The 109,492-nt window shown below is 71.8% G+C and carries 106 protein-coding genes (2 of these 106 cut by a window edge); 59 read left to right on the top strand and 47 right to left on the bottom strand.

Features of this window, described 5'->3' with window-relative positions:
* The 3 genes in view from prsR to E5N76_RS16765 are tightly spaced (at most 43 nt apart) and all read right to left on the bottom strand, a layout consistent with a single transcriptional unit that may run on beyond the window.
* Positions 1-691, bottom strand: the 5' portion of a protein-coding gene (gene prsR, locus E5N76_RS16775; RefSeq protein ID WP_149538461.1) for a PEP-CTERM-box response regulator transcription factor. The gene continues 707 nt to the left of window position 1, outside the view; only the first 691 of its 1,398 coding nucleotides appear in the window; the start codon lies at positions 689-691; its stop codon lies beyond the left edge, outside the window.
* Entirely contained in the window at positions 688-2,784 is a 2,097-nt protein-coding gene (locus E5N76_RS16770; RefSeq protein ID WP_235907739.1) for an ATP-binding protein, read from the bottom strand. The genes prsR and E5N76_RS16770 overlap by 4 nt, the downstream gene beginning before the upstream one ends.
* A 43-nt stretch (positions 2,785-2,827) precedes the next feature.
* A complete protein-coding gene (locus tag E5N76_RS16765; RefSeq protein ID WP_235907738.1) occupies positions 2,828-4,168 on the bottom strand; it encodes an exopolysaccharide biosynthesis polyprenyl glycosylphosphotransferase in 1,341 nt (446 codons plus the stop codon).
* A 567-nt stretch (positions 4,169-4,735) separates the two neighbouring features.
* Between E5N76_RS16765 and E5N76_RS16760 the strand changes: the two genes are divergently transcribed.
* The 10 genes from E5N76_RS16760 (at position 4,736) to E5N76_RS16710 (ending at position 17,802) form a co-directional block, all read left to right on the top strand.
* A complete protein-coding gene (locus E5N76_RS16760; protein ID WP_235907737.1) occupies positions 4,736-5,464 on the top strand; it encodes an XrtA/PEP-CTERM system exopolysaccharide export protein in 729 nt (242 codons plus the stop codon).
* Between the two features lie 4 nt (positions 5,465-5,468).
* Positions 5,469-7,007, top strand: a complete 1,539-nt coding sequence (locus E5N76_RS16755) for an XrtA system polysaccharide chain length determinant (protein WP_149538459.1) — start codon at positions 5,469-5,471, stop codon at positions 7,005-7,007.
* Positions 7,004-8,152 (top strand): P-loop NTPase family protein, encoded by a 1,149-nt coding sequence (locus E5N76_RS16750; protein WP_149538458.1) that lies wholly within the window; start codon positions 7,004-7,006, stop codon positions 8,150-8,152. The genes E5N76_RS16755 and E5N76_RS16750 overlap by 4 nt, the downstream gene beginning before the upstream one ends.
* A gap of 70 nt (positions 8,153-8,222) precedes the next feature.
* On the top strand, positions 8,223-10,073 hold the full coding sequence (locus tag E5N76_RS16745; protein ID WP_149538457.1) for a TIGR03016 family PEP-CTERM system-associated outer membrane protein: 1,851 nt from the start codon (positions 8,223-8,225) through the stop codon (positions 10,071-10,073).
* A 12-nt stretch (positions 10,074-10,085) separates the two neighbouring features.
* The gene (locus E5N76_RS16740) at positions 10,086-11,045 is read left to right on the top strand and encodes an AAA family ATPase (RefSeq protein WP_149538456.1); all 960 of its coding nucleotides are present in this window, start codon (positions 10,086-10,088) and stop codon (positions 11,043-11,045) included.
* Positions 11,046-11,101: 56 nt separating this feature from the next.
* Positions 11,102-12,124, top strand: a complete 1,023-nt coding sequence (locus tag E5N76_RS16735) for an XrtA system polysaccharide deacetylase (protein WP_149538505.1) — start codon at positions 11,102-11,104, stop codon at positions 12,122-12,124.
* A gap of 10 nt (positions 12,125-12,134) precedes the next feature.
* Positions 12,135-13,181: a FemAB family XrtA/PEP-CTERM system-associated protein gene (locus E5N76_RS16730; RefSeq protein WP_149538455.1), complete on the top strand. Its 1,047-nt coding sequence runs from the start codon at positions 12,135-12,137 to the stop codon at positions 13,179-13,181.
* A gap of 274 nt (positions 13,182-13,455) precedes the next feature.
* Positions 13,456-14,700, top strand: a complete 1,245-nt coding sequence (locus E5N76_RS16725) for a TIGR03087 family PEP-CTERM/XrtA system glycosyltransferase (RefSeq protein WP_149538454.1) — start codon at positions 13,456-13,458, stop codon at positions 14,698-14,700.
* A 278-nt stretch (positions 14,701-14,978) separates the two neighbouring features.
* On the top strand, positions 14,979-16,454 hold the full coding sequence (gene xrtA / locus E5N76_RS29560) for an exosortase A (protein WP_187830214.1): 1,476 nt from the start codon (positions 14,979-14,981) through the stop codon (positions 16,452-16,454).
* Positions 16,455-16,842: 388 nt separating this feature from the next.
* The gene (locus E5N76_RS16710; protein ID WP_149538452.1) at positions 16,843-17,802 is read left to right on the top strand and encodes an NAD-dependent epimerase/dehydratase family protein; all 960 of its coding nucleotides are present in this window, start codon (positions 16,843-16,845) and stop codon (positions 17,800-17,802) included.
* Between the two features lie 153 nt (positions 17,803-17,955).
* Here E5N76_RS16710 and E5N76_RS16705 read toward each other — a convergent pair whose 3' ends face one another.
* Positions 17,956-18,756 (bottom strand): phytanoyl-CoA dioxygenase family protein, encoded by an 801-nt coding sequence (locus E5N76_RS16705; protein WP_149538451.1) that lies wholly within the window; start codon positions 18,754-18,756, stop codon positions 17,956-17,958.
* Between the two features lie 227 nt (positions 18,757-18,983).
* Here E5N76_RS16705 and E5N76_RS16700 point away from each other — a divergent pair, with 227 nt between their 5' ends.
* Both E5N76_RS16700 and E5N76_RS16695 read left to right on the top strand, forming a co-directional pair.
* Positions 18,984-19,958, top strand: coding sequence for a Bug family tripartite tricarboxylate transporter substrate binding protein (locus tag E5N76_RS16700; RefSeq protein ID WP_187830213.1), 975 nt, complete (start codon positions 18,984-18,986; stop codon positions 19,956-19,958).
* 3 nt (positions 19,959-19,961) lie between these two features.
* The gene (locus tag E5N76_RS16695; protein WP_149538449.1) at positions 19,962-20,918 is read left to right on the top strand and encodes a Bug family tripartite tricarboxylate transporter substrate binding protein; all 957 of its coding nucleotides are present in this window, start codon (positions 19,962-19,964) and stop codon (positions 20,916-20,918) included.
* A 451-nt stretch (positions 20,919-21,369) separates the two neighbouring features.
* Here the strand turns inward: E5N76_RS16695 and E5N76_RS16690 are convergent, their stop codons facing one another.
* A complete protein-coding gene (locus E5N76_RS16690) occupies positions 21,370-21,693 on the bottom strand; it encodes an AzlD domain-containing protein (RefSeq protein ID WP_149538448.1) in 324 nt (107 codons plus the stop codon).
* Positions 21,680-22,363: an AzlC family ABC transporter permease gene (locus E5N76_RS16685; protein ID WP_149538447.1), complete on the bottom strand. Its 684-nt coding sequence runs from the start codon at positions 22,361-22,363 to the stop codon at positions 21,680-21,682. The genes E5N76_RS16690 and E5N76_RS16685 overlap by 14 nt, the downstream gene beginning before the upstream one ends.
* Positions 22,364-22,657: 294 nt before the next feature.
* Between E5N76_RS16685 and E5N76_RS16680 the strand changes: the two genes are divergently transcribed.
* The 8 genes from E5N76_RS16680 (at position 22,658) to E5N76_RS16645 (ending at position 29,540) form a co-directional block, all read left to right on the top strand.
* Positions 22,658-23,623, top strand: a complete 966-nt coding sequence (locus tag E5N76_RS16680) for a Bug family tripartite tricarboxylate transporter substrate binding protein (RefSeq protein ID WP_149538446.1) — start codon at positions 22,658-22,660, stop codon at positions 23,621-23,623.
* A gap of 432 nt (positions 23,624-24,055) precedes the next feature.
* Positions 24,056-25,081, top strand: coding sequence for a phosphogluconate dehydrogenase (NAD(+)-dependent, decarboxylating) (gnd, locus tag E5N76_RS16675; protein WP_149538445.1), 1,026 nt, complete (start codon positions 24,056-24,058; stop codon positions 25,079-25,081).
* Positions 25,078-25,575, top strand: a complete 498-nt coding sequence (locus E5N76_RS16670) for a gluconokinase (RefSeq protein ID WP_149538444.1) — start codon at positions 25,078-25,080, stop codon at positions 25,573-25,575. The genes gnd and E5N76_RS16670 overlap by 4 nt, the downstream gene beginning before the upstream one ends.
* A 447-nt stretch (positions 25,576-26,022) precedes the next feature.
* Positions 26,023-26,649: a hypothetical protein gene (locus E5N76_RS16665; RefSeq protein WP_149538443.1), complete on the top strand. Its 627-nt coding sequence runs from the start codon at positions 26,023-26,025 to the stop codon at positions 26,647-26,649.
* A gap of 133 nt (positions 26,650-26,782) precedes the next feature.
* Complete coding sequence (locus E5N76_RS16660) at positions 26,783-27,796, top strand: glycosyltransferase (RefSeq protein WP_149538442.1); 1,014 nt, start codon at positions 26,783-26,785, stop codon at positions 27,794-27,796.
* Between the two features lie 171 nt (positions 27,797-27,967).
* Positions 27,968-28,675, top strand: coding sequence for a ribonuclease activity regulator RraA (locus E5N76_RS16655; RefSeq protein ID WP_149538441.1), 708 nt, complete (start codon positions 27,968-27,970; stop codon positions 28,673-28,675).
* Between the two features lie 281 nt (positions 28,676-28,956).
* Positions 28,957-29,172: a Trm112 family protein gene (locus tag E5N76_RS16650; protein WP_207792003.1), complete on the top strand. Its 216-nt coding sequence runs from the start codon at positions 28,957-28,959 to the stop codon at positions 29,170-29,172.
* A 2-nt stretch (positions 29,173-29,174) separates the two neighbouring features.
* A complete protein-coding gene (locus tag E5N76_RS16645; RefSeq protein ID WP_187830212.1) occupies positions 29,175-29,540 on the top strand; it encodes a gamma-butyrobetaine hydroxylase family protein in 366 nt (121 codons plus the stop codon).
* Between the two features lie 129 nt (positions 29,541-29,669).
* Here the strand turns inward: E5N76_RS16645 and E5N76_RS16640 are convergent, their stop codons facing one another.
* Positions 29,670-30,452: an alpha/beta fold hydrolase gene (locus tag E5N76_RS16640; RefSeq protein ID WP_149538439.1), complete on the bottom strand. Its 783-nt coding sequence runs from the start codon at positions 30,450-30,452 to the stop codon at positions 29,670-29,672.
* A 182-nt stretch (positions 30,453-30,634) separates the two neighbouring features.
* Between E5N76_RS16640 and E5N76_RS16635 the strand changes: the two genes are divergently transcribed.
* Together E5N76_RS16635 and E5N76_RS16630 are read left to right on the top strand one after the other, a co-directional pair.
* On the top strand, positions 30,635-31,624 hold the full coding sequence (locus E5N76_RS16635; protein ID WP_149538438.1) for an LLM class flavin-dependent oxidoreductase: 990 nt from the start codon (positions 30,635-30,637) through the stop codon (positions 31,622-31,624).
* 246 nt (positions 31,625-31,870) lie between these two features.
* Entirely contained in the window at positions 31,871-32,422 is a 552-nt protein-coding gene (locus E5N76_RS16630) for a carboxymuconolactone decarboxylase family protein (protein WP_149538437.1), read from the top strand.
* A 199-nt stretch (positions 32,423-32,621) separates the two neighbouring features.
* On the opposite strand, the gene E5N76_RS16625 is transcribed toward E5N76_RS16630, so the two are convergent.
* The 6 genes from E5N76_RS16625 to mutM all read right to left on the bottom strand — a co-directional run bounded on the left by E5N76_RS16625 (position 32,622) and on the right by mutM (position 39,143).
* Positions 32,622-33,572 (bottom strand): LysR family transcriptional regulator, encoded by a 951-nt coding sequence (locus E5N76_RS16625; RefSeq protein ID WP_207792002.1) that lies wholly within the window; start codon positions 33,570-33,572, stop codon positions 32,622-32,624.
* A 38-nt stretch (positions 33,573-33,610) separates the two neighbouring features.
* Positions 33,611-34,738, bottom strand: coding sequence for a DNA polymerase III subunit beta (dnaN, locus tag E5N76_RS16620; RefSeq protein WP_149538436.1), 1,128 nt, complete (start codon positions 34,736-34,738; stop codon positions 33,611-33,613).
* A gap of 377 nt (positions 34,739-35,115) precedes the next feature.
* Complete coding sequence (dnaA, locus tag E5N76_RS16615; RefSeq protein ID WP_149538435.1) at positions 35,116-36,525, bottom strand: chromosomal replication initiator protein DnaA; 1,410 nt, start codon at positions 36,523-36,525, stop codon at positions 35,116-35,118.
* Between the two features lie 381 nt (positions 36,526-36,906).
* On the bottom strand, positions 36,907-37,185 hold the full coding sequence (gene rpsT / locus E5N76_RS16610) for a 30S ribosomal protein S20 (RefSeq protein ID WP_149538434.1): 279 nt from the start codon (positions 37,183-37,185) through the stop codon (positions 36,907-36,909).
* Positions 37,186-37,359: 174 nt separating this feature from the next.
* Positions 37,360-38,139, bottom strand: a complete 780-nt coding sequence (locus tag E5N76_RS16605; protein ID WP_149538433.1) for an enoyl-CoA hydratase — start codon at positions 38,137-38,139, stop codon at positions 37,360-37,362.
* Positions 38,140-38,297: 158 nt separating this feature from the next.
* Entirely contained in the window at positions 38,298-39,143 is an 846-nt protein-coding gene (gene mutM / locus E5N76_RS16600) for a bifunctional DNA-formamidopyrimidine glycosylase/DNA-(apurinic or apyrimidinic site) lyase (protein ID WP_149538432.1), read from the bottom strand.
* A 70-nt stretch (positions 39,144-39,213) separates the two neighbouring features.
* Between mutM and E5N76_RS16595 the strand changes: the two genes are divergently transcribed.
* Complete coding sequence (locus E5N76_RS16595) at positions 39,214-39,972, top strand: class I SAM-dependent methyltransferase (protein ID WP_149538431.1); 759 nt, start codon at positions 39,214-39,216, stop codon at positions 39,970-39,972.
* Positions 39,973-40,268: 296 nt separating this feature from the next.
* Entirely contained in the window at positions 40,269-41,237 is a 969-nt protein-coding gene (locus E5N76_RS16590) for an SH3 domain-containing protein (RefSeq protein WP_149538430.1), read from the top strand.
* A gap of 109 nt (positions 41,238-41,346) precedes the next feature.
* On the opposite strand, the gene E5N76_RS16585 is transcribed toward E5N76_RS16590, so the two are convergent.
* Positions 41,347-42,150, bottom strand: coding sequence for an HpcH/HpaI aldolase family protein (locus E5N76_RS16585; protein WP_149538429.1), 804 nt, complete (start codon positions 42,148-42,150; stop codon positions 41,347-41,349).
* 111 nt (positions 42,151-42,261) lie between these two features.
* Between E5N76_RS16585 and E5N76_RS16580 the strand changes: the two genes are divergently transcribed.
* Positions 42,262-42,483 (top strand): acyl-CoA carboxylase biotin carboxyl carrier protein subunit, encoded by a 222-nt coding sequence (locus tag E5N76_RS16580; RefSeq protein ID WP_149538428.1) that lies wholly within the window; start codon positions 42,262-42,264, stop codon positions 42,481-42,483.
* A gap of 164 nt (positions 42,484-42,647) precedes the next feature.
* On the opposite strand, the gene E5N76_RS16575 is transcribed toward E5N76_RS16580, so the two are convergent.
* A complete protein-coding gene (locus tag E5N76_RS16575) occupies positions 42,648-44,279 on the bottom strand; it encodes an FAD-dependent monooxygenase (RefSeq protein WP_149538427.1) in 1,632 nt (543 codons plus the stop codon).
* Between the two features lie 77 nt (positions 44,280-44,356).
* Here E5N76_RS16575 and E5N76_RS16570 point away from each other — a divergent pair, with 77 nt between their 5' ends.
* Genes E5N76_RS16570 through E5N76_RS16550 form a run of 5 tightly spaced genes read left to right on the top strand, consistent with a single transcriptional unit; the run spans position 44,357 to position 47,452 of the window.
* Positions 44,357-45,319, top strand: a complete 963-nt coding sequence (locus tag E5N76_RS16570; protein ID WP_187830211.1) for a Bug family tripartite tricarboxylate transporter substrate binding protein — start codon at positions 44,357-44,359, stop codon at positions 45,317-45,319.
* Between the two features lie 16 nt (positions 45,320-45,335).
* Positions 45,336-45,656, top strand: coding sequence for a nucleotidyltransferase domain-containing protein (locus E5N76_RS16565; RefSeq protein WP_149538425.1), 321 nt, complete (start codon positions 45,336-45,338; stop codon positions 45,654-45,656).
* Positions 45,653-46,048, top strand: coding sequence for a HEPN domain-containing protein (locus E5N76_RS16560; protein WP_149538424.1), 396 nt, complete (start codon positions 45,653-45,655; stop codon positions 46,046-46,048). Before E5N76_RS16565 ends, E5N76_RS16560 begins: the two co-directional genes overlap by 4 nt.
* On the top strand, positions 46,049-47,017 hold the full coding sequence (locus E5N76_RS16555) for a 2-dehydropantoate 2-reductase (RefSeq protein WP_149538423.1): 969 nt from the start codon (positions 46,049-46,051) through the stop codon (positions 47,015-47,017).
* 30 nt (positions 47,018-47,047) lie between these two features.
* A complete protein-coding gene (locus E5N76_RS16550; protein ID WP_149538422.1) occupies positions 47,048-47,452 on the top strand; it encodes a hypothetical protein in 405 nt (134 codons plus the stop codon).
* Between the two features lie 164 nt (positions 47,453-47,616).
* Here the strand turns inward: E5N76_RS16550 and E5N76_RS16545 are convergent, their stop codons facing one another.
* Both E5N76_RS16545 and E5N76_RS16540 read right to left on the bottom strand, forming a co-directional pair.
* Entirely contained in the window at positions 47,617-49,668 is a 2,052-nt protein-coding gene (locus tag E5N76_RS16545) for a TonB-dependent receptor family protein (protein WP_149538421.1), read from the bottom strand.
* A gap of 56 nt (positions 49,669-49,724) precedes the next feature.
* Positions 49,725-50,081 (bottom strand): DUF2946 family protein, encoded by a 357-nt coding sequence (locus tag E5N76_RS16540; protein WP_207792001.1) that lies wholly within the window; start codon positions 50,079-50,081, stop codon positions 49,725-49,727.
* Between the two features lie 418 nt (positions 50,082-50,499).
* Here E5N76_RS16540 and E5N76_RS16530 point away from each other — a divergent pair, with 418 nt between their 5' ends.
* The 5 genes from E5N76_RS16530 (at position 50,500) to E5N76_RS16510 (ending at position 57,740) form a co-directional block, all read left to right on the top strand.
* Positions 50,500-51,927: an FAD-binding oxidoreductase gene (locus tag E5N76_RS16530; protein ID WP_149538418.1), complete on the top strand. Its 1,428-nt coding sequence runs from the start codon at positions 50,500-50,502 to the stop codon at positions 51,925-51,927.
* A gap of 251 nt (positions 51,928-52,178) precedes the next feature.
* A complete protein-coding gene (locus E5N76_RS16525) occupies positions 52,179-52,745 on the top strand; it encodes a Uma2 family endonuclease (RefSeq protein ID WP_149538417.1) in 567 nt (188 codons plus the stop codon).
* Positions 52,746-53,155: 410 nt separating this feature from the next.
* Positions 53,156-54,322 carry an LPS export ABC transporter permease LptF gene (gene lptF, locus E5N76_RS16520; RefSeq protein ID WP_149538416.1) on the top strand — a complete coding sequence of 389 codons (1,167 nt, stop codon included), beginning with the start codon at positions 53,156-53,158 and terminating at the stop codon, positions 54,320-54,322.
* The gene (gene lptG / locus E5N76_RS16515; RefSeq protein WP_149538415.1) at positions 54,319-55,443 is read left to right on the top strand and encodes an LPS export ABC transporter permease LptG; all 1,125 of its coding nucleotides are present in this window, start codon (positions 54,319-54,321) and stop codon (positions 55,441-55,443) included. The genes lptF and lptG overlap by 4 nt, the downstream gene beginning before the upstream one ends.
* Positions 55,440-57,740: an LPS-assembly protein LptD gene (locus E5N76_RS16510; RefSeq protein ID WP_149538414.1), complete on the top strand. Its 2,301-nt coding sequence runs from the start codon at positions 55,440-55,442 to the stop codon at positions 57,738-57,740. Before lptG ends, E5N76_RS16510 begins: the two co-directional genes overlap by 4 nt.
* A 29-nt stretch (positions 57,741-57,769) precedes the next feature.
* On the opposite strand, the gene E5N76_RS16505 is transcribed toward E5N76_RS16510, so the two are convergent.
* Entirely contained in the window at positions 57,770-58,645 is an 876-nt protein-coding gene (locus tag E5N76_RS16505; RefSeq protein WP_149538413.1) for an AraC family transcriptional regulator, read from the bottom strand.
* A gap of 183 nt (positions 58,646-58,828) precedes the next feature.
* Between E5N76_RS16505 and E5N76_RS16500 the strand changes: the two genes are divergently transcribed.
* Positions 58,829-59,935: an aldo/keto reductase gene (locus E5N76_RS16500; protein WP_235907736.1), complete on the top strand. Its 1,107-nt coding sequence runs from the start codon at positions 58,829-58,831 to the stop codon at positions 59,933-59,935.
* Positions 59,936-59,957: 22 nt separating this feature from the next.
* Here the strand turns inward: E5N76_RS16500 and E5N76_RS16495 are convergent, their stop codons facing one another.
* From E5N76_RS16495 to E5N76_RS16480, 4 genes are all read right to left on the bottom strand, one after another.
* Positions 59,958-60,218, bottom strand: coding sequence for a hypothetical protein (locus E5N76_RS16495; protein WP_149538412.1), 261 nt, complete (start codon positions 60,216-60,218; stop codon positions 59,958-59,960).
* Between the two features lie 526 nt (positions 60,219-60,744).
* Positions 60,745-61,581 carry a GNAT family N-acetyltransferase gene (locus tag E5N76_RS16490; protein ID WP_149538411.1) on the bottom strand — a complete coding sequence of 279 codons (837 nt, stop codon included), beginning with the start codon at positions 61,579-61,581 and terminating at the stop codon, positions 60,745-60,747.
* Complete coding sequence (locus E5N76_RS16485; protein ID WP_149538410.1) at positions 61,578-62,063, bottom strand: Fur family transcriptional regulator; 486 nt, start codon at positions 62,061-62,063, stop codon at positions 61,578-61,580. Before E5N76_RS16485 ends, E5N76_RS16490 begins: the two co-directional genes overlap by 4 nt.
* Before the next feature lie 383 nt (positions 62,064-62,446).
* Positions 62,447-62,920 carry a Ros/MucR family transcriptional regulator gene (locus E5N76_RS16480; RefSeq protein WP_149538409.1) on the bottom strand — a complete coding sequence of 158 codons (474 nt, stop codon included), beginning with the start codon at positions 62,918-62,920 and terminating at the stop codon, positions 62,447-62,449.
* A 160-nt stretch (positions 62,921-63,080) separates the two neighbouring features.
* Between E5N76_RS16480 and E5N76_RS31390 the strand changes: the two genes are divergently transcribed.
* Positions 63,081-63,266, top strand: coding sequence for a sulfurtransferase TusA family protein (locus tag E5N76_RS31390; RefSeq protein WP_235907735.1), 186 nt, complete (start codon positions 63,081-63,083; stop codon positions 63,264-63,266).
* A gap of 16 nt (positions 63,267-63,282) precedes the next feature.
* Here the strand turns inward: E5N76_RS31390 and E5N76_RS16470 are convergent, their stop codons facing one another.
* The 3 genes from E5N76_RS16470 to E5N76_RS16460 form a co-directional block, all read right to left on the bottom strand.
* Positions 63,283-63,726 carry a GNAT family N-acetyltransferase gene (locus E5N76_RS16470; RefSeq protein ID WP_149538407.1) on the bottom strand — a complete coding sequence of 148 codons (444 nt, stop codon included), beginning with the start codon at positions 63,724-63,726 and terminating at the stop codon, positions 63,283-63,285.
* The gene (gene tsaB, locus E5N76_RS16465; RefSeq protein WP_149538406.1) at positions 63,723-64,385 is read right to left on the bottom strand and encodes a tRNA (adenosine(37)-N6)-threonylcarbamoyltransferase complex dimerization subunit type 1 TsaB; all 663 of its coding nucleotides are present in this window, start codon (positions 64,383-64,385) and stop codon (positions 63,723-63,725) included. Before tsaB ends, E5N76_RS16470 begins: the two co-directional genes overlap by 4 nt.
* 101 nt (positions 64,386-64,486) lie before the next feature.
* Positions 64,487-65,092 carry a TetR/AcrR family transcriptional regulator gene (locus E5N76_RS16460; protein WP_149538405.1) on the bottom strand — a complete coding sequence of 202 codons (606 nt, stop codon included), beginning with the start codon at positions 65,090-65,092 and terminating at the stop codon, positions 64,487-64,489.
* 136 nt (positions 65,093-65,228) lie between these two features.
* Here E5N76_RS16460 and E5N76_RS16455 point away from each other — a divergent pair, with 136 nt between their 5' ends.
* From E5N76_RS16455 to E5N76_RS16440, 4 genes are all read left to right on the top strand, one after another.
* Positions 65,229-66,416 (top strand): efflux RND transporter periplasmic adaptor subunit, encoded by a 1,188-nt coding sequence (locus tag E5N76_RS16455; protein ID WP_235907734.1) that lies wholly within the window; start codon positions 65,229-65,231, stop codon positions 66,414-66,416.
* Positions 66,417-66,439: 23 nt separating this feature from the next.
* Positions 66,440-69,622 (top strand): efflux RND transporter permease subunit, encoded by a 3,183-nt coding sequence (locus E5N76_RS16450; RefSeq protein WP_149538404.1) that lies wholly within the window; start codon positions 66,440-66,442, stop codon positions 69,620-69,622.
* Between the two features lie 129 nt (positions 69,623-69,751).
* Positions 69,752-70,168, top strand: coding sequence for a hypothetical protein (locus tag E5N76_RS16445; RefSeq protein ID WP_149538403.1), 417 nt, complete (start codon positions 69,752-69,754; stop codon positions 70,166-70,168).
* Positions 70,150-70,635, top strand: a complete 486-nt coding sequence (locus E5N76_RS16440) for a hypothetical protein (protein ID WP_149538402.1) — start codon at positions 70,150-70,152, stop codon at positions 70,633-70,635. The genes E5N76_RS16445 and E5N76_RS16440 overlap by 19 nt, the downstream gene beginning before the upstream one ends.
* Positions 70,636-70,720: 85 nt before the next feature.
* Here E5N76_RS16440 and E5N76_RS16435 read toward each other — a convergent pair whose 3' ends face one another.
* The 10 genes from E5N76_RS16435 to E5N76_RS16385 form a co-directional block, all read right to left on the bottom strand.
* Entirely contained in the window at positions 70,721-71,416 is a 696-nt protein-coding gene (locus E5N76_RS16435) for a response regulator transcription factor (RefSeq protein ID WP_149538401.1), read from the bottom strand.
* Positions 71,417-71,919: 503 nt separating this feature from the next.
* The gene (locus tag E5N76_RS16430; protein WP_149538400.1) at positions 71,920-72,729 is read right to left on the bottom strand and encodes an exodeoxyribonuclease III; all 810 of its coding nucleotides are present in this window, start codon (positions 72,727-72,729) and stop codon (positions 71,920-71,922) included.
* A 154-nt stretch (positions 72,730-72,883) separates the two neighbouring features.
* Positions 72,884-73,570, bottom strand: coding sequence for a fumarylacetoacetate hydrolase family protein (locus E5N76_RS16425; RefSeq protein WP_149538399.1), 687 nt, complete (start codon positions 73,568-73,570; stop codon positions 72,884-72,886).
* Between the two features lie 526 nt (positions 73,571-74,096).
* A complete protein-coding gene (locus tag E5N76_RS16420; protein WP_149538398.1) occupies positions 74,097-74,870 on the bottom strand; it encodes a gamma-glutamyl-gamma-aminobutyrate hydrolase family protein in 774 nt (257 codons plus the stop codon).
* A gap of 102 nt (positions 74,871-74,972) precedes the next feature.
* On the bottom strand, positions 74,973-75,599 hold the full coding sequence (locus E5N76_RS16415) for a LolA family protein (protein ID WP_149538397.1): 627 nt from the start codon (positions 75,597-75,599) through the stop codon (positions 74,973-74,975).
* Positions 75,600-75,790: 191 nt separating this feature from the next.
* Entirely contained in the window at positions 75,791-76,909 is a 1,119-nt protein-coding gene (ald, locus tag E5N76_RS16410) for an alanine dehydrogenase (protein WP_149538396.1), read from the bottom strand.
* Positions 76,910-77,228: 319 nt separating this feature from the next.
* A complete protein-coding gene (locus E5N76_RS16405; protein WP_149538395.1) occupies positions 77,229-77,576 on the bottom strand; it encodes a DMT family protein in 348 nt (115 codons plus the stop codon).
* 217 nt (positions 77,577-77,793) lie between these two features.
* Positions 77,794-79,098 carry an AmpG family muropeptide MFS transporter gene (locus E5N76_RS16400; protein WP_149538394.1) on the bottom strand — a complete coding sequence of 435 codons (1,305 nt, stop codon included), beginning with the start codon at positions 79,096-79,098 and terminating at the stop codon, positions 77,794-77,796.
* Between the two features lie 437 nt (positions 79,099-79,535).
* The gene (locus E5N76_RS16390) at positions 79,536-80,456 is read right to left on the bottom strand and encodes an allantoinase PuuE (RefSeq protein ID WP_149538392.1); all 921 of its coding nucleotides are present in this window, start codon (positions 80,454-80,456) and stop codon (positions 79,536-79,538) included.
* Positions 80,456-80,968, bottom strand: coding sequence for an ureidoglycolate lyase (locus E5N76_RS16385; RefSeq protein WP_187830210.1), 513 nt, complete (start codon positions 80,966-80,968; stop codon positions 80,456-80,458). The genes E5N76_RS16390 and E5N76_RS16385 overlap by 1 nt, the downstream gene beginning before the upstream one ends.
* 391 nt (positions 80,969-81,359) lie before the next feature.
* On the opposite strand from E5N76_RS16385, the gene E5N76_RS16380 reads away from it, so the two are divergent.
* From E5N76_RS16380 to E5N76_RS16345, 8 genes are all read left to right on the top strand, one after another.
* Entirely contained in the window at positions 81,360-82,205 is an 846-nt protein-coding gene (locus tag E5N76_RS16380; RefSeq protein ID WP_149538390.1) for an urease accessory protein UreD, read from the top strand.
* 41 nt (positions 82,206-82,246) lie between these two features.
* Positions 82,247-82,549: an urease subunit gamma gene (locus E5N76_RS16375; protein WP_149538389.1), complete on the top strand. Its 303-nt coding sequence runs from the start codon at positions 82,247-82,249 to the stop codon at positions 82,547-82,549.
* Positions 82,550-82,637: 88 nt separating this feature from the next.
* Entirely contained in the window at positions 82,638-82,943 is a 306-nt protein-coding gene (locus E5N76_RS16370) for an urease subunit beta (RefSeq protein WP_149538388.1), read from the top strand.
* Positions 82,943-84,655 carry an urease subunit alpha gene (gene ureC, locus E5N76_RS16365; RefSeq protein WP_149538387.1) on the top strand — a complete coding sequence of 571 codons (1,713 nt, stop codon included), beginning with the start codon at positions 82,943-82,945 and terminating at the stop codon, positions 84,653-84,655. The genes E5N76_RS16370 and ureC overlap by 1 nt, the downstream gene beginning before the upstream one ends.
* On the top strand, positions 84,655-85,290 hold the full coding sequence (ureE, locus tag E5N76_RS16360; protein WP_187830209.1) for an urease accessory protein UreE: 636 nt from the start codon (positions 84,655-84,657) through the stop codon (positions 85,288-85,290). Before ureC ends, ureE begins: the two co-directional genes overlap by 1 nt.
* Positions 85,232-85,966, top strand: a complete 735-nt coding sequence (locus E5N76_RS16355) for an urease accessory protein UreF (RefSeq protein WP_235907733.1) — start codon at positions 85,232-85,234, stop codon at positions 85,964-85,966. Before ureE ends, E5N76_RS16355 begins: the two co-directional genes overlap by 59 nt.
* Positions 85,963-86,652, top strand: a complete 690-nt coding sequence (gene ureG, locus E5N76_RS16350; protein ID WP_149538386.1) for an urease accessory protein UreG — start codon at positions 85,963-85,965, stop codon at positions 86,650-86,652. The genes E5N76_RS16355 and ureG overlap by 4 nt, the downstream gene beginning before the upstream one ends.
* Positions 86,652-87,188: a HupE/UreJ family protein gene (locus E5N76_RS16345; protein ID WP_149538385.1), complete on the top strand. Its 537-nt coding sequence runs from the start codon at positions 86,652-86,654 to the stop codon at positions 87,186-87,188. The genes ureG and E5N76_RS16345 overlap by 1 nt, the downstream gene beginning before the upstream one ends.
* 189 nt (positions 87,189-87,377) lie before the next feature.
* Here the strand turns inward: E5N76_RS16345 and E5N76_RS16340 are convergent, their stop codons facing one another.
* The 7 genes from E5N76_RS16340 to lepA all read right to left on the bottom strand — a co-directional run bounded on the left by E5N76_RS16340 (position 87,378) and on the right by lepA (position 94,836).
* A complete protein-coding gene (locus E5N76_RS16340; RefSeq protein ID WP_149538384.1) occupies positions 87,378-88,043 on the bottom strand; it encodes an LON peptidase substrate-binding domain-containing protein in 666 nt (221 codons plus the stop codon).
* A 10-nt stretch (positions 88,044-88,053) separates the two neighbouring features.
* Positions 88,054-88,992, bottom strand: a complete 939-nt coding sequence (locus tag E5N76_RS16335; protein ID WP_149538383.1) for a thioredoxin family protein — start codon at positions 88,990-88,992, stop codon at positions 88,054-88,056.
* 72 nt (positions 88,993-89,064) lie between these two features.
* Entirely contained in the window at positions 89,065-89,592 is a 528-nt protein-coding gene (locus E5N76_RS16330) for a prolyl-tRNA synthetase associated domain-containing protein (RefSeq protein ID WP_149538382.1), read from the bottom strand.
* 235 nt (positions 89,593-89,827) lie between these two features.
* Positions 89,828-90,712 (bottom strand): VOC family protein, encoded by an 885-nt coding sequence (locus E5N76_RS16325; protein ID WP_207792000.1) that lies wholly within the window; start codon positions 90,710-90,712, stop codon positions 89,828-89,830.
* A gap of 112 nt (positions 90,713-90,824) precedes the next feature.
* Complete coding sequence (locus E5N76_RS16320) at positions 90,825-91,769, bottom strand: alpha/beta fold hydrolase (RefSeq protein ID WP_149538381.1); 945 nt, start codon at positions 91,767-91,769, stop codon at positions 90,825-90,827.
* A 111-nt stretch (positions 91,770-91,880) separates the two neighbouring features.
* Positions 91,881-92,861, bottom strand: coding sequence for a tripartite tricarboxylate transporter substrate-binding protein (locus E5N76_RS16315; protein WP_149538380.1), 981 nt, complete (start codon positions 92,859-92,861; stop codon positions 91,881-91,883).
* 169 nt (positions 92,862-93,030) lie between these two features.
* A complete protein-coding gene (gene lepA, locus E5N76_RS16310) occupies positions 93,031-94,836 on the bottom strand; it encodes a translation elongation factor 4 (RefSeq protein ID WP_149538379.1) in 1,806 nt (601 codons plus the stop codon).
* 260 nt (positions 94,837-95,096) lie between these two features.
* Here lepA and E5N76_RS16305 point away from each other — a divergent pair, with 260 nt between their 5' ends.
* Positions 95,097-95,507, top strand: a complete 411-nt coding sequence (locus tag E5N76_RS16305) for a hypothetical protein (RefSeq protein ID WP_149538378.1) — start codon at positions 95,097-95,099, stop codon at positions 95,505-95,507.
* A gap of 331 nt (positions 95,508-95,838) precedes the next feature.
* Positions 95,839-96,348 (top strand): ferritin-like domain-containing protein, encoded by a 510-nt coding sequence (locus E5N76_RS16300; protein ID WP_149538377.1) that lies wholly within the window; start codon positions 95,839-95,841, stop codon positions 96,346-96,348.
* A gap of 165 nt (positions 96,349-96,513) precedes the next feature.
* Here the strand turns inward: E5N76_RS16300 and pip are convergent, their stop codons facing one another.
* Positions 96,514-97,464, bottom strand: coding sequence for a prolyl aminopeptidase (gene pip / locus E5N76_RS16295; protein WP_149538376.1), 951 nt, complete (start codon positions 97,462-97,464; stop codon positions 96,514-96,516).
* Positions 97,465-97,925: 461 nt separating this feature from the next.
* On the opposite strand from pip, the gene E5N76_RS16290 reads away from it, so the two are divergent.
* From E5N76_RS16290 to cysK, 4 genes are all read left to right on the top strand, one after another.
* The gene (locus E5N76_RS16290; RefSeq protein WP_149538375.1) at positions 97,926-98,684 is read left to right on the top strand and encodes a hypothetical protein; all 759 of its coding nucleotides are present in this window, start codon (positions 97,926-97,928) and stop codon (positions 98,682-98,684) included.
* 189 nt (positions 98,685-98,873) lie between these two features.
* Positions 98,874-99,764 carry a metal ABC transporter solute-binding protein, Zn/Mn family gene (locus E5N76_RS16285; RefSeq protein ID WP_149538374.1) on the top strand — a complete coding sequence of 297 codons (891 nt, stop codon included), beginning with the start codon at positions 98,874-98,876 and terminating at the stop codon, positions 99,762-99,764.
* Between the two features lie 246 nt (positions 99,765-100,010).
* A complete protein-coding gene (gene nfi, locus E5N76_RS16280; RefSeq protein WP_149538373.1) occupies positions 100,011-100,703 on the top strand; it encodes a deoxyribonuclease V in 693 nt (230 codons plus the stop codon).
* A gap of 149 nt (positions 100,704-100,852) precedes the next feature.
* Entirely contained in the window at positions 100,853-101,767 is a 915-nt protein-coding gene (cysK, locus tag E5N76_RS16275) for a cysteine synthase A (RefSeq protein ID WP_149538372.1), read from the top strand.
* Positions 101,768-101,944: 177 nt separating this feature from the next.
* Here cysK and E5N76_RS16270 read toward each other — a convergent pair whose 3' ends face one another.
* From E5N76_RS16270 to E5N76_RS16255, 4 genes are all read right to left on the bottom strand, one after another.
* The gene (locus tag E5N76_RS16270) at positions 101,945-102,460 is read right to left on the bottom strand and encodes a YdcF family protein (protein ID WP_235907732.1); all 516 of its coding nucleotides are present in this window, start codon (positions 102,458-102,460) and stop codon (positions 101,945-101,947) included.
* A complete protein-coding gene (locus tag E5N76_RS16265) occupies positions 102,457-103,701 on the bottom strand; it encodes a methyltransferase (protein WP_149538371.1) in 1,245 nt (414 codons plus the stop codon). Before E5N76_RS16265 ends, E5N76_RS16270 begins: the two co-directional genes overlap by 4 nt.
* A gap of 314 nt (positions 103,702-104,015) precedes the next feature.
* Positions 104,016-104,231 (bottom strand): hypothetical protein, encoded by a 216-nt coding sequence (locus E5N76_RS16260; protein ID WP_149538370.1) that lies wholly within the window; start codon positions 104,229-104,231, stop codon positions 104,016-104,018.
* Positions 104,228-104,890 carry a ribonuclease HII gene (locus tag E5N76_RS16255; RefSeq protein ID WP_149538369.1) on the bottom strand — a complete coding sequence of 221 codons (663 nt, stop codon included), beginning with the start codon at positions 104,888-104,890 and terminating at the stop codon, positions 104,228-104,230. Before E5N76_RS16255 ends, E5N76_RS16260 begins: the two co-directional genes overlap by 4 nt.
* Before the next feature lie 285 nt (positions 104,891-105,175).
* Between E5N76_RS16255 and E5N76_RS16250 the strand changes: the two genes are divergently transcribed.
* The 4 genes from E5N76_RS16250 to E5N76_RS31050 form a co-directional block, all read left to right on the top strand.
* Positions 105,176-105,874, top strand: a complete 699-nt coding sequence (locus E5N76_RS16250; RefSeq protein ID WP_187830208.1) for an SRPBCC family protein — start codon at positions 105,176-105,178, stop codon at positions 105,872-105,874.
* Position 105,875: 1 nt separating this feature from the next.
* Complete coding sequence (locus tag E5N76_RS16245) at positions 105,876-107,540, top strand: thiamine pyrophosphate-binding protein (protein ID WP_149538367.1); 1,665 nt, start codon at positions 105,876-105,878, stop codon at positions 107,538-107,540.
* Between the two features lie 150 nt (positions 107,541-107,690).
* A complete protein-coding gene (locus tag E5N76_RS16240) occupies positions 107,691-109,232 on the top strand; it encodes an ATPase domain-containing protein (RefSeq protein ID WP_149538366.1) in 1,542 nt (513 codons plus the stop codon).
* A 16-nt stretch (positions 109,233-109,248) separates the two neighbouring features.
* On the top strand, positions 109,249-109,492 hold the 5' portion of the coding sequence (locus tag E5N76_RS31050) for an ATP-binding protein (RefSeq protein ID WP_207791999.1). Its footprint extends 1,448 nt past the window's final position; only the first 244 of its 1,692 coding nucleotides appear in the window; it begins with the start codon at positions 109,249-109,251; the stop codon falls past the right edge of the window.

Raw genomic sequence — 109,492 nt, 5'->3', positions numbered from 1 at the left:
TGACGCGGGCGACGGCGCCGGTGAAGGCGCCCTTCTCATGGCCGAACAGCTCGCTTTCCAGCAGGTTTTCCGGAATCGCGGCGCAGTTCAGCGCAACGAAGGGCTTTGCCGCCCGCGGGCCCATCTCGTGCAGGGCGCGGGCCAGGGCTTCCTTGCCGGTGCCGCTTTCCCCCAGCAGCAGCACGGGGACAGCGACGCCGCCCAGCCGTTCCACCGTGCGGCAGACCTTCAGCATGCCGTCATCGGCGGTGACGATGCCGCGGATGGGGGATGGCCCGGGGGCGGCGGCGAGGCGGCGATTCTCCTCCTCCAGCTCGCGCAGCCGCAGCGCCCGGTCGATGATGGTGCGCAGCACCGCGAGATCGACCGGCTTCTCGTGGAAATCATAGGCGCCGAGGGCGATGGCGCGCAGCGCATTCTCCTTCTGCCCCTGGCCGGAGGCGACGACGACCGGCAGCCAGGGATTGACCGCCCGCAGCATCTCCAGCGTGGCGAAGCCCTCCGCCACGTCCTCCGCATCCGGCGGCAGGCCGAGATCGAGCAGCACCACGGCGGGCTGTTCCCGCCGCACCGCCTGCTCGGCGGCGGCGCGGTCCCCGGCCAGCAGCACGCGGCAGGCGGGAAAGGCCCAGCGATACTGCGCGGCAAGGCCCGGATCATCCTCGACGATCAGCAGCTTCGGCTTGTTCACGCGCGCGCCTCCTCGGCCGGCGCCGGCGCCCCGGCATATGGTCCGTGGGCGGCCGGCAGGACCAGCCGCATGGTGGTGCCGGCGCCCGGCCGGCTTTCGACCAGCAGCTCCCCGCCCGCCTCGCGCAGCAGCTCCCGCGCCTGCCAGGCGCCGATGCCGGAGCCGCCGGGCTTCGAGGTGCTGAGCGGGCGGAACAGCTCGTCGCGGATGAATTCGGGCGTCATGCCGGGGCCGGCATCGGCGATCTCCACCACCACCCGGCCGGGCGCGGCGCTGAGCGTGACCCGCACCGGATCGCCCGGCGGCGAGGCCTCGGCGGCGTTGTTCAGCAGATGGCCGAAGGCGGCGTCGAATTCCTCCGGCGCCATGGCGGCGGGGCCGGCGGCGCCGGCGACGGTCAGCGCCACCGGGTGCGGCCGGGCGGCCAGCAGGGCGCGCAGCCGCGCCTCCGGCCAGAGCAGCTCGGGCGCCGCCGCCGCCTCCTCCGGCTGGCGCAGCCGGGCGATCAGGGCGTTGATCCGGTCGGCGGAGGCGCGGACGGTCAGCAGCATGTCGCGCTGGAACTCCGGGTCCTGGATATTCGCCTCGGCATTGGCGAGGAGCAGGCTGAGCTGGCTGGACACGGTCTTCACGTCATGCGCGACGAAGGCGAAGCGGCGGGCGAGGTCCTGGAGCTGGCGCTGCTCGGCCAGGCGCTGCGCCGCCGCACGCTCGGCGAGGAAGAGGGCGACCTCCCGGCCCAGGGTCCGCAGCAGCTCGAACACCTCCCGGTCCAGGGGAAAGGCGGCGCGGGGCGGGGCCAGCAGCACCAGCCCGACGGCTGCGCCCGCCGGTCCGCCCGCTGACCCGCTCCCCGGCCCGTTGCGGTGATGCGGCAGCGGCACCGCCAGCCAGAGCGGCCCGAGGCCGGCGAGCACCGGCGGCGTCGCGGCCTCGAAGCGGAAGACCTCCCCCGCCGCCTGGGCGGCGGCCAGCGGCGCCGGCAGCACCACCGGCGCGGCGAGCGGCGGCATGTTCCAGGACCCCGCCCAGCGCAGCCGTGCCTCCGCCCCTTCCTGCCCTTCCCCCTCGGCCAGCAGCAGCACCCCGCCCGGGCTGTCCACCGCATCGGCAATGGCGCGGATCGCCCGGCTTTCGGCCGGGGCAGCGCCGTCCGGGCCGAAGAGGATGTCGACGCAGCGGAGCCATTCCTGGCGATAGTCGTAGCGGGCGGTGAAGAAATGGTCGACGACGAGGCGGCGGAGGCGGGAGCGCATGGAGGCCGAGGAGAGGGCGACGGCCAGCGCCATCAGCGCGCCGGCCAGCAGCACGGCCCGGCCCGCCTCCCCCCAGCGCTCGTCCAGGTGGCGCATCGCCTCCCCGGCCGCGCCGGCCAGCAGCATGCAGGCGCCGGCGACGACCAGGGTGGCGCCATGGAAGGCGACGCGGCGGGAGACCGGCAGGTCCCGCCGCCAACGCCCGTCCCGCACCGCGGCCACGGCGAGCAGCGGGGCGGAGAGGGCGGCGAGCGCCGCCCGGGCATCCAGCAGCGGGCCGGGAACCCCGCCGGAAAAGCTGGCGCCGACGAAGAGCAGGACATCGAAGGCGGCCAGGCCGCCCAGCGCGATGGCCGGCAGGTTCACATGCCAGCGCAGCGCCTCATCGGCGTTGCGGTAGAGATTCTCCGCCAGCAGCACGACGGTGAGGGCAAGGCCGATGCGGGCCAGCCCGGCGGCGCCGGCGAGGCCGGGCGGGACGGGCTGCCGCAGCAGCAGCTCCGGCAGCAGCCCGGCCAGGGCCAGCAGGGCGAAGCCGGCACCGAGCCAGGCGAGGCGGCGGAGCAGGGGCGGGGTGCCGCCGGCGATGCGGGCCTGCAGCCGCAGCAGCAGCAGGCCCCAGGCGGCGTCGCGCAGCACCTCCATCACCCCGGCCGGGCCGGTGAGCGGGGTGTCCGGCACCAGCGCCACGGCGGCGGCCCACAGCCCGGCGCTGCCGCAGGCGGCGGCCAGCAGCCAGGCGGCAGGCCCGCGCGCGGCGGCGAGGATCAGCAGGGTCCAGGCGAGGCAGATGGCGGCCGAGCCGCCATGCAGCACCACCGATGCGGCCACGGTCACGGCAGCTTCGGGCCGCCGCCGGCCGGGCCCGCCGGCAGCCTGCTCATCGGGAGCCTTCCTGGAACAGCACCACGCGGACCGTGGCGACCAGGATCAGCAGGTCGAGGAACAGGCTGCGGCGGCCGAGATAGTAGAGGTCGTAGGCGAGCTTCATGCGCGCATCCTCGACCGACGCGCCGTAAGGAAAGTTTACCTGGGCCCAACCGGTGATGCCGGGGCGGACCAGGGCGCGGTCGCCGTAATGCGGGATGAGGCGGGTGAGCTGCGCGACGAAGGCGGGCCGTTCCGGCCGTGGGCCGACCAGGGCCATGTCGCCGCGCAGCACGTTCAGCACCTGCGGGACCTCGTCGATGCGGGTGAGGCGGATGATGCGGCCGACGCGGGTGACGCGGGGGTCCCGCTTGCTGGCCCAGACCGGGGCGCCGCCCGCCTCCGCATCCACCACCATGCTGCGGAATTTGAACAGCTTGAAGACCTTGCCGCCGCGCCCGACGCGCTCCTGCCGGTAGAGCACCGGGCCGCGGGTGTCGAGCTTGATGGCCAGCGCGGTGCAGAGCAGCACCGGCAAGGTGAAGGCCACCAGGAAGAGGGCGATGGCGATGTCGAAGGCGCGGCGCAGCGCCGCCTCGACGCAGCCCTCGCGGGCGGCGCGGGTGCCGGCGGCCCAATCCTCCGGCAGATTGTCGATGTCCAGCCGGGCGAGATGCCGCTCGCGCAGCTCGGCGGTGGAGAAGACATGCACGCCGGCGGCCTCGCAGCCATGGCGGACGGGGGCGGGCAGCAGCGCCGGGTCCGGCGCCACCACCGCCCAGACCCGGCCGGCGCGGAGCCGGTCCGGCGCCAGCTCGGCGGCCAGGCCCTGGCCGGGGCGAAGCGCGAAGGCGATCTCGAAGCCCGGCTCGGCCGGGTCCAGCGGGCGGGCCGGCGCCTCCCCGTCCCGCACCAGGACGAGGCGGCGGCGGAGCAGGCCGGAACGGGCGAGGGCGGCGAAGCCGAGGCGGGTGGCGTGGATGACGAGGAAGAAGGCGAGGCCCAGCTCGGCCAGGCCGCGCAGCCGGGTTTCCGGGCTGACGGCGTGGAACAGGTGCAGCAGCGGCCAGGCCAGCAGCAGCAGCAGCAGGCCGGCGACCAGGCTGCCGCGCAGCAGGCGGCGGCCGCGCGACCAGATCTGCGGCTGGTAGAGGCCGCTGGCGCCGGCGACGAGGCCGGCGGCGAGGGCGAGGAGGATGGCGAGGGCGAGGCCGGCGCCCTGGTCGAGCGGCGGGCCGGCGGGGGGGATGCTCCAGGTGAGGAGGAGGTAGATGGCGAGGAAGCAGGCGAGGGATTCGACGACGTAGAGGATGAGCAGCTCGGAACGGATGCTGTGCCCGAAAAGGGTGGTCATGGCTGGCATCCCTGCTCCCGCGGCCGCTGGGGCGGCCGCGTCGTTAACGATCCGTTTGCGTCTGCCGGCTATGTCCACTCTTTGAGAAAAGTTTTCAATATAAGAGTTGGAGCGGGATCGTCGTCGTAATTGCGCCGCGGGCGGCGCAACCCCTGGGGCCGAAGCCGTCTGGTCGGATTCTCAAATTTTTGTGAAACCTGGCTGGTGAGCCGCTGCGGTTCCCGCGGCAAGGCCGGTATTCCGGTCACAATCCTGCGTCAATGGCTGGCGCCAGACGGACTCATCCGCTGCCGGAACATAGTGGAAATTTAGCAAAGTGTTATTATTTGGATGTTGCGGAAGGGTTAGGTTCCCCCTAGCTTCACGCCATCTCAAGAACTGGGCTGCATGCTGTCGCGGACCGGTCGCGGCGGCGCCATGCGCGCCAAAGGAGAGCTAGGAATGGTGGCGCAGCGTTTGGCGGCGTGGCCCGGGATGGCGTGGCCCGGCGTGGCATGGGCCGGCAGGGCGCAGGCCGGCAGCGTGACGTCGGGCGGCGTGACGTCGGGCGGTGCGACGTCGGGCAGCGTGACGTTCGACAGTGTGGAGCCCGGCGGGGCGCAGCCCGGGGTGGCGGCGCGGCGGGCAGCGGCGCGGCGGCGCCTGCTGCCGCCAGGGCCGGCCGGCCTGGCCATGCTGGCCCTGCTGCTCGGCCTCGGCGCCTGCGCCGCGCCACCGGCCGGCGGCCCCGGGGCCGCCGGCGCGGCACAGGCGGGCACCGGGCAATCCGGCACCACGGCCACCCCGGCCCCGGATTACGTGATCGGCCCCGGGGACAACCTCTCCATCTTCGTCTACCGCTCGCCCGAACTCAGCGCCGAGCTGCCGGTGCGGCCGGATGGCAGGCTCTCCCTCCCCCTGGTGCCGGATATCGAGGCGGCCGGCCGCACCCCCTCCCAGCTCGCCAAGGTGATCGAGGAGAAGCTGAAGGAATATGTGCGGGAGCCGAACGTGACTGTCATGGTGCGGTCCTTCATCGGCCCCACCAGCCGGCAGATCCGCATCATCGGCGAGGCGGCGCAGCCCAAGGCCATCCCCTACCGGGAAGGCATGTCGGTGCTCGACGTGCTGATCGAGGTCGGCGGCCTCACCCGCTACGCCGCCGGCAACCGGGCGGAGATCGTCCGCCGCGGCCCGGACGGCCAGGCGCAGAACATCCGCCTCCGGCTCTCGGACCTGCTGCGGGACGGCGACATCTCCCAGGACATGCCGATGCGGCCGGGCGATACGCTGGTCATCCCGCAGAGCTGGTTCTGAGCCGATGCAGCTCCTCACCCAGGCCCGCCGCTTCGCCAAATCCGGCTGGCGGCACCGCTGGAAGGCCATGCTGCTCGCCTGGGCCATCTGCGCCCTCGGCTGGGCCGCCGTCTCCAACCTGCCGGACCAGTACCGCGCCACCGCCCGGCTCTACGCCGATGCGGACATGATCCTCGGCCAGCTCCTGCGCGGCATCGCGGTGGACAACGCCCCGGCCAACCAGGTGGACATCCTGCAGCGCACCCTGCTGAGCCAGCCCAATCTGGAACGGGTGATCGCCCGCACCGACCTGGACCTGCGGGTCAACAGCGTGGCAGCGCGGGAAGCGCTGCTGCAGCGCCTGGCGCGGGATGTCCGCATCACCACCCAGACCCGCAACCTCTTCACCATCTCCTACACCGACCGCGACCCGCGCCTGGCGCGCGACGTGGTGCAGACCCTGCTGACCATCTTCATCGAATCCGCCAGCAGCAACGACCGGCAGGCGATGGAGAATGCCCGCGCCTTCGTCGCCCAGCAGATTGCCAGCTACGAGACCCAGCTCCGCGAGGCGGAGCGGCGCCGCGCCGAATTCCGTGCCCGCTACATCGATTTGCTGCCGCAGGATTCGCTCGGCGGCGTCAGCCGGATGGAGGCCGCCCGCGCCTCCCTGCTGCGGCTGCGTGGGGAGCTGCAGGATCTGGTGGTGCGGCGGGATCTGATGAAGCCGCAGCTCCAATCCCTGCCGCAGACGCTGACCGCGGCCGAGGCCGCCGGCGGCCCGCCGGCGGAAAGCCGCATCGCCGAGGGCGAGCGCCTGCTGCGCGAGCTGCGCCTGCGCTTCACCGAGCAGCACCCGGACGTCATCGCCGCCCGCACCGCCCTGGCCGAGCTGCGCGCCTCCGGCACCGGCGGCGCCCCGTCCCGCGGCGGCGGCGGCACCCAGACCACCAGGCCCAACCCGGTCTATGAGCAGATGAAGCTGCGGCTGATCGAGATGGATGCCGAGATCGCCTCCCGCGAGCGCCGGGTGCAGGAGGAGGAGCAGCAGGTGGAGCGGCTGGAGGCGATTGCCCGCGGCGCGCCGCAGCTTCAGGCGCAGTACCAGAACCTCGATCGCGACTACAACGTGCTGCGGCGGAATTACGAGGAGCTGCTGGCGCGGCGGGAGGCGGTGCAGATCGCCGGCGCCGCCCGCAGCGGCACCGACCGGGTGCGGCTGGAAATCGTGGACCCGCCCATGGTGCCGAGCCTGCCGACCGGGCCGAACCGCTTCCTTCTCGCCTCCGCCGTGCTCGCCCTCGGGCTCGGGGCCGGGGCCGGGCTCGCCCTGCTGCTGGTGCAGTTCGACCGCGGCTTCTACACGCTGCACGACCTCCGCCAGCTCGGCCTGCCGGTGCTCGGCAGCGTCTCCTCCACCCTCGCCCCCGCCTCCCCCACCGTGGCGCGGCTGAGCTTCGCCGGCAGCCTCGGGCTGCTGCTGCTGACCTATGGCGCGGTGCTGTCGGTCGGGCCGAAGGTGATGGCCCGGCTCCCCTCCCTGGTGGCGAGGATCCTGGCGTGAGCGACCCGAAGACCCGCTCCCATCTGGTCGAGCGCGCCATGGAAGCACTGGGTGGTGCCGGCACGCTGCTGCGCGCCGGCGGCAGCCCGGCCACGCCGGGCGGCGCCGCGCCGGGCGGGGCGGCCCTCGCCCCGCCGCGCGGCGGTGCCGCCCCCGGCAGCGCCGCCCGGCCCGGCAGCGCCACGACCGGTGCTGCCGGGGGCGGCGACGCCCTCGCCGGGGGCGCTGTTGCAGGGGAGGCCATCGCGGGGGACGGCCTGGCCGCCGGGGCCGGCGTCGCCGGGGCAGGTATCGCCGGCACAGGTATCGCCAGCACAGGTATCGCCGGCACAGGCGCCGCCGAAGCCCCCACGCTGCCATCGGTGGATGCCGGCGAGGCCCCGGCCGCGCCCGAGCCGGTGAGCCTCGAGACCATCCGCCGCGCCGGCCTCGTGGTCGCCCCGGGCGGGGCGGAGCGCAACCGGGCCTCCGAAGAGATGAACGTGGTGCAGCACCAGGTGCTGCGCACCCTGCGCTCGACGCCGGAAGCGGAGGGGCGCTGCGCCCGCGCCATCCTCATCACCAGCGCCCGGCCGGGGGAGGGCAAGACCTTCACCGCCCTCAACCTCGCCGCCAGCATTGCCACCGGCGGCGGCCGCCCCGCCGTGCTGGTGGATATGGACGGCAAGCGCGGCTCCCTCTCCGAATTGCTCGGCCTGGCGGACCAGCCGGGGGTGCGGGCCCTGGCCGCCGATCCCGGCCTGGCGCCGGAAACCCTGCCGATCCCCACCGAGCTGCCGCGGCTTTCTATCCTGCCCTATGGCCCGGCCGCGGGCGGTTCCGAATTGCCGCCCGGCGCCGGGGTGGTGGCCATGCTGCTGCGCCTCTCCGCCGCCCTGCCGCAGCATGTCTTCGTGCTGGACAGCCCGCCCTGCCTCTCCACCAGCGATCCTTCGAACCTGGCGCCGGCGGTCGGCCAGGTGGTGATGGTGGTGCAGGCCGAACGCACCCAGCGGGATGAGGTGGAGGCAGCGCTCGACCTGGTGGAGGCCTGCCCCAGCCTGCAGCTCGTGCTGAACCAGACCCGGATGATGAGCAATGACAGCTTCGGCGCCTATGGCGCCTATGATGTCTATGGCTCCTACGGCCTGAGGCCCGGGGGCTGAGATGCCGCTCCCGGTCGGTCCGGTGAGGTGCCGCGCGGCCGCGCGCGCCTGGAGAAGAGAGGCCTGCCGGGTGTGGTCCGCCCGGAGGAAATCCGCCCAGGCGTGGGTTGCCGAGGGGCAAGCCGCCCAGGGGAAAGCCACCCAGGGGCGGGCTGCCGAGGAGCAGGCCGCCCGCGGGAAAGCCACCCAGGCGCGGGCTGCCGACGGGCAGGCCACCCGCGGAGAGGCCGCGCAGGCGGGAGCCGGCCGGGGGAAGGGGGAGGGCGCCGCGGCGCACCGCCTCGGCGCCGGGCTCTGCGCCGCCCTGGCCCTGGCCAGCCCCGCCGCCGCCCAGCTCCTGGCGCCCGGGGGCGGCGAGGTCCGGCTGGATGCCGGGGCAGAGGGGCGCGGCAGCGGCTTTTCCGCCCCCGCCCTCGACGATATCGGCCTGTTCGACACCCCCCTGATGCGGGGCGGGGAGCTCGGGCTTCTCCCCGCCGGCGGCACCGCCGCCGGCCCGGAGCGGGGCTGGGGGATCAGCCCGAGCCTCGGCCTCACCCTCGCCGGCACGGACAATGTCCGCAACACGGCGCGGGACCGGCGCGGCGACGCCTATCTCACCCTCACCCCGGCGGTCACCGCCTTCGCCAGCACCGCCCGCTTCAGCGGCAGCCTGGCCTACAACCCCTCCGGCCGCTTCCATGCGGAGGACACCCGGTCCGACCGCTTCGACCAGCGCTTCTTCGGCACCGGCCAGGCGGTGCTGGTGGAGGATCTGCTCTTCCTCGACCTGCTCGGCAGCGGCTCGGTCAGCGATGTGGAGGGCAATGCCAGCGGCAGCACCGCCGCGCTCGATCGCAACCGCGCGGTGCAGACCACCATGCTGCAGGCCGCGCCCTACCTGCTGCACCGCTTCGGCGGCGACGCCACGCTGCAACTCGGCTACGCCGTCCGCAACCTGGTGCAGGATGGCCGCAGCGCCGCCCTGCCCGGCTCCAGCACGCCCTTCTTCAAGCCGGAGGAGACGACGATGCAGGAGGTGCAGGGCGCCCTCCGCTCGGGCGAGAATTTCGGCCCGCTCGGCCTGCAGCTCAGCGGCTCCGGCACCACCTACAGCGGCACCAGCGCCCTGGCCGGCGCCCACCGCATCCAGGGGGGCGTCGAGGCCCGCTACGCCGTGACCCGCTGGCTCGCCCCGGTGGTGGCGCTGGGCTACGAGGATCAGAGCTTCGGCGGCACCCGGCCCTTCACCGTGCAGGGGATGACCTGGTCGGTCGGCGCCCGGCTGACGGCGGGGCAGGACAGCAGCATCCTGCTGCGCTACGGAAGGCGGGACGGGTATGAATCCGCCAGCCTCAACGCCAATGTCGCGCTCGGCGCGCGCACCCGGCTCACCGCCCGCTATTCGGACCAGATCGGCACCGCCCTGCTGCAGAGCGCCGATCTGCTGAGCGCCGCCCGGACCGACGCGCTCGGCAATCTGGTGGATGGCCATTCCGGCGGCCGGCTCGTCGCCCCCTTCGGCACCGGGCTGCTGGCGACGCAAAGCGCCATCACCCGCAACCGCCGCGGCACGCTGGGCCTGAGCCAGAGCTGGACGCGGGACACGCTGGGCTTCTTCTTCACCTATGACGAGAGGCTGCCGCTTTCCGCCGCCCGCGGCACCACCGCCTTCGCACAGACGGCCTATGCGGTGAGCCTGAGCTGGTCCCGGCAGCTCGACCCCGCCACCACCGGCTCCGCCTTCGCGACGATCGGGCGCACGGAGCGCGATGGCGCCAGGACCTCGGACAGCTACGGGCTGCGGCTGCGGCTGAACCACAGCCTCACCGCCAGCCTCAGCGGCTGGGTGGAATACGGCTTCGGCTATCGCAGCGCGGATCTCGCCGGGGGCAGCACCGTGCAGAACCTCATCATCCTCGGCCTCCGGCAATTCTTCTGAAGGGGCGGCGCCATGCAGATCGACTTCTACGGCTTCCGCGAGCATCCCTTCCTGATGACGCCGGATGCGCGGCTGTTCTACGCCAGCTCGGTGCATGCCCGGGCCTATGCCCACCTGATGTACGGGCTGGCGCAGCGGGAGGGCTTCGTCGTCATCACCGGGGAGGTGGGGGCGGGCAAGACCACGCTGGTGGAGCGCCTCTGCGCCGAGCTGGACCCGGAGGGCTTCGCCATCGCCCGCATCGTCACCACCCAGGTCTCGGGCGACGACCTGCTGCGCCTGGTGGCGGACAGCTTCGGGGCGCAGCCGGAAGGCGACAAGGCGGCGGTGCTGCGCAGCGTCATCGCTGCGCTGCGCCATGTGGAAAAGCGCCACCTCCTCATCGTCGACGAGGCGCAGGGGCTGGCGGCGCCGGCGCTGGAGGAGCTGCGCATGCTCTCCAACGTCACCCAGGGCGGCCAGGCGGTGCTGCAGACCATGCTGCTCGGCCAGCCGCAGCTCCGCCGCACCATGGCGAGCCCGGATCTGGACCAGCTCCGCCAGCGGGTGCTGGCCTCCTACCATCTCGGCGGCCTCTCCGCCGAGGAGACCAGCGCCTATGTCGAGCACCGGATGCGCGCCGTCGGCTGGGACGGCAGGCCGCATTGGGAGAAGGCGGCGCTGGAGCTGGTGTTCCGCCACAGCGACGGCGTCCCGCGGCGTATCAACCGGCTCTGCTCCCGCGTGCTGCTCGCCGGCGCGCTGGAGCAGGCGGAGGCGATCTCCGGCCCGATGGTGGAGGCGGTGGCGCTGGAGCTGGCCGAGGATCTCGGCGGCGATCCCGGGGCGCTCTCGCCCCAGGCGCGGTTCGACCTCGGCGCGACGATCGACGATCTCAGCCAGCGCGTCGATGCGCTGGAGCAGAGCGTGGCGCGGCGCGAAAGGGTGCTGAGCCGCATGGCCGAGCTGTTCGGCGGCGAGTCGCGGCGGTGAGCGCCGCCGCCGCCCCGGCCACCGCCTCGGCCACCACCCCTGGGCCCGTCAATGCCATGAGCATCGACGTGGAGGACTGGTTCCAGGTGCAGAATTACGCCGGGCTGATCGGGCGGGAGCGCTGGGACAGCCTGCCCCGCCGCGTCGAGGACCGGACGCGGGAGGTGCTGGCGCTCTTCGCCGCGTCCGGCATTCGCGCCACCTTCTTCACCCTGGGCTGGGTGGCGGAACGCCACCCGGCGCTGATCCGCGATATCGTCGCGGCAGGGCATGAGCTGGCGAGCCATGGCTACGGCCATGAGCGGGTGTTCGAGATCGGCGCGGCGCGGTTCCGCGAGGATGTCCGCGTGGCGCGGGACCTGCTGGAACAGGCGGGCGGCGTCGCCGTCACCGGCTACCGGGCGCCGACCTTCTCGGTGAACCCCGGCGCCACGCCCTGGGCGCATGTCGTGCTGGCGGAGGCCGGGTATCGCTACTCCTCCTCCATCTTCCCCGGGCCGCGCGCCGGCGGGCCGGTGCCGCTGACGCCCTGGCGCCCGCATCCGGACGGGGTGGTGGAACTGCCGATGACGGCGCTGCGGCTGGGCCCGGCCTGCCTGCCGGTCTCCGGCGGCGGGCCTTTCCGGGCAACGCCGCACACGCTGTTTGCCGCCGCGCTGCGGCGGGTAAATGCGGCGGGGCGACGCGGCATCTTCTACTTCCACCCCTGGGAGATCGACCCGGACCAGCCCCGCATGCCCGGGCTTTCCGCCAGCCGGCGGCTGCGGCATTTCCTTGGCCTGCAGCGCATGGCGCCGCGCCTCGCCCGGCTGCTCGGCGAATTCGCCTGGGGGCGGGTGGAGACGGTCTTCGCGGCGGAGCTGGCGGCGCCCACAGCCCCGGGACGCGACGCCGCGGGCCGGGACGCGCCGGGCGGTGAAGCGCTGGGCCGGGAAGCCCTGGGCCGGGAAGCGCTGGGCGCTGGTGCCGCGGGCCCCAACGCCCCGAGGCCTGCCACCCCAGCGCCTGGCCCTGGCGCCCTGGACCCTTGCGCGCCGGCCCATGATGCCCGGGGCTGCAACGCCCCCCGCGCCGCCTGAGCGCCGCGCCATGGCCCTTCGCATCCACAGCCTCGAGGATCGCGCCGCCCCGGCCTGGGACGCCTTCGTCCAGGCGACGCCCGCCGCCACCTTCTTCCACCTGACGCCCTGGGCGCGGGTGATCCGGGAGGCCTTCGGCCACCGCACCTACTACGCCTATGCGGAGCGGGACGGCGCCATTCTCGGCGTATTGCCGCTGGCCCGCATGCGCACGCGCCTGTTCGGGGACAGCCTCGCCTCCACCCCCTTCTGCGTCTATGGCGGCGCCGTGGCGGTGGAGGAGGCGGCGCGGCTGGCGCTGGAGGCGCATGCGCTGGACCTCCAGAAGAAGCTGCGGGTGCCCTGCCTGGAATACCGCCGGCTGGACGCGGCGGATGCCGGCTGGCAGGGCCGCTCGCCGCTCTACTTCACCTTCCGCAAACCCATCGCGCTGACCGGCGACGACACCAAGGACATGCAGAAGAACATCCCGCGCAAGCAGCGCGCGGAGGTGCGCAAGGCGATCGAGCGGTTCAAGCTCACCTCCGTGTCGGATGGCGACACGGACCGGCTGCACCGCATCTATGCGGAGAGCGTGCGCAACCTCGGCAGCCCGGTCTTCCCGCGGCGCTATTTCCGCCTGCTGGGGCAGGCCTTCCCCGGCGCGCATGACGTGACGACGGTGCTGCACGAAGGCAACCCCGTCGCTGCCGTGCTGAATTTCCATTTCCGCGATCAGGTGCTGCCCTATTACGGCGGCGGCACCCAGGCGGCGCGCGGGCTTTCGGCGAACGACTTCATGTACTGGGAAGTGATGCGCCGCGCCGGGAATGAGCGGGGCGCGACGCTGTTCGATTTCGGCCGCAGCAAGGCCGGCACCGGCGCCTTCGCCTACAAGCGCAATTGGGGCTTCACCGAGGAGGAGCTGCATTACTGCTACCGCCTCGCCCCCGGCGCCGCCGTGCCGGAGAACAACCCGAACAACCCGAAATACAAGCTGGTCATCGCCGCCTGGAAGCGGCTGCCCCTGGCGGTGGCCAATCTGCTGGGTCCGCCCCTGGTGCGGGGGCTGGGCTGATGCCGGGGCTCGGATACCTCCCGGCGCCGCGCAACCATGGGCTGCGCCCCGAAGGAACGAGGGCTTTGCCCATTGGCGGCAATGGTCGGAGGCAGTGCGTCCAACCCCCTTCGGGGCCGGCCCCCGGTGTGAGCTTCGGATCCGACAGTTCAGCCCGCCAACTCACGGCGGGGTCCGGGGCCAAGCCTTGGCCCCGGCGGGAGTGCAGAGGGCAGTGCCCTCTGCCGGGGGTTTGGAGGCAGCGCCCCCGCCGGCCATCCGCGGCGCACCCGGCATGAAGCGCCTGCTGTTCCTCTCCCACCGCATCCCCTACCCGCCGGAGAAGGGGGAGAAGATCCGCGCCTGGCACATCCTCGACCATCTCGCGGAGCGCTTCGCGGTGGAGGCCGGCTTCCTGGTGGATGACCCCGCCGATCTGCGGCATCTGCCGGTGCTCGCCGCGCGCTGCGCCCATGTGGAATGGCGGCCGGCCTTCTCCCGCTTCGGCACCGCGGCGAGGGCGCTTTCGCGAGCCCGGCCCGGCCGGCCGCTCACCCTCGGCTGGTTCCACCATCCGGGCCTCTTCGCCTGGGCGCAGGCGGGGCTGGCCGCCGGGCGCTACGAGGCCGCCTTCGTCTTCTCCTCCGCCATGGCGCCCTATGCCATGGGCCCGGCCGCGCGCCGTCCCGGGCTGCGGCGGGTGCTGGACATGGTGGATATCGATTCCGAGAAATGGGCCGCCTATGCCGAAGGCGCCGCCCCGCCCATGCGCCAGGTCTGGGCGCGGGAGGCCCGCACCCTATTGGGTTTCGAGCGCCGGGCCGCCCTGGAATTCGATCGCACCCTGCTGGTCTCCGCCGCGGAGACGGCCCGCTTCGCCGCGCTGGCGCCGGAGGTGGCGTCGCGCTTGGCCGCCCTCGACAATGGCGTGGACCTGGCGCGGTTCAGCCCGAAGCACGACTGGCCCAACCCCTTCCCCCGCCCCGTCCCGGCGCTGGTCTTCACCGGCAGCATGGGCTACCGGCCCAATGTCGACGCCGTCACCTGGTTTGCCGAGGCGATCCTGCCGCGGCTGCGCACCAGCCCCGGTCCGGCGCCGGAATTCTGGATCGTCGGCGCCAACCCGGCGCCCGCGGTGCAAGCCCTGGCGAGGCTGCCCGGCGTGACCGTCACCGGCACCGTGCCGGATGTCCGCCCCTACCTGGCCCATGCCGCCTGCGCCGTGGCGCCGCTGCGCATCGCCCGGGGAATCCAGAACAAGGTGCTGGAGGCGATGGCCATGGCCCGCCCCGTAGTGGCGACGCCCGAGGCCCATGAGGGGCTGCGCGCCGAGCCCGGCCGCGACCTGCTGGTAGCGGCGGGGGCGGAGGGCTTCGCCGCCGCCGTCGCCGCCGTGCTGGCGGGCGCGCATCCCGGCCTCGGCGCCGCCGGCCGTGCCGCGGTGATGGCCGGGCATGACTGGGCCGCCTGCCTCGCCCCGCTGGACGCCCTGATCGACCCTTCCCCTGCCGAGGCGGCGCCCGCGCCGATCGCCGCATGAGCCTGCCCCTCGCCCCCTCTTCCGCCTCGCAGGAGGCGCCGGCGGGCGCACCAACGGCCTCCCGCGGGCCGGCGGCGGCGCCTGCCGCCGGCGCCGCGCTTGGCCTCATCGGCGCCGACGCGGATTCTGCGGCGGATCCCACACCCGGCATCACCAGCGGCCCGGCACCCGACCTCGCCGCCGGCCCAACGCCCGGCCCGACCGCCAGCCCAGCGCCCGGCTCCGCCGGCCCACCCAGCCTTGCCGCCAGCCCAGCGCCTGGCCCCGCCGCCGGCCCAATGCCCGCCTTCCTGGCGAGCCCGGCCGAATGGCGCGGCCCGCTGCTCTGGCTGGGCAGCGTGGTCTTCACCCTGGCGCTGGTCTTCCTGCCGGAAGGCGCGGCGGCGGTGCGTGTCTGGAACGCCTCCACCGCCTACAACCATTGCTGGCTGGTGCTGCCCATCGCCCTCTGGCTCGGCTGGCAGCGCCGCTTCCGCCTGGCCGGGCTGCGTCCCGCGCCGGATGCCCGCCTCGCTTTGCTCGCCATCCCCCCGGCGCTGGCCTGGCTGGCGGCGGAGCGGCTCGGCATCATGGAAGGGCGGCAATTCGCCGCCCTCGGGCTTGTGGAGGTGGCGGTGCTGGCCATTCTCGGCCGGCGGGTCTTCCGCGCCTTCGCCGCGCCGCTGCTCTACCTGGTCTTCCTGGTCCCCTTCGGCGCCTTCGCCGTGCCGGCCCTGCAGCTCGTGACGGTGAAGCTCATCGGGTTCTTCCTCGGCCTCACCGACATCCCCTTCTACATCGACGACCTGCTGATCCAGATTCCGGCCGGCGATTTCCTCGTCGCCGAGGCCTGCGCGGGCCTGCGCTTCCTCATCGCCGCGCTGGCCTTCGGCGCGCTCTACGCCGCGGTGATGTTCCGCAGCCCGGGGCGGCGCCTGATCGTCATGCTGCTGGCGCTGGCGGTGCCGATTCTCGCCAACGGGGTGCGCGCCTTCGGCATCGTCTGGCTCGGCCATCACCTGGGCAGTGCGGAGGCGGCGGCGGCGGACCATGTGATCTATGGCTGGCTGTTCTTCTCCGCCGTCATCCTGCTGCTGATCCTGGCCGGCCTGCCCTTCCGGGAGGATGCGGCCGGCCCCGCCCCGCTGCCCCCCGCCCCGCCCGGCCCGCCGGCGCCGCCCGCCGCCGCCACCACCACCGCCGCCATCGCCGGCGCGCTGCTGCTGGTGCTGGCCCTGACGGCCCCGGCCCTCGCCTATGCGCTGCAGCGCGGCGGCCGGGTGGCGGAGCAGCCCCTGCCGCTCGCCGCCCTGCCCGGCTGCGCCGCCACGGCGGACGGGCCGGCGCTGGACTGCGACGGGGCGCGGCTCAGCGCCCGGCTCATCGCCTTCCCGGCCGGCGCCACCTGGTCGGCCGTTGCCGCCGGCCGCCTCGGTGGCTTCGCCAGCACGGATGACGACATCACCTTCGCCCTGCCCCAGCCCGGCATCGCCCGCTGGACTGCGCGGCAATCCCGCGGCGGGGAGGGGGTGGTGGCCAGCGCCATCTGGGTGGCGGGGCGGCCCAGCGGCGGCGGCCTCGGCGCGCGGCTGGACCAGGCGCAGCGCAGCCTGGGCCTGCGCCGCGGCCGGCCGGTGCTGGCCCTGGTGCGGCTGCTGCCCGCCCCGGGCGGCCACCCGGCCAGCGCGGCGGAGCGCAACCTGCTGGTGCGGCTGCTGGAAAGCCAGGGCGAGGCCATCGCCCGCGCCGCCGCCGCCGGCTCCGCGGCGCCGTGAGGCGCGGAGCCGAGGGGCTGCCGACGGTGGCGCCAAGGGAATGGTGCCAGGAGTGGCACCGGACGGGATGGCGCCAGCGGAACGACGCCAGGAATGGCGCCGGGCGGGATGGCACCAGCGGAACGACGCCAGGAGTGGCACCGGGCAGGATGGCACCAGCGGAACAACGCCAGGAGTGGCACCGGACGGGATGGCGCCAAGGGGGCACCGGACGGGATGGCACCAGCGGAATGACGCCAAAGGGGTGACGCCAAAGGGGTGACGCCAAGGGGCGACACCGGAGAGCGGCGCCTGAACCGGGTTCACCGGCCGGCGTGAAACATGCGACGAGATGCAAGGGCAGGGCGTGCGGGGCGGCGAATGCCGCACGCCCAAAGGGAAGGGCAGGATGGCAAGCTATCTCGTGACCGGCGGCTGCGGCTTCATCGGCTCCCACCTCACCGCCGCGCTGCTGGCGGCGGGGCATGCGGTGCGGGTGCTGGATGACCTGTCCTCCGGCCATCTCGCCAATCTCGCCCCGGGCGCCGAGCTGATCCGCGCCGATTGCGCCGACCCCGCCGCGCTGCGGGATGCCATGGCGGGGGTGGCGGGCTGCTTCCATCTGGCCGCCATCGCCTCGGTGGAGCGGGGGCGGCGGGACTGGGCGGGCACCCACCGGGTCAATCTCAGCGCCACCGTGGCGGTGCTCGAAGCAGCGGTGGCCGAGACCCGTGCCCGCGGCAGGCCGGAGGCGGTGCCCGTGGTCTACGCCTCCTCCGCCGCCGTCTATGGGGAGCCGGAATCGCTGCCGCTGACCGAGGCCGCGGCGACCCGCCCGCTCTCCGCCTATGGCGCGGACAAGCTGGGCTGCGAGCTGCATGCCAGGGTCGGCGGGGTGGTGCATGGGCTGCCGACCACGGGGCTGCGCTTCTTCAACGTGTTCGGGCCGCGGCAGGACCCGTCCTCGCCCTATTCCGGCGTGATCTCCATCTTCTGCGAGAAGCTGGTGCGCGGCGAGAAGGTGACTGTCTTCGGCGATGGCGGCCAGACGCGGGATTTCATCTTCGTGGCGGATATCGTGGCCGGGCTGCTGGCGGCGATGCGCCAGGCCTCCGCCGCCGCCCCGGTGTTCAACCTCTGCACCGGGCGGCCGGTCGCGGTGCGGGAGCTGGCGGCGGCGATCGCCGGCCTCTGCGGCACCGTGCTGGAATTGCGGCAGGCGCCGGCGCGCAGCGGGGAGATCCGGCACTCGCTCGGCGACCCGGCGGCCTCGCGGGCAGCGCTGGGGCTCGGGGAGCCGGTGACGCTGGAGGCGGGGCTGCGGGAGACGATCGCCTGGCTGCGGGCGGGAAGGCCGGGGCTGCGGTAGGGCGGGCAGCCGGCGCGAAGCCTCCGCCGGCGGCCCTCCGGCCGGGCAGCGATCCGGCAATGGCCGCCATGGCGAGGGCGGCGGCGCCCGGCGCGCGATCGCCGGCAGGCCGGACGCTCCGGGCGGGGGTGCAGGGGCGGGAAGCCCCTGCTCTCAGGCCGCGGCCCGCCGTCCGCGCCGGGCGTATTCGGTCAGCGCATCCTCCGGCACCGGCAGGATGGGGGTGAAATCCCGGTGCGCGATCCAGTCCGGCCGCGTCGGCCGGCGGATGTGGTTCGAGACCGCGTTCAGCGTCAGGTAGACGATCTTCCGCGGATAGGGCGTGATGTTCGGCGCCGAGCCATGCACCAGATTGCCGTGGAACAGCAGCACCCCGCCCGGCCGGCCGGTCGGGGCCACGATGCCGCCCTCGGCCACCAGCTTCGTCACCATCTCGTCGTCCAGGGTCCAGAGCGGGTAGCTGGTGGTGCTGACATCATGCCCCGCCGCCAGCGTGCCATGGCGGTGGCTGCGCGGGATCAGCATCAGCGGCCCGTTGATCGGCATCACCTCATCGAGGAAGACGGAGATGTTCATCGCCCGCGGCTCCGGCATGCCGTCATCGCGCGCCCAGGTGCCGTAATCCTGGTGCCATTGCCAGACATCGCCGGTGAAGGCCGCCTTCGCGTTGATCTTGAACTGGTGCATGTAGAGTTGTTCGCCGAAGATCTGCTCCACCGGGCGGATCAGCCGCGGATGCGCGCCGAGCAGGCGGAAGGCCTCGTTGTAGGTATGGGCGGCGAAGGCGGTGCGCGGCGCGCCGGATTTCTCTCGCCAGATCTCCGGGCGCTGCACGGCGTAGATGGCCTCCGCCTCCTCCCGCAGCACGGCCACTTCCTCGGGCGAGAAGGTCTCGGGCAGGAAGAGCCATCCCTCTTCCTGGAATTGGGCGATCTGGTCGGCGGAGAGCTGCATGGTCCGTCCCTTCTTCTGGCGTTTCCCCTGAAGCAGACCGCCCTGCGGCGGCACGCCCGCAGGCGTGGTTCTGCTCCGCGAACAGGCGGCCCGGGACCGGAGGCCGGTGGCTTTGGTCCCGGGTCGCCAGGCCCCAGGCTAGGCCCGTCGCCCCGCCGCAAACAAAGCCTTTCCGCCGGGGCCGCCGGGACGGCAGGATGGCGGCAACGAGACTGGGAGGATGTTCCATGACCGCTTCGCCGGGCCGCCGTGCGCTACTGGCCCTGCCGCTTGCCGCCCCCGCCATCGCCCGCGCCTCGGATATCGGCTGGCCGACCCGGCCGGTGCGGGTGGTCATCTCCTGGCCGCCCGGGGGCGGGGCGGACATCCCGATGCGCCTGGCCGCCCCCGCCATGCAGCAGGTGCTCGGCCAGACGCTGGTGCTGGAGAACCGGGCGGGCGCCTCCGGCTCGGTCGGCGCCGGGGTGGTGGCCCAGGCGGCGCCGGATGGCTACACGACGCTGGCGGATACCGCCGGCGGCTCGGTGAACCATCTGCTGATTCCCGGGCTGCCCTATGATTTCGCGAAGCAGTTGACGCCGGTCAGCCAGATGGTGCGCTCGCCGCTGCTCTGCGTGGTGCGGGCGGACCATCCGGCGCGGAATCTGGGGGAGCTGCTGGAGCGGATGCGGGCGGCGCCGGGGCAGATTCCCTTCGGCTCCTCCGGCGTCGGGACGATGACGCATCTGGCGCCGGCCCTGCTGCTGAGCCGGGCGAAGGTGACGGCGAACCATGTCTCCTATCGCGGCGGCGCGGCCTCCATCGCGGGCATCCTGGCGGGGGATGCGGAATTCGTCTTCTCCACCCTGCCGCAGGCGACGCCGCTGGTGAAGGAAGGGCGGCTGCGCGGCCTCGCCGTCTCCATCAATGAACGCCTGCCCGCCCTGGCGGAGGTGCCGACGGTGCAGGAGCAGGGCTTCCCGGATTTCGATATCGCCGACTGGCTGGGCTTCTACACGCCGACAGGGACGCCGGCCCCGGTCATCGCCCGGCTGGCGGAGGCGGCCCAGGCGGGGATGCGGGACCCGAACGCGATCAAGCGGCTGGGCGAGCTGGGCATGATCCCGGTGGGGAGCACGCCGGAGCAGTTCCAGGCCTTCTACAACGACCAGCGGAACCGGCTGGGGGCGATCATCCAGGCGGAGAACATCAGGGTCGAATAGCGGATGCTCACCCGTCGCGCCCTGCCGGCGCTGCTGCTGGCGACCCCCGCCCTGGCGCAGGAGGCCTATCCCAACCGGCCCATCCGCGTCGTCGTGGCCTGGCCGGCCGGCGGCGGCGTCGATACCCCGACCCGCCTCGTCTCCGTCCCGATGAGCCGCTTTCTCGGCCAGCCGGTGGTGCTCGACAATCGCGGCGGCGCCTCCGGCTCGATCGGCGAGGCGGAGGCGGCACGGGCGGCGCCGGACGGCTACACCCTGCTCGCCACCGGCCTCGGCATCGTCACCAACCCGATGCTGCTGCGGAACCTGCCCTACGATCCCGAGGCGGCCTTCACCCCGGTCTCCCAGCTCACCTCGGCGCCGCTGCTGCTGGTGGTCAGGGCCGACTATCCGGCGCAGAGCCTGGACCAGCTCCTGGAGATGGCGCGGCAGGCGGCGGGGCGGATGACCTATTTCTCCTCCGGCATCGTGGGCGGGCCGCACATGACCTGCGTGATGCTGATGCGCCGGGCGGGGATCACCGCGACGCATGTCAATTACCGCGGCGGCAGCCAGTCCATTGCCGGGGTGATGGGCGGCGACACGGATTTCGGCTTCTCCACCCTGCCCCAGGCGGTGCCGCTGGTGCGGGAGGGCAAGCTGCGCGCCCTCGGCGTCTCCTCGCCGCAGCGCATGGCGTCCCTGCCCGATGTGCCGACCGTGGCGGAGCAGGGCTTCCCGGGCTTCGAGCGGTCGGAGGCGACCAGCCTCTGGGCGCCTTCCGGCACGCCGCCCGGCTGCATCGCGCGGCTGCACCAGGCCGTGGTGGCGGCGCTGGCCGACCGGGAGGTGCTGGCGCGGCTGGAGGTGCTGGGCATGACCCCGGTCGGCAGCAGGCCGGAGGAGATGGCCGCCGCCATGGCCGAGTACCGGAGCTTCGCCGCGGCGATGATCCGGGCGGAGGGGCTCCGGCAGGAATAGGCGGGGCAGGAACAGGCGGGCGGCGCCTTCGGGGCCTCCGCCGTGCCATGCGCTGCCTTCCGGGCCCTTGCCCTCGGCAAGCTAGAGCAGATCGCCGGAGGGCGGCATCGCCCGGAGGCGTGAATCTGCTCCACAATCCATAAGCTAGAGCGGTTTCGCGCTGCACAGTCGGCGTGAAACCTCTCTAGAGTGGGATCGGCTGAGCTGCGCTCACCCGCCCCGCTCTAGCTCATTGTTCGGTCACGTGATTCACAGTTTCGGTCGATTCGACCGAAACCGATCACGCTCTAGGGACCATGAGGAGGGCCTGCCCGCGAAGGTCGCTGGACGTCCAGCGACCGGAACGGACAAGCGGGCCACTGGAAACACAGGCCGGCGGCCGGGAACGAAGCCCGCAGGACTGCGGGATCAGGACACCGGGACGCCGTGCGGCGGCTGCATGTCCGTGTCCTCAGCCCATCGCCGCCCGCACCCCCACCAGCACCGCCAACCCCGCCAGCAGCGCCCCGAGCAGCCCGCCCCAGCGCAGCCGCCAGGCCAGCAGCCCCGCCGCCAGCCCGGCCAGCCTGGCCGCCAGCGGCACGCTCGCCAGCGCCCCGCCCGGCACCGTGACCGCCAGCGCCACGAAGGCCGCCAGCGTCGCCTGGCTGACGGCCGCCGCCCATTGCACCAGCCAGTGCCGCGGCCCCAGCGCCCCCGCCACCACCAGCCCGGCGGCGCGCAGCGCCAGCATGGCCAGTGCCGTCAGCAGCAGGGCGAGGTCAGGGCCGCTCATGCCGCCCCAGCAGGAAGGCGGCGGTGCCGCCCAGCAGCCCGGCCGCCAGCACGCCCCAGGCCGCCGGCAGCCATAGCGCCAGCGGCGCCGCCAGCACGCCCGCCAGCACCGCCCGCCGCGGCCCGGGGCGTGTCAGGTCATCCGCCATCAGCAGCGCGAAATAGAGCGGGTTGGCGAAGACCAGCGCCGCCAAGGTCGCTGGTCCCAGCAGCGGCGCCGCCAGGAAGCCCGCCACCGTCGCCAGCCCCGCCACCACCCAGGAGGCCAGGGCAAAGCTGAGGAACCAGGCCAGCCGCGCCTCCGCCGCCAGGCCGGGCAGCACCCGCATCGCCGCCGCCCAGGGGGTGATGGCGATGAAGGGCAGCGCCAGCCAGCGCCGCCAGCCGGGTGGCCCGAGCAGCGGACCGATGGCCACCGCCATGGGCAGGAACCGCGCATTGGCCGCCGTGGCGCCCAGCACCGCCGGCAGCGCCGGCCCCGCCGCGCCGCCCAGCAGCACCACCTGCCCCGCCATGCCATAGACCAGCAGGGAGGCGCCCAGCGCCCAGCCCAGCCCCAGCCCGCTGGCCGCCACCGCCGCCCCGAAGGCGAGGAAGGTGACGCCCATGGCCACGGCCGGAGCCCCCAGGGCCTGGCTCGCGCCGGGCCGGAACGCAGCGGAGAACAGCATCGCCGCCGCATCCTGCCATGCCCGTCAGCGCTTGCGGAGGCCCCGGCATCTCGCCGTGGCTGGCTGCCGCCGGCGCAGACGGCGCCAGGCCCGCAACGCGCCGGCAGGGGAGGGAGGCTGGGCCGGCAGGGGCGGCGCCCGGCGTCTCGCATGGCCCAATGGCATCCCCCCGCATGGCGGGGGGGAGAGAGGGGCGCGCGCGGCAGCCCTCCGGCCCGGCGCTTGCTTTTCCTGCCGGCTTCGGCGCGGCATATGGCCTGCCGGCGCCGTTTCCGGCCCCCTTGAGGACCTTCCATGCATCGCCGCTCGCTGCTGGGGCTTGCCGCTGCCGCGCCCCTTGCCCCCTTGGCCACCGCCGCCCTGGCGCAGGAGGCCAAGCCGGTCCGCCTCGTCCTGCCCTTCCCCGCCGGCGGCGCCACGGATGCCGTGGCCCGGGTCCTCGCCCCCGGCATGGCGGAGCGGCTGGGCCAGCCGGTCGTCATCGACAACCGGCCGGGCGCCGGCGGCGTCCCCGCGGCGGAAAACGTGGTGCGGGCGGCACCGGACGGGCTGACGCTGTTCTTCACCACCAGCTCCACCCATTCCGCCGGCCCGGCCGTCACCCCGAACCTGCCCTATGACGTGGAGGCGGATTTCACCCCGATCGCGCTGCTGGCCACCCAGCCCTACATCCTGGTGGTGTCCGCGGCGGTGCCGGCGGCCACGGTGGAGGATTTCGTCGCCTGGGCGAGGGCGCGGCCGGGCGAGGTGAATTACGGCTCCTCCGGCGTCGGTACCGCGCCGCACCTGACCGGGGCGCTGTTCGCCGCGCTGGCGAAGCTGCAGATGGTGCATGTGCCCTATCGCGGCACCGGCCAGGTCTATGCCGAGCTGCGGCGCGGCGACGTGCATGCGCTGTTCGACACGCCCTCCACCGCCGCGCCGCACCTCGCCTCCGGCGCCGTCCGGGCGCTGGGGGTGGGGGGTGCGGAGACGCCGCTGGTGCCCGGCCTGCCCGCCATCTCCCGGGCGGTGCCGGGCTTCGAGAGCGAGGTGTGGTTCGGGCTGTTCGGCCCGGCGCGGCTGCCGGCGGAGCAGGCGACGCGGCTGCGCGACGCCGCCATCGGCGCGGCGCGCGACCCGGCGCTGCGGGAGAAGCTGGCGGGGCTGGGCGCCGAGCCGAAGGGCGAGGATGGCGCGGCGCTGCGGCGCGTGGCGGCCGCCGAGCGGGCGCGCTGGACGGCGTTGGTCCGCGACCTGGGCATTCGCGCCAGCGATTGATCTCCCCCCGCGACGTCGCTGCGCGCCTTCACGGGTTGTCTCCCCACGAAGCCGCTACGCGCCTTCGCGGGGGCCCAAGACGGTGCGCAGCGCCGGCCTGGGGCGAGCCCGGGACCTGCGAACGCCCTGCGGCCGGGGCCACGCACAGCCTGTCGCGGCAAGGCCGCGCCAGGGCAACGGGCGGTGCAAGGTGCAGCAGGCGCGCCCGGCGGCACCGGGGCACATCAGTCTGCCACAGCAACTGTCGTGGCAGCGAAGGCCCTCTGCAGGGCCTTCGACGCCGTCGAAGGCCACCTTGCCCAGGGCCATGGGGCCTCGGCGCTGTCAAGGCCGGAGCCGCGCTTCGCGCCGTGCAGCGAAGCCGCAGCCTTGACAGCGCCGAGGCCCCATGGCGTTCGCTTGGAATGCGCCCGACGGTGTCGAGCGCGCAGAATGCGCGCCCGCACCACCACCGGGTGGCGCCATAGGGAGAGTGTGCCAATGCAACTCGGCATGGTCGGGCTCGGCCGCATGGGCGGCAACATCGTGCGGCGGCTGCAGGCGGCCGGGCATCACTGCGTCGCCTATGACCGGGACCCCGCCCCAGGGGCCGAGCTGGCTGCCCTCGGCGCCAGGCCGGTGGCGGACCTGCCCGCCATGGTCGCCGCGCTGGAGGCGCCGCGCGCCATCTGGGTCATGCTGCCCGCCGGCGCGGCGACGGAGGCGGCGCTGCTGACCCTCGCCGGGCTGCTCTCCCCCGGCGATGTGCTGATCGATGGCGGCAATTCCATGTGGAAGGACAGCATCCGTCGCGGCGCCGCGCTGCGCGAGAAGGGGCTGCATTTCCTCGATATCGGCACCTCCGGCGGCGTCTGGGGCCTCTCCCGCGGCTACTGCCTGATGATCGGCGGCGAGGCGGAGGTGGTGGCGCGGCTGGACCCGATCTTCCAGGCGCTGGTGCCCGGCAAGGACAGCGCGCCCCCCACCCCCGGCTACGCCGGCGACCCGCGCGCCGAGCAGGGCTATGTCCATGCCGGGCCCAACGGCGCCGGCCACTTCACCAAGATGATCCATAACGGCATCGAATACGGCATGATGCAGGCCTTCGCCGAAGGCCTCGACATCCTGCACCATGCCGACAGCCCTTCCCTGCCCGAAGAGCACCGGCTGGCGCTGAACCTGCCGGAGATCACCGAGGCCTGGCGCCGCGGCAGCGTGGTGGCGAGCTGGCTGCTGGACCTGACCGCCCAGGCCCTCGCCCAGGACCCGAAGCTGGAGGGCTTCTCTGGCCATGTCTCGGACAGCGGCGAGGGGCGCTGGACGGTGGATGCGGCGGTCGCCAGCGCGGTGCAGGCGCCGGTGCTGGCCGCCGCCCTGTTTGCCCGCTTCGCCAGCCGGGACGAGGACCGCTTCAGCGGCAAGGTGCTCTCCGCCCAGCGCAAGGGCTTCGGCGGGCATCTGGAAGCGAAGAAGGAATGAGCCAGGCGGTCCTGCTCATGGGCGTCTCCGGCGCCGGGAAGAGCACCATCGGGCCGAGGTTGGCCGCGGCGCTGGGCGTGGAATACGCCGATGCGGACGCGTTCCACCCGGCGGCGAACATCGCCAAGATGAGCAGCGGCCAACCCCTGACGGATGAGGATCGCTGGCCCTGGCTGGATGCGATCGGCGCCTGGCTGGCGGCGCGCGGGGCGGCGGGGGGCGTCGTCGCCTGCTCCGCCCTGAAGCGCGCCTATCGCGACCGGCTGCGGCAGGCCTGCCCGGGGTTGCGACTGGTCCACCTCGCCGGCGACCCGGCGCTGATCAGCGCCCGCCAGGCGGCGCGGCAGGGCCACTTCATGCCGCCCGGGCTGATGGCCAGCCAATTCGCCGCGCTGGAAGCGCCGGGGGAAGCGGAAGGGGCGATCACCCTTGCCGTGGATGCGGCGCCGGAGGCGGTGGTGGAGCGGGCATTGCTGCAATTACGGCAAGGCTGAACCGCCGCCGATGCCCGGCGCACCGCGGCCGCGCGGGGCGGATAGCGGGGATCGCGGCAGGAAGCCGGTGCCGTCCGCCGGGCTGGCGTGAAACCTGCCTGCTAGAGCATTCTCCATGCGCCAAGGTGCATGGAGAATGCTCCAGGTCTTTGTTCAAGCGCGCAAATTGCTCCGGCCAGCTGATTCCACCCGATCGGAGTTTGCTCTAGTGCCCCGATTCCGCAGTCCTGCGGACTTCGTTCTCGAGCCACTAGCTTGTGTTTTCAGTGGCCTGCTTGTCCGCTGCGTTCGCTGGAAAGCCAGCGAACTTCACGGGCAGGACACTAGCCCGAAGCCGTTCGGGCCGGGCGGCTATGGCCCTGCCACGCATCGGGCGGAGCAGGACGGTCCAGCCGGAACCCCCTTCGAGGCCGCAAGACCCCCGCCTTCCCTCAGGAGCAAGCCGCCATGAATCTGCCATCCGCCTTCCGCCGGCACTGGTCGAAGGACATCCAGCTCTCCCGCTTCCAGTTGCAGGCCATCGCTTCGGCGATCCTCTCGCGCAGCCCGGGCTGCCGGCTCCTGGTCTTCGGGCTGGGGAACGATACCGGCCTGTGGCTCGAGGTGAACGGCGCCGGCGAGACCTGTTTCCTGGAAACCAGCCCCGAATGGATCGAGACCGTCAAGGCGAGGCACCCCGGGCTGCAGGTCGGCCTGATGCCCAATTTCGGCCTGACGGTCGCCACCAGCATGGGCGCCGATGAGGCGGCCCTGCAGGCCTGCACCATCCCCGCCGCCCTCCGCTCCGCCAGATGGGACGTGATCCTGGTGGATGCGCCGACCGGCTTCGCGGCCGACCAGCCCGGCCGCGCCGTCGCCATCTACTGGGCGCTGCAGCTCGCCGACCGCAGCACCCATGTTTTCGTCGATGACTACGAGCGGCCGCTGGAAGGCCGCTTCTCCGACAAGTACCTGAAGCGGCGAAACACCAATTCAGCTGTCATTACCGCCAGCGAGTCCCTGCCCAGCCGCAAGCTGTTCTGGTCGATGGGAGATCCGCTCGGCAGAGATGCAGCCTCGGCGCGCAACGGCTGAGCCGCACTGGCCGGGATATACGCGGTTGGTCTTGATGCATATTCGGCCGAGGCGCGGCCTGTGACTTGTCGTTGTCGAAATGCAGAGCGCCATGCTACCTCGAATCGTGGGTCAGGGTCTGCGGGAGTGGTCGGTGCAACAAGTCGAGCTTCTGGACCTCTGGGGTAGCCGCCGGCCGGTGCGGGAATTCTGGTCGGGTGGCGGCAAGCGGGTCCTGATGTTCCATGACTGCGTGCGGACCTTCCCGGCCATGCTCGCGGCCGGCATCATCGGGCCCGATACCCTCATCGTCCAATCCTCCTCCTGGTACCGCGACAAGGCGCGGGTGAAGGGGCTGCTCGACATCCTGAAGCAGCTCGAGGAGGCGGCGCCGGCGCCGTTCGGCCTCAGCCGCAATTTCCTGTTCCTGGCGAATTCGGAGGAGGAGCGGGCCAGCCTGAAGCAGGCGCTGCCGGAGGTGCCCGTCCTGCACGTGAACAACACCGCCTTCCTGAAGGAAGACCTCTTCCCGATCGGGCCGGGCGAGAAGCTCTACGACGCGGTCCTGGTGTCCAAGCCGGCGCCGTTCAAGCGCATGCACCTGGCGAAGGACGTGCCCAACAAGATCATCATTTCCTACGCGGCCAGCTCGATCAGGGTCACCGACAAGAGCGATCCGGTGCCGGTGGAATCGCTCGGCGCCGAGCGGGTCTTCTGGGATCTGGGCCGGACGGATCTCGTTGCGCTGCTGCAGCGCAGCCGGGTGGGGCTGATCCTCTCCGCCGAGGAGGGCGCCTGCTACTCCTCGACCGAGTATCTGCTCTGCGGCCTGCCGGTCGTCAGCACGCCGAGCCGGGGCGGCCGCCACGACTACTACGACGAATTCTCCGCCGAGATCGTCGAGCCGACGCCGGAGGCGGTGGCGGCGGGCGTCGCGCGCCTGCTCGCCCGGCTGCGCGACGGTGCCATCTCGCCGGCGGATATCCGGGCCAGGACCGTGGCGCGGATGCTGGAATTCCGCCGCCGCCTCGCGGCCGGGCTGGAGGCCAGGCTGGCCGCGCTCGGCGTCAACAGCTTCGACGGCGCCGAGGTCGTCGCCGCCAACATCGCGCGAAGCTCGAAGTTGGAGGAATTCCGCAACTTCTGGATCAGCGGCGTCGCCACCTGAACGCGGCGGGATCGCCGGCAGCGGACGCACCTGGCACCGCGGGGTTTCCAGTGGCCTGCTTGCCCGCGAAGTTCGCTGGAAATCCAGCGAACTTCGCGGGCAGGACACTAGGAAGCGCCGGTGGATGCGGATATCCCGCATCCTGTCCGGCAGCATCCAAGGAACCGCCCCATGCCCCTCGACCCCGCCGCCCGCGCGACGCTGGAGAACATCTCCACCGCCACCATCACCACCCTTCTGCTCAAGAAGGGCCTCCGCAACATCTGGATGCGCGGGCCGCTGCCCTTCACCCCCACGGCCAAGGGCAAGCGGCTGGTCGGGCCGGCCTTCACCCTCCGCTTCGTCCCGGCGCGGGAGGATCTGGCGACGCCGGAAAGCTGGTCCTCTCCCCGCTCCACCCGCGCCGCCATCGAGGACATGCCGGAAGGCGTGATCGCCGTCGCCGATGCGATGGGCGTGACCGATGCCGGCATCTTCGGCGACATCCTCTGCGCCCGGCTGATGAAGCGCGGCGTCACCGCGCTGGTGACGGATGGCGTGGTGCGCGACGTGGCCGGGGTGACGGGCACGAACATGCCGGTCTGGTGCCGCGGCGGCGCGGCGCCGCCCTCCGTCGCCGGCCTCACCTTCGTCGGCTGGCAGGAACCGATCGGCTGCGGCGGCGTCGCGGTGTTCCCGGACGACATCATCGTCTGCGACGATGACGGCGCGGTCTGCATCCCGAAGGCGCTGCTGGATTATGTGCTGGAAGGCGGCGCGGAGCAGGAGAGGCTGGAGGCCTGGATCGTCTCCAAGGTGGAGGCGGGGGAGAAGCTGCCCGGCCTCTATCCGCCGAATGCCGAGAACAAGGCGCGGTACGAGGCGGAGACGAAGAAGTAGCGGGGCGGCGGGCCGGAGCTCTAGGCAGGCAACGGGGGTTCCGCCCCCGGACCCCCTTGGCAGGAAGTCGTCGCGGGCAGTGCCTGCGACCCTGCCCGGGACGGGACCTGCACCCTGGCCCTAGTTTCCGACCCGACGGCTCAACCTGCCGACGCGGACCGGGGTCCGGGGGGTGGTCCACCCCCCGGCGGGGGTGCAGGGGGCAGAGCCCCCTGCTGGGGGGCCCGGGGGCGAAGCCCCCACCGTTCCTCCCGCCCCGGATTTGCTCTAGAACCCCTTCCATGAGCGACATGCCGAAACCCGCCGCCCCGGGTGGCGAGGTGGACCCCAGCCTGCTGGAAATCCTGGTCTGCCCCGTCACCAAGGGCACGCTGCGCTATGACCGCGCCCGTGGCGAGCTGGTGAGCGACGCCGCGCGCCTGGCCTATCCCATCCGCGACGGCATCCCCATCATGCTGCCGGATGAGGCGCGGCGGCTGGACGACCCCGCCCCCTGACCATGCCGAACGCCACGGAGCTGCGGCTGAAACGCGCCGAGAAGCTGCTGGAAGTGGGTTTCGACGATGGCAGCCGGTTCAGCCTGCCGGCGGAGTATCTGCGGGTGGAAAGCCCCTCCGCCGAGGTGCAGGGCCATGGGCCGGGCCAGAAGACCCTGGTCGCCGGCCGGCGGGAGGTGGGCATTCTGCGGCTGGAGCCGGTGGGGCATTACGCCGTGCGGATCGTCTTCGACGATCTGCATGACAGCGGCATCTATAGCTGGGCCTATCTGCACCAGCTCGGCAGGGAACAGGCGCAGCGCTGGGCGGAGTACGAGGCGGCGCTGGCGGAGAAGGGGCTGAGCCGGGAGCCGCCGCGGCGGCGCTAAGCGGAGATAAGCTACTCTAGACGTCATATTTCTAGAGCAATATCCGATCAGGTGATGCCACCTGATCGGATATTGCTCCAGGGGCGCCACCCCCACCCTCCCACTCTGCGGGGAGGGTAGGGGTGCCCCCTACCCCAGGAATTCCCGCCAGGCCCGCACCACGAATTCCGGCCTCTCCCGCACCGAGGCATGCGCCGCCGCCGGCACCTCCAGCACCCGGCTGCCCGGGATCGTGCCCTGCATCCAGGCCGCCGCATCCTTGAAGGGCTGCCTCTCCTCCGACCCCAGCATGATCAGCGTCGGCGCCGTGACGCGCTTCGCCTCCTCGCGCGCATCGACCATCGCCAGCATCTCGCAGGCCAGCGCATAGCCTTCGTTGCTGCATGCCTCGAAGGTCCGGCGGACGTACTGCACATTCGGCCCGTTCTCGGCCAGCGAGTCCGGGGTGAAGAAGGTCTGCAGCAGCGTCGGGATCAGGCTGGCCACGCCCTTCTCCCGCGCCGCGGCGGCGCGCACCGGCCAATTCGCCCGCTGCTCCTCCGTATAGCGAGGCGTGCAGTCGCAGAGGATCAGCTTCTCCACCAGCTCCGGATGGGTGCCGGCGAAATGCAGCGCCACGGAGCCGCCGAGCGAAATCCCCGCCAGGTGGAAGCGCGAAAGCCCCTCCCGCCGCGCCAGGGCGAGGAGCTGGGCGGTCAGCTCCGCCACGCCGTACTGGCCCTTCGACAGCGGCGTGTCGCCATGGCCGGGGAAGGAATAGGCGATCAGTTCATGGTGCTCGGCCAGCGGTTCCAGCACGTCCCAGAAGCGCCAATCCATCCCGAGGCAATGCAGCAGCACCAGCGGCGTGCCGCTGCCACGGCGATGCAGCGTGACGTCGGCGGGGTCCAGCGGTTGCGGCTTCCAGGCCATGGTCGTCCTCCCTTGTCCGGCCAGGATGCGGGAGGGGGCGCCCCACCGCCAGACGGGATTGCGGACATCCTGTCACACCAGTTCTGCCGATAACGGACTTTCCTTCCGCTCTGCTTCCGCCCATGCTCGGTCGAACGACCATAGGCGGAAACCTCCGATCGGAGGCCTGGAGGGAGCGGCCCATGCAATTCGGATTGTTCGGCGGCGCGCGCACCAAGCGCAGCGTCGGCATCGAGGACAGCCAGGGCTATCAGAGCTTCATCGACTATGTGATGGAGGCGGATCGGCTCGGCTTCCGCCACCTCTTCATGGTGGAGCACCATTCCACCGGCCAGGGCCAGGTCTCCGCCTCCATGACCCTGCTGGCCTATCTGGCGGCGCGGACGCAGCGCATCCGGCTCGGCACGGCGGTGGTGGTGCTGCCCTGGCACAACCCGGTGCTGGTGGCGGAGCAGGCGGCGACGCTCGACCTGCTCTCCGGCGGACGCTTCGATTTCGGCGTCGGCAAGGGCTATCGCCAGGCGGAATTCGACGCCTTCTGCATCCCCATCGAGGAAGCCTCCGAGCGCTTCGACGAGGCGATGGCGGTGATCCGCCAGGCCTGGACCTCCGAGGACCGCTTCAGCCATCACGGCAAGCGCTGGCATTACGAGAACATGCTGGTGGAGCCCGCCCCGCTGCAGCGGCCGCACCCGCCGCTCTGGCTCGCCGCCGGCAGCAAGGACAGCATCCGCCGTGCGGCGCGGGAGGGGTACAACCTGCTGCTGGACCAGCTCGCCTCGGTGGAGCAGATCATCGAGCGGATCGCGATCTACCGCGAGGAATGCGCCCGCATCGGCCGCGACTACCACCCCAACATGGTCGGCACCGCCCGCGCCCTGCAGATGATCCGCAGCGAGGCGGAACGCGAAGCCGCCTATGCGACGCGCAGGCGCGTGGTCGGCGTGATCGGCGACCTGGCGCGGGACAAGCTGGCGGGGCGTATCGAGGACGACACCGCCCCGCTGCTCGGCACGCCGGAGGAGATCATCGCCCGCCTCAGGCTGCTGCAGGCGGGCGGCGCGACGAACATCCTGCTGACGGATCCCAACGCCTCCGTCGCCAATCTCCGCGCCTTCGCGCGGGAGGTGATGCCGGCCTTCACCTCCACGGTACCGGCCGCGGCGGAATGACCCGACCTCCCTCCGCGGAGGAGGGCGAAGCCGTCTGCCCTTGGGCACGACGGTGACAGAGGGATCTCCCTCCCCCGCCCTGCCGGGGGGCCGGGATGGGGTGGCCGGTGCGGGATGCCCAGCGCGTGGCAGTGCCCCCGCCCAACCCTCCCCCGCAGGGCGAGTGAGGGCTTCCCCGGCCCCGATGGACAGATCGCCCGGCGCGCCGCAGGGTGCGGACCTTCGCCATGGACAGGGAGGAACCCGATGAGCCGCTTGCCGCCGAAGAGCCGCGAAACCCTGGATGACGCGCAGCGGGCGGTGTGGGACCGCATTGCCTCCGGCGCGCGGGGCGGCGTGGGCGGGCCCTTCCTGGCGCTGCTGACCAGCGCCGAGCTCTGCGCCCGGGTGGAGCAGGTGGGCGTCTTCATCCGCTACGAATGCAGCGTGCCGATGCGGCTCAGGGAGCTGGCGATCCTCTGCATCGGCCAGCATTGGAAGGCGGGGTATGAATGGTACGCGCATGCGCCGATCGCGGCGAAGCAGGGCGTGCCGGAGGCGGTGATCGCCGCCATCGGCGCCGGCGCCGCGGAGGTGCCCTTCGACGCCGAGCCCGACCGCGTGGTGGCGAATTTCGTGCGGGAGGTGCTGCGCACCGGCCAGGCGAGCGACGCCACCTACGCTGCGGCGCAGAAACTGCTGGGCGACAAGGGAACGGTCGAGCTGACCGGGCTGGTCGGGTACTACACGCTGCTGGCCTTTCAGCTCAACGTGTTCCAGGTGTCGCCGCCGGAAGGGTATGTGCTGCCCTGGGCCTGAATGGGTGTCGAGAGGGGCGCTGCCCCTCTCGAGCTCACCCCGCCAAAGGCCGAAGGGCCTTTGGCAACCTCGAGTTTCAGACCCGACGGTCGAAGCGCAAAACTCAAGGGCTCAAGGGGTCCTTCGGCCCTTTGCGGGATCGGATGCACTGCGTCCGATGGAGAGAGGGGTCCGATGTGAGAGAGGGGCAGAGCCCCTCTCAACCCGTCCGCGTGATCTCCACCAGGAAGTCGATGAAGGCCCGAAGCTTCGCCGGCAGATGCCGTTGCGCCGGGTAGAGCACCGAAACCGGCGCCCCCTCCGGCGCGTAGGCCTGCAGGATCTCCCGCACATCCCCGCGTTCCAGATCCTTCCGGTACAGCCACCAGGTCCCCTGGGCGATCCCGGTCCCCGCCACCGCCGCCTCGCGCAGCGCGTCGCCGCTATTGATGACGGCGTTGCCCTTCACCCGCAGCGAGAAGGGCCGGCCATCCTCCCCGCGGAACCCCCATTCCGGCCCGAAGCGGCTGATCAGGCAATTGTGCTCCCGCAGCGCGTCCGGCGTCGCCGGCTCCCCATGCCGCGCCAGATAGCCGGGGGAGGCGACCGTCACCTGCCGGCCGCGCGTCAGCAGGCGGATGGTCAGGCGGCTGTCGGCGATGCTGCCGGTGCGCACCGCCACGTCATAGCCCTCCGCGATCAAGTCCACCGCGCCGTCGCTGAAATGCAGCTCCAGCGTGATGCCCGGGTAGCGCGCGAAAAAGCGCGGCAGCTCCGGCGCCAGAGTGACACGGCCGAAGCTCAGCGGCAGCACGGCGCGCAGGCGGCCGCGCGCCGCGCCGCTGCCCTGGCGCAGCGCGGCTTCCGCATCCTCCAGCTCCGCCAGGATGCGCAGGCTGCGTTCGTAGAATTCCTGGCCGAAATCGGTGGGGCGCAGCCGCCGCGTGGTGCGGGTGAAGAGCTGGGTGCCGAGCGCATCCTCCAGCCGCGCGATGGTCTTGGTGACGGCGGAGGGCGACAGCCCCAGCTTGCTCGCCGCCGCGGTGAAGCCGCCCTGCTCCACCACCCGGACGAAGACGGAAAGCGCCATGAAGCGATCCACGGCGCCGCCCCTCCCCTCCTGTGCCTCGCGCCCGGCGACGATCTTGCCCTGTTCGGTCGCGCGATTCACGCCGTCGGCGATGCCACCGCCGGCGATCGCGCTCCGACTCAGACGCGCATCGGCATCAGCACATAGAGCGCTTCCGGCTTCGCCGCGTCCGTCACCACGGTCGGGGCGCTGCCATCGGCGAAGCGGAATTCCACCTGCTCGGCGATCTGGTCGGTGATGTCGTTCAGGTAGCGCGCCTGGAAGCCGATCTCGAGCGGCGAGCTCTCATACTTCACCACGTCGGAATCCAGCTCCTCCTGCGCCTGGCCCTGCTCGGCGGAGGAGGCGGAGAGCAGCAGGTGGTTGCGGTCGATGGAAAGCTTCACCGGGCGCGACCGCTCGCTGCTGATGGCGGCGACGCGGCCCACGGCCTCGGCGAACTCCTTCTTCAGCACCTTCAGCACCTTGTCGTTCCCGCGCGGGATCACCCGGTCGTATTCCGGGAAGGTGCCGTCGATCAGCTTGCTGGTGAGCTGAACGGTGCCGATGTCGAAGCGGATCTTGGTGTCGGAGAGCTTCACCGCGATCTCGTCCTGCGTCTCCTCCGCCAGCTTGCGCACCTCATTCACCGTCTTGCGCGGAATGATGACGCCGGGCATGCCGGCGGCGCCCTCGGGCAGGGGTTCCTCCACCCGCGCCAGGCGGTGGCCGTCCGTCGCCACGGCGCGCAGCACGCGGGCGCCCTCGCTTTCCGTCGCGTGCAGGAAGATGCCGTTCAGGTAGTAGCGGGTCTCTTCCGTGCTGATGGCGAAGCGGGTGCGGTCGATCAGCTCGCGGAGCTGGCCGGCGGGCAGGGCGAAGCCATGCGGCAGCTTGCCCTCGGTCATGGAGGGGAAATCCTCCACCGGCAGCACGGCGAGATCCGTGTTGAAGCGGCCGGCGCGGAGGCGGAGCGGGGCATCGCCGCCGGCATGGTCCAGCTCCACCTTGGCGCCGTCCGGCAGCTTGCGGACGATTTCGTAAAGCGTGGCGGCAGGCGCCGTGGTGCGGCCCGGCCTGGCGACCTGGACGCCAGCCAGATCCTCCACCACCGCGATCTCCATATCGGTGGCCGTGAGCTTCAGGCTGCCCTCCTGCGCCGCGAGGAGGACATTGGCCAGGATGGGGATGGTGTTCCGGCGCTCCACCACGCTCTGGACATGCGCCAGCGCCTTGAGCAGGAGCGCCCGCTCGACCGTGAATTTCATAGCCCCAGAGGCTCCCCAGACCGTGCCGCCCCGTCTACCGGGGGCGCGCATGCTAACAGCGTGGATTCGCAAGGGAAAGGTAGGGTTTCCCGCGTCCCGGGCCAAGCGTTACGGTGAGGCCGCCGCGATGATCGGCCGACCGCCCACCCCGGCCGGGCCGCAAGCCCCCACCGCCGCCCGCGCTGCCCGTTGCCCTGGCGCGGCTTTGCCGCGACAGGCTGTGCGGGCCCTCAGGCCGCAAGGCGTTCACGGACCCCACGGCGCCGCGCCAACGGCCGCCTGGGGCAAAACCTGGGCCCTCCACGAAGCCGCGCAGCAGCTTCGTGGGGAAAAACCCCCAGGGGCCCCCGCGAAGGCGCGAAGCGGCTTCGCGGGGACTAGCTTTCCAGCATCTTGCGCAGCAGCGCGACATCCTCGGCGAAGCCGGCATCCTGCTGCATCAGCTCGGCGACGCGCGAGACGGCATGCATGACCGTGGTGTGGTCGCGGTTGCCGAAGCGCCGGCCGATCTCCGGCAGGCTCCGCTGCGTGAGCTGCTTCGCCAGATACATCGCCACCTGGCGCGGCCGCGCCACGTTGCGGGCGCGGCGGGCGGAGACCATGTCGGTCAGGCGGAGATTGTAGTGCTCGGCGACCTTGCGCTGGATCTCCTCGATCGAGACCCGGCGCTCATGCGCCCGCAGCAGATCGTGCAGCACCTCATGCGCGGTATCCAACGTGACCTGGCGGTTGAACAGGCCCGCATGCGCCACCAGCCGGTTCAGCGCCCCCTCCAGCTCCCGCACATTGCCGGTGATGCGGCTGGCGAGCAATTCCATCACCTTGCCCGGCACCTCCACCCGCGCCGCGGCCGCCTTGGCCTGCAGGATGGAGATGCGCAGCTCATAGGTCGTCGCATGGATGTCGGCGACCATGCCGCAGCCCAGCCGGGTGCGCAGCCGGTCCTCGATGCCGTTGAGGTCGGAGGGCGATTTGTCGGCGGAGACGACGATCTGCTTGCCCTGATCCACCAGGGCATTGAAGGTGTGGAAGAATTCCTCCTGGGTGTTGTCCTTCCCGATGAGGAATTGCAGGTCGTCGATCATCAGCACATCGACGGCGCGCAGCGTCTCCTTGAACTCCATGGTGTTCTGGCTGCGCAACGCCGCGATGAAGCGGTACATGAATTTCTCGGCGCTCATATAGGCCACGGTGCGGGCCGGCTGCAGCTCCCGGATCGCCCAGGCGACGGCGTGCATCAGGTGGGTCTTGCCCAGCCCGACGCCGCCATAGAGGAAGAGCGGGTTGAAGCCCGGCGAGGCCGGGCGCTCCGCCACGCGGCGGGCGCAGGCATGGGCGAATTCATTGGGCTTGCCGACGACGAAGGTGTCGAAGGTGAAGCGCGCCTCGAGCGGCACCACCCAGTCGGAGCGGGGCTCGGCGGCGGGGCGGTCCGGCAGGCGGAACATGGGCGCGGGGGCGAGGCTCTCGGCGAGGCCCTGCATCTGGCTTGGCTCGGCGACGGCCAGGGCATATTCCGGCTGGCCGTCCGAGCCGCCTGCCAGCGCAGGCTGCGCGACGCGGATATCGACGCGGCGGACCATCACATCCTCCCCCTGCCAGAGGGTGCGGAGGCGGTCGCCGTAATGGCTGTTCACCCAGTCCCGCAGGAAGCGGGTGGGCAGCAGGATGACGGCTTCATCGCCTTCGATCCCGGCCAGGGTCATCTGCCGCAGCCAGCTGCGGTATTCGACTTCGCCGACCTCGTCGCGCAGCCGGCCGCGGATGCGGGCCCAGCAGGCGGCCATGTGTCCGGGATCCTGGGGGGACAAGCTGCGCCTCTCCTTCTCCGTCCCGTTGACCGAACGATACCCTTGCAGGGACCGGCCGGCGCACAACGCCGGATTGGCCGCCTGCGGGGCTTTTCCCGCGCGGGTTGTCAGGCGGCGGATTGCCGTGGTCTCGGGGGGCACACCAGACCCGCCAGCCTGACACCCGAAGATTACCCTGGGGCCAAAGACGGGGTAAATAGTAACTTTTCGATGCGAAGCGTTATGACCCGGCCAGCACCTTGATCCGCTAGACAAGCACCGGATTCTCCGCGACAATTACTGACGCCGGAATTCAGCGCGCGGTCAGTTCTTGGGCGGATATAACCTGTCGGGGGAATGGTGCGTCGGCGGGCTGGCTCAGGCGCTGGCGGAAAGGCCCAGCGCCTTGATGCGGGCCGAGAGGCGGGAGAGTTTCCGCGCCACGGTGTTCCGGTGGAACACGCCCTTGGTGGCGGCGCGCTGCAGCTCCGGCTGCGCCGCCTTCAACGCGTCCTGGGCCTGGCCCTTGTCGCCCTCGGCGATCGCCTGCTCCACCTTACGCAGGAAGGTCCGCACCCGCGACCGGCGGGCCCGATTGCGCAGGGTACGCTTTTCGGTCTGACGGATACGTTTGCGGGCGGAAGCCGTGTTCGCCATGGGGGTCCGGTTTCAATTCAGCAGGGGTGACCAGGAAATGCGCACGCCGGGCGAGCGCGAGGAGGGCGGTTCTAACGCCGCCCTCCTCGGCCCGTCAAGGGAAGCGCTGCGGGATTCCGCAGGCCCGGCGGCCCGCCAGGGTTGTGCGCCGCACGCGAAGGTTGCGCATGGCGGTCACCGGTTGCGGAAAAGCGTCGGGCGCTTCTCGGCGAAAGCGGCCATGCCTTCCTTCTGGTCCTCGGTCGCGAAGAGCGACTGGAAGGCGCGGCGCTCGAATTTCACCCCCTCGGCCAGGGTGGTCTCGAAGGCGCGGTTCACCGCTTCCTTGGCGATGGCGACGGCAGGGGCGGAAAGGCCGCCGATTTTTTCGCAAACCTTCAGCGCCTCCGGCAGGAGCTGATCCAGCGGCACCACCCGGGCGACCAGGTTGGCACGCTCCGCCTCCGCCGCATCCATCATGCGGGCGGTCAGCACCATCTCCATGGCCTTGGACTTGCCGATGGCCCGCGTCAGCCGCTGGGTGCCGCCGGCGCCGGGGATGACGCCGAGATTGATCTCCGGCTGGCCGAATTTGGCATTCTCGGCGGCGAGGATGAGGTCGCACATCATGGCCAGTTCGCAGCCGCCGCCCAGGGCATAGCCGGCGACGGCGGCGATGACCGGTTTCTGCACATGGGTCACGGCCTCCCAGCGCTTGCCGATGAAATCGTCCAGATAGACGGCCGGATAGCTGCGGGACTGCATTTCCTTGATGTCGGCGCCGGCGGCGAAGGCCTTCTCGCTGCCGGTGAGGATGATGGCGGCGATCTCCGGGTCAGCGTCATAGGCGCGGAGGGCCTGGCCGAGCTCGTCCATGAGCTGGTCGCAAAGGGCGTTCAAGGCCTTCGGGCGGTTCAGGCGGATGATGGCGGTCCTGCCCTGCACCTCGGTCAGGATCATCTCATACTCGGGCATGCCGTGTGTCTCCGTTTGCCAGGGGCGCCGCCCCTGGAACCCCGGCAGAGGGCGCCGCCCTCTGCACTCCCGCCGGGGAGGATACTCCTCCCCGGACCCCGGTGTGAGTCGGCAGGTTCAACCGGCAGACCCAGGGCAGGGTCCAGGGGCGGAGCCCCTCAACGCTGGTGCCTTGGGCAGTAGAAGGTCGCCCGCCCCGCCTGGACGATGCGCCTTATGCCCGGGCAGGGCGGCGTGCCGCCGCAGGCCTCGCAGGCCAGCCCCTCCCGGTCATAGACCTTGAAGCGGTCCTGGAAGAAGCCGATGCCGCCATCCGCCTGGACATAGTCGCGCAGGGAGGAGCCCCCGGCCGCGATGCTCTCCTCCAGCACCGCCTTGATCGCCGGCACCAGCCGCAGCGTCCGCGCCCCCGCCACGCTGGCGGCCAGGCGCTTCGGGGAGATGCCGGCGCGGTACAGCGCCTCCGAGACATAGATATTGCCGAGGCCGGCCACCACCTTCTGGTCCAGCAGCGCCGCCTTGACGGGGGTGTGCTTCCCGGCCAGCGCCGCGGTCAGCACCTCGGGCGTGAAATCCGCCTCCAGCGGTTCCGGCCCCAGCCCGGCCAGCAGCCTGTGCCCTTCCTCCGCCGCCGTCGGCACCAGATCCACGCAGCCGAAGCGGCGCGGATCGACGAAGCCGACATGGATGCCGTCCGTGGTCTCCAGGGCGAAATGCTCATGCAGCCTGGCGGCGTTGGGGTGCTCCGCCGCGGGCCGCGCCACCATGCGGCCGGACATGCCGAGATGGATCAGCAGGCTGTCCCCGCCGGAAAGCCGCATCAGCATGTATTTGCCGCGGCGCCGGAACCCTTCCACCCGGGCGCCGAGCAGCCTCGCCACCAGCCCTTCCGGGAAGGGCCAGCGCATATCCGGCCGGGCGATGCTGGCGGCGCGGATCTCCCGCCCCTGCAGCACCCGGGCCAGGCCGCGCATCACCGTCTCCACCTCCGGCAATTCCGGCATCGCCCTGCCTTCCCCCCGCCGTCGCGCCCGCCGTCGCACCTTGGCGCGATCCGCCCTATGGTGCCGCCCCATGCAGGAAGACAAGAGCAGCCCCGGCGGCAGCATCGATTTCGGCTATCGCGACGTGCCGCGCGAGGCCAAGGCCGGGCTGGTGCGCCAGGTCTTCGAAAGCGTGGCGCCGCGCTACGACCTGATGAACGACCTCATGTCGCTCGGCCTGCACCGGGCCTGGAAGCAGGCCTTCGTCGCAACCATCGCCGCCTCCCCGCGCGAGACCTTGCTGGACCTCGCCGGCGGCACCGGCGATATCAGCTTCCGCGCGCTGGAGCGCGGGGCGGGGCGGGTCATCCTCTCCGACATCAACCCGGCCATGCTGGGCGTGGCGCAGGGCCGCGCGCTGGATCGCGGCCTCGCCGCCCGGCTGCATTTCCTCTGCGCCGATGCGGAGAGGCTGCCCCTGCCGGACCGCAGCGTGGAGAAGGTCTCCATGGCCTTCGGCCTGCGCAATTGCACGGACAAGGATGCGGTGCTGCGGGAGGCGCGGCGGGTGCTGCGGCCGGGCGGGCGCTTCCACTGCCTGGAATTCAGCCGGGTGGAGGTGGCGGCCCTGGCGCCGCTCTACGATGCCTGGTCCTTCAAGGTGCTGCCCGCGCTCGGCAAGCGCGTGGCGCAGGACGCGGAGAGCTACCAGTACCTGGCCGAGAGCATCCGCATGTTCCCGGACCAGGAGAGCCTGGCCGGCATGATGCGGGCGGCGGGGCTGGAGAAGGTAACGTATCGCAGCCTCTCCGGCGGCATCGTCGCCATCCATACAGGCTGGCGCCTCTAGGTCGGCCGATACCGGCCGGGCCGGTCCCGAACCGGCGATGCATGGCCCGGGCGCCCACCGCCGGCGGGCAGGCCCGGCCGCCGGCCGGTAATTCGCCACCACGTCGCGACAGGCGGGAACGCGGGCGGACGGCGGGAGTTGTGGCCCGAGGGGAAGTGGCCGTGCCGCCTGGAACAGCTTCAGCCTGGCCGGACCTTGCGCGTCCGGCCAGGCTGAAGCTGTTCCGGGACCATGTTCCGGGGGAGTCTTCACGCCATGTGAATCGGCCCCGGCGGCGCGGCGCGAAGGGGGCTGCCATGACCGCGACGCCGGAAATCGTCTATCGCCTGCAACGCCCGATGCGCGCCGGGGAGGCGGGGGAAGACCCGCTGATGGCGGGGCTGGCACCGGGCTGGGAAGGGCTGCGCCGGATCGATCTGGGCCAGGGGCCGCGGGAGGTGGACATCCTGCTGCACCCGGGCATCGGCCTGGCGCTGCTGGCGCCGGACCTGCCCGCCGCCCGGGCCGCGCTGGCGGCGCTCTGCCACCGGCTGGAGGTGACGGGCTTCGTCGCCCTCTATCCCGGCACCCTGCCGATGCTGGCCCTGGATCTGGCGCCCGGGGAGGAGGCGGACCTGCCGGCACGGCTGGAAGCGGGCTTCGCCGCCTGGCCGCCGCTGGACCTGCCGGGCGGCGAGGGCTGGGTGGCGGCGCTGCGCCGCGCGGTGCTGCGGCCCGGGGCGGGCGAGGCGCCGGCGCCCGAGGCGGTGCCGGTGCCGGAGGGGCGGCTGCGGCGCCCGGGCCGGCCGGTGCCGGCCTGGGTCGCGGGGGCGCGGCGGGACCACCCGGATGCGCCCCGGCCGCCGAGCCGCCTGCCGCTCGCCATGGCGATCGGCATGGGGGTGGCGGCGCTGGGCGGGTTCGGCCTGGCGGCGCTCTGGCCCGCGGCGGAGCCGGCGCCGGTGCGGGCAGCCGCGCCGGCGGCCCCGGCGGCAGCGCTCGCGGGGGGCGAGGCCCTGCCGGTGGCCGCCATGGCGCCGCCGCCCGCCGCCGCCGCCCCGGTCTTCGCGCCGCCGCCGGCCTTGCCCCGGGTGGTGGTGCAGAAGACCGCCAACCTGCGGGAGAGCCCCGACCTCGGCGGCAAGGTGCTGCGCCTGGCCCGGCGGGGGGAGGAATTCAGCGCCCATGCCAGGCGGGATGGCTGGGTGCAGGTGGGGGAGGCGGTGCCGCAGGGCTGGATCTTCGGCGCGCTGCTGGGGGAGGCGGAGGCCGACCAGGCCGAGTGACGCGGCTGGGGCGCTGCCCCCAAGCCCCCGGCAGGGGGGCTCGCCCGTTGGCGGCAGTGCCGCCACCCCTCCCGCCGGGAGGAAGGCTTCCCTCGCGTCCCGCCCCGGATCAGCTTTCCAGCGCCTCGCGGATGCCGCTTGTCCAGGCGCCGGCGCCAGCGGAGAGCAGGCCGATATCCGTCTGGGTCGTCAGGAATTGCGCGCCGCGCCGGATGATGGCGGCCTGGGCCTTGGGGTCGCGGTTGCCGCCGCAGCCGAAGGCGATCCGGTTCGCCCGGCAGGCGGCCAGCACCTTGTCCACCGCCGCCTGCAGCTCCGGATCCTGATACTGGCCGGGCTTGCCCATATTGGTCAGCAGATCGTTCATGCCGATATGAATGACGTCGATGCCGGGCGTCGCCGCGATCGCCTCCACATTCGCGACGCCTTCGGGCGTCTCGATCATGCAGACCAGGAGCGTGGCGGCGTCGACGGCCGGCAGCGCCTCCTTCGGCGGGACGCCGCGGAAGTCGAAATAGGGATAGCCGCCGGTGACGCTGCGCCGGCCAAGCGGGCCGAAGCGCACCGCGGCGACGGCCTGGCGGGCTTCCTCCGCGGTGTTCACATCCGGATAGACGATGCCGGTGACGCCGTTGTCCAGCAGCGCCTGCACATCCTGGTCGCCGACGCAGCGGACGCGGGCAAGCGGGGCGATGCCGAGGGCGATGGCGGCCTGGGCGATATGGCCGATGGTCTCCAGGCCGAACAGGCTGTGCTGCACGTCGATGAACAGGAAGTCGTGGCCGGTGGCGCGGGCGATGCGGGCGATCTCGGCCGAGCGGGACATGCGCACGCCAAGGCCGAGGGCGACGCCGCCGGCGGCGATCTTCTCCTTCACCGGGTTGCTGAAGGTGGTGGTGCCTTGCGCGGTCATGGGCGGTTCCTCCGTGCCGGCATGGCAGCACCGGCGGGGCCTGGCGTCCAGCCGGGGTTGACCCTGGGGCCGCTGCCGTCTGCAATGCCGGCAAGAGAGTGGGGAAGCGCCATGCCCGAGATCCGCGTGAAATCAGAGATCGCCGGCTCCGTCTGGAAGATCGTGAAGCAGCCCGGAGAGGCGGTGGAGGCGGAGGAGACGCTGCTGATCCTGGAATCGATGAAGATGGAGATTCCGGTGGCGGCGCCGAAGGCCGGCATGCTGGCGGCACTGCATGTGGCGGAAGGCGAGGCGGTGGAGGAGGAGCAGGTGCTGGCCGTCATTCGCGCCTGAGCATCGCCTGCGGCCTTGTCGTGCGGTGCCGCCAAGCCCGGCGCGCCGGGCGGGCGCGCTGCGGAACTGCCTCATCCCGGCGGGCCGGTTCGCTGCCCGGACCAGGGCTGCGCCGGCAGCGACGAGGAACCGCCTGAACGCGCCGGCAATCGGGGCGGTCGGCATCAATTCGCCCAGCCCAGCGCCCGCCCGATCACCGCCGCGGCCTCCCGCCCATCCTCCAGCGCCCGGCCGCGCCAGGCGATGTGCTGGTCCGGCCGCACCAGGAACAGCCCGTCCCCATAGACGCGCCGCGCCACCGGATCCGTGGTCGCCAGCACTGCCAAGGGCACGCGCCGCGCCGCCGCCGCCGTCAACAGCGCGCCGCTCGGCGCCACGCCCACCGCCAGCAGCGTGAACCACGGCCCGAGCAGGTCATAAACCGCCCGCCCATCCTCGAGGAACAGGCTCGGCAGCCGCACGCCCGGTGTCGTCACGGGTTCGTAGCGCAGCGGGTCGTCCGGCAGCACGGCGCCCGGCTCCGCTGCGATCACCGGCGAGTCGCGATAGGCATAGCCATGCTCGATCCCCCAGCATTCGTTCTCCGCATTGCCCAGCGCCGCAATGCGCGCCCCCGCCGCCGCCCGCGCCGCCTCCCCCGCCGCACCTTCGGCCAGCAGCGCCGCGCCGTATTCCGCATAGACCGCGCCGATCTCGGCGCGCACCGTGGTATGCTGCCCCGACGCATCGCGGTTGCGCCGCCCGATCGGCAGCCGCTCGGCCTCATAGCTCGGCAGCAGCGCCGGGCCGCCGAAGCCGTGCAGCCGCGCCGCCAGCTTCCAGCCGAGATCCATGGCGTCGCCGATGCCGGTATTCATGCCGTAGCCGCCGGTCGGGATGTATTGATGCGCCGCATCCCCCGCCAGGAAGACGCGGCCTCCGCCATAGGATTCCGCCACCAGCAGATGCGGGTGCCAGTGATTGGCGACCAGGATCTCATAGGCGAAATCCCGCCCCGCGAAGGCGCGCAGCAGCGCCTGCGGGTCCACCTCGCCGGGATCCTCGACGCCGGGCGGGAAGCGGCTTTGCAGCGTCCAGACATCCACGTCGTTCTGCGCGATCAGCGTGCCGTAGGGGCCCTGATAGTGCCAGGCCACGCCGAAGCGCTGCAGCAGCGCGCGGTCGTCGGAGCGGAAATGCGTCATGAAGCGCGGCATCACCCGCGCCTGACCCTCCAGCGGAATGCCGAGCTGCTTGCGCACCTGGCTGCCCCCGCCATCGCAGCCGGCGAGGAAGGCGCAACGCACCAGCTCCACCGCCCCCGTCGCGCTGTCCCGCAGCGTGACGGTCACGCCCTCCGCATCCGCGGCGAAGCTTTCGAAGGCCAGGCCCCAGTGCGCTTCCACCAGCGCCTCGCCCAGCAGCGCGTGCTGCAGCACCGGCTCGATCTCCACCTGGGAGACGCGCATCGGCGCCTCCCGCGGCATGGTCCCGTCATTCCGCTCGCGCTGCCGCGCGCGCCACTCCTCCACGCTCGGGTAGCGGAAGCGGTGCAGCTCATGCCCCGCCATGGTGGTGATCCAGGAGACGTCGAAATTATTCGCGGCCGGCACCGCCACCGCCCGCAGCGCCTCCGCCAGGCCGAAGCGGGCGAAGATTTCCATGGAGCGGCTATTGGTGATGTCCATCTTCGGATGGCGCGTGGTGGTCGGGTTGCGCTCCGCCAGCAGGCAGCGGATGCCGAGCCGGGCGAGAATGCGCGCCAGCGTCATGCCCACCGGCCCACCCCCCGCGATCACCACCGGCACGCTTCGCATCCGCTGTCCCCCGGGCTTTCCGGTGATGATCCGCTGCCCCTAGGATGGCGGCAAGACCCCAGGGAGGAAGAACATCCATGCTGCGACGCCATCTGCTGGCCGCCGCCGCGCTGGCGCCCGTTGCCGCGCGCGCCGCAGGCTGGCTGCCGGAACGCCCGGTGACGATCGTCAACCCCTTCTCGCCCGGCGGCTTCACCGATGGCTTCGGACGGGGCATCGCGCTGCACCTGCAGCGCCTGCTCGGCCAGCCCTTCGTTTTCGATTATCGCCCGGGCGCGGCAGCGACGCTCGGCGCGCAGCATGTGGCGCGTGCGGCACCGGACGGGCATACGCTGCTCTACAGCCCGACCACCGCCTGGGTCGTCTCGCCGCATCTCTACCGCAACCCGGGCTATGACCCGGCGACGAGCTTCGCGCCCATCGCCGCCATCAGCGCCACGCCGATGGTGCTGACGGCGAAGGCGGGCAGCGCCTTCCGCGACGTGCCGGGGCTGCTGGCCGAGGCGAAGAAGCGGCCGGGCGAGCTTTCCTATGCTTCGGCCGGCGCCGGCAGCCTGCCGCATCTGATGGGCACCTATTTCACCACCCTGGCGGGGGTGGCGCTGACCCATGTGCCCTATCGCGGCGGCGCGCCGGCGATGAACGACCTGCTCGCCGGCCATGTGGATCTGATGTTCGAGGCGGTGCCCAATGTGGCGCAGCACGTCGCCGCCGGCCGCGCCGTGGCGCTGATGACGAGCGGCACCGCCCGCACGCCGCTGCTGCCGGAGGTGCCGACGGTGGCGGAGGCCGGCTTCCCCGATCTCGACCTCACCTCCTGGATCGGCCTCGGCGCGCCGGCGGGGACGCCGGCGGCGGCGGTGGCGGCGCTGAACGCGGCGGTGGGGGAAGCGCTGGCGGCGGAGGATACGCGTGCCGCCATGATGCGCCTCGGCATGGCGAGGCTGGGCGGGCCGCCCCAGGCGATGGCGGACCGGATCGCGCGGGAGGGCGAGGTCTATCGCCGCATCATCGCCGGGGCGGGGATCACGGCGGAATAGCTGCTATAGTGGGGCCATGTCTCCCCAGGAGGACCCCGTGCTGCGCCGGCTGCGCGCGGCGCTGGAAGCGGAATACGGCTCGCGGCTGAAGCGCGTGGTCCTGTTCGGCTCCCGCGCCCGCGGGGATGCGCATGCGGACTCGGATTACGACGTGGCGGTGTTCCTGGACCGGCCCGGCCCGCTGTGGGAGGAGCTGGGGCGGCTGGCCCCCATCGTCACCGACATCGCCGCCGACACCGGGGAGATGGTCTCCGCCAAGCCCTTCCCCGCCGAGGCCTGGGAGAACGGCACTTCCCTGCTGATGCGGGAAATCCGGCGGGAGGGGCTTCCGCTGTGACCGCCGAGGTCGCGGCCCTGCTGGCCAAGGCGCGGAACCTGCTGACGGAGGGCGAGGCGATGCAGGCCGCCGCCTTGCCGAATGCCGTGGGGCGGGCCGCCTATCTCGCCGTCTTCAATGCTGCCATGGCGTTCATCTACGTTCGGTCCGGCCGGGTAGTGAAGACGCATCGCGGCGTACGCGCCGAATTCGCCCGGCTGGCGCGGGAGGAAAGCCGGCTCGACCCGGGCTTCGCCCGCTTCCTGTCCGCCGCCTATGAGATGAAGGTGGTGGCCGATTACGAGGCTGACCCCGCGATCTTCCTGGCGATGGAGCCGGCGGCCGCCGCCCTTGCCACCGCCCATCGCTTCGTCGCCGCCATCGCCGCCCTGCTGGCCGAGGAGACGCCCTGAATGCGCATCACCCTGCTCGGCGCCGGTGCGGTGGGCGGCTGGCTGGCGGCGGGGCTGGCCCGGGCCGGCGCCGACCTTGCCATCCTCGCCCGCGGCGCCAGCCTGGCGGCGCTGCAACAGAACGGCCTCACCTTCCGCCACGGCACCGCCGAGGAACGCTTCCGCCTCCCCGCCTCGGACGACCCCGCCGCCCTCGCCGGCGCCGACATCCTCCTGCTCGGGCTGAAAAGCCAGGACCTTCCCGCCGCCCTGCCGCTGATCCAGCGCCTGCTCGGCCGGCGCACCCTGGTCGCCACGGCGCAGAACGGCCTGCCCTGGTGGTTCCTGCAAGGCTTCGGCGGCCCGGCCGAAGGGCTGACCCTGCAAAGCATCGACCCCGGCGGGGCGCTGGCCGCCGCCCTGCCGGCCGAGCGGGTGCTCGGCGGCGTCGCCCATGTCGGCAGCAAGGTGGAAGCGCCCGGCACCATCCGGCTGGTGCAGCAGGACCGCATGCTGTTCGGCGACCCCTCCGGCCGCAACCCGGACGCGCTGGCCGCCCTCGTCGCCCTGCTCCGCCGGGGCGGCATCCCGGCCGAAGCCGCCACCGATATCCGCCGGGAGATCTGGTTGAAGCTCTGGGGCAATTCCAACATGAACCCGCTCAGCGCCCTCTGCCGCGCCGATATGCGGGCGATGCTGGAAGACCCGGGCGTCGCCGGCCTGGTACGGGCGATGATGGCGGAGATGGCCGCGCTCGGCGACCGCATCGGCCTGCCCATCGGCCAGTCCATCGAGGATCGCCTGATTGTCACTCGCCGGCTGGGTGCCTTCCGCACTTCCATGCTGCAGGATCTGGAGGCGGGGCGGCGGCTGGAGCTGGGCCCGGTGCTGGGCTGCCTGGTGGAGCTGGCGGCGCATCTCGGGCAGCCCGTGCCGGTGCTGGCCGGGGTGCACGGGCTGGTCCGTCTGCTGACCGCGGAAACGGGATGAACCGGGAGGCGGCTGCCGCGTCATGGGTGCATGATCGCAAGGTTTGGCCGCCGGAGCCTGGTGCTGGCCCTGCTCGCGCCGTTGCCGGCGGCGGCGGAGAGCCGGCCGCGCCGCCGGCCGGCGCGTCCTGCCCCGGCCCGAACCCCGGCCCCGGCGGTCAACCCGCCCCCGGCCCCGGCCGCGGTGCCGCCGATCGACGTCCCGGTGACCTCCTCCGCCCGATCCGGGCGGACGCCGGCGCCGATGCCGAATACCGGCATCTCCCCGCCATCGGTGGATGCGGCGCCGCGGTCCAGCGTTGATCTCGGCGTACCGACCCCGCCGGAACCCAACCAGGGCGAGACCTTCGGCAGCGCCGATCCGGCGCCGGCCCGCCGCACCGCCCCTGGCTTTCGCCTGCCCTCTCCCGGCGCCACCTTCCGCTTCCCCTTTTGATCTTTCCCCATGAAGGCGCTGGCGCGCCTTCATGGGGGCCCCGGAATCGCTGGGCGATCGGCGCCTCGCGCAGCCTGCCGCGGCAAAGCCGCGGCAGGATACCCGGCAGCGCCGGACGAAGCGCCGCCGATGGGCGAGGAGCCGAACCGGCAGGCGTCCGCGGATCAGAAGGCGATCCGCGTTCCGACGAACACGCTTCGCCCCTCGCCCGGGTAGAACACGGCGGTATTCGCCCCTGGCGCGCTGGCATTGGCCAGGGTGGCGACATCGCTGACGTAGCGCTTGTTGGTCAGGTTGCGGGCGTCGAGGAACAGGGTGATGCCCCGGCCGATATTCAGCCCCGCCTCCAGCCCCAATTTCATATAGGCATTGCCCCGCAGCGTATTGGCGTAATCCGCCCAGGCGCCCTCCGGCACCCAGTCGAGGATCGGGGTGATCCAGCCCTCCGGCCGCGCATAGCTGAGCGAGGTGCGCAGCACATGCTGCGGCAGGCCGGCGATGCGGTTGTCGCCATACTGGCGGTCGCCGCGGAAGCGGAAATCGTTCCAGGTCCAGACCTGGCCGAGGGTCAGCCGGTCCCCCTCCGCCAGCACGCCCCGCACCAGGTCGTAATGCGCCGCGAATTCCACGCCCTGGTTCACCGTGGTGCCGGCATTGAAGGTGCTAGCCGGGATGGAGGGATCGGTGGTGAATTGCAGCAGCTGGCCGCGGATCACGCTGCGGAACAGCGTCAGATCCCAGCCGCCGCGCTCGAAGCGGCCGCGGGTGCCGAGTTCCACCGTCCAGGCGCGCTGGGATTGCAGCGGCACCCAGAAGGGCGCGCCGCCCACCGTCTGCAATTGGTCGGAGAAATCCGGCACGTCCTGGCTGCGCGTGACATTGGCGAAGAATTGCAGCTCCGGCCGCGGCACGAAGAGCAGGCCGAGGCGGGGGTTCAGCCCCTCATAGGTCCGGCTGTAGCTCTGCCCGGTCAGCCGGTTCTCGAAGCTGCGGTCGTCATGCAGCGCCTTGGCGCCGGCGACCACGGCGAGGCTGGGCAGGACCCAGAGCCGGTTCTCGGCATAGATCTCGTAGTTTTCCGCGTTCTGCACCCCCTTCGCCACCAGCGCGCCGCGGGAGCCGCGGTTGTTCACATATTGCAGCGCGTCATTGGTGCCGGCGAAGTAGCGCGCCCCCACCACCAGCTCATTGCGCAGCCCGCCGATCTGGAAGCTGGTGCTGAAGCGCGGCGCTACGCCCCAATTCAGCCCGTCCTGGTCGATCACCTGGAAGATCGGGTGGTAGAGGCTCTTGTGGGTCAGCCAGGTGTCGATGTCGAACTGCCCCGCCCCCAGCCGCACCGTGGTGCGGTTGGCGAAGCGCTCCGCCCAGACATTGCGCGCCTGGTTGCCGGAGAGCGCGGCGGCGGCGGCGCTGCGCGGGCGGTTCAGCGCATCCGAGAGGCTGAGCGAGCCGGGCAATTGCTGCCGGACGATATAGGCCCCGGCATAGAAGCGGGTCTCGACATTGTCGCTGATGCGGTAGCCGAGATTGGCGTTGAATTGCTCGTACTGGCTGCGGCTATGCTGCCGCCAGCCATCCTGATGCGCCACCGTGGCGCTGCCCAGCACATCCCAATCGCCGAAGATGCGGGAGGCCTGGCCGGAGAGGCGCCAGGTGCCGAAGGTGCCGCCCTCCGCCCGCAGGATGTTGGGCGCCTCCGCGGTATGGGCGGTGGGGGTGGTGAAATCCACCGCGCCGCCGAGCGTGGAGCTGCCATGGCGCAGCGCATTGCCGCCGGGGTAGACGGCGGCGGAACGCAGGGCCAGCGGGTCGATCTGGTAGAAATCGCCGCTGCCATCGGCGAGGTTCACCGGGATGCCGTCCTGCAGCACCTCCACCCCGCGCAGATGGAAGCCGCGGGCGATGCCGGAACCGCGGATCGAGAGCCGCAATTCCTGCCCGTAGCGGCTCTGCACGAAGACGCCGGGGGTATCGGCCAGCACGTCGCGCAGGGTGAAGGCGTAGCGGTTGCGGAATTGCTCGCTCTCGATGAAGCGGGCGGCGGCCGGCGTCTGTTCCAGGGCGCGGCGCTGGGCCTCGACGGAGGGGGCGGTCAGCGACCCGGCGGCCTGGCCCTCCACCTCGATGGTGGGCAGGGTGGTCTGGGCCAGGGCAAGGCCGGGCAGGGCAGCAAGCAGGGCGGCGCCGCGCAGGGCGCGCTTCGGGATGGGCATGGCAATCTCCTGACGAACACGGGACGCCGCGCGGGGATCGCGCGGCGAGGTGGGCGTCAGGCGAGGGGCGGGGCGCGCGGCTGCTGCGGCGGGGCGCGGGCCGGGGCGGGCGGCAGCCCGGCCAGGCGCGGCGGCGGCGCCCGGACATAGGCGATGGGCAGCACCGGCAGGATCGGCGGCGCCGGCTCCAGCGCCGGTACGCCGGGGCAGACCGGGCAGCTATCGTGCTGCGCCGGGGCTTCCGGCTGGCCATCCGCGCCCAGATGCAGGGTGCGGATGCCATCGACGGTGCAGATCTCCACCGCCGTCCCATGCCCGCCCAGCGCGTTCAGGCAATGCGCGAAGGCCATGCCCCACTGCAGCGCGAGCAGCAGCGCGAGATGCGGGCCAAGGCGCAGGGCGCGGCGGGACATGCGGCGATGCATGCCGCAAAGACACGCCCTTGTCACCGCCCCTGCGGCGGGCCTGCGCCCGGCTGCTTCCGCCCGTGCGGGGGATGGGCGAGTCCGCCATTCCCGGGCCGTGGCCGGCACTCCCCCCGCCCGGCCGGGGGATAGGCTGCCCGGGCGTCATCCTCGCCAGGGCAGGAGAGCCGCCGGCGAGCCCGGCCGAACGGCCCTGGGAGCCGTCTCAGGAGGTCCCGGCCGCGGAGCGGCGAAGGATCTTGCCGCCGGGCCAGGACGTCGCCGCGACCGAGGCCGGCTGCAGCGGCAAGGCCATGGACGCTGCCGGCGCGGAAAAGACCCGCTGGCTGCGGCGCGGAGCCTTTGACAGGCCCCGGCTTCGGCGGCGGAAATTGACCGGCGCCCAAGGAAGGGGGAGTGTCCCGCCATGCCCGACGACCAGCCCCTGCCGACCCCCCTGCTCGAGCGCCTGGCCGCCCTGCTCGGCCCGCGCGGCATCCTGACCGAGGCCGCCGACCTCGAACCGCACCTCGCGGACTGGCGCGCCCTGTACCACGGCAAGACCCCCTGCGTGCTACGCCCTGCCAGCACCCAGGAACTGGCCGAGGCCGTAAAACTCTGCGCTGCCGCCGGCGCGCCGCTGGTGCCGCAGGGCGGCAATACCTCCATGGTCGGCGGCGGCGTGCCGGATGAGGGCGGGCGGCAGATCGTCGTCTCCCTGGCCCGGCTGAACCGGGTGCGGGACATCGATCCGCTGGACATGACCATGACCGCCGAGGCGGGCGTGGTGCTGAAGGCCGCCCAGGATGCGGCGGCGGAGGCAGGCTGCCTCTTCCCCCTCTCCCTCGGCGCCGAGGGGACGGCGACGATCGGCGGCGTGCTCTCGACCAATGCCGGCGGCAACACCACCGTCCGCTACGGCAATGCCCGCGAATTGATGCTGGGGCTGGAGGTGGTGCTGCCGGACGGGCAGATCTGGCACGGGCTGCGCCGGCTGCGGAAGGACAATACCGGCTATGCGCTGCGCCACCTCTTCGTCGGCGCGGAGGGGACGCTGGGCTTCATCACCGCCGCCGTGCTGCGGCTGTTCCCGCGGCCGCGGGAAAGCGAGGTGGCGCTCTGCATCGTGCGGGACGAGGACGCGGCGCTGGCGCTGTTCCGCCGGGTGCGGGACCGCGACGAGACGGCGGTGCGCGCCTTCGAATACATGTCCGGCACGGGGGTCGAGCTGTACCGCACCCAGATCGAGGGCGGCGCGGTGCCGCTGACCGGTGGGGCGCATTACGTGCTGGTCGATCTCGCCTCCTCCCGCCCGGATGCGGGGCTGCGCCCCCTGATGGAGGCGGTGCTGGAGGAGGCGCTGGAGGCGGGCGAGGTGCTGGACGCCACCATTGCCGAGAGCGAGGCACAGCGGGCGGCGCTGTGGCGCATCCGGGAGGAGCATCCGGAGGCGCAGAAGCGCGAGGGGGCGAGCGTGAAGAACGACGTCTCCGTGCCCGTCAGCCGGACGCCGGAGCTGATCCAGCACAGCTCCGCGGCGCTGAAGGCGCTGATCCCGGGCAGCCGGCCGGTGCCCTTCGGCCATCTCGGCGATGGCAACATCCATATGAACCTGCAGCAGCCGCCGGGGATGGCTGCCGCCGAATTCCTGGCCCGCAGCCATGACATCATGGATACGGTGAACGAGATCGTCCGCGAGCTGGGCGGCAGCTTCTCCGCCGAGCACGGGATCGGGCGGCTGAAGACGGACATGATGGAGAGCTGGCGCGGCGGGGCGGAGCTCGACGTGATGCGCCGGGTGAAGGCGGCGATCGATCCGCTGGGGTTGATGAATCCGGGGAAGGTGCTGCCCTAGGCCTGGTCGCCGCGGCGTTACCCCCAAGGTCATGGGCCCGGTGGGAGCCGGACCGGCAGGACGCGAAGCGGTGAGACCGCTCCAGCCACGCGGCGGCGCTGGCGTGGCATTGGTGCCCCAGACCGCACCGCCATGCGCGCATCGCCGGTGCTACGCGTGGCAGATGGGACATCTTATGGGTGGATAGGATAAATCCCATTTCCCGCCCGTTTCCGATGCGCCCGGACCGGGCGCCACCCTATATTGGCGCCATGAACGCCCTGCCCCAGCCCGTGCCGGAGATGATGACCGCCGAGGAATTCCTCGCCTGGGCCGAGGAGCATGAGGTGCGGGCGGAGCTGGCCGGCGGCCGGGTGATCGCCATGGCGCCGGAGCGCTACATCCATGCCCGGACGAAAGGGCTGGTCTTCCGCGCCCTGGACGATGCCATCCGCGCGGCCGGCCTGGCCTGCGAGGCGCTGGTGGATGGCATGGCGGTGCGGGTGGATGCCGGCACGGTCTATGAGCCCGACGCCATGGTCCGTTGCGGCGCGCCCCTGCCGCCCGACCTGCTGGTGGCGCCCGATCCGCTCATCCTGGTGGAGGTGGTCTCCCCCTCCTCCTCCCGCATCGACAGCACGGAGAAGCTTGGGGATTACTTCCGCCTCCCGAGCGTCCGGCACTACCTGGTGGTGGTGACCAAGGCGCGGCTGGTGGTCCACCATAGCAGGGGCGCGGCCGGCGGCATCGCCACGCGGCTGCTGAGCCAGGGCGAGCTCATCCTGGACCCGCCCGGCCTGACCCTTCCGGTCGCGGATTTCTTTCCCGCCGCCGAGTAGCTGCTCCGCCGGCTCAACCCGCAGACTCACGGGGTCCGTGGGGAAGCCTCCCTCCCGGCGGGGCCTGGCAACGCCGCCGCCAACGGGGGCGGCTCCCGGCCGGAGGTCAGGAGGCAAAGGCCGCCATTCTTACTCCCGTGTTTTCCCTCGCCCCCCAACCCAAGCCTTCCGCCCGCCCCTGCCCGCCGCTAGTGTCCCGATTCTGAAATCCTGCGGACTTCGTTCTCGGGCCGCCAGCTTTGTTTCAGTGGCCTGCGTGTCCGCTGCGTTCGCTGAAATCCAGCGAACTTCGCGGGCAGGACACTGGAGTGGTTTCACCTCGCTCTAGCCCTTTGTTCGGTCGCATTTTCGGGGTCGTCCGGCGATTCCGCCGGACCTGAAAATGCTCTAGGGTGCCGCCCGCCAGCCCCATGACCCGACTCGACCTCTACATCTTCCGCCAGCTCGCCCTCGCGCTGCTCGCCGTCACCATCGGGCTGGCGGCGCTGGTCTGGCTTACCCAGTCGCTGCGGTTCATCGAGCTGGTGCTGGACCGCGGCCTCTCCTTCCTCGTCTTCATCGAGCTCACCGGGCTGCTGCTGCCCAGCTTCTTCGCCGTCATCCTGCCCATCACCACCTTCGTCGTGACGCTCTTCGTCTATGTCCGCCTGGTCGCGGACCGGGAGCTGGTGGTGATGCGGGCCGCCGGGCTTTCGCAATGGCGCCTCTCCCGCCCCGCCCTCAGCCTGGCCGCGCTGACGGTCGGGCTCTGCTACTGGCTGAACCTGGACCTGGTGCCGGCCACCCAGGCTGCCTTCCGCGCCTGGCAGTTCGAGATCCGCAACCAGCTCGCCGCCATCCTGGTGCAGGAAGGCGTGTTCAGCTCGGTGGGGGACGACCTCACCGTCTATGCCCGCTACCGGGACAAGGACGGCACGCTGCGCGGCATCCTGGTGCATGATGCGCGGGAGCGCGGCGCCCCCGTCACTATCCTGGCGGAGGCCGGGCGCATCACCCCCACCCCCTCCGGCCCGCGCGTGACGCTGGAGAACGGCCAGCGCCAGCAGGTGGAGCGTGTGCCGCCGCCCCCCGGCAGCCCCCCCGGCACCCCGCCCACCACCCGCCTCTCCGTCCTCTCCTTCAGCGAGAACAGCGTGGACCTGGCCCGCACCACGCGGGGGGAGGGCGACAGCCGCTACCGCAACGCCCAGGAACGCACGCTGGATGAGCTGCTGCACCCGGATCCGGCGGACAACGTCCCGGAACGCGACCTGCGCCGCTTCAAGGCGGAAGCGCATCGGCGGCTGGCGGACCCGCTCAACACCCTCTCCTTCTGCCTGGTCGCCCTGGCGACGGCGCTGACCGGCCAGTTCCGCCGGCATGGCGGCGGGTTCCGCCTCTTCACCGGCATCGCCGTGGTGGTGGTGCTGCTGGCCGCCGGGCTCATCGCCGGCAATCTGGCGGCGCGGCAGAACGCGATGATCCCGCTGCTCTGGCTGGTCACCGTGCTGCCCGGGCTGGCGGCGACCTGGACCATCGCCGGCCTGCCCGGCCTGCCGCGGCCCCGCCCGCGCCCGCCGGCGGCGGATGCCGCCTGATGCCGGCCGCCACCCTCAGCTTCTACGTCGCACGGCGCTTTCTCTCGGCCAGCCTCGCCATGCTGGCCGGCCTCACCCTGCTGGTCGCCCTGTTCGATTTCATCGAGCTGCTGCGCCGCGCCGCCAACCGGCCGGAGGCGGGCTTCGCCCTGGTGGCGCAGATCGCCGGGCTCCGCCTGCCCTTCGTCGCGCTGCAGATCCTGCCCTTCGCCATCCTGCTGGGGGGCTTGCTCGCCTTCTGGCGCCTCACCCGCTCCTCGGAGCTGATCGTGGCGCGGGCGGCGGGGATTTCCGCCTGGGGCTTCCTCTCCGGCCCCATGCTGGTGGCGCTCGGCTTCGGCCTGCTCGGAACGCTGGCCGTCTCGCCCCTCTCCTCCGCCATGCTCGCCCGGGCGGAACGGCTGGACTACGCCTATCTCCGCGCCCAGGCCGGCATCACGGCCATCGCCGGCGGCCGGCTCTGGCTGCGCCAGGCGGATCGGGGGCTGGAGCCGCAGGGGGTGGCGATCCTCTCCGGCCGGCCGGTCGCGGAACGCGGCGCCGCCAGGGGCGCCGCCTTCGCGATGAATGACGTCAGCCTCTGGCGCCTCTCCGCCCAGGACCGGCCCCTGGCGCGGATCGAGGCGCCGCGCGCCCGGCTGCTGCCCGGCCGCTGGATCCTGGAGGAAGCCGTGACCTTCCGCCCGGACCACAGCGCCGGCCCGCCGCAGGAGCTGAGCTTCCCCACCGACCTGACGCCGAACCGCATCGAGGACAGCTTCGCCTCCCCGGACACGCTGAGCTTCTGGGCCCTGCCGGGCTTCATCGCCATCCTGGAACAGGCGGGGTTCTCGGCAGTGCGGCACCGGCTCTACTTCCAGTCGCTCCTCGCCCTGCCGGTGCTCGCCACCGCCATGGCGCTGCTTTCGGCCGGCTTCTCCATGCGCTCCTCCCGCCGCGGCGGCACGGCGCAGATGATCGGGGCCGGGGTCGCGGCCGGCTTCGCCCTCTTCGTGCTGGACCGGATCAGCGGCGAGTTCGGGGAGGCCGGCACGCTCCCTGTGCAACTGGCCGCCTGGGCGCCTACCATGGCCGGGCTGCTGCTTGCCCTCGCTTTGCTGCTGCATCTGGAGGATGGATGATCTCGAGGACGCCTGGTGTGGCGGCGGCGCTGGCCGGCTTCCTTCTGCCCTGCCTGTTCCTGCTGCTGCCGCGCGAGGCCCGGGCGCAGCTCGACGCGCCCTCCCTCACCCCGCGCGACCCGGCGCCGCTGACCGGGCCGGCGCCCGCCCCGGCGCAGCCCCGCCGCCCCGGCCGCGTGGGCGGGGAGGAATCGCCGGAGGACAGCAACGCCCCGGTCACCTTCACCGCCGAGGAGGTGGAGTATGACCGGGAGCGCGGCGTCGTCACCGCCCGCGGCCGGGTGGAGGCCTGGCAGGGCGAGCGCATCCTGCGCGCCGATGAATTCACCTATGACCGCAACACCGGCATCGCCACCGCCCGCGGCAACGTCCAGCTCCTCGAAGCCGACGGCACCGTGCTCTTCGCCGACACGGCCGAGCTGAAGGACCGCTTCCGCGACGGCGTGCTGACCGGCGTCCGCGCCCTGCTCGCCGCCAATGCCCGCATGGCGGCGAACGGCGCCCGCCGCACCGGCGGCACGGTGAACGAGCTGGGGCGGGTGGTCTATTCGAGCTGCGACCTCTGCGAGGACGACCCGACCGCCCCGCCGCTCTGGCAGGTGCAGGCGCGGCGGGCGATCCAGGACCGCGATTCGCACCGCATCACCTATCGCGACGCCACGGTGCGCTTCTTTGGCGTGCCGCTGCTCTACACCCCCTATCTCTCGCATCCGGAGCCGGGGCTGCCGCGCGCCTCCGGCTTCCTCTTCCCCTCCACCGGCATCACCCGCTTCCTCGGCGCCTATATCGGCCTGCCCTATTTCTGGGCCATCGACGACACCCAGGACCTGCTGATCACCCCGATGTTCTCCGCCCGGCAATATCCCAATGTCGGGCTGGAATACCGCCGGATGTTCAATTCCGGGGAGATCACCGGCAGCGCCTCCATCGGCGGCCTCTCCGGCAAGGACAATGACGGGAAGGAAGAGCTGGCCGGCCATATCTTCCTGAAGGGCCGCTTTGCGCTGGACGAGCATTGGCGCGCCGGCTTCGATCTGAACCGGGCGAGCAGCGAGATCTATCTCCGCACCTTCCGCTACCTGTACCAGCGGGTGCTGACCAGCCAGGCCTATACCGAGGGCTTCTGGGACACCACCGGCTATGCCCGCTTCGATGTCCGCGCCTATCAGGGGCTGCGCACCTCGGACGATACCCGCCAGGTGCCCTATGTGCTGCCGAACCTCTACTACGAGATGGCGCCGCGGGAACGGGTGGCGGGCGGCTTCCTCACCGCCGATGTCAGCGCCCTCGGCATCTACCGGGAGGTCGGCAGCCTCAGCCAGCGCCTGGCCACCAGGGTTTCCTGGAACCGGCCGGAGGTGGACGAGCTCGGCGGGCTCTGGACCTTCAAGCTGCAGGGCGACCTGCTCGGCTACCGCGCCCGCGGCCAGCAGGAGAGCCCGACCCTCCTGCCGGACGCCAACGGCAACAACACCGTCGGCAATATCCGCGCTGCGGTGGATTGGCGCATGCCCTTCGTCCGCTCCGCCGGCAATTGGGGCAGCCAGACCATCGAGCCGCGGGTGCAGCTCGTCACCGGCCCGCGCATGGGGGCGCAGCGGCGCATCCCGAACGAGGACAGCGTCGATTTCGAGTTCACCGACGCCAACCTCTTCGCCCTGAACCGCTATACCGGGCGGGACCGGCAGGAAGGCGGGACGCGGGTGGACACCGCCATCCGCGCCGCCTGGGACTTCCCCAATGGCGGCCAGGTGGAGGCGCTGGTCGGCCGCTCCTTCCGCCTCGACGACGACATCTCCAGCCCCTATCCGGGCTCCGGCCTCGACCGCCGCGGCTCCGACTACGTCGCCCGGCTGCGCGTGGCGCCGACGAGCTGGTTCGAGGTGCTGGGCCGCGTCCGCACCGATGGCGAGCGCTGGACGCAGCGCCGGCTGGCGGACACCACGGCGACGCTCGACCTCGGCCCGGTCAGCCTTTCGGCCGGCTATCTCTACGCCCCGCCGGTCGCCTACCTGGCGCCGTTGCGCTCGCGCGACGAGGTCTCGGCCGGCGTCAGCGCGCGGCTCGGCGAATACTGGCGGGCGGCGGTCACGGGGCGCTACGACCTCGGCATCGGGCGCTTCGCGGTGGTGTCCGGCAGCGTCGGCTACGAGGATGAGTGCTTCATCCTCGAAGGCCGCTTCCTGAAGCGCTTCGCCCAGGACCCGGCGACCGACACCACCTACCCGTCGAACACGGTGGTGCTGCTGCGGATCGGGCTGAAGACGATCGGCGACTACTACTTCCGGGCGTTGTAGCCGGGGGGGCGGAGGCGCGGCGGCGGCGGTCAGCCGGGGCCGGACGGCGCGTCACGCCGCCGGGCGGCCCCTGGGGGCAGGCCGGTATGCGCCCGGTAGAGGCGGGCGAAATGCCCCGGGCTGGCGAAGCCCACCCGGGCCGCCAGGGCGACGATGCCGGGCCGTTCGGCCGCGAGAATCGCCTGCGCCCTTCGCAGCCTCGCCTCGGTGATGAAGGCCAGCGGCGTCTGCCCCGTCGTGGCGCGGAAGGCGCGGTGGAAATACCCGGCCGAGAGGCCGAGCAGGGCGGCCAGTTCGGCGATGCGCAGCGGCTCGGCCAGCCGGGCTTCCACATGCTCGGCGATGCGGCGAAGCTGCCAGGGCGCGAGCCGATGGGCGCGCGGCAGGGCGCGGGCCGGGCCATGGCGGGCGGCGAGATGCGCGGCGGCCGCCCGGCCCATCGCCTCGCACCAGAGCGGATCCAGCAGGCCGTCCGCCGTCAGCCGGCGGGCGAAGCCGCCGATCAGCGCCGCCAGGAACGGATCCTCGGCATTGGTGAAGGCGCCGCAGGCGGGCTGGCCGAAGCCCTCGAAGGCCGCGGGATGCAAGGCGAGGGAGGCCCATTCCGCGCGTACCGAGGTGAAGCGGAGCTGCCGCGTGGCATGGGCGGGGATGAAGGAGACGGCGCCGGGCCGGTCCGGCCCGGCATAGCGGTGGCCGCACTCGCTCCGCACCTCCAGCCGCTCCGCGCCGCCACGCAGCGTCACCAGGACCAGCGGATGCGGCAGCCGGATGATCCCCTCCACCGCGGCGGTGAGGTCGCGGCGGGCGGTGTCGAAGCTGCCATCCCGCCAGCTCGCGCTGCGCCAGTCCCGGCAGAGCGGTTCCACGCGGCGGAGGGCGGGGGCGGCGGCGATCGCGTCCATGGCGGCTCGGCCGGGGATATGGCGCCGCCGGCGGGGGCAGCAAGGCCACGGGCGGGAAAAGGTCAGGATCGCGCCTGCCGCCGCAGGATCGCGCGCGCCGTGCCGCGGCCGACCCCCTACCTGCCGCGGAACCGGCCGAGGTCCCGCGGGGCCGCCGGGACGGCGGCGAAGGAGGGATTGGAGATGATGCAAACCGATCACGGCGCGACGGCGCCGGAGGCAACCCGCCGGCGCCTGTTGGGCGCCGGGCTCGGGCTCGGCGGTGCCGGGATGCTGCCGGCCGGCGCGGTGCCGGCCCAGGCCCAGGCCCAGGCACCCGGCGCGGCACCGGCGCCGGCCGCGCCACGCGCCGGGCTGCTGACCCGCAACATCCCGCGCACCCAGGACAGCGTGCCGGCGATCGGCCTCGGCACCTTCCTCACCTTCGACCTCATCCCGGGGGCACCGCGCGGCCATCTGCAGGAGGTGATGCGCACCTATTGGGACGGCGGCGCGCGGGTGGTGGACACCTCGCCGCTCTATGGCATGGGCGAGGTGAATGCCGGCGCCTTCGCCACCGCCCTCGACATCAACGGCCGCATGTTCCTGACGAACAAGCTGTGGTCCACCGGCGAGTTCCTGGCGGATGACAGCCATGCGCGGCGCAGCCTGGAGACCTCGCTGGCGCGGAGCTGGCGGTCGCAGATCGATGTGCTGCAGTGCCACAACCTGGTCAACATCGACATCGCCCTGCCGCTGATGGCGGCCTGGAAGCGTGAGGGGCTGGTGCGCTTCACCGGGGCCACGCATCACGACTACGCCTATTTCCCGGTGCTGGCCGCGCTGGCGGAGCGCGGCGCCGTGGACTTCATCCAGCTCCGCTATTCCATCTTCTCCCGCCAGGCAGAGGAGCGGGTGCTGCCCGCCGCCGCGGCGCAGGGGATCGGCGTGCTGGTCGCCATGCCGCTGGAAAAGGCCAGGCTGACCAAGCTGGTGGAGGGGCGGCCGCTGCCGGATTTCGCGCCGGAGATCGGCGTGCGGAGCTGGGCGCAGTATTTCCTGAAATGGGTCATTTCCCACCCCGCGGTGACCTGCGCCCTGCCGGCCACCGCCAACCCGGCGCATGCGGCGGAGAATGTGGCCGCCATGCAGGGGCCGATGCCGGACCGTGACATGCGCGCCCGCATGCTGCGCCACATGGAGGGGATTCCCGGCTTCGATGCGGTGGAGCGCATGCCCTGGTATCCGGATAAGCGCTACCCCGGCGTCATCGCCCGCGCCCAGTCCGGGCTGCGCGCACGGTCCGGCTGAACCGGCCCCGGCCCGCGCCGGCTCAGCCCAGCCGCTGGGGAGGGCGGCCGCCGGGACGGATGCGCGGCGGCGGCTTCGGCCCCATCACCGCGTCGATCTCCGCCTTGGCGCGGTTCAGCGCATCGGCCAGCGTCACCACCAGCGCGTCGCGCGTCACTTCCCGCGGCTGGCCGCGATTGGGCGGCGGGACGATGGTGACGCTGAAGCCGGCCTTGCCGTTATCCACCACTTCCAGCCGGTGCAGGCGATATTCCCGCGTCTGGACCACCTGCAATTTCGCCATCACCACGCTCTCCATCAGTCCTGGAAACGACCGAACCCATGGCGGCGGGCATCGCGGCGGCGATGCCTTCCGGCCTGGGGTGCGGCCTTGTCGTCGATTGGCTTGCTGCGCCGCGATTGCGGCTCCCTCGGGGCAAGCTGTGGCGGCAGTCTGGCGCCGCGGATGCTGCAATGCAACACGGGGGGGGGGGCTCCGCCCTGGCCCCGCCAGGGGGCTGCCCGTTGGCGGCAGGGCCGCCGCCCCCGCCGGGCCTGGACCGCCCCGGTCTCCCGATGGGCGTCCCGGCGCGGGCGTCGCAGCTACGGACCTGAACCGGGGGGCGACGTCCTTTCCCGGAGCAGGATCGGCTGAGCTTCGCCCAGTCGCGCATTGCTCGGCTGCGTGATTAGCGGTTTGGGTCGAGTCGACCGCAACCGATCACGCTCCAGAGCGGCTTCGCCTCGCCTGCGCTAGTCGAACCCGCTCCAGCCCTTTGTCCGGTCGCATTTTCCGCGTCGTCCGGCGATCCGCCGGACTTGAAAATGCTCTAGAGCTCTTCCGGCTTCCCCAGGCCCTCGCCCCGGCCCAGCCGCCTTTCATAGTGCTTGTGGTACTTGTCCGTGATCAGCGCCGTCTTCACCACGACGCAGATATCCGTGGTGTTGAAGGGCTCGTCCAGCACCGCCCCGTCCCCGACGAAGCCGCCGAGCCGCAGATACCCCTTCACCAGCGGCGGCAGCTCGTTCTGCACCGCCCGCAGGTCGAGCTGCGCCGGATCCAGCCGCGCCATGTCCACATAGCGCTGCGGCAGGGCGCGCGGCCGCAGCGGCTCCGGCGCCAGGTGGTGGGCGTGCAGATAGGTCAGCACCGGCGCCAGCGCGTCCAGATCCGTGCCGTGCAGGCTGGCGCAGCCGAACATCAGGTCCACATTGTGGCGGAAGACATAGGCGGCGATGCCGCGCCAGAGGAGCTGCAGCGTGCCGCGCGTGCGGTTCTCGGCATCGACGCAGGACCGGCCGAGCTCGAGGATCTCCCCCGGCAGGGCCAGCAGCTTGCCGATGTCGAATTCGCTGGCGGTGTAGAAGCGGCCGAGCCGGGCGGCGGCGGAGCGGCGGATCAGCCGGTAGGTGCCGACCACGGCATCGGCGCCCTCGCCCCGCTCATGGTCGATGACCAGCAGGTGGTCGGCGACGGCGTCGAATTCGTCCCGGTCGCGGCGGGAGGCCGTGGTGGCGGCATCCGCCTGGGCGCCCATCTCCTCGTAGAAAACGCGGTAGCGCAGCGCCTGGGCGGCGTCGATCTCGGCCGGGGTTTCGGCGATGCGGACGCCGAGATGGCCGGCCCGCAATTCCCCGAAGCCGGCGCCCGCCTCAGCCCCGCTCATTCCTGGCGCTGCGGCTTGCCGCGAGGGCGGGCAGGGGGCGGGGCGGTGGCCGGCCGCCGGCCGAAGAGTTCCAGCCTGGTATCCTCCAGCCGGAAGCCGAGATCGCCGGCGATCTGGCCGAGCAGGGCTTCCAGCCGCTCATCGGCGAATTCGATCACCTTGCCGGTGTCGACATCGATCAGGTGGTAGTGGTGGCCGCGATCGGCCTGGTCGTAGCGGGCGCGCCCGCCGCCGAAATCGCGGCGCTCGAGGATGCCCTTCTCCTCCAGCAGCCGGACGGTGCGGTAGACGGTGGCGATGGAGATGCGATCGTCCCGGGCGATGGCGCGGCGGTAGAGCTCCTCCACATCCGGGTGGTCGCTGCTTTCCGAGAGCACGCGCGCAATCAGCCGGCGCTGTCCCGTCATCTTCAGGCCGCGCTCGATGCACAGCCTTTCGATGCGGGAGATCCCCTGGTCCTCGGTGAGGCTGGGCGTGTGCATGCGCGCGGTGATCTAGCCTTCATGGCCCGGGCAGCAGGCTGCCGGCGGGGGGTTCGAATGGGTGGCCGCCCGAGGGTGGCCTGCCTGGGATCGCGACCATAGCGCCGCGGCTGCGTCGCCACCATCGCCGATGCGGGACGAGGCGGCCCGGGTTAGCGGCCGGGCGGCCCGGGGGTCAAGCGGGGTGGGTCAAGCGGGGCGGCTCCGGGCAGTTCCGGCGGAGGGCGCCGCCACCGGCGCGCCGGCTGGCCGCCTGGACGGGCCTTCCGGGCGGGCCGCTCGGACGGGCCTGGTCCGCCGCCGCCCCTGCCCCTCCCGGCCAACCCTGCCCCGGCGTCCCAGCCACCCGCTGCCGCAAGGCGAGGGCGATGCGGCTCCGGGGCTCAGCCGGCCGCCTTGGCGGTGGCGGGCGGCGGGGCGGCGTCGCGCCGCGCCCCGCGGGCCGGGCGGCCGCGCGGCTTGGTGCCGAGGCCAATCTTCTTGGCGAGCGAGGAGCGATGCTTGGCGTAATTCGGCGCCACCATCGGGTAGTCCGGCGGCAGGCCCCAGCGCTCCCGGTACTGGTCGGGGGTGAGGTTGTAGGAGGTCTGCAGATGCCGTTTCAGCATCTTCAGCTTCTTGCCGTCCTCCAGGCACACCAGATATTCCGGCGTGATCGATTTCTTCACAGGAACGGCAGGCTGCGGCCGCTCCGGCTGCGGCTTGGCCACCGGCTGCCCGACCGAGGCCAGGGTCCGATACACTTCCTGGATGAGGTTCGGCAGATCGGCCAGCGACACCGGGTTGTTCGAGACATGCGCGGCCACGATTTCTGCGGTCAGTCCGAGGAGGTCGGCAGCGGGGGATTCTTCAGCCATCTGGCATGTCTTCCTGTTCCAGGCCTTGGAGCTATACTGCGTTCGCTGGCCGTTTCGCAATGCGGCTTGTCGATTCGCGGGGGTAAATGGGGTGACATACCTTCAGGGTCAAGAAATCACCGGGGATCGCCAGCTCGATATCACCGCCGAGACTTGCCCGATGACCTTCGTCCGCACCCGGCTTGCGCTGGACCGCATGGCGAGCGGGGAAACGCTGCTGCTCCGCCTGCGCGGCGAAGAACCGCGCCGGAATATACCGCGTACCGCGACCGAACAGGGCCATGCGGTACTGGCCGAGGTCGAGACGCCGGAGGGCGACATACTATTACTGTTGCGGAAAAAATAATCCGCGGCGCCTTGTTCTACAGTATGTTGCAGGCAGAAGCCGGCAGGGCGCGGCGCAGCACCAGCGCATCCCCGCCATCCGCATAGTAGCGCCGGCGGCGGCCCACCTCGACGAAGCCGGCGGCGGCATAGAGGGCCCGGGCCGCCGGATTGCTTTCCGCCACTTCCAGGAACATCGCCGCCGCCCCGGCGGCCAGGCCCAGCGCGGCGCCCAGCAGCGCGGCGCCGCAGCCCCGGCGGCGGGCGGCGGGCGCCACCGCCAGGGTGAGGATCTCCGCCTCCCCGCCCGCCGCGCGGGCCAGGATGAAGCCCTCCCCCGGCAGGTGCAGGGCGAAGGCGCCGGGCATTTCCAGCATCAGCCGCAGCGCATCGGCGCCCCAGGCCTCCGCCGGCGGGAAGGCGAGGCGGTGCAGCGCGGCCAGGGCCGGCGCCGCCTCCGGCCCGGCCAGGGCGGGGCTCATCCTGGCAGCCGCACCGCCGGCGGCTCGGCATAGAGCGGGCGGAGCGGCAGCGAGGGCAGGCGGCCGGCGAGGCGCAGCGCGGCGACGCGGGCGGCGGCCGCGGCCTGGGGCAGCCGGGCCTCCGGCACCAGCCGGGCGCCCGGCAGCAGCGGCGCCAGGGCCGCGGCGGCATCGCCCAGCAGCAGCAGCCGGGGCGGCGGCGGCGGCAGGGCGTCCGGCGCCAGGGTCTCGGCGGGGCCGGCGGCCGCCGCGGCGCCCGGGGGGAAGCGTTCCAGCACCACCCGACCACGTCTGGTGTCGATGGCGCTCCACGCCTCATGGCTCTCGCGCAGGGCAGGAGGCAGGGCGGCGGCCAACGCCTCCCCGGTCGTCACGCCGATGCCGGGGCAGCCGGCGGCCAGGGCGACGCCCTCCGCCAGGGCCAGGGCGGCGCGCAGCCCGGTGAAGCCGCCGGGGCCGACCACCGCCGCCACGGCGGACAGCGCCGCGGCCGGGATGCCGGCCTCGGCCAGCACGGCCTCCACCATAGGGGGCAGCAGCGCGGCGTGGCCGCGGTCGCCCTCCGCCAGGCGCTCCGCCCGGGTCACGCCATCGGCGACCACCGCGGCGGAGCAGCGGGCCAGGGAGGCATCCAGGGCGAGAATCCAGACGGGCGGCATGGCGGCAATCCAAAGGCTGCGATCGGGGCTTTGCCCCCAAACCCCCACCGGGGGGAAGAGCTTCCCCCCGGACCCCGCCCGCAGGTCCCAAACAAGCGGGTTCAAGCTGCGGGAGCGCCTTCCCGCGGGCCATAGGCCTCCGTCAGCAGCGCCCTCGCCGCCTGTTCCAGCGATTCCGCCGCGGCTTCGTTGCCCAGATAGGCGGCGGAGGTGAAGGCGCCCTCCAGCAGCAGCAGCAGCGTATCGCCCAGCGCCTCCGGCGCCCCGGCCTCCGCGCACATCTTCCGCAGCCGGTCCCGCTTCACCTGCCGGTAGCCGTCGATCAGCTTCCGCACCGCATGGTCGGGGTCCGGAAACTCCACCGTGACGATCGCCATGGGGCAGGCACGGAAGCCCGGACTGCGCAGCAGCGCCGCCGCCTGTTCCACGTAATGCCAGGGCCGCTGCCGCGGATCGGGTAGCGCCATGGTCTCGGCATAGAGCGCCTCGCCCGACTCGCACTGCTCCTCCAGCAAGGCCTCCACCAGCGCGTCCTTGGAGGGGAAGCTGCGGTACAGCCCCATCTTGGTGGTGCCGGCAACGCGGCATAGCTCCTCCACCCCCGTGGCATGGATGCCCTGGCGGTAGAACAGATCCCTGGCGGCTTCCCGCACCCTTTCCGCCGCGTTGCGCTTCTCGCGGGTGGTGGGTTTGCGGTCCTCGGTCACGGCGCACCTCCTGGCTTTCGGCTCGGTCCATTGGGGACCATACGCGGAACAAGCGCTGGTCCCTCTTGCAAAGAGACTGACCGGTTCGTATCAATGAGACGAACCGGTCGGTATCATCCGGCCCTGGAGATAAGCAATGCCCACCCTTCCGCGCAAGTCCCGGGATCGGACCCTGGGCCGAAGGCTCGGCAAGGCCCTGGCCCCGCTGGCCTTCGCCCTGGCCCTCAGCCCCATGCTGGCCGCCGCCCAGGCGCCGTCCGCCCCGCCTGCCGTCACCGTCGCCCAGCCGCTGCACCGCAACATCACGGAATGGGACGAGCACATCGCCCGCCTGGAACCCTTCGCCCGGGTGGAGCTGCGCCCGCGCGTCTCCGGCCAGGTGGACAAGGTAAATTTCCGCGACGGCCAGCTCGTCCGCGCCGGCGACCTGCTCTTCACCATCGACCGCCGGCCCTTCGAGATCGCCCTGGAAGCCGCCCGTGCCGAGGTGGCCCGCGCCGAGGCGAAGCTCGACCTCGCCAACCAGGAGATCGAGCGGACCATCCCCCTGGTGCGCAACCGCTTCGCGCCGGAGGCCCAGCTCGACTCCCGCCGCGCCGCGCAGCGCGATGCGGTGGCGGCGCTGGACGCCGCCCGTGCCGCCCAGCGCAATGCGGAGCTGGAGCTGAGCTGGACCGAGGTGCGCGCGCCCAATGCCGGCCGCGTCTCCGACCGCCGGGTCGATGCCGGCAATCTGGTCCAGGCCAACACCACCCTGCTGACCACCATCCTGACGCTCGACCCGATCTATGCCCGCTTCGACATGAGCGAGGTGGACTATCTCCGCCTCGCCAGGCAGACCCAGAGCGGCGCCCGGCGGCCGGACCGTGAGCCGGGCAACACCCCGGTGCAGCTCCGCCTGGTGGATGAGACGAGCTTCGACCACAAGGGCCGCATCGACTTCCTGGATACGGCGCTCGACGCCCGCAGCGGCACGGTCCGCGCCCGTGCGGTGCTGCCCAACCCGGATTTGTTCCTGACGCCGGGCAGCTTCGCCCGGCTCCGCCTCTGGGCCGGCGAGGCGGAGGCGCTGCTGGTGCCGGATGCCGCCATCGCCGCGGACCAGGCCAGCCGCATGGTGCTGACCGTGACGGCGGACGGCACGGTGGTGCCGAAGCCGGTCGTGCTCGGCCCGGTCATCGACGGGTTGCGGCTGGTCCGCAGCGGGTTGGCGCCGGAGGACCGCGTCATCATCGCCGGGCTGCACCGCGCCCGGCCGGGCGCCCGGGTGACGGCGGAGCTGGGGCGCATCGGCGATGCCTCCCAGCTCGCCGAATCCCGCTGAGCGCGGGCTGAAGGAGAGCCGCCATGCGCCTCGCCCGCTTCTTCATCGCCCGGCCGGTCTTCGCCGCGGTGATCTCGATCGCCATTACCCTGATCGGCGCCATCGCCGGCTTCCGGCTGCCGATCAGCGAGTATCCGGAGATCGCGCCTCCCACCGTCACCGTCACCGCGACCTATCCGGGCGCCTCCGCCCAGGTGATCTCGGAGACGGTGGCGACGCCGCTGGAGCAGGAGATCAACGGCGTCGACAACATGCTCTACCTCTCCTCCCAGGCCACGGGCGACGGCAAGCTGACGATCAACGTCGTCTTCCGCCAGGGCACGGATGTGGACCAGGCGCAGGTGCTGGTGCAGAACCGCACCGCCGTCGCCCTGCCCCGGCTGCCGGAGGAGGTGCAGCGCCTCGGCATCGTTGTCCGCAAGGCGTCGCCCGACCTGCTGATGGTCGTGCACATGCTGTCGCCGGATGACAGCCGCGACCAGCAGTACATCTCGAACTACGCCACCATCAACGTGCGGGACCGGCTGGCCCGGCTGGATGGCGTGGGCGATGCGCAGGTCTTCGGCGCGCGCGACTACGCCATGCGCATCTGGCTGGACCCGGCGCGCGTCGCCGCCCGCGGCCTGACGCCAGGCGAGGTGGTGGCGGCCCTGCGCCGTGCGAATCTGCAGGTAGCGGCCGGCGGGCTGAACCAGCCGCCGACCGCGGACAACACCGGCCAGGCCTTCCAGCTCAACGTGCAGGCGCTGGGGCGGCTGATCACGCCGGAGCAATTCGGCGAGATCGTCATCACCACCGGCACCGGCGGCGCGCCGCTGCGGGTGAAGGATGTGGCGCGGGTGGAGCTGGGCAGCCAGGACTACACGGTGAATGCCCTGCTGAACAACAAGGTGGCGACCGCCATCGTCATCTACCAGCGCCCGGGCTCCAACGCGCTTGCCACCGCCGACGCGGTGCGCAGCACCATGGCGGAGCTGGCGCACAGCTTCCCCTCCGGCCTCACCTACAGCGTGGTCTATGACCCGACGCGCTTCATCGCCCAGAGCATGGAGGCCGTCACCCACACCTTCGCCGAGGCGGTGGCGCTGGTGGTGCTGGTGGTCATCCTCTTCCTGCAATCCTGGCGCGCGGCGATCATCCCGCTGCTTGCCATTCCCGTCTCCATCATCGGCACCTTCGCCTTCATGGGAGCGATGGGGCTTTCGCTGAACACGCTCTCCATGTTCGGCCTGATCCTCGCCATCGGCATCGTCGTGGACGACGCCATCGTGGTGGTGGAGAATGTGGAGCGCCATCTGGCCGAGGGCATGCCTGCGCGGGAGGCGGCGGAGCGCACCATGGATGAGGTCGGCTTCGCGCTGATCGCCATCGCCTTGGTGCTCTGCGCCGTCTTCGTGCCGACGGCCTTCATCGAGGGCATTGCCGGCGCCTTCTACCGGCAATTCGCCGCCACCATCGCCGTCGCCACCCTGCTGTCGGCGCTGGTCTCGCTGACCCTCTCCCCGGCCCTGGCCGCGCTGCTGCTGAAGCCGCACGCCCATGGCGAGTTGGGCAAGCCGTGGCGCTGGCTCTTCGCGCCCTTCGGCCTGTTCTTCCGCGGCTTCAACCGGCTGTTCGAGGCGCTGTCGCTCGGCTATGGCGCCCTGACTCGGCGGCTGGTGCGGCTCTCCGTCCTGCTGCTGCTGCTCTATGCCGGGCTGCTGGGGCTGACCGGGCACACCGTGCAGAGCACGCCGACCGGCCTGATCCCGCCGCTCGACCGCGGCTACCTGATCGCCGCCTTCCAGCTTCCCCCGGGCGCCTCGCTGGCCCGGACGGATGCGGTGATCCGCCGCGCCTCGGAGACCGTGCTGCAGATCCCGGGGGTGAAGGACGCCGTGGCCTTCGTCGGCTTCGACGGCGCCACCTTCACCAACGCGCCGAATACCGGCGTGATCTTCCTCGGCCTGCAGCCCTTCGAGGACCGCGTCGCCCACGGCATCTCCTACCCCGCCCTGATCGGCGAGGTGCAGGCGCGGCTGGGGGCGGAGCGGGAGGCGCTGGCCCTCGTCATCCCGCCGCCTTCCGTGCCTGGCATCGGCACCGGCGGCGGCTTCAAGCTGTACGTCCAGGACCGCACCGGCCAGGGCGCGCGGGCGCTGGAACAGGCGACGGGCGAGATCGTCGCCGCCGCCAACGGGCTGCCGGAAATCGCCATGGCCTTCACCCTGTTCAACACCTCCACGCCCACGCTGCGGGCCGAGGTGGACCGGACCAAGGCGGAGGTGCTGGGCGTGCCGCTGGCCCGCGTCTCGGAGACGCTCTCCTACTATCTCGGGTCGATCTTCGTGAACGACTTCAACATCCTCGGCCGCACCTACCGCGTCACCGCCCAGGCCGAGGAAGACCAGCGCCGCACTCCGCGCGACGTGGCGCTGCTGCGCACGCGCAACGACGATGGCGAGATGGTGCCGATCGGCGCGCTGGCGGAGTTCCGCGACGACACCGCGCCCTATCGGGTGCCGCGCTACAACCTCTACCCCGCGGCGGAGATCCAGGGCGCGGCGAAGCCGGGCGTCTCCACCGGCCAGGCCATCGCCGCCATGCAGAAGCTGCTGGCGGAGCGGCTGCCGGACGGCTTCGGCTATGAATGGACGGAGATCGCGCTGCAGGAGACGCAGCAGGGCAATACCGCGCCCATCGCCTTCGGGCTGGCCGTGGTCTTCGTCTTCCTGCTGCTGGCGGCCCTCTACGAAAGCTGGCTGCTGCCGCTGGCGGTGGTGCTGATCGCGCCGATGTCCGTCCTCGCCGCGCTGGCCGGCGTGCTGTGGCGGGGGCTGGACAACAACGTGCTGGTCCAGGTCGGGCTGGTCGTGCTGGTCGGCCTGGCGGCGAAGAACGCCATCCTCATCGTCGAATTCGCCCGCGCGGCGGAGGCGGCGGGGATGACGCGCTGGGAGGCGGCGGCGGCGGCGGCACGGACGCGGCTGCGGCCGATCCTGATGACCTCGCTGGCCTTCATCCTGGGCGTGCTGCCGCTGGCGGTCGCCACCGGGGCCGGTGCGGAAATGCGGCAGAGCCTCGGCACGGCGGTGTTCGCCGGCATGCTGGGGGTGACGGCGTTCGGGCTGCTCTTCACGCCGGTGTTCTACGTGCTGGCGCGGGCCATGGCGCGGAAGCAGAAGGCCGAGGCGCAGCACGGGGCGGCACCGCATCCGGCGCATTGACGGTGAGGGGGGAGATCGGGCCCTCTGCCTGACTTCTCCTTCTCCCGGTCTTGACGCCAGCCAGCTGGCCCCGCAGACTCATTTCGAAGTAGAAGGTTCGAAAGGTGCAAGCCAAGTCAATGCCCGGGCGTGGTTGAAAATGACCCCACGCCCGATGGCTGGGCGAAAGAGGCGCAGCGCTATGCAGAGTCTGCCTTAGCGCTAAGAAAACTCATGCCAAGGCAAGCTTATAGCATGGCGGGGCTTGGCGTCGAGTGCGCCATCAAGAGTCTGATCATGAGGCGCAACGGCCTCAATCGCTGGCCTGGAAGATCAGAGCGCGGCGACTTGTATGTTCACAATTTTGAACAACTGCTGCGTATCGCCGGCCTTCTTCAGGACGTTGAGGCCGAGATAAGGTACGTTACGGAAGTCGGGGTGGCATGGGTGGTTGCTAAGGAATTCTCTATGGCTAGCCGATACCCTGACAAGCCGCTGTCTGCGCCAATGGTCGATGACATGGTCGATGCTGCAGAAAGGCTCGTGGCATGGCTGCTGATGATGTAGAGCTAGATCCTGAGCGCGAAGCTGCCGGTGCTGCGCTTTTGGACTTGACTGACGAGATTGGCTTTCACGCCTATGCCGCAGCCTGGGTCCGCAATCGGGACACTGATGAATGGCACTTTGTGCTCGTGTCGCCCATGGTGGATACCCGAGGCCCACGCTGGATTTTCGAGCGCCTGCTGCGCGCCTTCCGGATCCGTCCGCTGCCCGCCGGCATCAGCCCGATGCAGATTCACGTGGTCAGCCCGGCGTGGGAGAATGCCATCTTCGGCGCTCCGCATGGCTTCCGCTTCTCCATCGAGCCGCAGCGCCCAAGCCATCTCATTGCCACGCTAAAGGACGTCGTTGTGAACGATGTCAAAGTCGGTGATGGCTACGCGGCGATCTATCGGCGCCTGCCCCTCGACAAGCGAAAGAGGAACCCTGCCGAATACTTCGACAGAGGGGTCAGGAACCTTGAGGCAGCGTGACCGCGGCGGCGGCGGCAGCCTAGCCGGCCTGCCGCTATTGTCTCGATCCTAGGAAGCGCCGGCCGCTGCCTCGACCGCGTAAGAGCTACGCCCCCGCCATCAGGCAATACCCCCCACTCTCCGTCAGCAGCAATTGCGCCATCGCCGGATTCGGCTCGATCTTCTGCCGCAGCCGGTAGATATGCGTCTCCACCGTATGGGTGCAGACGGCGGCGTTGTACCCCCACACCTCCTCCAGCAGCTTCTCCCGCGGCACCGCGCGGCCGCCGGCGCGGTAGAGATATTTCAGGATGCTGCTCTCCTTCGCCGTCAGCCGCACCTTGCGGTTCCGCGTCGGCTCCACCAGCAGCCGCGCCGCCGGGCGGAAGAGATGCGGGCCGATCGGGAACACCGCATCCTCCGAATTGTCGTGGATGCGGAGCTGGGCGCGCAGCCGCGCCAGCAGCTCGTTCAGCCGGAAGGGCTTGGCCAGGTAGTCATTGGCGCCGGCATCCAGGCCCTGCACCACATCCTCCTCCCGGTCCCGGCCGGTGAGCATGATGATAGGCATTCTCTGCCCTTCCTCGCGCAGCCTGGCGCAGAATTCCCGTCCGTCGCCGTCCGGCAGGCCGAGATCGAGCAGGATGGCGTCGAAGCGCACCGGGCCGGCCAGCTTCTCCGCCGCGGCGGCGGTGGTGTCGGCGATCTGGGGCGCGAATTCGCCTTCCTGGCTGAGCTGCTCGAAGAGGGTTTCGCAGAGCACGGCATCGTCTTCGACGATCAGGACAGGGCGGGGCGGCATGGGCGGTCTCCACGCTGGAGGGGGGCCGGTTACGGCATGGCGCGGAGGTTGGCCGGCTTGCCCGGGCCTGTCGGTGACACGGGTCACCGGAACGATGCGCTGGAGAGCGTGGAGAGGGCCTGGAGAGTCGGGGGAGCGCCCAAGGCGCGACGCCCTCGGCCCGACCTTGGGACCATGGCCGTGGCCTAGAGCGTGATCGGTTGAGGTCGAATCGACTGAAACCGTGAATCACGCGACCGAACAATGAGCCAGAGCGGGGCGGGTGAGCGCAGCTCAACCGATCCCGCTCTAGGCGCGCCCGGCCGGAGCGGCGGCGTCGGCGCCTGGTCGGGGAGCGCGGTGGCTGGCAGGGCGCCGCCCGCTGCCCTGGCGTGGCTTTGCCGCGACAGGCTGTGCAGGGCCGCAGCCGATCGGGCGATTGCGGGCGCCGCGGCGGCGCGCAGCGCCAGTCCGGGGCAAATCCGGGGCCGCGCGAAGGCGCGAAGGGGCTTCGCGGGGAAGAACTAGACCTCCAGCTCGACCATCACCGGCACATGGTCGCTGGCCTGCGGCCAGCCGCGCGCCGGCTTCAATATCTCATGCCGCCGCAGCCCGCCGGCGAGGTCCTGGCTGACCCAGATATGATCCAGCCGCCGCCCGCGATCGGACGCCTCCCAATCCCGCGCCCGGTAGGACCACCATGTGTAGAGCTTCTGCTCCGCCGGCACGAAATGGCGCACCGCATCGTGCCACGCCCCTGCCTGCTGCCAGGCGGTCAGCGCCGCCACCTCGACGGGGGTGTGGGAGACGACGTCGAGAAGCTGCTTGTGGCTCCACACATCATGCTCCAGCGGCGCGATGTTGAGGTCGCCCACCATCACCGCCCGCCGCGCCGGGCCGCGTTCCAGGCACCAGGCCGTCGCCTCCGCGACGAAGTCCAGCTTATGCGCGAATTTCGGGTTGAGCTTGGGGTCCGGGACGTCGCCGCCGGCGGGCACGTAGAAGTCGTGCAGCTCCAGCGCCCCGCCCGGCAGCTCCAGCGCCACGCCGAGATGCCGGCAATCCCCCTTGCCGCACCAGTCCGGATCCTCCGCCCGCACCGCGAAGGGGATGCGGGAGAGGATGGCGACGCCGTTATACCCCTTCATCCCGCGGTGCGCGACGTAGGGAAACCCCGCCGCCTTCAGCTCCTCCAGCGGGAAGAGCTCGTCCGGGCATTTCGTCTCCTGCAGGCAGAGCACATCGGGCGCCAGCGCGCCGACGAGATCGGCGAGCAGCGGGCGGCGGAGGCGGACGGAATTGATGTTCCAGGTGGCGATGCGGAGCGCGGTCATCCTCCCGCGCTACCGCCTCCCGCCCATGGGATCAAGCCGCAGCGGCCGATCCTGGGCCGCCCGGCGTCCCGCCACGGCGGGCTGTGCAAGCCGCTGCTCGCAGAGCGACTCCGGGGCCCCCGCGGCGCCGCGCCAGCGGCGTCGTCGGAAGTTCCTAGACGATCCTTGTCCGCACCTCGCCCACGCCCTCCACGAACCCCTCCAGCACATCGCCCTTCACCACCGGGCCGACGCCTTCCGGCGTGCCGGTCATGATCAGGTCACCCGGCGCCAGCCGCACCAGGTGGGAGAGGTTGGAGATCACCTCCGGCACGCTCCAGATCAGCTTGGCGAGGTCGGAGGACTGCACCACCTTGCCGTTCACCCGCAGTTCGATCTTCCCCTTGGAGGGATCGACGCCCCTGGCCGGCACCAGCGCGCCCATCGGCGCGGAAAGGTCGAAGCCCTTGCCCATGTCCCAGGGGCGGCCGGTCTTCTTCGCCTCGTTCTGCAGATCCCGCCGGGTCATGTCCAACCCCGCGCAATAGCCCCACACATGCCCCAGCGCATCCGCCACGCTGATATTCGCGCCCGCCGCGCCGATGGCGACCACCAGCTCCATCTCGTAATGCAGCGACTTCGACATCGGCGGGTAGGGCATGTCGGCGTCGTTCACCACCAGCGCATCGGCGGGTTTGGTGAAGTAGAAGGGCGGCTCGCGGGTCGGGTCGCTGCCCATCTCGATGGCGTGTTCCGCGTAATTGCGGCCGACGCAGAAGATGCGGCGCACCGGGAACATCTGGCTGCTGCCCTTGACGGGGACGGCGGCGATCACCGGCGGGGCGATGACATAGTCCGACATGGCGGGACCCTTGCTTGTCTCGCCCCTGCCATACCGCGCGCCACCCGCCCCGAACAGCCCCGACCCCGGGCCGCCCGAACTTAAAGTGATACTTTAAGTCCTCACGGGTAATTCTTCCCCGACCACAAAAAAGCGCCCGGACAGGGGGGTGTCCGGGCGCCGTTGTTGTAGTTTCCGATCGGAAAGGTCGGGCGAGCCGGCAGGGGAGTCCGGACATCGACCTCCAGCCTATTGGGGGGGCTGGTGAGTGGAGACTAGCGTGTTGTTGCCAAAGACGCAAAAGGCGATTGCGCGACTCCACGAATAAAGTTGTAGCGCGCAGGACATTTCGCGCAGGTGTGAGGCTGGCGCCGGGCGGCGCCGCGCGCCAGGGCAGATGCCGGGCGGCTGGCACCAGCGGCACGGGCCGCCGAGGAGGCAGCCACATCCCCCGCTGGCCTCCGGGCATGGGAAGAATCGGCCTGCTTCGATTCGGCATGGCGGGGCCCGGCCCGCTTCGATCCGGCCGGCAGGACGGCCGCCCCGGCTATTCCGCCGCCTGGGGCATGCTCCGGCGGGCCGCCCAGGCCGTGGCCGCGGCGCCGAACCGCTCGAACAGCGCGCGGCTGAGCGCATCCGTTTCCCAATCATATTCCGGGTGCCACTGGATGCCGTAGGCGAAGCCGGACGCGTCCTTCACCCGCACCGCCTCGATGGTGCCGTCCGGCGCCCAGCCCTCCGCCGTCAGCCGCGGCGCGATGCGGGCGATGCCCTGGTTGTGCAGGGAGTTCACCGGAATATCCGTGGCGCCGCCCAGCTCCGCCAGGAAGCTGCCCGGCAGCAGCCGGACATTATGCGCCTTCGCCACCCGCACCCTGGCGAAGCGCTGGTCCGAAGGCGTGGAATGGTCGATCCGCCCGGGCAGATCCTGCACCCGCTGGTCCAGGCTGCCGCCGAGGGCCACGTTCAGCTCCTGAAAGCCGCGGCAGATGGCCAGCAGCGGCAGGCCGGCGGCGATGGCGGCGCGGATCAGCGGCAGGGTGGTGGCGTCCCGCGCCTTGTCCTCCGGCGTGCCCTCGGCATGCGGCGGGCCTTCATAGTAGTCGGGGCAGACATTGGACCGGCTGCCGGTGAGGATCAGCCCATCCAGCCGCGGCAGGATTTCCGGCACCAGCGCCTCCCCGGCCGCGGGCAGCAGCACGGGAATGCCGTCCACCGGCCCCAGCACCACGCGGATATAGCTGTCCGAAGCGGCGTGATTGGGCGTGGCAAAGATGCCGAAGGGCTTGACGCAGCAGGATATGCCAATGAGCGGCTTCATCACCCCGGAAGCTTCCCCCGCGATTGCGGCGCGATCAAGATGCAGAAGCTTGAGCGGAGGACGAATCTGCCATGCAATTCGGCAGAGTCCGCCGCCACCTGCTCACGGAATGCCAAGCTGCTCGCGGAAGCGCGGATCGTTGAACTCGAACAGGCTGGACGGGTAGCGGCCGCCATACTCCGCCTGGAACAGGCTGACACGGGTCTCACGCCCCTGGGCATCCACCACCGCCCATTGCTTCAGCTCCATGGGCTGCTCGGCGAAGACCAGGGTCAGGCGGCCCTCCGCGGCGCGGCCGGTGCGGAACAGGGTGATGCGCAGCAGCCCGCCGCCGCGCTGCACCCCGGTGACCGTGATATCGCCGGAGAAGCGCAGATTCTCGTTCAGCAGGATGCCGAGCGGCGTGGCGGAGAGCGCGACGGTGGTGGCCTGGCGGAGCTGCTTGTCGAAGTAGAAGAACTGGCCATGGCTGGCCACCAGCAGCAAGGGCTCCGGCGGATCGTATTCGAAGCGCATGCGGCCGGGGCGGACGATCCAGCCCGTGCCCTCCGCGCTGGCGCCGTTCTGGGCGATCTGGAGGAAACGGGCCTTCAGGCTTTGCAGGCCGTTCATCCAGGTCTCGGCGCGGGCCAGGTCGGCACGGTCGCGCTCGTTCAGCGTGGCCGGCTGGGCCAGGGCGGTGAGCGGGGGGAGGAGAAAAGGAAGGGCGAGAAGGGCACGACGCTGCATGGGCGGGATGTGGCAAGGGAGTGCGGCGGGGAAAAGGCACCATCAGGAAAATCGGCGTGCCGTACCGGGGGCTTGGCCCCCGGACCCCCAGCAGGCGCCCTGGCCCCGTTGGCGGCAGCGCCGCCAGCCGGGGGGATGGCTTTCCCCGGACCTCGCCCTGAGTCTGGCGATCCGGGCGTCGGGGCCGGCCCTCAACCGGCCAGCGCGGCCGCCAAGGGTAGCGGCTCGGCCCCCATCGCGGCCGCCACCGCCGGGTGGACGATGCGGCCGGCATGCAGGTTCAACCCCTGGGCCAGGTGCGGGTTGGCCGACAGCGCCCGGGGGAAGCCCAGCTCCGCCAACTGGACCACGAAGGGCAGGGTCGCGTTGTTCAGCGCGACGGCGCTGGTGCGGGCCACGGCGCCGGGCATGTTGGTGACGCAGTAGTGGATGATGCCGTCCACGACGAAGGTCGGCTCGGCATGGGTGGTGGGGCGGGAGGTCTCGAAGCAGCCGCCCTGGTCGATCGCCACATCCACCAGCACGCTGCCCGGGCGCATGCCCTGCAGCATGGCGCGCGTCACCAGCCGCGGCGCCGCGGCGCCGGGCACCAGCACGGCGCCGATGACGAGATCGGCCTCGGTCACCGCCTGCTCCACCGCCTCCGCCGTGGCGAAGAGCGTGGCGACATTGCCGCCGAATTCCCGGTCCAGCCCATCCAGCACGCGCAGGCTGCGGTCCAGCACCGTGACCCGCGCCCGCATGCCGGCGGCGATGCGGGCGGCGTTGGAGCCGACCACGCCGCCGCCGAGGATCGCGACGCGCGCCCCCGGCACGCCAGGCACGCCGGAGAGCAGGATACCGGCCCCGCCCGACTCCTTCTCCAGGCAGTGGGCGCCCACCTGCACGGCCATGCGACCGGCCACCTCGCTCATCGGCGCCAGCAGGGGCAGGCCGCCCTCGGCGCTGGTCACGGTCTCATAGGCGATGGCGGTGCAGCGGCTTTCCAGCAGCCCGCGCGTCTGCTCCGGGTCCGGCGCCAGATGCAGGTAGGTGAAGAGGATCTGGCCGGGGCGGAGCTGCGCCCATTCCGCCGGCTGCGGCTCCTTCACCTTCACCACCAGCTCCGCGGTCGCGAAGATCTGCGCGGCATTCGCGGCGATGGCGGCGCCGGCGCCGGCATAGGCGGCATCGGGGAAGCCGATCCCGGCCCCGGCGCCGGTTTCCACCAGAACCCGGTGGCCCCTAGAGGTCAGCTCCCGCACCGAGGCGGGGACCAGGCCGACCCGGTATTCGTGGTTCTTCACCTCGCGCGGAACGCCGATGAGCATGTGTCCCCTCCGATGCCGTTGGCACGGATGTGGGGCTGCCCGGTCGGCATCGGAAGGCATGTCGGCGGGTGCCGAGGGCGGAACGCCCAGGCGGCCGTGGAACACCGAAGCGGGCGGCCGCCCGGCGCCGTTTGCCACGAGAGGCTGAGCGGGGGAGCGGTGCCGGAGGCGGAACACCTGCAGCCGGCCCCCTGCGACGCCAGCGCCGAGGAACGCCGCCCGGCGCTGACGCGGCCTTGCCGCGGCAGGCTGCGCGAAGCGCCTGGCGTGCAGCGACTCCGGCCCCGAGGAAGCAGCCGTGCGGCGCTCTCGTGGGGATCTAGTCTATCGGCAGGAAGATGAAGATGACGGCGGCGATGAGGCAGGCCATGGCGGCCAGGTAGGTCCAGCGCAGCGGCTCCCCCAGCACCAGCACGGAGAAGCCGGCGAAGACCGAAAGGGTGATCACCTCCTGCATCACCTTGAGCTGCTGGCCGGTGAAGGTGCCGTAGCCGATGCGGTTGGCCGGCACCGCCAGGCAGTATTCGAAGAAGGCGATGCCCCAGGAGGCGATGACGGCCAGCCAGATCGGCCAGGCCGGCCGCTTCAGGTGCCCGTACCAGGCGAAGGTCATCAGCACGTTGCTGCCGATCAGCAGCAGCGGCGGCCACAGATGCGCAGGATTCATGCCGACGGGTCCCAGACTTAGAGCAATATTCGATCAGGTGGAATCACCTGATCGGATTTCTTGCTCTGGAAAATATAAGGTCTAGAGCAGCTTATCTCCGATAGTGTCCTGCCCGCGCAGTTCGCTGGATTTCCAGCGAACGCAGCGGACAAGCAGGCCGCTGAAAACATAAGCTAGTGGCCCGACAACGACGTCCGCAGGACCGCGGATCGGGACACTAGGGCGGGGTCCGGGGGGAAGCCTTCCCCCCGGCGGGGGTGCAGGGGGCAGCGCCCCCTGCCGGGGTTCGGGGCAGAGCCCCAACCGGCAGCCGCCACAGCAGCCACAGCATGACCCCCAGCGCCGGCAGCGCCGCCGCCGTGGTCAGCACGAAGAACCCCGCCCAGCCCAGGCTCTCCGCCAGCCAGCCGGAGGAGGCCCCGAGCGTCCGCAGCGGCACCGCCGCCAGCGAGGAGAGCAGCGCATATTGCGTCGCCGTGAAGGCCCGGCTGGTAAGCCCCGAGAGGTAGGTGAGGAAGGCGGCATCGGCCAGCCCGTCGGTGAAGCTTTCCACCCCCACCTGGGCGAAGAGCATCGGCATGTCCCGCCCGCCGCCGACCAGCGCCAGGTACATCAGGTTGGAGAGCATCTGCCCGAGCCCGGTGACGACCAGCGCCCGCCCGGTGCCGATGCGCCCGACCAGCCACCCGCCGCTCAGCGCGCCGGCGATGGTCGCGGCCATGCCGAACACCGTGGCGACGCTCGCCACGTCTTCCCGGGTGAAGCCGAGGGAGCGGTAGAAGGGCGTGGTCATCAGGCCGGCCAGCGCCTCCCCCAGCTTGAAGAGGGAGATGAAGAGCAGGATGGCGAGCCAGCCCGGCCGGCCGAGGAATTCCTGGAAGGGATCGAGCACCGAGGCGCGCAGCCGGGCCCGCCAGCCGAGCGCGATGGCAGGCGGGCGGGGGGTTTCCGGCCCGGCCAGGGCGGCCGCCATGCCGGGCAGCAGCAGCAGGGCGGCGGCGGCATAGGCGCCCTGCCAGCCCAGCCACTGCACCAGGAAGAGCACGCCGGCGCCGCTGGCCAGCAGCGCGAGGCGATAGCCCCAGACATAGGCGGCAAGGCCGAAGGCCTGGCGTTCCGCATCCTCGCCCAGCATTTCGATGCGCCAGGCATCCACCACGATGTCCTGGCTGGCGGAGAGGAAGGCGACCAGCACGGCGAAGGCGACGGTCAGCGCCGCGCCCTGGGTGGGGTCCGTGGCAGCGACGGCGAGGATGGCGGCGACCAGCCCCGCCTGGACGGTCAGCAGCCAGCCCCGGCGCTGGCCGAGCGGCAGGGGCGGCCGCACCGCGTCCAGCGCCGGGGACCAGAGGAATTTATTGGCGTAGGCCAGCCCGATCAGCGCGGTGAAGCCGATGGCGGAGAGGGAGAGGCCGCTTTCGGTGAACCATTGCCGCAGCACTTGGCCGGCGACGAGCGGCAGGGGCACGCCGGCGGAGAAGCCGAGGGCGAGGAGCAGGAGGAAACGCCGGTCCCGGAGCATCGGCAGCGGATAGCCGAAGGGGGGCGCGGTGGCTATGGCCTGAGCCGTTTCGCGCGAAGGCGACCCCTTGCGAGAGCCATGGGGCCATGTTCGAGGCAAGAATGCCGCGCAGCGGCACCGCGCGTCGTGCGAATAGCACGCCTCACATCGCTGCGAATAGCACGCCTCACATCGCTGCGAATAGCACGCCTCACATCGCTGCGAATAGCACGCCTCACATTGCTGCGAATAGCACGCCTCACATCGCTGCGAATAGCACGCCTCACATCGCTGCGAATAGCACGCCTCACATCGCTGCGAATAGCACGTCTCACATCGTGCGAATAGCACGCCTCACATCGCTGATGACACCAGGTCCGGCGGGATCTCGCCCCAGGGCCGCTCCACCCGGTAGCGCTGCCCGCCCGGCGCGACGTGCAGGGGGGCGAAGGGCGCCGTCACTCGTTCAGCCCCTTGCCCGGATAGGGATGCGTGGCGACCCAGTGCTTCGCGATATCGACGCGCCGGGTGATCCACACGCCCTTCCGCTGCATCATGGTGTCCAGCAGCCGCTGCAGCCCCACCGCCCGCGCCGGATGGCCGATGAGGCGCATATGCAGCCCGACGGACATCATCTTCGGCGTCTTCGCGCCCTCCGCATACAGCATGTCGAAGGCATCGCGGATGTAGCTGAACCACTGGTCGCTGGTGCCCATCCAGCCGGCATATTTCCCGTCATTATTGGTCAGCGAGTAGGGCACGACGAGCTGCGCCTTGCCGTCCACCGTCACCCAGAAGGGCAGCTCCTCCCCGTAATAGTCGCTGTCATAGAGGAAGCCGCCATGCTCGACGACGAGACGGCGGGTGTTCACGCTGGGGCCATAGCGGCAATACCAGCCATCCGGCCTGCCCACGGTCTTCGACAGGCTTTCGAAGGCGCGGCGGATATGCTCGCGCTCCTCCGCCTCGCTCAGCTCGAAATGCTTCACCCAGCGCCAGCCATGGGAGCAGATGTCGTAGCCCGCTTTGCGGATGGCCGCTGCCGCCTCCGGGTTCGCCTCCAGCGCCATGCCGCAGCCGAAGATCGTCAGCGGCAGGCCGCGTTCCTGGAACAGCCGGTGCAGCCGCCAGAAGCCGACGCGGGAGCCGTATTCGAACATGCCCTCGGCGGCCAGGTCCCGGCCGGACTTCACCTGGTTGAGGCCATGCGATTCGGTCAGGCCGTTCTCCGTCACGCCATCGCCCAACGCGAAGGAGGGCTCCGACCCTTCCTCGTAATTGATGACGAAATTCACCGCCAGCCGCGCCCCGCCCGGCCATTGCGGATCCGGCGGGCTGGCGCCGTAGCCGATGAAATCGCGTCGCACCTCGTAAGGCATCAGGGCAGCTCCACGCTGAAGGGCGGCACCTCGACGAATTCCTCGTCGGTCTTCGTGCCATCCAGCCACATGACGATGACGAAGCGCGCTTCCCGGTCCAGCACGGTGAAGGGGTGGTGCCAGACATTGGCGCCATAGGTCACGCCCTGCCGCGGCCCGCAGAGAAAGGCCCGCGCCCGCGCCATGTCCGGCCCGCCGGTGGGCGCATGCGGCGCGACGATGCAGAGCCAGCGCCCGCTCTCCTGCGGGATGAAGCTTTGCGAGCTGAATTCATGCCGCTCCATGGTGGTGGAGCGGAGCGGCAGGGCGGCCAGCGGCGCCTTCACCGTCAGGGAGAGGGAAGGCCGCGCCCCGGGGCGGAGATTGGCCAGCGCATCCTCGAAATAGGTGCGGCCCGGGATGGCGGGGCATTCGATCACCTCGCCGAAAGGCAGGAAGGCGGCGGAGGTCAGGGGTTCGGCGCGCAGGATCATCCCCTTGCCCTCCCGGTCCGGCCCTCTGCCGGCAGCCATGCGATGGAGGCGCGGAGGATCGGCGTGCCGGAAACGGCAGCCAGGCGGATCATCAAGCGTCCCTCCATATGTCCCTGATGCGGGCGGCAGCATGTCCGCCCGCGCGGAAGAGAGGAAGGGGAGACGGGCAGATTTTCCGCCGGGGCCACGGGGCGGGGAGCGATGACGAGCATCGGCGGCACTGCACGGAGGGGCGACACTACACGGAGGAAGGTGGGCGGCAAGGCCGGGAGGGGTGAGGAGGGCGCGGGGACCATGCCGGGCCGCGGATCGGCGGGCCGACCGGCTCGGTCGGCGGCGGCACCGCCCGCCTGAGGGCGGCGCGGCCGTGTTCTTCGCCCGCCCCGGCTCGCATTCCCCGCCGCCTTGCCGCGTGCCAGGATGCGTGCCGATGCCCCGCGACCTGCCGCCCGCCCCGCCCCGCCACCAGCGCGCCGAGGGCGCCTTCGCGCTGCATCTGGCCGCCGGGCCGCGCGGGACCGCGCTGCGGGATCTCTACCAGCAGGCCCCCGCCCGCGTGCTGTTCCCGGTGCCGGAGCCGGATGAGGCGCTGACCGCCGCCGTGCTGAATTGCGCCGGCGGGCTCGCCGGTGGCGATTCGCTGCGGCAGGAGGTGCGGCTGGAGGCCGGGGCGCGGGCCACGCTCAGCACCGCCGCGGCGGAGAAGGTGTATCGCAGCCTCGGCCCGGAGACCCGGGTGGAGAGCGCCGTCACCCTCGGCCCCGGCGCGATGCTGGAATGGATCCCGCAGGAGACCATCCTGTTCGAGGGCGCCCGGCTGCGCCGCCGCATGGCCGCGCGGCTGGCGCCGGGCGCGAGGCTGCTGGCGGCGGAGACCCTGGTCTTCGGCCGCGCCGCAAGCGGCGAGACGATGACCGCCGGCACCGTCTTCGATGCCTGGCGGCTGGAAGGCCCGGATGGGCTGCTCTGGCTGGATGCGCTGGCGCTGGAAGGCGGGATCGGCACGCAGCTCGCCGCCCCCTTCGGCTTCGCCGGCGCGAAGGCGCTGGGCACGCTGCTGCTGGCCGGCGGCGCGGCGGAGGCAGGGCGCGAGACGCTGCGAAGCCTGCCGGAGCGCGTGGCCTGCGGCGCCACCATCCCCCGCCCCGGCCTGCTGCTGGCCCGCTTCCTCGGCCCCGCCGGCGCCGTCAGGGAGGCCGTGGCGGCCGCGCTCTGCGCCTTGCGCGCCGCCCAGCTCGGCCTGCCCGCGCGGCTGCCGCGGCTGTGGACGACATGAGGGAGTGACGCCATGATCGGGCGGGGCTCGGGGGGCAAGGCATGAATCTGACGCCGCGGGAGAAGGACAAGCTGCTGATCGCCATGGCCGCCCAGGTGGCGCGGCGGCGGCTGGAACGCGGCGTGAAGCTGAACCACCCGGAGGCCGTCGCCCTCATCACCGATTTCGTCGTGGAAGGCGCGCGGGATGGCCGCAGCGTGGCGGAGCTGATGCGTGAGGGCGCCACCGTGCTCCGCCGCGACCAGGTGATGGAGGGCATCGCCGAGATGATCCATGAGATCCAGGTGGAGGCGACCTTCCCCGACGGCACCAAGCTCGTCACCGTGCATGAGCCGATCCGGTGAGCGACGTGCAGCCCCGCCCCCTCCTGGCCGCGCCTCGCCCGGTCCCCTCCCACGCCGAACCTGGCCGCGACGCGAGGAGCGCCCGCGCATGATCCCTGGCGAACTCCTCCCCGCCCCCGGCGAGATCGAGCTGAATGCCGGCCGCGACGCCATCGAGCTCGAAATCGGCAATACCGGCGACCGCCCCATCCAGGTCGGCAGCCACTACCATTTCGCCGAGACCAACCCGGCGCTGAACTTCGACCGAGAGAAGGCCAAGGGCCGCCGCCTCGACATCGCCGCCGGCACCGCGGTGCGGTTCGAGCCGGGGCAAACGCGGAAAGTGCGCCTCATCCCCTATGCCGGCAGCCGCATCGTCCACGGCTTCCGCGGCGAGACGGAAGGACAGGTCTGATGCCTAGCCGCATCTCCCGCGCCGCCTATGCCGGCATGTACGGCCCGACCACGGGCGACCGCCTGCGCCTCGCCGACACCGACCTCATCATCGAGGTGGAGCGCGATCTGACGACCTATGGCGAGGAGGTGAAATTCGGCGGCGGCAAGGTCATCCGCGACGGCATGGGCCAGAGCCAGGTGACGCGCGCCGGCGGCGCCATGGACACCGTCATTACCAACGCGCTGATCCTGGATCATACCGGCATCTACAAGGCCGATATCGGCCTGAAGGAAGGCCGCATCGCCGCCATCGGCAAGGCTGGCAACCCGGACACCCAGCCGGGCGTGGACATTATCATCGGCCCGGGGACGGAGATCATCGCCGGGGAGGGCCGCATCCTCACCGCCGGCGGCCTCGATGTGCATATCCACTTCATCTGCCCGCAGCAGATCGAGGAGGCGCTGGCCAGCGGCGTCACCACCATGTTCGGCGGCGGCACCGGCCCGGCGCATGGCACGCTGGCCACCACCGCAACGCCCGGGCCGTGGCACATGGCGCGCATGCTGCAGGCGGCGGAGAGCTTCCCGGTCAATCTCGGCTTCCTCGGCAAGGGCAATGCGGCGCTGCCGGCGGGGCTGGAAGAGCAGATCCTGGCCGGCGCCTGCGGGTTGAAGCTGCATGAGGATTGGGGCACCACGCCGAAGGCCATCGACACCTGCCTGAGCGTGGCGGATGCGCTGGATGTGCAGGTGGCCATCCACACGGACACGCTGAACGAGAGCGGCTTCGTCGAGAGCAGCATCGCCGCCATCAAGGGCCGCACCATCCAGGCCTTCCACACCGAGGGCGCCGGCGGCGGCCATGCACCCGACATCCTGCGGGTTGTCGGCGAGCCGAATTTCCTGCCTTCGTCGACCAACCCGACCATGCCCTACACGGTGAACACGGTGGACGAGCATCTCGACATGCTCATGGTCTGCCACCACCTCGACCCGCGCATCCCGGAGGACGTGGCCTTCGCCGAATCCCGCATCCGCAAGGAGACGATCGCGGCGGAGGACATCCTGCACGATCTCGGCGCCATCTCCATGATGAGCTCCGACAGTCAGGCCATGGGGCGGGTCGGCGAGGTGATCATCCGCACCTGGCAGACCGCGCACAAGATGAAGCAGCAGCGCGGCCGGCTGGCGGGGGAGACGGGGGACAACGACAATCTCCGCGTCCGCCGCTACATCGCGAAATACACCATCAACCCCGCCATCGCCCAGGGCATCAGCGCCCATGTCGGCAGCGTGGAGGTGGGCAAGCTGGCCGATCTCGTGCTGTGGTCCCCCGCCTTCTTCGGGGTGAAGCCGGATCTGGTACTGAAATGCGGCTCCATCGCCATGGCGCCGATGGGCGACCCCAACGCCTCCATACCCACGCCGCAGCCCGTCCATTACCGCCCGATGTTCGCCGGCTTCGGCAAGGCGATGGTGGCGAGCAGCGTCACCTTCACCTCCAAGGCGGCACTGGCGCATGGCATCGGGGACAAGTTGGGGCTGCAGCGCCAACTCATCGGGGTGGAGAATACCCGCGGCGGCATCAGCAAGCGCAGCATGGTGCTGAACGACGCCCTGCCGAAGATCGAGGTGGACCCCGAAACCTACGAGGTCCGGGCCGATGGCGAGCTGCTGATCTGCGAACCAGCGAAGGTGCTGCCCCTGGCGCAGCGCTATTTCCTGTTCTGATGCTGCGTCTGATCGTGGAGCGCCGCAGCGTCGCGCCGGAATTTCATGCCGGAGGCGCGCGGCACCAGCGCGAGGAGCGGAGCGTGAATCAGCCGCATCACATCCATGATGGCGAGGAACTGCCCCGCGCCACCCAGGTGCTACCCGCCGGCGGCTGGGTGGAGCGCACCGCGCGCCACACCGTGACGCTCGACTTCGATGACCGCTTCCGCCGCCGCAAGCGCTACGTCGCGGAGGACGGCTTCGCCTTCCTGCTCGACCTCGAAGCCGCCGTGGCGCTGCGGCAGGGCGATGGGCTGCTGCTGGAGGGCGGCGGCGTCATCCTGGTGCGGGCGGCGCCGGAGCCGCTGGTGGAAATCACCGCCGAGACGCCGGAGAAGCTCGCCCGCCTCGCCTGGCACCTCGGCAACCGGCACCTGCCGACGCAGATCGAAGGGAACCGCATCCTGATCCGCGACGACCATGTCATCGTCGCGATGCTGCAGGGCCTCGGCGCCGAGACCCGCCGCGTCGATGCGCCCTTCGATCCGGAAGGCGGCGCCTATGGCGAGCACAACCGCCAGCATCAACATCCCCATGGCCACCACCATCACCACCACCATGGCGATGATGACGACCACCACCACCATCACTGAGGGCGCGGCGCTCTATCGGCTGCTGGCCTGGCTCTCCCCGGCCTATCCGATCGGCGCCTATACCTACAGCCATGGGCTGGAGCGCGCGGTGGAGGACGGCGCGGTGAAGACCCGCGCCGATCTCCTCGCCTATGTCACCACCGTGCTGCGCGACGGCGCCGGCCGCGTGGATGCCGCCCTGCTGGTCGCCGCCTGGCGCGCCGCCATCGCCGACGACGATGCCGCGCTGGACGAGGCCGCCCGCCTCGCCGCCGCCTGGCGCGGCACGGCGGAGACGGCGCTCGAGACCATGGCGCAGGGCACCGCCTTCGCCAGCGTCACCCACTCCGCCTGGCCGGACCCGCGCTTCGCCGCCCTCGCCGCCCGCCATCCCCGCGCCCTGGCACATCCCGTGGCCTTCGGCGCCGCCGCCGGCTTCCACGCCATCCCGCTCCGCCCCGCGCTCACCGGCTTCCTCTCCGGCTTCGCCGCCAACCTCGTCTCCGCCGGCGTGCGCCTGGTGCCGCTCGGCCAGACCGATGGCCAGATCGCCACCGCCACGCTGCATCCCATCATCGAAGCCGCCGCCGACGCCGCCGAATCGGCCGAGCTTGACAGCCTCGGCACCGCCGCGCCCATGCTGGACCTGCTCTCCATGCGCCACGAAACCCAGTACACGAGGCTGTTCCGCTCATGAGCGCATTACAGGATGGCCGGCCGAGTCAGATCTCCGCGCAGGATGCGCGCTCCGGTCATCGGACGGCCAACGGCCCCTTCCGCGTCGGCATCGGCGGCCCCGTCGGCTCCGGCAAGACGGCGCTGACGGAGCGCCTCTGCCGCCACCTCCGCGCCACCCACGACATCGCCGTCATCACCAACGACATCTACACCAAGGAAGACGCCGAATTCCTCACCCGCGCCGGCGCGCTGGACCCCAGCCGCATCGCCGGCGTCGAGACCGGCGGCTGCCCCCACACCGCCATCCGGGAGGATGCCTCCATCAACCTCGCCGCGGTGCAGGAGATGGTGGAGCGCTTCCCAAAGCTGGAACTCCTGCTGATCGAAAGCGGCGGCGACAACCTCGCCGCCACCTTCAGCCCGGAGCTCGCGGACCTCACCCTCTACGTCATCGATGTCAGCGCGGGCGACAAGATCCCGCGCAAGGGCGGCCCCGGCATCACCCGCTCCGACATGCTCGTCATCAACAAGATCGACCTGGCGCCGCTGGTCGGCGCCGATCTTTCCGTCATGGACCGTGATGCCCGCCGGATGCGCGGGCAGCGGCCCTTCATCTTCACCAACCTGAAGGAGAATACCGGCGTGGCCGAGATCGCGAATTTCATCCTGGACCAGGGCGGCATCGCCCGCCGGCAGGCCGCCTGATGCGCCGCGCCCTGTTCCTCGCGGCGCTGCTGGCGCCGCTGCCCGCCCTGGCGCATCCGGGGCATGGGCTGGAAACCGGCTTCGCCGCCGGCTTCAGCCATCCGCTGCTGGGGCTGGATCATCTGCTGGCCATGGTGACGGTCGGGCTGCTCGGCGGGCTGCTGGGCGGCGCGGCGCGCTATGTGTTGCCGGGCGCCTTCCTCGGCGCCATGGCGGCGGGGGCGGGGCTGGCCATGGCCGGCATCGCCATCCCGGGCGTCGAAGCCGGAATCCTCGCCTCGCTCATCGTGCTGGGCGCGCTGGCGGCGCTGGCGCTGCGGCTCCCGCTGGCGGTGCTGGCGGGCATCGCGGCGTTCTTCGGCCTGCTGCACGGCGTGGCGCATGGGGCGGAGCTGGCTGGCGGGGCGGCGGCGCTTGGCTTCCTGCTCGCCACCGCGGCGCTGCATGCCGCGGGCGTGGCGCTAGGCAGCCTGCGCGCGGCGCGCTGGGCCGGGGCGGCGACGGCGGCGGCGGGGGTGCTGCTGGCCGTCATCTGAACGGCAACTTGAGGGAGGCTCGTTGCGGCGGTGCCGCACCCCCGCAAATTCCCTCCGCCAAAGGCCGAAGGGCCTTTGGCAGCCATGAGTTTGGACGCGACGGTTCAACCGCAAAACTCGAGGGTTCCAAGGGCCTTTCGGCCCTTGGCGGGTAGGAGCTCGAGGAAGGGCAGAGCCCTTCCTCGACACTCAACTCAATCGCGTCCCCGGCGGCGTCCCGCCCCCATGTGCCCCCATCTGCAGCAGCGCGACCAGCATGGCGGCCCGCTGCGCGGCGCTGTCCGCTTCCAGCAGCGCTTGCTTCTCCCGCACCTCGAAGGGGCAGACCATGCAGAGCGTCAGCACCAGCATGGCGTCGGAGGTCTGCTCCACCGCCTCCCAATTCGCCTCGATCCCGCGCGCCTTGAAGAATTCCCGCAGCGCGCCCAGCAGCGCCGCGCGGTCCAGCCCGGGCGGCGGCGTCAGCGGCTCCAGATCCGCACGGAAGCTGTCATACTCCGCCCGTACCCGGCGGTAGCCGCGGCACAGCTCCAGCTCTTCCGCCACGCGGAAGCGGCAGATGCCGGTGAGGGTGATCAGCAGCCGCCCATCCTCCGTCTCGGCGAAGGAACAGATGCGGCCGAGGCAGCCGATGCGATAGAGCGCCGGCCCATGCGGCCCGCGCGGCTGCCCCGGCTCCGGCTGCACCATGCCGAACATCCGCCCCTGGGCCAGGGCGTCCTGCGTCATCGCCAAATAGCGCGGCTCGAAGATGTTCAGCGGCAGCCTGGCATGCGGCAGCAGCAGCGCACCGGGCAGGGGGAAGACCGCGATCTCCGCCGGAAGCGCCTCGAACGCCAGGTCGAACGCGGTCACCGCTGCCTCCCTACCTGAACAACAGGGCGGAGAGCTTACGCCGACCGGCGACCGTCGCGGGGTCGGAGAAGCCCCATGCTTCGAAGAATTTCAGCAATTGCTTGCGGGCCGCCTCGTCATTCCAGGCGCGGTCGCGCTTGAAGGCCTCCAGCAGGGCGTCCACCGCCTGCTCCCGCTCCCCCGCCGCGTTCAGGGCGATGGCGAGGTCGATCCGCGCCGCATGGTCGTCCGGGTCGGCGGCCAGGCGGGTTTCGAATTCCGCCAGCTTGGCCCGGGCCGTGCGACCCTCGGCGGCGAGTTCCAGGGCGGAGCGGACGGAGGCGATCTCGGCATGCTCGCGCAGCTTCGCCGGGACGCTTTCCAGCACCTGGCTCGCCTGCTCCTCCTGCCCCAGCGCGGCGAGGGCCCGGGCGACGCCGGCATAGGCCTCGGGGTTCTCCGGCTCCTGCTGCGCCAGGGCGCCGAACAGCTCCAGCGCCGCCTGGAAATCGCCCTGCTCCAGCGCCGTCTTGGCCTCGGCCAGGATGTCGGCCGTGGGCATCTGGCCGCCGGCGGCCTTCAGCAGCCCCTCGACGAAGCGCTTCACCTCGCCCTCGGGGACGGCGCCCTGGAAGAGATCGGCGATCTGCCCCTGGACGAAGCCGACCACGGTCGGCACGGATTGCAGCGGCAGCCCCATCTGGGAGAGCTGCTGGACCAGGGCCCGGTTCTTGTCGATATCGATCTTGACCAGCTTCACCCGGCCGCCGGCGGCGCGGACCACCTTCTCCAGCGTGGGCGTCAGGGTCTTGCAGGGGCCGCACCAGGTGGCCCAGAAATCGACCAGGACGGGCGTCTCGCGGCTCGCCTCGATGACGTCCTGCATGAAGGTCCGCTGGTCGCCATCCTTGATGGGATCGGGCCCGGCGCCGGGCGCGGCCTGCCGGTTCGGGTCGAAGATCACGTCCATGGCAGCTCTTCCTCGGGTCCTTGGGACATAGATGCGACGCGATGGCGCCGGGGCAATGGGGGGCGCCGGCAGTTAAGCAGCCGGGGGCGGCAGGTCCAGCACCTCCGGAAGGTGGCCGAGGCTTTCCAGGAAGCGCAGCAGATCCGCCGGGCGGATGGCCGTGGTCATGCTGTTCACCAGGGGGTGGAAATGCACCCATTCATGGTCACGCACCAGCCCCGCATCGATCACCATGCGGACGGCGCCGGGGGCGGCGTTCACCATGCCGAAGGGGGTGACGGAGCCGGGCTCGACGCCGAGCTGGGCGCGGAGCGCCTCGGCCGGGGCCATGTCCACGCGGCCGGCGCCGGCGGCCCGGGCCAGGGCGTTGACCGAGATCTGCCGGGTCTCCTCCAGCACCGCCAGCAGGTAGGGGCCGGCGGCCTGCCTGGCGGGGCGGAGGAAAAGGTTCTTGCTGTGCCCGCCCCCCTCTCCCTTGAGCAGGCTGCCGCGCAGGGCCTGGGATTCCGCCACGGTGAAGACCGGCGGGTGGGTGACGGTGCGGGTCTCGATGCCGGCAGCGGCGAGGCGGGCGAGAAGGCTTTCGGGGGTTTCCGGCATCTGGGCGCTTCGGTTGCGGCGACGATCCTCCGCTCTACCGTCCCTGGCCGGGCAAGGCCAGATGCCGGGCGCAAGGCGCCGCGCCGCGCCCCGCTGCCCTGAAGCGGCTTCGCCGCTTCAGGCTGTGTGAGACCTGTCCCGCTCAGGCGTTCAAGGCCCCCCAATGGCGCCGCGAAGCGGCCGCCCGGGGCGAGACCTGGGCCCCCATGGCGTTGCACAGCAACGCCATGGGGAACTACTCCGGCAGCATCGCCCAGTTCAGCGCCTCATGCCCGGTGGCGTAGAGGTTGTTGGTGATGGCGGCGTTGCGGTTCACCAGCTTGCGCATGAACAGCGGATGCGTGGTGGAACGGATCTCATGCTCCACCTGGAAGAGCAGCTTGCCGTTCTCCGGGTCCACGATGTCGATGAAGCGGTACTGGTACTGGCTGTCCTCCTGGCTGATCAGCCCACGCTCCGCCAGCTTCGCATGCACCCCGCCGAAATCGACGAAGGCGAGCTGGATATGGTGGCCGTCATACTCCGGCTGCGGCGCATCGGTTTCGCGGAACAGCAGGTACTGGCCATTGGCCACCAGCACGCGGGCCTCGCCGCCCTCGATCGCGGCCGGGGCGCCGACGATCTCCTGATAGAAGCGGACGATGCCCGGCAGCGTCCCCGGCGCCACGTCGAAGGCGACATAGGGCATGCCGAGGACGACGCGGCCGAACCGCTCCGCATCCGGGCTGTGGACGCGGATGCGGTTGCCCCAGGGGCAGGTGACGTCCACATGGTCCGCGGCTTCGGTGAAGCTGTAGAGCGTGCCCTCCAGCCAGCGCTTCGCGGTCTGCAGCCGGTGCAGCAATTGCGCGCGGTCCGGCACCACCAGCCCGACGATGCCGCGCAGCCGCTGCGCCTCGCCGGTCGGCAGGTGGAATTGGCTGACGCCGACATTGGCCCACATATTGTCGATGCCGGTCAGCAGGTAGGGGTCGCGGGTCAGGCCGAGGGCCGAAATGTAGAAGGCCGTCGCCTTGAGCTGGTCAGGCACGCGGAGGTTCACATGCTGCAGCTCGACCGAATTGCCGAGATTCTCGGCCGTCCGGTTCCACGGGCATTCGATCCTGGTCAGGCCATCCATGACGGTCTCCTTCCTTGACGGCGCGTGATCGCTCATGGCGATCCGCGAAAAGCGTGACGCACGCGATCAGACAAAGACCGGGGCGGCGGTGCCGCCCGCCCCGGCGGCGCGATCAGGCACGGCGGACGGAGCGCGCCAGCTCCGCCAATTCGCGGTTGAAGCGCGGCGTATCCTCCCAGAAGGGGGAATGCCCGGCATCGTCATAGACCGAGAGCCGGGCATTCGGCACCACGCTCGCGGTGTAGCGGCCCATGGAGACGTCGGAGACGCGGTCATGCAAACCGTGCGTCACCAGCACCGGGATGTCGAGCGCCTGCAGCCGCGCCTCGATCTCCAGCGGCCGGCCGCCGAGGCCGAGGCGGACATGCCGGGGCACCATCATGTTGAAGGCCAGCATGGTCTGGAAATCGGCGGCGCCCGGCGCCTGCTCGAAGCAGGCATGCAGGAAGGCGATGGTGGCGGCGATGGCGGTGGCGGGGTCCGGGCTGCCGCCGGTGGCGGGGGCGATCCAGCGCAGCGCCCGGCCGAAGCGGGCGGTGTCGGCGACCGAGGAGGTGGCGGCCACCCAGTTCATGCCGCCGATCGCGGCATGGCCATGGGCGTTCAGGTAATCTCCCATGATCCGGCCGCCATAGGACCAGCCGACCAGCACGGGGCGGGCGAGGCGAAGCTGGTCGATCACCGCCTTCACCTCGTCGGCCCAGACCTGGCCGGGCTTGTAGTACCGGTCGTCCTCCGGCTTGGCGCTCATGCCATGGCCGCGGATGTCATAGGCGACGAGGCGGAATTCGCGGGCCAGGGCGGGGTCGCCGGTCTGCCGGGCCCAGGATAGGGCCGCCTGCTGATAGCCATGGATCAGCAGGATCGGCTGGCCTTCCGGATTGCCGTACTCATAGGCGGCGATGTCGAGGCCGTCCGGGGTGCGCACCATGTGGCGGCGATAGCCGAATTCCGCCGCGGCTGGGGCCTGAGCCTGGGCAGGGTGCAGCAGGCCGGGGGCGCCGCCGGCGGCAAGCCCCGCGAGGCCGCTGGCCATCACCTCCCGCCGGTTCTGCATCGGTCCCTCCCCCGGGTTTCCGGAAGGCTCGCATGCGGGGCGGGCGGGCGTAAAGCCGGGATGGAGGGCCCCGGCAAACCCGGCCCCCCTGCCGGGCGCCGGGCCATCCGTTCAGTCCGCGTATTGCCCCGCCGCCTGGATGATCGGCCGCCACTTGGCGATATCGGCCTGCCAGAAGCTCCGGTGCGCCTCCGGCGTCGCCTGGGCCTGCGGCACCGGGGCGGTGCCCAGCTCGGCGAAGCGCTGCACCAGGCGCGGGTCGCGCAGCGCCACCTGCAGGGCGCGGGAGAGGCGCTGGGTGACCTCGGCCGGCGTGCCCTTCGGCACGTAGAGCCCGTGCCACACCGTCACCTGGAAGTCCGCCAGCCCGCCCTCGGCGGAGGTCGGCACGTTGGGCAGGGCCTCCACCCGCTGCGGGGTGGTCACGGCGAAGACGCGGATGGCGCCGCTATTGATCTGCTCCGTGGTGTTGGTGGTCTGGTCGCACATCAGGTCGATGCGGCCGGAGAGCAGCTCCTGCATCGCCGGGCCGGTGCCGCGGAAGGGCACCGTCGTCATCTGGGCGTCCACCGCCTTCATCAGCAGCAACCCGCAGAGATGGCTGGCGGCGCCGATGCCGGCATTGGCATAGTTCAGCCGGTCGCGCTCGCGGCGGATGAGGGCCACCGCCTCCTGCAGCGTGGTCGCCGGGAAATCCTTCTTCGCCACCAGCGTCATCGGCACTTCGGTGATCAGGCCGATGGTCTCGAAGCCGCCCACCGGGTCATAGGCCAGGCGGCGGTAGAGGGTGGGCGCGGTGGACATGCCGATATGGTGCAGCAGCAGGGTGTAGCCATCCGGCCGCGCCTGGGCGACGCGCTGGGCGCCGATGGTGCCGCCGGCACCGCCGGCATTCTCCACGACGACGGTCTGGCCAAGGTCGCGGCCCATCGCCTCCGCGGTCAGCCGCGCCACCGTGTCGGTCGGGCCGCCGGCGGCGAAGGGGACGATGACGGTGATGGTGCGGCTGGGGAATTGCTGCGCCGTCGCGGGCAGGGCGAGGCAGGCGAGCGCGGCACAGGCGGCAAGGCTGCGGCGCAGGAATTGGCGCATCGGGAGCGATCCTCTGCGGGCGGCGGGTTACCGCCCGTTTACCCTTTTTCCTGTGGCGAGCGCCGCCTGTCGCGTCAAGATCATATCAGAGTCAGCAACTCAGAGTCAGCAACGGGCGCGCCGGCGGGCCCGCCCGCCTGCCGCCCCAACGGCCAGGGGCGGCGCCGGTTCACGCATCCATCTTCAGGGCGGCGATGAAGGCGCTTTGCGGGATTTCGACCTTGCCGAATTGCCGCATGCGCTTCTTGCCTTCCTTCTGCTTCTCCAGGAGTTTCCGCTTGCGGGTGATGTCGCCGCCATAGCATTTCGCGGTGACGTCCTTGGACAAGGCGGAGATGGTCTCCCGCGCGATGACGCGGCCGCCGATCGCCGCCTGGATCGGGATCTTGAAGAGCTGGCGGGGGATCAGCTCCTTCAGCCGCTCGCAGATCTGCCTTCCGCGGCGGTCCGCCTGGCTGCGATGCGCCATGAAGGCCAGCGCATCCACCGGCTCGGCATTCACCAGGATGGAGATTTTCACGAGATCGCCGGCCTCGTAGCCATCCTGCGCATAGTCGAAGCTGGCATAGCCGCGGGAGATGGATTTGAGGCGGTCGTAGAAGTCGAACACCACCTCGTTCAGCGGCAGCCGGTACACCGCCATGGCGCGGTTGCCGACATAGGTCAGCTCCACCTGCCTTCCGCGGCGTTCGTTGCAGAGCGTCAGCACCGGGCCGAGATAGTCGTCCGGCACCATGATGGTGGCCTTGATCCAGGGCTCCTGGATCTCCTCGATCACGCTGGGGTCCGGCATGTCGGCCGGGTTGTGCAGGTCGATCCACTCGCCATTGGTCTTCTTCAGCTTGTAGACGACGGAGGGCGCGGTCGCGATCAGGTCCAGGTCGAATTCGCGGGAGAGGCGTTCCTGCACGATCTCCAGATGCAGCAGGCCGAGGAAGCCGCAGCGATAGCCGAGGCCGAGCGCGGCGCTGGTCTCCGCCTCGTAATGGAAGCTGCTGTCGTTCAGCCGCAGCTTGCCGACGCTTTCGCGCAGCTTCTCGAAGTCGTCGGCGTCCACCGGGTAGAGGCCGCACCAGACCACGGGGATGCTGGGCTTGAAGCCGGGCAGCGCCTCGGCCGCCGGGTTGCGGTCCTCCGTCAGCGTGTCGCCGACATTGGTGTCCGCCACCGTCTTGATCGCCGCCGTCACATAGCCCATCTCGCCGGGCCCGAGGCTTTCGACGGCCGCCATCTTCGGCGTGAAGATGCCCACCTGTTCGATGCTGTGGACCGAGCCGTTCGACATCATGCGGATCTTCTGGCCCTTGCGCAGATGCCCGTCCTTGACGCGCACCAGCACGACGACGCCGAGATAGGCGTCGTACCAGCTATCGACCAGCAGGGCCTTCAGCGGCGCATCCGGCTCGCCCTTGGGCGGCGGCAGGCGCGTCACGATGGCTTCCAGCACGCCCTCGATGTTCAGCCCGGTCTTGGCGCTGATCATCACGGCGTCGGAGGCGTCGAGGCCGATGACGTCCTCGATCTGCTGCTTCACCCGGTCCGGCTCGGCGGCCGGCAGGTCGATCTTGTTGAGGACGGGGACGATCTCGTGATTGGCGTCGATCGCCTGGTACACATTGGCCAGGGTCTGCGCCTCCACGCCCTGGGAGGCATCGACCACCAGCAGGCTGCCCTCGCAGGCGGCGAGGCTGCGGCTCACCTCATAGGCGAAATCCACATGGCCGGGCGTGTCCATCAGGTTCAGCGTGTAGGTCAGCCCGTCCTTCGCCTGGTAGTGCAGGCGGACGGTCTGCGCCTTGATGGTGATGCCCCGTTCCCGCTCCAGCTCCATGTTGTCGAGGAGCTGGTCCTTCATCTCCCGCGCCGTCACCGCGCCGGTGTGCTGGATCAGCCGGTCGGCCAGGGTGGATTTCCCATGGTCGATATGGGCGATGATCGAGAAGTTGCGGATGCGGTCCAGCGGAGTATCGGGCATGGGATTCCGGCGGCGCGGAGGGCAGGGTCCGGCCTCAAGCCCCGGGAGATAGGGCAGATGGGGCGGGAGTCAAAGCCTGGGATGGCATTGGGGCCCGGGCGGCGCGGCGCCGGCCCCGCCGGAGCGCCGCTTTTCCCCGGGCGGGCGTTGCCCCTGGATGCCGCGCGCCCAGGATCACGGCCTGCCATGCGGGGTCCCGGTATGCGCCAGCGGCGATGGGCGGGAGCGGGCGGGATGCCGGCCGCCCGGGGCCGCGGCTGATGCAAGGCCGGGCGGAACAGATCGCCCTGCTGCGCGCGGCCATCCGGCAGCGGAAGCAGGCGGTGTTCGTATCCGCCGGCCATGAACGCCGGCTCTGCCCGCACAGCCTCGGCAGGAAGGGCAGGGAGTGGCGCGTCTTCGGCTGGCAATTCGGCGGCAGTTCCAGCCGCGGCCTGGCGGCGGGCGGGGATTGGCGCTGCATCGGGCTGCGGGACATCACGAGCGACATCGCGCTGCGGGACGGGCCCTGGCACCGGGGGCATGTCCGGCACGACAATGCCCACCCGCCCTGCATCGATGCGATCGACGCTGCCGTCGACCCCGCCTATGCCGCGGAGATCCTGGATATTCCGCCGCCGCCTGAACCATCGCCGGCCGGCAAGCCCGGGGGCCGCAGGCGGCCAAGGTGACCAGGGCGCCGGGGGCTTCCGCCGGCCTGGGCGCTTCGGCGGCGGGCGCCGCGGGACGGAAGGGCAGGCCGCGGCACGCGAAGCTCCTTTTTGGGAAGCCGGCGTGTGACGTGCCTTTGACCGGGCACGCGTTAAGGCGAGGTAGCAGCAGGCGCGTTCGGAGGGGCGACGCACCGCGCGGCGGAAGGGCGCACGGCCGAAGGGCGGACGGGGTCCGGGCGCTGACGATCCAGGCGTATTATCCTATCCCGGCTCGAAATCCAGCGCCTTCCGCAAGGAACTGCCCCCGCCGGCCCCGTGTTCCGGCTGGGTCAAGCAGCGGGAGAGGCCCATGGCCAGCACGATTCAGGACATCTATCTCACCGGCCTGCGCAACGCCCATGCGCTGGAGGTGCAGGCCATCCAGCTCCTCGAGCGCCAGGCGGAGCGGCTGGAAAATTACCCGATGATGGAGGCGCGGATCCGCGAGCATATCCAGGAAAGCCGCAACCAGTCGGCCCGGCTGGAGGACATCCTGCGCACCCATGGCACCAGCGAGAGCACCTTCAAGGACGTCATGACCGGGCTGATGGGCAATGTCGCCGCCATCGCGCATGTGCCGATGCAGGATGAGGTGCTGAAGAACAGCTTCGCCAATTTCGCCTTCGAGCATTACGAGATCGCCTCCTACAACGCCCTGCTGCAGATGGCGGAGGCGGCGGGCGACGCGGCCGCCCCGGCAGCGCTGCGCCAGAGCCTGGATGAGGAGGTGCGGATGGCGCAGTGGATCGAGCAGAACCTGCCCGAGGTGGTGCGGACCTATATGCGGCTGGAGACCGAGGGGAAGACCGCCGGCCGGTAGCCTTCTCCCTCCCCCGCCTGGCGGGGGAGGGCTGGAGCGGGCGTCCGGAACTGCGGGAAAGCGGCGTGGAAGGCTGGCGGCCGGCCGGCGCGGCGTGGCCTCCTCGGCGCCGCCACGCCTTCACCGCCGCATCCACCCTGCCCTCTCCCGCGGGCAGGGAGCGGATCAGCTCCGCCGGCGGAAGCGCTCCACGGCGCTGACCAGGGCGGTGCGGACGCCGGGCTCCAGCGCCGAATGGCCGGCATCGGGGATGACGGTCAGCCGCGCCTTGGGCCAGGCGGCGGCGAGTTCGAAGGCGGTCTCGGCCGGGCAGACCATGTCGTAGCGGCCCTGCACGATCTCCGCCGGGATATGGGCGATGCGGTCCATATGGCCGAGCAGCCCGCCTGCCGGCAGGAAGAGCTTGTGCTCGAAGTAATGCGCCTCGATCCGGGCGAGGCCGAGGGCGGTGCGGTCCTGGGCGAAGCTCGCCACCGTCTCCGGGCTTGGCAGCAGGGTGGAGCAGCTTCCCTCATACTGGCTCCAGGCCCGGGCGGCAGGCAGGTGCGTCTGCGGGTCGGGGTGGCAGAGGCGCCGCAGATAGCCGCCCAGCAGATCGTGCCGCTCCTCCGGCGGCAGATGCTCGGCGAAATTCGCCCAGGCATCGGGGAAGATGCGGCGGAGGCCGGTCAGGAACCACTCCACCTCGCTGTCCCGGCCGAGGAAGACGCCGCGCAACACGCAGCCCAGCACCCGGTCCGGATGCGCCTGGGCATAGGCGAGGGCCAGGGTGGAACCCCAGGAGCCGCCGAAGAGCAGCCAGCGCTCGATGCCGAGGAAGCGGCGTAGCGCCTCAATGTCCGAGACCAGGTGCGGGGTGGTGTTCTCCCTGAGCTCGCCGAGCGGGCGGGACCGCCCGGCGCCGCGCTGGTCGAAGATCACCACGCGCCAATGGCCGGGGTCGAAGAAGCGGCGATGCACCGCGCCGGCGCCGGCCCCCGGCCCGCCATGCAGGAAGAGCACGGGCTGGCCGCGCGGATTGCCGACCTGCTCCCAGTACATCACATGGCCACCCGAGAGTGGCAGCAGCCCGGTTTCATAGGGGGCAATGTCGGGGAAGAGGTCGCCGCGCGGCATGGCCGCACTATCCCCGGCCGGGCGGCTCGGGGCAACAGTGGCGTTGGCGCTTGGCGGTGCATCGCGCCGCGCAGCGGCGAACCCGTCCGGGCGCCATGGGGTATCGCCGCCTGTGCCCTGGGGGAGAGCAGTACAGGGGCGCCGGGGAGAGCCACCACCGGACGCCCGAAGGAACTCGCCGCCAGGGTGCCAGGAAGGGCCGCCACCCAGGTGCCCGGGAGCCGCCACCGGACGCGAAGGAACTCGCCACCAGGATGCCAGGAAGGGCCGCCACCCAGGCGCCCGGGGAGCCACCATCGGACGCCGGGAAAGAGCCGCCGCCAGGCGCCCCGGGCGCGACGGCCGCCGGAACGCCACGGCATGTCGCCGCCGCAGCACCGGCGGGGAAAAGCTGCGGCGGCGGTCACGGATCCGCATTGCCCTCTTCGCCTTCCGCTCCGCCATGCCTAACTTGAGGGGTGATGTCCGTTCCGAGCCCTGCCAGTTCGCGCCCGCCCACGGCCGATGCGCTGCCGCGCTGCGCCGTCTGCGGCACGGCCAGCCGGCAGCCGCCCTTCCGGCCAGGCCCGCCGGAGCAGGCGCCCGACCTGGATCTGCGGCCGGGGGAGCCGGTGCGCTCCACCATGGCGCGCTGGCTGCAGCAATGCCCTTCCTGCGGCTATGCCGCGCCGAACATCACCAGGGCGCATCCGGCCGCAGCGCAGGCGGTGGCGGCGGCGCCGTTCCGGGCGCTGCTGGCGGAGGCCAGCCACCCGCCCTTGGCCCGGCGCTTCCTCGCCTGGGCGCATGTGCTGGAGGAGACCGGGGCGCTGCATGCCGCGGCGGAGGCGACGCTGCATGCCGCCTGGGTGGCGGATGACATGAACCAGCCGGACCTCGCCCGGCACTGGCGGCTGGAGGCGGTGGCGCTGTGGCGCGGCGGGCCGCCCCTGGATGCGGAGCAGACGGTCCGGGTGATCGACTGCCTGCGCCGGGCCGAGGCCTGGGAGGATGCGGCCGCCACCGCCGAGGCGCTGGCGGCCGGCGACCCGCCAGAGGCGGTGGCGCAGGTGGTGGCGCTGGAGCAGCGCCTGGTAGCCGGCCGCGACGGCGGGCGGCACACGGTGGCGACGGCCCTGCCGCCGCCCTCCCGCCGGCCGCATGTGACGCATCAGAAGCTGGCCGGCCGGGGGGAAGGGTTGCTGGCCCGGCTGCGGCGGTGGTTCGGGAAGGGCGGGTAGCCCGGGCCCCTAGAGCAGCCTCCGATCTGCCCTGCCAAGAAGGGTTCGGCCCTTTGCACGCCCGCCGGGGAAGGCTCCCCGGGCCCTGCCGTGAGTCGGCTGGTCCAGCCCATGGATCGGAATTCGGACCGGCGCCGGCAGCAGGACGGGGAGGCTGGCGCCAGGCTTACATCATGTTATAATATAACAATGCTCCCCCGCCGCACCCTCCTCGCCCTGCCCTTCCTCGCCCGCGCCGCCACGGCGCAGCCCCGTCCCCTCGCCCTCGCCTCCTTCTCCATCCTGGGCGATCTCCTCTCCCAGGTGGCGGGGGATGCCATGGACATCCGCGCCCTCATCCGGCCGGAGATGGACGCCCATCACTTCCAGCCCCGGCCCTCGGATGCCGAGGCGCTGCGTGGCGCCGCGCTGGTGCTGCGCAACGGCCTCGGCTTCGAGCCCTGGCTGGACCGGCTGCTGCGCAGCACCTTCTATCGCGGCGTGGTGGTGACGGCGACGGAGGGCCTCACCCCCCTGCAGGGCGTGGACGGGCATGGCCATGGCCATGCCGGGCCGGACCCGCATGCCTGGCAGGATGTGCGCAACGCGCTCCGCTATGTCGCCAGTATCCGGGCCGGGCTCGCCGCCGCCGACCCGCCCCGCGCCGCCGATTACGCCGCCCGCGCCACCGCCTACGCCGCGCGGCTGGAGGCGCTGGACGCCTGGGTGCGCCAGCGCATCGCCGCGGTGCCGGAGGCGCGGCGGGTGATGGTCACCACCCATGAGGCCTTCGGCTATTTCGCCGCCGCCTATGGCGTGCGCGTGCTGGCACCGGAGGGGGTGGGCGGCGCGTCCCAGCCCTCCGCCGCCCGCATCGCCGCGGTGATCCGGCAGATCCGCGAGCAGGGCATCACCGCCATTTTCCTGGAAGGCCGCGGCAGCCAGGCGGTGATGCAGCAATTGGCGCGGGAGAGCGGGCGCGCCGCGGCGGGGCGGCTTTACGCCGACACGCTGTCCCTGCCGGATGGCCCGGCGCCGGATTACGAGGCGATGATCCGCCACAACGTCACCACCATCACCACCGCCATGCTCCTGGCCTGATCCCGCCTGCGGGCGCCGGGGTCAGGCTGTTGCGCTCGCTCCGGGACTGGGGCCGTGCCCTTGCTCCGGACCGAGCCGTTGTGCTCGCTCGGGGATCGGGCCGTTGCGCTCGCTCCAGGACTGGGCCGTTGGACTGGACTCTCGCCTTTGCCGCCGGTCGCCTGCCGCCCCCTTTTTCGACCCACGCACCGCCCCACCCGGCATCGGGGGGGTGACGCGGTGCCCGCCGCGTGCTGAGCAGGGAGGATGCGTCCGGACCTGCCGCCCGACTGGCTGAACCCGCCCAACCTCGCCGCCGCCCGCCTGGCGCAGCAGGCCCTCGCCGCCCTGGTGGTGGCGGAGGACCGGCATGGCGAGGTGCGCCGCATCGCCGGCGTCGATGTCAGCAACACGCGCTTCGATCCCGAAAGCCGGGTGCATGCCGGCATCGTCGTGCTCTCCTGGCCGGAGCTGGAGAAGCTGGACGAGGCCAGCGCCGTGCAGCGCGCCGCCATGCCCTACATCCCCGGCTTCCTCGGCTTCCGCGAGGTGCCGGCGCTGCTGGAGGCCTGGGGCAAGCTCTCCCTGCTGCCGGACCTCCTGCTGGTGGACGGGCATGGCATCGCGCATCCCCGCGGCCTCGGCATCGCCGCGCATCTCGGCGTGGTGCTGGACGTGCCGAGCATCGGCGTCGCCAAATCCCCGCTGGTCGGCCGCCCGGCGGCGCCGCTGGGGGAGGCGCCGGGGGCCACCGCCCCGCTGGAATGGCAGGGGCGGCAGCTCGGCACCGTGCTGCGCACGCGGGCGCGGGCCAATCCGCTCTATGTCTCGGTCGGCCACCGGGTATCGCTGGCGGGGGCGCTGGGCTGGGTGCGGCGCTGCGGCCGCGGCTACCGCCTGCCGGAGCCGACCCGGCTGGCGCATCTGGCGGCGAATGCGGCGCGCCGCGCGGCGGGGTGATTTTCACCACGCCACGTCGTATATGAAAAATATCCACGCCTGGCCATGGTCACACGCTCGCGATGCTGCTTAGCTCCATTCCCGCCTCGGGAAGCTTGCAGCGCCGGGCCGAACCGCGCTCTGTTCCCGCCACACAGGGAGACCCCGTCATGAAGGCCGACAGCGTCCTCGCCACCATCGGCAATACGCCGCATATCCGCCTCGCCCGGATGTTCCCCCAGGCGGAGGTCTGGGTGAAGTCGGAGCGCAGCAATCCCGGCGGCTCCATCAAGGACCGCATCGGCCTGGCCATGATCGAGGCGGCCGAGGCGGAGGGCAAGCTGAAGCCCGGCGGTGTCATCATCGAGCCGACCTCGGGCAATACCGGCATCGGCCTTGCCATGGCAGCGGCGGTGAAGGGCTACAAGCTGGTGCTCGTCATGCCGGAGAGCATGTCGATCGAGCGGCGCCGGCTGATGCAGGCCTATGGCGCCACCTTCGACCTGACGCCGCGGGAGAAGGGCATGAAGGGCGCCATCGCCCGGGCGGAGGAGCTGGCGGCGCAGACCGACGGCGCCTGGATTCCCCAGCAATTCGAGAATCTGGCCAACCCGGCCATCCATGCGAAGACCACGGCCGCGGAGATCCTGGCGGATTTCCCGGAGGGGCTGGACGCGATCATCACCGGCGTCGGCACCGGCGGCCACATCACCGGCTGCGCCGAGGTGCTGAAGCCCAAATGGCCGGGGCTGAAGGTGTTCGCGGTGGAGCCCACCGCCTCGGCGGTGCTCTCGGGCGGCGCGCCCTCGCCGCACCCCATCCAGGGCATCGGCGCCGGCTTCATCCCCGGCGTGCTGAAGGCCGGGCTGCTGGATGGGATCATCCAGGTGACGGCGGATGACGCGAAGGAATATGCAAGGCGCTCGGCACGGGAGGAGGGGCTGCTGGTGGGGATTTCCTCCGGCGCCGCCCTGGCCGCCATCGCGCAGAAGCTGCCCGAGCTACCGGCCGGGGCAAGGGTGCTGGGGTTCAACTACGATACCGGGGAGCGGTACTTCTCGGTGCCGGACTTCCTGCCGGAGTGAAGCTCGAGAGGGGCGCCGCCCCTCTCAAACTCTCCCCGCCAAGGGCCGAAAGGTCCTTGGAACCCTTGAGTTTGGCGTCTCGACCGACGGGTCCAGGACTCATGGTTTCCAAAGGCCCTTCGGCCTTTGGCGAGGGGGTTGGACGCACCGCGTCCAACGAGGGGAGCAGAGCTCCCCTCAACCCCGCATCCGCCGCCACAGCATCAGCGCCGCGTCATAGGGCAAGGCCGGCACCTCCCGCAGCCGCCACCACCAGCGCGCCACGCCCGAGGCCCCCTCGATCGGCACCGGCCGCGCCGGCAGCCCCGCCAGGCGCAGCAGCAGCAGGCAGCGCGGCAGGTGGAAGCGGCTGGTCGCGGCATAGACCGGCCCGGAATGCGTCCGCAGCAGCGCCGCCATGGCGAGGACGGAGGACAGCGTGTCGGTGCCCGTCGGCTCTTCCCGGATCCGCTCCGCCGGCACCCCCGCTTCCCGCAGCAGCGCCGCCATCACCCGGCTTTCCGCCGCGCCATGGCGGCCCCTGGCGCCGCTCGGCACGTAGAGCGGCGGCACCAGCATCGCCTCGCCGAAGCGATGCGCCGCGGCGACGCGCCGGCGCAGCGTCGGGCTGGGCGAGCCATCCGGCCGCACCGCCGCGCCGAAGATGAGGATGGCGGCCTGCAGCCCCGCCAGGCCGGCGCGTGGCGCCGTCACGCGGGCGCCGCCAGAAGCAGCCGGTTCAGCCCCTCCATCGTGCTCCGCAGCGCTGCCATGTCGCGCCAGAACGTCTCGCGCGGCGTTCCGTTCGCCGCCAGCTCGTCGGCGATCTCGCCCAGCCGCCGCCTGCCATCCACCCGCTGCAGGATGGCGCCGGCCAGGCGCGGCATGGGGCGGATGACGCGCAGCCCGTCGAAGGCGACGGGCAGGGTGCCGTCGCGCGGCAGGCCCTTGGCCAGCGCCGGGCCGTCCATCTGCCGCAGCACCGGGATGGCCTCCGGATCCTCCCAGGGGCGGGCCGGCTCGGGGTCCTCGGCGCGGACGGCATAGACGATGTGGATGCCCATATTGCCGGTGACGGCCTCCGCCAGCGCGGCGCGCTGCAGCGGCGAAAGCGTGGCGGTGCGGGCGCGCAGCTTCGGGTCCGTCAGGTAGAGGTCCGGGTCGTAGCGCGCCGGCTCCACCCAGCAGGCGGGGCGCAGGCCGGCCTCGGCCAGCAGCGCCGCGAAGGCCGGCACGGTGAAGGCGACGTCGCGCGGGTTCAGCAGCAGATCATACAGGCCGGCATCGCCGCCGGAGATGTGGTCGGTCAGCCAGGGGTTACGGCGCAGCCAGGCGGTCTCCGGCGCCTGCTTCCACAGGCGCCGCGCCGCCTCCACCCGCTGCGCCGGGGGTTCGCCGGGCGGGGCCAGCAGGCGGAGCGCGTCCTGCAGCATATAGACGCCGGTGCGGCCATGCGGGGCATAGACCATGAGGCCGAGCCCGCCGCCGGGCGCCAGCACGGAGGCCAGGGCACGCAGCCCCGCCAGCGGGTCCGGCAGGTGGTGCAGCACGCCGCAGCAATCGATGTAGTCGAAGGGGCCGAGGCCGCTCTCGGGCAGTTCCAGCAGGGAGCCCTCGACGAAGCGGATATTCTCCAGCCTGCGGGCGGCGGCGCGGGCCTCGGCGATGCGGCGGGCGGCGGCGCTGCGGTCCAGCCAGGTGACCTCGCCCGGGCGGCCGGCGGCGGCGAGGTGCTGGGCGAGCATGATGGTGCCGTCCCCCGTGCCGCCGCCGGCGACCAGGGCGCGGAGGGGCTGGCTGGCGGGGCGGCGCGCGCCGAAGACCCAGTGATCCACCTCCAGCAGATGGCTGGGGCTGCCGACGATCAGCCGCTTCGCCTCGTCGCGCGGGTCGCGCTCGGGGTAGGGGTAGGCCTCGTACTGGGCGGCGAGGCGGGCATCGGTGGCGTCGGTCATGGCCGGGTGCATAGAGCAGGCGGGGCGGGAGCGGAAACCGTTGGCGGGGCCGGGGCTGTCCGGAGCCGGCCCCGTGCCGGTCGCGTCGAGCGCACGGCAAGCCCGGGCCATGGTCCGCTCTCGTGCCAGGGACGCGGCCACGCGAAGCGCGGCGCCCCTTCGGCGCATCCTCGATGCGAAGACCGGATCATGGCGCTCGACGACAGGCGCCTTCGACGATGCCGAAGCCGCGGCAAGGCGCCAGCGCGCCGCGAGGCCGTGGTCAGGCCGCAGGCCGGCGCCGCAGCGGGCAGCCAGGGCCGCCGGCCGCCGCCTCAGCCCGCCGTCAGGCGCAGCGTCGCCAGCCGGTCCCGGCTGCCATCATCCGGCACGTGGTAGCGCTCCAGCGGCACCTGGCTGCCGAGGCCGGGGCGGTACCAGGGCGGCGGTTCCGCATCCGGGGAGGCACAGCCCGCCACCCCTCCCAGCATGGCCAGCAGCAGGGCGGTGCCGCAGGGCAGGCGCAGCCTGGGGGCGGGGGGCAGGGTCATGGCACGCGGTACTCCCTCATCGGGTCCGGAAGGCGGGGGGCGAGGCGGAGCCGGATGGCGGCGGCGGCCACCGGGGCGAAGCTGCGGCGGTGATGCGGGCTGGGTCCGCAGCTTTGCAGCGCGGCCAGATGGGTGGCGGTGCTGTAGCCGACATTCGTCACCCAGCCGTAATCCGGGTAGCGCGCATGCAGCCGCGCCATCATCCTGTCCCGCAGCACCTTGGCCAGGATGGAGGCGGCGGCGATCTGCGGCACCTTCCCGTCCCCGCCCACCACGGCGCGGCAGCGCCCGGCCAGCAGGGGCGGGACGTCCTGCCCATCCACGGCGACCGGGGCGGCAAGGCCAAGCCGCCGCACCGCCCGCGCCATGGCGTCCAGGCTGGCCTGGCGGATGTTCACGGTATCGATGGCGGCGACGGCGCCGGCGGCGAAGGCCAGCCTGGCATGGGCCGGCAGGGCATCCGCCACCGCCTCCCGCTGCTCCCGCGTCAGCCGCTTGCTGTCGTCCAGCGCCTCCAGCAGGGCGGGGGGCAGGGCGCAGGGGTCGAAGAAAACGGCGGCCACCACCACCGGGCCGCAGAGCGCGCCGCGCCCCACCTCGTCGCAACCGATGAGGGGCGGGTGACGGGCGGCCTCCGCGGCCGGGAAGGGAATGGGCATGGGTGGCATCTCCCCCTTGCATAGCCGGGGCGGGCCGTGGCTGCGAAGCCTTTTCCTGCCGCGCGTGCCGCCTTCCGCATCCCCCTCCCTTGCGCCTGCCGCCGAGGTTGCGCAGGCTAGGGGCCGGGCCCGCCACGGCAGGCGCGATCCGGAAGGGCAGCGGGGATGGCCGCGCTGGCCGCAAGGGCAGGGCGGGGCCGCCTTCCCTGGCGTGCCGCGGCCATGTCCGTCGCCAGGCCGGCCGCGTCCCTGCCGCCGGGCCGGAAGCCGGGCAGGGAACGCCGCATGGAAATTTCCGAACAGACGCGCATCCCCGCGCCGCTTGCCGAAGTCTGGCCGCTGCTGCGCGACCCTTCGCTGGTGGCCAGCTGCATCCCGGGCGCCAGCCTGGCGCCGGACCAGGGTGATGGCCAGGGGGACAATACCTGGCGCGGCTCCATCCGGGTGAAATTCGGTCCGACCGCGGCGGTGTTCCGTGGCGAGGCGACCCTGGCCTTCGACGACGCCGCGCATCGCTGCGCCATCGAGGGGCGGGGGATCGACCAGCGCGGCGCCTCCCGCGCCCTCTCCTCCGGCAGCATCGAGGCGAAGGCGGATGGCGCCAGCACCCTGCTGCTGGTCGCCGGCAGCTTCACCGTGACCGGGCCGCTGGAGACCTTCGCCAATGCCGGCGGCGTCCATCTGGCGCGGGCGCTGCTGGCGGATTTCTCCGCCAACATGGCGAAGCTGGTGGCGGAGCGGCAGACCGCCGCGCCTGCTGCCGAGCCTGCCTCGGCGGCCGACGCCCCGGGCGCCGGCGGCGCAGCGCCCAATGCCGCTTTTGGCGCGGCACCCGGTGCCGCCCCGGCCGCCGCCGCCTCACCCCCACCCCCGCCGCCGCGGCCCAGCGCCGCCCCGGTGCGGGAGCTGAGCGCCACGAGACTGCTCTGGCAGGCGCTGCTCTCCTGGCTTCGCAGCCTGTTCGGCACAACAAGGAAACCGTGAGATGTCCAAGCTGAAGCTGTCCGACATGCTGGCCCAGGCCTTCCAGGCCGAGGGCTGCGAGGTGCTCTTCACCCTGATGGGCGACGCCAACATGTACTGGTCGGAGGCGATGTCGCGCCTCCCCGGCATGCAGGTGATCCATGCGCGGCACGAGCACTGCGCCGTCGCCATGGCGGATGGCTATGCCCGCGCCACCGGCAAGGTCGGCGTCGCCTCCACCACCTGCGGTCCGGGCTTCACCCAGATCATGACGGCGCTGTCCATCGCCGCGCGGGCCTATGTGCCGCTGGTGGTCTTCGCCGGCGATTCGCCGATGACGGCGCCCTACTACATCCAGCAGATCGACATGGCGCCGCTCGCCCAGGGCACCGGCGCGCACTACATCCCGATCCGCAGCATGGACCGCGCGCTGGACAATGTGCGGGAAGCCTTCCACATCGCCCAGCTCGAAAGCCGGCCGGTGGTGCTTTCCGTGCCGATGGACCTGCAGAAGCAGCCCTTCCCCTTCACCCCGGACTACATCCCCTCCGCCGACGTGCTGCCGACCCGGCAGCGGCCGATGCCGGATCCGGCGCTGGTGGAACGGCTGGTGGGCATGATCGCCGAGGCGCAGAAGCCCATCCTGATCGGCGGCCGCGGCGCCAAGCTGTCCGGCGCCAAGGCGGCGATGGAGGCGCTGGCGGAGCAGAGCGGCGCGCTGCTCGCCACGTCGCTACAGGGCAAGGGGCTGTTCGACGGCAACCCCTACGCCCTCGACATCGCCGGCGCCTATTCCAGCGACTATGCGCGGGAGCTCTTCGCGGAAAGCGACCTCGTCATCGGCGTCGGCGTCGGGCTCGGCGCCTACACGACCGAGAGCGGCTATCTCTACCCCGGCGCCCAGACCGTGCAGATCGACATCCACCCGCGCGGGCTGTGGCAGGGGCTGCGCACCGCGGACCTGCACATCCTGGCCGATGCCAAATCCGGCGTGGAGGCGGTGACGGCGGCGCTGCAGGCGCGCGGGGTGAAGAAGGAAGGCTACCGCACCGCCGCGGTGGCGAAGGGCATCGCCGAGGACGTGCCGGACCGCAAGGAATTCGCCATCGCCCCCGGCACCGTCGATCCGCGCAAGGCGATGGTGGAGTTGGACGCCGCCGTGCCGAAGGATTGGGATGTGGTGATCGGCGGCGGCCACTATTTCGGCATTGCGATGACGCATCTGCGCGGCCGCGCCGCCGAGAAATACCATGTGGTCAGCGATTTCGGCGCCATCGGCAACGGCTTGCCGGCGGCGATCGGCGTCGCCGCGGCGCGGGGCGACGGCAAGGTGCTGCTGATCGAGGGCGACGGCTCCCTGCTGATGCATATCCAGGAGCTGGAAACCATCCGCCGCCAGGGCATCCGCCTGTTGATGGCGATCATCAACGATGGCGGCTATGGCGCCGAGATCCACAAATTCCGCGCCGGCGGGCTGAGCCCCGAGACGGTGATCCATGGCCGCGGCGACCTGGCGGGCGTGGCTAACGGCTTCGGCGTGCGCGGCACCACGGTGAACCAGCTTGGCCGGATGCCTGGGCTGTTCGCCGAGCACCAGGCGGCGAACACCGCCGGGCTGTGGGACGTGCATACGGACGACACGGTGGTGTCGCGGCCGTATCGGCGCATCCATTACGGCGAGGCTTGATGCCTTTCCCAAGGCACCGCGCGGTGCCTTGGATGCCCTGAGGCGCTGAGCCCTCAGCTTGGCGCGGATGGTGGGTGCGGCATAGAATAACCGCATCAAACCGCCAAATTGCACACCATTCCGGTGGCATCTGGCCCGTGGGAGCTCCAGATGGGCGATCACGTCGACGGGGCGGCGGCGGCCGAGGGTGGCCCGCCGCGCGTCTCTACGGGGAATGCTGGGCTCGACGACATCCTGGGCGGCGGCCTGGACGCCGATCGGCTCTACCTGCTCGAAGGCCGGCCCGGCACCGGCAAGACCACGCTCGCCCTGCAATTCCTGCTCGAAGGCGCCCGCCGCGGCGAGGCTACGCTCTACGTCTCGCTCTCGGAGACCGAGCGGGAGCTTCGCCTCGTCGCGCAGCGGCATGGCTGGTCGCTCGACGGCGTGCAGGTCTTCGAGCTGGTGCCAGCCGAGGCCTCCCTCGATCCCGAGCGCGAGCTGACCGTCTTCCACCCGTCCGAGCTGGAGCTGGGCGAGACGACGCGGATGATCTTCGAGCGCGTCGCGGCGCTCGATCCCTCGCGCGTGGTGTTCGACAGCCTTTCCGAGCTGCGTCTCCTGGCCCAGGATCCGCTGCGGTACCGCCGGCAGATCCTCGCGCTGAAGCATTTCTTCGCCGGCCGCCGCTGCACGGTCATCGTCCTCGACGACCTCACCTCGCATGCCGACGACCTCCAGCTTCATTCCATCGCCCATGGCGTCATCCTGCTGGAGCAGCTCGCCATCGAGTATGGGGCGGAGCGGCGGCGTCTGCGGGTGGTCAAGATGCGGGGCATCGCCTTCCGGGGCGGCTTCCACGACTTCGCCATCCGCACCGGCGGGCTTGAGGTCTATCCGCGCCTCGTCGCGGCCGAGCACCACCGGGCCTTTGCCGGCGAGTTCGCGCCGAGCGGCAGCGCCGAGCTTGACGCCATGCTGGGCGGCGGGCTGGAGCGCGGCACCAACGCGCTGCTGCTGGGCGCGGCGGGTGTCGGCAAGTCGTCGCTGGCGCTCACCTATGCCGTCGCCGCGGCCGATCGGGGTGAGCGCGCCGTGATCTACGCCTTCGACGAGGGGCGCGGCACGATGGAGGCGAGGGCCAGGACGCTCGGCCTGCCCTTGCAGGCGGCCGTGGATGCCGGCCTGGTCCGGATCCAGCAGGTCGACCCGGCCGAGCTCTCGCCGGGCGAATTCGCCAGCCTGGTCCGGCACTCCGTGGAGGCCGAGAGCGCGCGGATCGTGGTGATCGACAGCCTCAACGGCTATCTGCAGGCCATGCCGGATGAGCGCTTCCTGGTCCTGCAGATGCACGAGCTGCTGAGCTATCTCGGCCAGATGGGCGTGGTGACGATACTGGTGCTCGCCCAGCACGGCCTGGTCGGGCCGATGCAATCCCCGGTCGACCTCAGCTATCTCAGCGACGCGGTGCTGATGCTGCGCTACTTCGAGTTCGAGGGCGAAGTGCGGCGCGCGCTCTCGGTGGTCAAGAAGCGCAGCGGTCACCACGAGCACACCATCCGCGAATTCCGCCTCAGCGCGCAGGGCGTTGCCGTCGGGCCGCCGCTGCGGGAGTTCAGCGGGGTGTTCTCGGGCACGCCGCGCTACCGGGGCCCGGCCTCGCCGCTGCTCGGGGATGACGACAGGGAGGAGCACGGTGACGGCGCCGCCTGACCCGCATGCTCCACTTGTGCTCGTTCTCGCCCCGCTGGGGCGTGACGGCCCGGTGGTGGCCGCGCTGCTCCGCCGCGCGGGCCTCCGGGCCCAGCTCTGCGGCTCCCTCGCCGAGCTCGTCGCCGGCCTGGAGGCCGGGGCCGAGGCCGCCTTCGTCGCCGAGGAGGCGGTGCTGGGCGGCGCGGCCGCCACGCTGGAAGCCTGGGTCGCGCGCCAGCCGCCCTGGTCGGACATGCCCTTCGTCGTCCTGACCGGCCGGG

The sequence above is a fragment of the Siccirubricoccus phaeus genome, from assembly GCF_008360935.1.
Lineage (GTDB): Bacteria > Pseudomonadota > Alphaproteobacteria > Acetobacterales > Acetobacteraceae > Siccirubricoccus > Siccirubricoccus phaeus.
This window is presented reverse-complemented; position numbering and strand designations above follow the sequence as displayed.

What these genes read in the sequence shown, in the direction of transcription:
- E5N76_RS16765 (WP_235907738.1), bottom strand. Translation starts at nt 4,168, where the DNA reads ATGACCACCCTTTTCGGGCACAGCATCCGTTCCGAGCTGCTCATCCTC.
- E5N76_RS16755 (WP_149538459.1), top strand. Translation starts at nt 5,469, where the DNA reads ATGCAGCTCCTCACCCAGGCCCGCCGCTTCGCCAAATCCGGCTGGCGG.
- E5N76_RS16740 (WP_149538456.1), top strand. Translation starts at nt 10,086, where the DNA reads ATGCAGATCGACTTCTACGGCTTCCGCGAGCATCCCTTCCTGATGACG.
- E5N76_RS16735 (WP_149538505.1), top strand. Translation starts at nt 11,102, where the DNA reads ATGAGCATCGACGTGGAGGACTGGTTCCAGGTGCAGAATTACGCCGGG.
- E5N76_RS16730 (WP_149538455.1), top strand. Translation starts at nt 12,135, where the DNA reads ATGGCCCTTCGCATCCACAGCCTCGAGGATCGCGCCGCCCCGGCCTGG.
- E5N76_RS16725 (WP_149538454.1), top strand. Translation starts at nt 13,456, where the DNA reads ATGAAGCGCCTGCTGTTCCTCTCCCACCGCATCCCCTACCCGCCGGAG.
- xrtA (WP_187830214.1), top strand. Translation starts at nt 14,979, where the DNA reads ATGCCCGCCTTCCTGGCGAGCCCGGCCGAATGGCGCGGCCCGCTGCTC.
- E5N76_RS16710 (WP_149538452.1), top strand. Translation starts at nt 16,843, where the DNA reads ATGGCAAGCTATCTCGTGACCGGCGGCTGCGGCTTCATCGGCTCCCAC.
- E5N76_RS16705 (WP_149538451.1), bottom strand. Translation starts at nt 18,756, where the DNA reads ATGCAGCTCTCCGCCGACCAGATCGCCCAATTCCAGGAAGAGGGATGG.
- E5N76_RS16700 (WP_187830213.1), top strand. Translation starts at nt 18,984, where the DNA reads ATGACCGCTTCGCCGGGCCGCCGTGCGCTACTGGCCCTGCCGCTTGCC.
- E5N76_RS16695 (WP_149538449.1), top strand. Translation starts at nt 19,962, where the DNA reads ATGCTCACCCGTCGCGCCCTGCCGGCGCTGCTGCTGGCGACCCCCGCC.
- E5N76_RS16690 (WP_149538448.1), bottom strand. Translation starts at nt 21,693, where the DNA reads ATGAGCGGCCCTGACCTCGCCCTGCTGCTGACGGCACTGGCCATGCTG.
- E5N76_RS16685 (WP_149538447.1), bottom strand. Translation starts at nt 22,363, where the DNA reads ATGCTGTTCTCCGCTGCGTTCCGGCCCGGCGCGAGCCAGGCCCTGGGG.
- E5N76_RS16680 (WP_149538446.1), top strand. Translation starts at nt 22,658, where the DNA reads ATGCATCGCCGCTCGCTGCTGGGGCTTGCCGCTGCCGCGCCCCTTGCC.
- gnd (WP_149538445.1), top strand. Translation starts at nt 24,056, where the DNA reads ATGCGCGCCCGCACCACCACCGGGTGGCGCCATAGGGAGAGTGTGCCA.
- E5N76_RS16670 (WP_149538444.1), top strand. Translation starts at nt 25,078, where the DNA reads ATGAGCCAGGCGGTCCTGCTCATGGGCGTCTCCGGCGCCGGGAAGAGC.
- E5N76_RS16665 (WP_149538443.1), top strand. Translation starts at nt 26,023, where the DNA reads ATGAATCTGCCATCCGCCTTCCGCCGGCACTGGTCGAAGGACATCCAG.
- E5N76_RS16655 (WP_149538441.1), top strand. Translation starts at nt 27,968, where the DNA reads ATGCCCCTCGACCCCGCCGCCCGCGCGACGCTGGAGAACATCTCCACC.
- E5N76_RS16650 (WP_207792003.1), top strand. Translation starts at nt 28,957, where the DNA reads ATGAGCGACATGCCGAAACCCGCCGCCCCGGGTGGCGAGGTGGACCCC.
- E5N76_RS16645 (WP_187830212.1), top strand. Translation starts at nt 29,175, where the DNA reads ATGCCGAACGCCACGGAGCTGCGGCTGAAACGCGCCGAGAAGCTGCTG.
- E5N76_RS16640 (WP_149538439.1), bottom strand. Translation starts at nt 30,452, where the DNA reads ATGGCCTGGAAGCCGCAACCGCTGGACCCCGCCGACGTCACGCTGCAT.
- E5N76_RS16635 (WP_149538438.1), top strand. Translation starts at nt 30,635, where the DNA reads ATGCAATTCGGATTGTTCGGCGGCGCGCGCACCAAGCGCAGCGTCGGC.
- E5N76_RS16630 (WP_149538437.1), top strand. Translation starts at nt 31,871, where the DNA reads ATGAGCCGCTTGCCGCCGAAGAGCCGCGAAACCCTGGATGACGCGCAG.
- dnaN (WP_149538436.1), bottom strand. Translation starts at nt 34,738, where the DNA reads ATGAAATTCACGGTCGAGCGGGCGCTCCTGCTCAAGGCGCTGGCGCAT.
- dnaA (WP_149538435.1), bottom strand. Translation starts at nt 36,525, where the DNA reads ATGGCCGCCTGCTGGGCCCGCATCCGCGGCCGGCTGCGCGACGAGGTC.
- rpsT (WP_149538434.1), bottom strand. Translation starts at nt 37,185, where the DNA reads ATGGCGAACACGGCTTCCGCCCGCAAACGTATCCGTCAGACCGAAAAG.
- E5N76_RS16605 (WP_149538433.1), bottom strand. Translation starts at nt 38,139, where the DNA reads ATGCCCGAGTATGAGATGATCCTGACCGAGGTGCAGGGCAGGACCGCC.
- mutM (WP_149538432.1), bottom strand. Translation starts at nt 39,143, where the DNA reads ATGCCGGAATTGCCGGAGGTGGAGACGGTGATGCGCGGCCTGGCCCGG.
- E5N76_RS16595 (WP_149538431.1), top strand. Translation starts at nt 39,214, where the DNA reads ATGCAGGAAGACAAGAGCAGCCCCGGCGGCAGCATCGATTTCGGCTAT.
- E5N76_RS16590 (WP_149538430.1), top strand. Translation starts at nt 40,269, where the DNA reads ATGACCGCGACGCCGGAAATCGTCTATCGCCTGCAACGCCCGATGCGC.
- E5N76_RS16585 (WP_149538429.1), bottom strand. Translation starts at nt 42,150, where the DNA reads ATGACCGCGCAAGGCACCACCACCTTCAGCAACCCGGTGAAGGAGAAG.
- E5N76_RS16580 (WP_149538428.1), top strand. Translation starts at nt 42,262, where the DNA reads ATGCCCGAGATCCGCGTGAAATCAGAGATCGCCGGCTCCGTCTGGAAG.
- E5N76_RS16575 (WP_149538427.1), bottom strand. Translation starts at nt 44,279, where the DNA reads ATGCGAAGCGTGCCGGTGGTGATCGCGGGGGGTGGGCCGGTGGGCATG.
- E5N76_RS16570 (WP_187830211.1), top strand. Translation starts at nt 44,357, where the DNA reads ATGCTGCGACGCCATCTGCTGGCCGCCGCCGCGCTGGCGCCCGTTGCC.
- E5N76_RS16565 (WP_149538425.1), top strand. Translation starts at nt 45,336, where the DNA reads ATGTCTCCCCAGGAGGACCCCGTGCTGCGCCGGCTGCGCGCGGCGCTG.
- E5N76_RS16555 (WP_149538423.1), top strand. Translation starts at nt 46,049, where the DNA reads ATGCGCATCACCCTGCTCGGCGCCGGTGCGGTGGGCGGCTGGCTGGCG.
- E5N76_RS16550 (WP_149538422.1), top strand. Translation starts at nt 47,048, where the DNA reads ATGATCGCAAGGTTTGGCCGCCGGAGCCTGGTGCTGGCCCTGCTCGCG.
- E5N76_RS16545 (WP_149538421.1), bottom strand. Translation starts at nt 49,668, where the DNA reads ATGCCCATCCCGAAGCGCGCCCTGCGCGGCGCCGCCCTGCTTGCTGCC.
- E5N76_RS16540 (WP_207792001.1), bottom strand. Translation starts at nt 50,081, where the DNA reads ATGTCCCGCCGCGCCCTGCGCCTTGGCCCGCATCTCGCGCTGCTGCTC.
- E5N76_RS16530 (WP_149538418.1), top strand. Translation starts at nt 50,500, where the DNA reads ATGCCCGACGACCAGCCCCTGCCGACCCCCCTGCTCGAGCGCCTGGCC.
- E5N76_RS16525 (WP_149538417.1), top strand. Translation starts at nt 52,179, where the DNA reads ATGAACGCCCTGCCCCAGCCCGTGCCGGAGATGATGACCGCCGAGGAA.
- lptF (WP_149538416.1), top strand. Translation starts at nt 53,156, where the DNA reads ATGACCCGACTCGACCTCTACATCTTCCGCCAGCTCGCCCTCGCGCTG.
- E5N76_RS16510 (WP_149538414.1), top strand. Translation starts at nt 55,440, where the DNA reads ATGATCTCGAGGACGCCTGGTGTGGCGGCGGCGCTGGCCGGCTTCCTT.
- E5N76_RS16505 (WP_149538413.1), bottom strand. Translation starts at nt 58,645, where the DNA reads ATGGACGCGATCGCCGCCGCCCCCGCCCTCCGCCGCGTGGAACCGCTC.
- E5N76_RS16500 (WP_235907736.1), top strand. Translation starts at nt 58,829, where the DNA reads ATGATGCAAACCGATCACGGCGCGACGGCGCCGGAGGCAACCCGCCGG.
- E5N76_RS16495 (WP_149538412.1), bottom strand. Translation starts at nt 60,218, where the DNA reads ATGGCGAAATTGCAGGTGGTCCAGACGCGGGAATATCGCCTGCACCGG.
- E5N76_RS16490 (WP_149538411.1), bottom strand. Translation starts at nt 61,581, where the DNA reads ATGAGCGGGGCTGAGGCGGGCGCCGGCTTCGGGGAATTGCGGGCCGGC.
- E5N76_RS16485 (WP_149538410.1), bottom strand. Translation starts at nt 62,063, where the DNA reads ATGCACACGCCCAGCCTCACCGAGGACCAGGGGATCTCCCGCATCGAA.
- E5N76_RS16480 (WP_149538409.1), bottom strand. Translation starts at nt 62,920, where the DNA reads ATGGCTGAAGAATCCCCCGCTGCCGACCTCCTCGGACTGACCGCAGAA.
- E5N76_RS31390 (WP_235907735.1), top strand. Translation starts at nt 63,081, where the DNA reads ATGACCTTCGTCCGCACCCGGCTTGCGCTGGACCGCATGGCGAGCGGG.
- E5N76_RS16470 (WP_149538407.1), bottom strand. Translation starts at nt 63,726, where the DNA reads ATGAGCCCCGCCCTGGCCGGGCCGGAGGCGGCGCCGGCCCTGGCCGCG.
- tsaB (WP_149538406.1), bottom strand. Translation starts at nt 64,385, where the DNA reads ATGCCGCCCGTCTGGATTCTCGCCCTGGATGCCTCCCTGGCCCGCTGC.
- E5N76_RS16455 (WP_235907734.1), top strand. Translation starts at nt 65,229, where the DNA reads ATGCCCACCCTTCCGCGCAAGTCCCGGGATCGGACCCTGGGCCGAAGG.
- E5N76_RS16450 (WP_149538404.1), top strand. Translation starts at nt 66,440, where the DNA reads ATGCGCCTCGCCCGCTTCTTCATCGCCCGGCCGGTCTTCGCCGCGGTG.
- E5N76_RS16440 (WP_149538402.1), top strand. Translation starts at nt 70,150, where the DNA reads ATGGCTGCTGATGATGTAGAGCTAGATCCTGAGCGCGAAGCTGCCGGT.
- E5N76_RS16435 (WP_149538401.1), bottom strand. Translation starts at nt 71,416, where the DNA reads ATGCCGCCCCGCCCTGTCCTGATCGTCGAAGACGATGCCGTGCTCTGC.
- E5N76_RS16430 (WP_149538400.1), bottom strand. Translation starts at nt 72,729, where the DNA reads ATGACCGCGCTCCGCATCGCCACCTGGAACATCAATTCCGTCCGCCTC.
- E5N76_RS16425 (WP_149538399.1), bottom strand. Translation starts at nt 73,570, where the DNA reads ATGTCGGACTATGTCATCGCCCCGCCGGTGATCGCCGCCGTCCCCGTC.
- E5N76_RS16420 (WP_149538398.1), bottom strand. Translation starts at nt 74,870, where the DNA reads ATGAAGCCGCTCATTGGCATATCCTGCTGCGTCAAGCCCTTCGGCATC.
- E5N76_RS16415 (WP_149538397.1), bottom strand. Translation starts at nt 75,599, where the DNA reads ATGCAGCGTCGTGCCCTTCTCGCCCTTCCTTTTCTCCTCCCCCCGCTC.
- ald (WP_149538396.1), bottom strand. Translation starts at nt 76,909, where the DNA reads ATGCTCATCGGCGTTCCGCGCGAGGTGAAGAACCACGAATACCGGGTC.
- E5N76_RS16405 (WP_149538395.1), bottom strand. Translation starts at nt 77,576, where the DNA reads ATGAATCCTGCGCATCTGTGGCCGCCGCTGCTGCTGATCGGCAGCAAC.
- E5N76_RS16400 (WP_149538394.1), bottom strand. Translation starts at nt 79,098, where the DNA reads ATGCTCCGGGACCGGCGTTTCCTCCTGCTCCTCGCCCTCGGCTTCTCC.
- E5N76_RS16390 (WP_149538392.1), bottom strand. Translation starts at nt 80,456, where the DNA reads ATGCCTTACGAGGTGCGACGCGATTTCATCGGCTACGGCGCCAGCCCG.
- E5N76_RS16385 (WP_187830210.1), bottom strand. Translation starts at nt 80,968, where the DNA reads ATGGCTGCCGGCAGAGGGCCGGACCGGGAGGGCAAGGGGATGATCCTG.
- E5N76_RS16380 (WP_149538390.1), top strand. Translation starts at nt 81,360, where the DNA reads ATGCCCCGCGACCTGCCGCCCGCCCCGCCCCGCCACCAGCGCGCCGAG.
- E5N76_RS16375 (WP_149538389.1), top strand. Translation starts at nt 82,247, where the DNA reads ATGAATCTGACGCCGCGGGAGAAGGACAAGCTGCTGATCGCCATGGCC.
- E5N76_RS16370 (WP_149538388.1), top strand. Translation starts at nt 82,638, where the DNA reads ATGATCCCTGGCGAACTCCTCCCCGCCCCCGGCGAGATCGAGCTGAAT.
- ureC (WP_149538387.1), top strand. Translation starts at nt 82,943, where the DNA reads ATGCCTAGCCGCATCTCCCGCGCCGCCTATGCCGGCATGTACGGCCCG.
- ureE (WP_187830209.1), top strand. Translation starts at nt 84,655, where the DNA reads ATGCTGCGTCTGATCGTGGAGCGCCGCAGCGTCGCGCCGGAATTTCAT.
- E5N76_RS16355 (WP_235907733.1), top strand. Translation starts at nt 85,232, where the DNA reads ATGGCCACCACCATCACCACCACCATGGCGATGATGACGACCACCACC.
- ureG (WP_149538386.1), top strand. Translation starts at nt 85,963, where the DNA reads ATGAGCGCATTACAGGATGGCCGGCCGAGTCAGATCTCCGCGCAGGAT.
- E5N76_RS16345 (WP_149538385.1), top strand. Translation starts at nt 86,652, where the DNA reads ATGCGCCGCGCCCTGTTCCTCGCGGCGCTGCTGGCGCCGCTGCCCGCC.
- E5N76_RS16335 (WP_149538383.1), bottom strand. Translation starts at nt 88,992, where the DNA reads ATGGACGTGATCTTCGACCCGAACCGGCAGGCCGCGCCCGGCGCCGGG.
- E5N76_RS16330 (WP_149538382.1), bottom strand. Translation starts at nt 89,592, where the DNA reads ATGCCGGAAACCCCCGAAAGCCTTCTCGCCCGCCTCGCCGCTGCCGGC.
- E5N76_RS16325 (WP_207792000.1), bottom strand. Translation starts at nt 90,712, where the DNA reads ATGGATGGCCTGACCAGGATCGAATGCCCGTGGAACCGGACGGCCGAG.
- E5N76_RS16320 (WP_149538381.1), bottom strand. Translation starts at nt 91,769, where the DNA reads ATGCAGAACCGGCGGGAGGTGATGGCCAGCGGCCTCGCGGGGCTTGCC.
- E5N76_RS16315 (WP_149538380.1), bottom strand. Translation starts at nt 92,861, where the DNA reads ATGCGCCAATTCCTGCGCCGCAGCCTTGCCGCCTGTGCCGCGCTCGCC.
- lepA (WP_149538379.1), bottom strand. Translation starts at nt 94,836, where the DNA reads ATGCCCGATACTCCGCTGGACCGCATCCGCAACTTCTCGATCATCGCC.
- E5N76_RS16305 (WP_149538378.1), top strand. Translation starts at nt 95,097, where the DNA reads ATGCAAGGCCGGGCGGAACAGATCGCCCTGCTGCGCGCGGCCATCCGG.
- E5N76_RS16300 (WP_149538377.1), top strand. Translation starts at nt 95,839, where the DNA reads ATGGCCAGCACGATTCAGGACATCTATCTCACCGGCCTGCGCAACGCC.
- pip (WP_149538376.1), bottom strand. Translation starts at nt 97,464, where the DNA reads ATGCCGCGCGGCGACCTCTTCCCCGACATTGCCCCCTATGAAACCGGG.
- E5N76_RS16290 (WP_149538375.1), top strand. Translation starts at nt 97,926, where the DNA reads ATGTCCGTTCCGAGCCCTGCCAGTTCGCGCCCGCCCACGGCCGATGCG.
- E5N76_RS16285 (WP_149538374.1), top strand. Translation starts at nt 98,874, where the DNA reads ATGCTCCCCCGCCGCACCCTCCTCGCCCTGCCCTTCCTCGCCCGCGCC.
- nfi (WP_149538373.1), top strand. Translation starts at nt 100,011, where the DNA reads ATGCGTCCGGACCTGCCGCCCGACTGGCTGAACCCGCCCAACCTCGCC.
- cysK (WP_149538372.1), top strand. Translation starts at nt 100,853, where the DNA reads ATGAAGGCCGACAGCGTCCTCGCCACCATCGGCAATACGCCGCATATC.
- E5N76_RS16265 (WP_149538371.1), bottom strand. Translation starts at nt 103,701, where the DNA reads ATGACCGACGCCACCGATGCCCGCCTCGCCGCCCAGTACGAGGCCTAC.
- E5N76_RS16260 (WP_149538370.1), bottom strand. Translation starts at nt 104,231, where the DNA reads ATGACCCTGCCCCCCGCCCCCAGGCTGCGCCTGCCCTGCGGCACCGCC.
- E5N76_RS16255 (WP_149538369.1), bottom strand. Translation starts at nt 104,890, where the DNA reads ATGCCCATTCCCTTCCCGGCCGCGGAGGCCGCCCGTCACCCGCCCCTC.
- E5N76_RS16250 (WP_187830208.1), top strand. Translation starts at nt 105,176, where the DNA reads ATGGAAATTTCCGAACAGACGCGCATCCCCGCGCCGCTTGCCGAAGTC.
- E5N76_RS16245 (WP_149538367.1), top strand. Translation starts at nt 105,876, where the DNA reads ATGTCCAAGCTGAAGCTGTCCGACATGCTGGCCCAGGCCTTCCAGGCC.
- E5N76_RS16240 (WP_149538366.1), top strand. Translation starts at nt 107,691, where the DNA reads ATGGGCGATCACGTCGACGGGGCGGCGGCGGCCGAGGGTGGCCCGCCG.